The sequence below is a fragment of the Streptomyces sp. NPDC102451 genome, assembly GCF_044765485.1.
Classification (GTDB): Bacteria; Actinomycetota; Actinomycetes; order Streptomycetales; family Streptomycetaceae; genus Streptomyces.
Genome location: NZ_JBIWKD010000013.1, coordinates 55,444 through 166,680 on the forward strand (window position 1 = coordinate 55,444; position 111,237 = coordinate 166,680).

Here is a 111,237-nt window from a genome sequence, read left to right on the forward strand (position 1 = left end):
GCGCTGGAGGATGATCACGCGTTCGACGGCGGTGGTGGAGCGGTCGGCGGCCTCCGCCTCCGCGTGCAGCCTCTCCAGCTGCTTGCCCGCCATGTTGAGCTTGGTGATGGCCTCCTTGATCGCCCAGTCGGCCAGGGTCTCGCGGGACTGGCCGGCCTTCGCGTCGAGTTCGGCCTCCAGCTCCTCGATGGCGTCGGCGAGGTCGAGGGCCTCCTTGGCGTCGGGGTTGACCAGGTGCAGGACCTCGCGCTCGACGGTGGGACGCTCGGCGGGCGAGTCCCACAGCACGTGGGTGAGCACCGACAGGTCGTTACGGTCCACCGTGTCGCGGCCGTCCAGGAAGGCGCAGGCCTGGAGCAGCCGGACCGACTGGCGCCAGCGGCGGTCGGAGGCGATCAGCTCCTTGCGGCGCAGGGCGGCCCGGAGCGTGCAGACGGCATCCACGATCGCGTCCGGGACGTCCACGGCCGGAACGGCCTCGGTCACGGCCTGCTGGAGCTCGGTCAGTCCCACTGTGGTCCGGGTGGTGACGGCGGGGGCGGCGACGGCGGAGCGCACCAGGCCGGCGAAGTTGGAGGGGTCGGCGAGGTATCCCACCTCGATCCGTACCAGCAGCCGGTCGTAGATCGCGGCGCTGTCGTCGCCGGTGGGCAGCTCGTTGGACGCGGTGATCGCGCTGATCAGGGGGCAGTGGATGGGCTCACCGCCGTTCTCCGGGTGGTAGATGCGCTCGTTGAGCAGCCCGAGGGTCTCGTTCAGGGCCGCGGTGGAGCACTTGAAGATCTCGTCGATGAACGCGATGTGCGCGGTCGTCGCCCGGCCGTCGAAGATCTGCCGGTACTCGCCGCGGCTCAGCGCCCCCACGTCGATCGGGCCGAACATCCGGGTGGGGGCGGTGAACTTGCTGAGCAGGATCTCCCAGTAGTTCGCGCTCTCGATCCGGCCCGTCAGCTCCCGCGCCAGCTCGGACTTGGCCGTGCCGGGAGGCCCCAGCAGGAGCGCGTGCTGACCGGCCAGCATCGCCACCGTGAGCGTCCGTATGACGTCGTCCCGCTCGTAGAACAGCCCTGACAGTTCCGCGGTGATCGCTCGCAGCCGCTCCGCCGTGTCCTGTGCGCCCATCGTCATCTCCCTGCTCCTGAACCCTGATCGGGGCCGAAGGGTTACGGGGCCGCCCGGCCCGCCGCCGCCATTATGCCGACCGGGGGCAGGCCGATTCCGAAAGGGCAAGGGGAGCGGGCACAGGCCCGGACGCTCAGCATTCACGAAGTGAGGCGAGCGCCGAAATCCGTGAGGAAATCGCGGCAATGAGCAACAGGAATGCGGAGGGTGCATCCGGTCGTGCGAATTCATCGAAGGATCGCATCGACACCCCACAAGCCGAACCGCTGTACGAATATGCCGCGTACAAGTCGACCGGCATACGCACCGGCCCACCAGCACGGATGGTCTCGAATGCTGAGAACCGCACGTGCTCCGTCACACAATTCGGCTCGATGGGCATCGACTTTCGGACTCTTCACAAAGGGTTAACTTCATAAGCCCTTCGTCCTGTTAGCGTCCCGAAGGAAGGATGAGGACCACGAGGAGGTGAAGGGTGCGCGTTGCGGCGGTCCGGTTCGTACTCGCGTTCCTGATGGGCTTCCTCCTGGCCCCGTACCCCGGCATGCCGTCGGCGGACGCTCACGCCTCCGCCCCGGGAATGCGGGCGGCCTCACTCCCGGGTGCCACCGCGGGAGAGGCGCACGGGGAGTACGGCACGTGCGGCACACCCGATCGCGGGGGCGAGTCGAACGGCCTTCTGCGCCACCGTGACCGGCATCGCTCGGCGACCGTTCCCGGCCCCGACGCACCGTCGCGTTCCGGGGTGACCGACGACGCCGACGGCATGCTCGCACCGGCGGCCGTCGCCGCGATGGGCAACGCCCAGCACTCCTCCAGATCCTCCACGGCGCACTCCTCCTCCGCTCTCCAGGTGTTCCGCTGCTGAGCTGACCCGCGGCGCTCGACCATCGCTCCCCCTGCCTCCGTCCCTGCTCCTGTCCTGGGGACCCATCGGCACGGGGTCATGTCGCGCTGCCCTCACAGGCCGTCAGTTCTCGTACGTATGCCGAAGCGCCGCCCCTCGGCGCGCCAGGAGGAACCACTGGTATGCACTCTCTCGTCGATCACTCCCCGGCAGAAGTCCTACGCGACAGCGACAGCACCGTCTGGGCACCTCCGCCCGGCGACGTGCGCTCGGCCCCCTTCCGCACGGGATGAGGGCCGCCATGGAACGGATCACCACGTTTCCTCATCTGCGGCAGGACTTCGCCGCCTCACTCGTCGTCTTCCTCGTCGCTCTGCCGCTGTGCGTGGGCGTCGCCGTCGCGTCGGGGGTCCCGGCCGAACTGGGGCTGATCACCGGCATCGTGGGTGGTCTCGTCACCGGCGTCATGCGCGGCAGCAGCCTCCAGGTGTCGGGGCCGGCCGCCGGTCTCACCGTGCTCGTCTTCGAGGCCGTCCAGTCCTTCGGGCTGCCGGCACTCGGGGTGATCGTGCTGGCAGCGGGTCTGCTCCAGCTGGCCATGGGCGCGCTGCGGCTCGGCCGCTGGTTCCGGGCCATCTCGGTCTCGGTCGTCGAGGGCATGCTCGCGGGCATCGGCCTCGTCCTCATCGCGGGTCAGCTCTACGCGGCCGCCGGGGTCGAGGCGCCGCCCTCCGGTACGGGCAAGATGGCCGGCATCCCGGGGCTGCTGGCCGACACCGTGTCCAGTCCCGCGGCTCTCGCCTCACTCGCCGTCGGCGCCGCGGCCATCGCCGTGATGGTGGGATGGACCAGGATGCCGAAGCGGGTGCGGGCCGTTCCCGGCGCGCTCGCCGCGGTCGTACTGGCCACTCTCGCCTCGTGGGCGTTCGGCCTGCCGGTCGAGACGGTTCAGGTCCAGGGACTGCTCGACGCAGTCCAGGCCCCCGCGCTGTCCGAGTTCGGCGGGCTCACGAGCCTGAGCCTGCTCGGAACCGTGGCGGCCTTCACCCTGATCGCCTCAGCGGAGAGCCTGTTCAGCGCTGCCGCGGTGGACCGGCTGCACGACGGTCCGCGTACCGAGTACGACAAGGAGCTGATGGCCCAGGGGGCGGGCAACACCGTGTGCGGGGTCCTCGGCGCGCTGCCGATGACCGCGGTCATCGTGCGCAGCTCGGCCAACGTGCAGGCCGGTGCGCGGACCAGGGCCTCCCGGGTGCTGCACGGTGTGTGGCTGCTCCTGTTCGCGGCTCTCCTCCCGTCCACGCTGGGGCTCATCCCCCTGCCCGCGCTCGCCGGCATCCTCATCCACGCCGGATGGAAGCTGATCCCGCTCAGGCCGCTCGTGGCACTGTGGCGCGAACACCGTGGTGAGGCGCTGATCCTGGTCGTCACGGCGCTGGCGATCGTCACGGTGAACATGTTCGAGGGCGTTCTGACCGGTCTGGCCCTGTCGGTGGCGAAGGCGGCGTGGGATGCCTCCCACATCAAGGTGGAGGTCGTCGACAGCAGTGCCGGCCTCGTCCGGGCCCGTCTGTCGGGCAACGCGACCTTCCTGCGGCTGCCGAAGATACTCGACAGCCTGGAGGCCCTGCCCAAGGACCGGCCCATCGCGCTGGACCTCTCCGGGCTCCACCATCTGGACCACGCCTGCCGCACGGCTCTGGAGAACTGGGCGGAGCGGCACAGCTCGTCCGGGACCGAGCCCGTCCGGCTGACCCGGACGGACGTGGTGAAGGCCGCTCCGGCCGGCCACTGAGAGCACGGACCGACGGCGAACGGCTCGCCGGTGCGCCTTCCGAGGGCGCCCGGCGAGCCATAGCCGGTGGTCAGCCGTTGGGCAGGATGACCGCGCGGCCGTTGATCTTGCCCGCGTGCAGCCGCTCGTACGCGAGCGGGGCCTCGTCGATGGAGTACGTCTCGACGTGGACGTCGACGGAGCCGGCGTGGGCGAGCTCGATGACCTCGGCCAGTTCCCTGCGCGAACCCCAGTACGGCGCGGAGACCGACGTGGCGAAGGGCAGGACGCCGAATCCGACGGGCAGCAGGCCGCCGCCGATCCCGACGATGGTGACGTCGCTGTCGACGGAGGCGGCCGCACCGGCCGTCTTCACGGTCGGCTCGGCGCCGACGAAGTCGAGGACGACCCGGGCACCGATCCCGCCGGTGAGTTCGCGGACCTTGGCGGCGGCGTTCTCGTCCGACAGCACCGTCTCGTGCGCGCCCACGGTCCGGGCGAGTGCCAGCTTCTCCTCGGTGACGTCGAGTGCGATGACCCGTACGGCGGTCATGGCGCGCAGGAGCTGGATGGCGACGTGCCCGAGTCCGCCGGTGCCGATGACCACGGCGGTGGCACCGGGGGTGAGCTTCGGCAGCGAGCGCTTGATCGCGTGGTACGGAGTCAGGCCGGCGTCGGTGAGCGAGACGGTCTTGACCGGGTCCAGGTCGCCGATGGGCGTCAGATGCCGGGCGTCGTCGACGATCATGTACTCGGCCATGGCGCCCGGGTTGCCGAGCCCGGGCGGGTTGATGCCGAGGTCGGCGGCGCGCAGGCAGTAGTTCTCCCGGCCCTCCGCGCAGTTCACGCAGGTGCCGCAGCCCCACGGGCCGTAGACGGCGACCGCGTCCCCCACCGAGACGCCCTCGGCGCCCTCGCCGAGGGCGGCGACCGTACCGACACCCTCGTGGCCGAGCGTGAGCGGCAGCTCGTAGGGAAACCCTTCGGCGGGCCAGCTCATCACCGCGATGTCCGAGTGGCAGACACCTGCGGCGCTGACCTTCAGCAGGATCTGGCCGGGCCCCGCGACGGGCTCGGGTATCTCGACGACCTCGGGGGCGGCGCCGATGGTGCGGTACTGGACGGCTTTCATGGCTCTCCTTCGTTCTCCGTACTTCCTTTGTGACCCTCGGGGTGGCGGTCCGCCACTCGGGGGATCAGGAGGCGGAGTAGCCGCCGTCCACCAGGTGGTAGCTGCCGTGGACGAACGAGGCGCGGTCGGACAGCAGGAACGCGACGAGCTCGGCGACCTCCTCCGACGTGCCGAGGCGGCCCGCCGGGTGCAGGGAGATCAGGTGGTCGCGGGCGGGCCCGTCGGTGTCGCGGAGCAGCGGGGTGTCGATGAAGCCCGGGCCGACCGCGTTGATACGGACGTTCTGTGCGGCGTACTCGAGTGCCGCGGTCTTGGTGAGGCCGACGACGCCGTGCTTGGCGGCGACGTAGGCCGGGGAGTTCGCGAAGCCGTTGGTGCCGAGGATCGACGAGACGTTGACGACGGCGCCGCCGCCCGCGGCCAGGAGGGCCGGGAGTTCGTAGCGCATCGAGTAGAAGACGCCGCTGAGGTTGGTGGCGACGACCCTGTTCCAGTCGTCGATGCCGTAGGCGCCGGTGGGCTGCGCGGGGCCACCGATGCCGGCGTTGTTCACGGCGAGGTGCAGGGCGCCGAAGGTGTCGACGGCGAACCGCACGCCGGCCTCGACGGAGGCGGGGTCGGTGACGTCGAGGGCGACCGCGGCGGCGCGGGCGCCGGTGGCCTTCAGCTCCTCGGCGGCCTTGCGGGCGTTCTCCTCGTCGTAATCGGCGACGACGACGGCAGCGCCGCTCGCGGCGAGCCGCCGGGAGAGGGCGAGGCCGATGCCGGACGCGCCGCCGGTGACGAGGGCGACCTTGCCGGCGAACTCCGCCTCGTAGGCGGTGGGGAGGTTGGTGCTCATGGGGTGCTTCCTTGCGTGGTGCTGTGGGGCGCCGGCCCGTCCTGCCGGGATTCCAGCAGGTCCGCGGAGAGGGCGTCGAAGGCGTGTACGACGAACTCGGGCAGGGCGGCCGGCCGGCCGCCCCGAACCCATGCCGCCTGGGCCGCGAGGAGCGCTCCGGCTCCCGCGGCGACGGCCACGGCGGGCCGGAGGTCCCGCCGTGGGTCGACCCCGAGCCGTTCCGCGAGAATCCCCACCGACTCCTCCTGGGCGTCCACCCGGATGTGGTGGTACGCCGCGTACAGAGTGGGTTCCTCCTCGGCCATGACCAGCAGGTCGAAGATGCGTGGCCGCAGGTGCCAGGGCCGCGCCTCGGTGTCGTCGAGCCAGTCGAGGACGGCGCGGCGGTAGGCGAGGAGCGGGGGCTCGGCCGGGGGGCGCTCACGGAGCGCTCGGTTGATCCTTTCGCCGTCGCCCCGCACTGCGTCGAGGACGGCGGCCTCCTTGTTCGGGAAGTGCCGGCTGAAGGTGCGCCGGTCGACGTCGGCCGCCTGCGCGATCTCCTCGACCGTCACACTCCGCAGACCGCGTTCGAGCACAAGGACGAACGCGCTCTGCGCCAGCGCGTCCCGGGTCCTGCGTGCCTTACGGCCGCGCCGGTCCGGGTCGCTTCCTGTCCCGTTCATAGATGCAGCGTACACCTTTAAATGTCCCGGTGGGACATCTGTCCCACCGGGACACGATCACAGCCCTACGGCTGGGACTCCCGGCCCGCCGGCTCCTCCTGCGGCGCCCGGCTCAGCGCGCCCGGCCACCAGGCGGTACGCCCGATGTCCATGACCAGGGCGGGCACCAGGAGCGAGCGCACGACGAGGGTGTCCAACAGGACGCCGAACGCGACGATGAACGCGACCTGGACGAGGAAGGCGAGCGGGATGACACCCAGGGCGGCGAAGGTGGCCGCCAGGACCACGCCCGCCGAGGTGATGACCCCGCCCGTGGTGGTCAGCCCGCGCAGCACGCCCTGCCGGGTGCCGTGGATCAGGGACTCCTCGCGGACCCGGGACATCAGGAAGATGTTGTAGTCCACGCCGAGGGCGACCAGGAACACGAATCCGTACAGCGGCACGGAGGAGTCGGTCCCGCTGAAGCCGAAGACGTGCTCGAAGACCAGCGACGCGACGCCGAGGGTGGCGAGGAAGTTGAGCGCGACCGTGGCCACCAGGATCAGCGGCATCAGCAGGGAGCGGAGCAGGCCGATCAGGATGACGAGGATGATGACCAGCACCACCGGCACGATGATGTTGCGGTCGTGTTCGGCGGTCCTCTGGGTGTCGTACTGCTGTGCGGTGTAGCCGCCGACGATCGCCTGTGCGCCGGGCACGGCGTGGACCGCCTCGCGCAGTCGCGTGACCGTCTTCTTGGCCGCGTCGCTGTCCGCCGCGTCGGTCAGGGTGGCATCGACGCGGACCCGGCCGTCCACGACGAGCGGCTCTCCGCCGCCCGGGCGCCCGGAGGCCGTCAGGAGGGAGACGCCCGCGACCCCGGGGACCTCCTCGGCCGCGGCGGCCACCTGCTGCGAGCGGTCCGCGTCCGCGATCACGACGGCGGGGTTCCCCGATCCTCCGGGGAAGTGGCGGCCCAGGGTCTCCTGCGCGGCGACGGACGGCGCGTCGTTGACGAAGATCTCCTGCAGGGGTACGCCCTTGGAGTTGAGCGTGGGCATGAACGCGGCGCAGGCGAGGAGGCCGACCAGCGTGACGGCCCACACCTTGCGCGGGGACCGGTCGACCAGACCCGCGATCCTCGACCAGATCCCCTTCGAGCCGGCATCGGGCTCCGTCTGCCCCTTCTTCGGGCCCGACGGCCAGTACGCGGCCCTGCCGAGCAGCACCAGGACGGCGGGCAGGAAGGTGAGCGCGCTCAGGACGGAGCAGACGATGCCGATGGCGCCCACGGGTCCGAGCGCGCGGTTGTTGGTGAGGTCGCTGAGCAGGAGGGCGAGCAGCCCCAGGGCCACGGTGGCGGCGCTGGCCGTGATCGGCCCCGCGGACTCACGGAGCGCCGCACGCATCGCGGACCACCGGTCGGGCCGGCGTCCGAGCTCCTCGCGGAACCGTGCGGTGAGCAGCAACGCGTAGTCGGTGGCGGCTCCGATGACCAGGATCGACAGGATGCCCTGGACCTGGCCGTCGACGCGGACCATGTCGTGGTCCGCCAGTACGTAGACGATCGCGCAGGCCACGGCGAGTGCGAAGACCGCGCCGATGATGATGATCAGCGGGAGCAGCACGCTCCGGTAGACCAGGAGGAGGATGACGAGCACGGTCACCAGGGCGACGCCCAGGAGCAGTCCGTCGATTCCGGCGAAGGCGTCGGACAGATCGGCCTGGGAGGCCGCGGGGCCCGCGATCCCGGCCACCGTTCCCGGGACGTCCTCCGCTGCGCTCCGGATGTGTGCGAGGGCGTCGGGGAGTTCGTCCCCCAGATCCGGCCTCAGCTGGACGACGCCTTCCAGCGCCTTGCGGTCCTCCGACAGCAGCGCGGGGCTCACCTCGCCCGCCACTCCCGGGCCGCCCTTCACCGAGGCGAGGGCGGCCGTCGCCGCCTTCTGCTGCTCGGGGCCGATCTCCTCACCCCCGGCGGACGTCCAGACCACGATGGCGGGCACTGTCTCCTGCTTGCTGAAGGCCTTCTGGGCGTCGATGACCCGGGTGGACTCGGCGCTCTGCGGCAGGAAGGAGGCCTGGTCGTTGGTGGCCACCTCCCCGAGCTTCCCGGCGTACGAGCCGAACACGCCCCCGACGACGAGCCAGGCGAGGACGAAGAACACAGGGACAAGAACCAGCCGGCGGACCGGCCTCGATGCGGTGGACATGGCACTCCTGGGTCGGCCGCGATCTCTCAATCATGATGTATCTCAATCATTGAGATTACATAGGCGCACGGCTCACCCTCCCACCGGCATGGCGGTTCAGCGCCGAGGGACCTGCATGCGAATGAGTTCGCCGTTCATCCGGCCGATGAAACGGAGTGCGGCCTCCAGCTCCTCGGGCGGGGACACGGCACACGCACCGGCCGCCGCCTGCGCGAGGGGCATGAAGAACGAGCGCGCGGCAGCCTTGGCCCCAGGCTCGTAGTACAGGTGGACGACACGGCGGTCGGAGCTCTCCCGTGCGCGCCTGATGTGACCCGAACGCTCCAGCCGGTCGAGGCACGCGGTGACCGCGCCGGACGTCAGACCGAGGTGCTCACGCAGCCGACCGGGCGTCAGCGGCGCCTCCGCGTCGAGGATCGCGCCGAGTGCGTGCACGTCCGTCGCGTGCAGGCCCTGCGCGTGCGCGAAGGCGTGGATCAGCCGGTTGACCTCACTGTTCATCCGGCGCAGCGCCACGGCGATGGCCTGGAGCTCCGACGCCCCGGCCGCATCCGCGTCCGATCCGTCGCGAGGGTCGTCTGCACTGTCCACCGCCCCATACTAGGGCGCGCACGACAGCACCCGGCGGGCGCGTACCCGCCGCCGGCGACGAGGGTGAAGAGGGGTGGCACGTGCCGTGGCCGGGCCGGAGGACACCCTGCCGCCGCCTTCTACAGTGCTGTAGATTTGGCGCGCCGCTGCGGTCCCGGGAGCCCGGCGACCGGGAGTGCGCCTCACACCCACCAGGGAGAAGACAGCCGCCATGTTCGGAATCAGCGAGATCGCGATCTTCCTCATCATCGCCGTCCTGATATTCGGTGCCAGGAAGCTCCCCGAACTCGCCCGCTCCCTGGGCAAGTCGGCCCGGATCCTGAAGAGCGAGGCGCGGGCCCTGAAGTCCGACGGCGTCTCCCCCACCGTCCCGGCGGAACCGCCGGCCGGCGGAGCGCACGACCCCCGCGTCATCCGGGGAACGGCCACCGAGAAGCCCGGGTCCCACTGAGCCCTGCCGCTCCGCCCGCTCCGCCACCCGGTGGGGTGGGCTTCGGCGTGTCCTGAGCCCGTCGGCAGGCGGAACCCCCCGCACGGGGACACCGTGGACGATGGAGACACGAGCCGGAACGAGGGGTCATGGAGAACAAGGACGACAGCGGCGGCCTGCGGTGTCTGGTGACGGGCGCGACGGGATACATCGGGGGCCGCCTCGTCCCCGAGCTCCTGGAGGCCGGTCACCGGGTGCGCTGCCTGGCGCGGACCCCGGAGAAGCTGCGGGACCATCCGTGGGCGGGCCGGGTCGAGGTGGCCAAGGGGGACGTGACCGACCCGGAGTCCGTGGGCGCGGCGCTGCACGGCATCGACATCGCCTACTACCTGGTCCATGCGCTCACTTCGGGGCCGGGCTTCGAGAGGACCGACCGCGAGGCGGCACGGATCTTCGGGGAGCAGGCGAAGGCGGCCGGCGTCCGTCGCATCGTCTATCTGGGCGGGCTGACCCCCGCCGGTGTCCCCGAGCAGGAGCTCTCCCCCCACCTGCGCTCACGCGCCGAGGTCGGGCGCGTCCTGCTCGATTCGGGCGTACCGACGACCGCGCTGCGCGCCGCGGTCATCATCGGTTCCGGTTCGGCGTCCTTCGAGATGCTGCGCTATCTCACCGAGCGGCTGCCGGTCATGGTCACCCCGAGCTGGGTGTCGACACGGATCCAGCCCATCGCCGTACGCGACGTCCTGCGGTACCTCGTGGGCAGCGCGCACATGCCCGTCGAGGTGAACCGCACCTTCGACATCGGCGGCCCCGACGTCATGACGTACCGCGACATGATGCAGAAGTACGCACAGGTCGCCGGGCTGCCCCACCGGCTCATCCTGCCGGTGCCGATGCTGTCACCGGGACTGTCCAGCCACTGGGTCGGGCTGGTCACCCCCGTGCCCGCCTCGATCGCCCGCCCGCTCGCCGAGTCCCTGCGCTACGAGGTCGTCTGCCACGAACACGACATCGCCGACCATGTCCCCGACGGCCCCGGGCAGCCCTTCTCCTTCGCCACGTCACTCTCGCTCGCGTTGCAGAGGGTGCGTGAGGCGAGGGTGACGACCCGGTGGTCCTCCGCCTCCACCCCGGGCATTCCCAGCGATCCGCTCCCCACCGACCCGGACTGGGCGGGCGGGAGTCTCTACACCGATGTGCGTGAGCGCGACGTGGACGCCCCGCCCGAGGCCGTGTGGCGGGTCGTCGAGGGGATCGGCGGTGAGAACGGCTGGTACTCGCTCCCGCCGGCCTGGGCGGTCAGGGGCTGGCTGGACCGGCTGGTCGGCGGGGTGGGGCTGCGCCGCGGCAGGCGTGACGCCCAACGGCTGCGGGTCGGGGACTCGCTGGACTTCTGGCGGGTCGAGGAGATCGAGCCCGGCCGGCTGCTCCGGCTGCGCGCGGAGATGCGGCTGCCCGGCCTGGCCTGGCTGGAGATGTACGTGGAGAAGCGCGAGGGCGGCGGCTCGCGGTACCGGCAGCGTGCCGTCTTCCATCCGGCCGGGCTGCTCGGTCACGCGTACTGGTGGAGCGTGTCGCCTTTCCACGCGGTCGTCTTCGGCGGGATGGCGCGCAACATCGCACTGGCGGCCGGCCGGGGAACCACGGGCGGTGCGGCATGACGGTGGCGATCGTCCTGTTCACCTCGGACCTGCGGCTGCACGACCATCCGCCGCTGCACTCGGCGCTCGCCTCGGCCGACGAGGTGGTGCCCCTCTTCGTGCTGGACGACGGGGTGGAGTCCGCCGGGTTCGCCGCTCCGAACCGGCGCGCGTTCCTTGCCGACTGCCTCCGGGACCTGGACGCGGGACTCCGCGAGCGCGGCGGGCGCCTGATCCTCCGTGAGGGAGAGGTGGCCGAGGAGGCCGCCCGGGTCGCCTCCGGGGCGGGGGCCGACTCGCTCCATGTGGCGGCGGGCGTCAGCGCGTACGCGCAGCGCCGGGAGGAGCGGCTGCGCGGGGCCCTCGCGTCCGTGGGCTGCCGGTTGAGCGTCCACGACGCGGTGGGCACGGCGGTCGCACCGGGCGGGGTGGTCCCCTCGGGGGCGGGCAGGGACCACTTCGCCGTCTTCACCCCGTATTTCCGCCGGTGGTCCGGGGAGGGGCTCCGCTCCCCGTTCCGGGCACCCCGCGCCGTGCGTGTCCCGCAGGGGCTCGGGTCCGTCGCCCTGCCGTCGCGGACCGGTGTACGGGGCCTGTCGCCGGGGCTCGCCGAGGGCGGGGAGACCGAAGGGCGCAGGCTGTTCGCGGCGTGGCGCCGCCACGGGCTCGCGGCGTACGAGGACCGCCACGACGACCTCGCGGGCGACGCGACCTCACGGCTCTCGCCGCACCTCCACTTCGGCACGCTATCCCCCACCGAGCTGGTCCACCGCGCCCGCGCCGCCGGCGGTCCGGGCGCGGAGGCCTTCGTACGGCAGGTGTGCTGGCGGGACTTCCACCACCAGGTCCTGGCCGCCCGCCCGGTGGCCTCCCGCTCCGACTACCGTCCACGGCAGGACCGTTGGCGGACCGGGCGGGCCGCGGCGGACGACACGGCGGCCTGGAAGGAGGGCCGCACCGGCTATCCGGTGGTCGACGCCGCCATGCGCCAGCTGCTCCACGAGGGCTGGATGCACAACCGGGGGCGGCTGCTGACGGCGAGCTTCCTCGCCAAGACGCTGTACGTGGACTGGCGGACCGGAGCGCGTCACTTCCTGGAGCTGCTCGTCGACGGGGACATCGCGAACAACCAGCTCAACTGGCAGTGGGTGGCCGGGACCGGCACGGACAGCCGGCCCAACCGGGTGCTCAACCCGGTGACACAGGCCAAGCGGTACGACCCGGACGGTGCGTACGTACGCCGCTGGGTGCCCGAGCTCGCGGGGATCTCCGGGTCCGCCGTGCACGAGCCGTGGAAACTGCCGGCGCGGGAACGCGCCCGCTTCGACTACCCGGAGCCCGTCGTCGCGCTGTCGGAGGGTCTGGCCAGGTTCAAGGAGGCCCGGGGGCTGGACTGATCCCGCAGGTGCCCCTGCTTCAGATCTTGCGCCAGCGGGCGTTGGCCCACGAGAAGAGGCCGAAGGCGGCCAGCCCGACGGCGATGAGGACGAGGAGCCAGGGCCCGGCGGGGGTCTCGGTGAAGGAACGCAGGGTGTCGTCCATGCCCTTGGCGCGGCCCGGTTCGTGCCGGACGGCGGCGGTCACGGCGAACCCGCCCGCCGTCGCGAAGACAGCGCCCCGGACGGTGCCGCCGAAGACACCTACGACGTCGACGGCCTGACGGGCCCTCTTCGTCATCTCGCCCGTCTTCAGGTGCTTGTGGTACTTGCGTGCGAGGGCGCGGTAGGCCATCCAGAGACCCGCGACGATCACGCCGACACCCGCGATCCCCACGATCCACTGACCGCCGGTCCATTCGAGGGCCCGCGCCGTGACGTCGTCGGTCTGCCGGTCGCTCGATCCGCTGCCGCTGTCCTTGTCACCCGCCGCGTACGAGAGCACGGAGTACGACACGAAGGCGTAGAAGACGAAGCGCGCCGCTGCCACGGCGCGCTTGCCGGCCTTGTCGCCGTCGGGGCCCGCCTGGCCGAAGAGGGCCTCGGACAGCCTCCACAGCGCCATCCCGGCCAGTGCCACACCGAGCACCCACAGCAGGATGCTCCCGAAGGGCTTCCCCGCGATCTCGGCGATGGCACCGCCGCGGTCGGCCTGCTGTCCGCCCCCGTCGGAGAAGGCGATGCGCAGGGCCAGGGTCCCCACCAGGAGGTAGATCACCCCGCGCGCCGCGAACCCCGCGCGGGCGCCCACGTCCACGGCTCGGCTGCGGGAGGCTCGTCTCGCCCGACTCCGCGCGTTCATCGACAGTGCGTTCGCATTCATGCACTGCCGGATGCCCCTGAATCGGCGATCAATGCGGAGAGGTTACGCGCCCTCGTCCGCCTGCTCGCCCTGCGCCGCCTGCCCCTTGGCACGGCGGCCGACCACGGCGGCCGCTCCCAGGGCGCTGCCCGCGAACGCGAGGGCCATGACCCACGGACGGTCGAGGACGTGCCCGGTGGCGTGGTCCAGGGAGTAGCGGCCGGCACCCGTCACCCCGATCGCGGCGGCGACGAAGCCGAGGAACGCCGGGTACTCGTAGCCGCCGCCCATCGCGAAGAAACCGGCGGGCGCGTGCACGGCGACGGCGCCCGCCATCGTGCCGGCCGCGGCGGCACCCGCCGCGGGGGTGGCGAGGCCGAGCGCCAGCAGGATCCCGCTGCCCGCCTCGCCGATTCCGGCCGCCAGGGCGCTGTGCTTCGGCGGATGGAAGCCCATGGCCTCCATCGCGGCGGTGGTCCCCTCGATCCCCCCGCCGCCGAACCACCCACCCAGCTTCTGGCTTCCGTGGGCCGCCAGCACGGCCCCCGTGCCGGCCCTGAGTACGAGGAGTCCGACGTCACGCCGGTTGATACAGGCCATGGGGTGTCTCCTGTCGACACGGAGGAGCTGCGGCGGTGAGCCGTACGGATCCACTCTCGTCCGGGCCGGGCGGCAGGGTCGGGTGGTGTTGAGCCATTCGTGGACCGGACCTTGGGGGGACTGCGACGTACGTCATTGTGCAACTTGTTGCATAACAAGCGACGGGTGGTCTACAACTGGCTCGACGACACCTGCGAGGAGACCCGGATGAGCCCGTACCCCACCCTGCTGAGCCCCCTCGACCTCGGATTCACCACGCTCCCGAACCGGGTGCTGATGGGGTCGATGCACATCGGTCTGGAGGAGGTCGAGCGCGGCTTCGAGCGGATGGCCGCGTTCTACGCGGCCCGCGCGCGCGGCGGGGTGGGCCTCATGGTCACCGGGGGGATCGCGCCGAGCGAGCGCGCGTGCTCCTTCCCCGGCGGCGCGAAGATGACGACCGAGGCCGAGGCGGAGCAGCACCGCGAGGTCACGGCGGCGGTGCACGCGGCGGGCGGGCGGATCGCGATGCAGATCCTGCACTTCGGGCGCTACGCCCATCACCCCGACCTGGTGGCGCCGAGCGCGCTGAAGGCTCCGATCAGCGGGTTCACCCCGCACGCGCTGGACGACGACGAGGTCGAGGAGACCATCGAGGACTTCGTCCGGGCGGCGGAGCTGGCGCGGCGCGCGGGGTACGACGGTGTCGAGATCATGGGCTCCGAGGGCTATCTGATCAACGAGTTCATCGTCGCGGCGACGAACCACCGCGAGGACCGCTGGGGCGGCTCGTACGAGAACCGCATCCGCTTCCCCGTCGAGATCGTGCGCCGCGTCCGGGAACGGGTCGGCCCCGACTTCATCCTGATCTACCGGCTGTCCATGCTGGACCTGGTGCCCGGCGGCTCCACGCTGGAGGAGGTCGTCCACCTCGCCCGTGAGATCGAGGCGGCCGGGGCGACCATCATCAACACCGGGATCGGCTGGCACGAGGCCCGCATCCCGACGATCGCCACCTCGGTGCCGCGCGGCGCCTTCACCTGGGTGACGGAGAAGGTCCGGGGCGCGGTCTCCGTGCCGCTGGTGACCAGCAACCGCATCAACACCCCCGAGCTGGCCGAGGAGGTCCTCGCCTCGGGCCGGGCGGACATGGTGTCGATGGCGAGGCCCTTCCTCGCCGACCCCGACTTCGTCGCCAAGGCCGCCGAGGGCCGCGCCGACGCCATCAACACCTGCATCGGCTGCAACCAGGCCTGCCTGGACCACATCTTCAGCCTGCAGATCACCTCGTGCCTGGTGAACCCGCGCGCCTGCCACGAGACCGAACTGGTGCTCTCGCCGACCCGCGTCCGCAAGCGCGTCGCGGTGGTCGGCGCCGGGCCGGCAGGGCTGGCGTGCGCGGTCACGGCCTCCGAGCGCGGGCACACGGTGACCCTGTTCGACGCGGCCGACGAGATCGGCGGGCAGCTGAACGTCGCCCGCCGGGTCCCCGGCAAGGAGGAGTTCGCCGAGACGCTGCGCTACTTCCGCACCAGGCTCGCCGAGGAGGGGGTGGAGCTCCGGCTCGGCACCCGGGCCACACCCGAGGCGCTCGACGGCTTCGACGAGGTCGTCCTGGCCACCGGTGTCGAGCCCCGCTCCCCCGCGATCCCCGGCGTCGGGCACCCCAGCGTGGTCAGCTATCTGGACGTCCTGCGGGACGGCGCCGAGGTCGGTGACCGGGTGGCGGTCGTCGGGGCGGGCGGCATCGGCTTCGACGTCGCGGAGTTCCTGACCGACGGGGGCGACGCGGCGAGCCTGGACCCGGAGGTCTTCTTCCGGCAGTGGGGTGTGGACACGGACTACGCGGACCGGGGCGGGCTGCGGGCGCCGGAGCGCCCGAAGGCCCCGCGCACCGTCCATCTGATCCAGCGCAAGGCGAGCAAGGTCGGGGCCGGGCTCGGGAAGACGACCGGCTGGATCCACCGGACCGAGCTGCGTCACCGCGGCGTGACGATGATCGCGGGCGCGTCGTACGACCTGATCGACGACGAGGGTCTGCACCTCACCGTGGACGGCGAGCAGCACCTGCTGCCGGTCGACACCGTGGTGCTGTGCGCGGGCCAGGAACCACGGCGTGAGCTGTACGAGGAGCTGCGGGCCGCGGGCCGTCCGGTGCATCTGATCGGCGGCGCCGACGTGGCCGCCGAACTGGACGCCAAGCGGGCCATCCGTCAGGGCACGGAGCTCGCCGCCGGGCTGTGAGCCACCGCTTCACCGGTCCCTAGGATGCTCCCCATGTCACTCCCGCACGCGATCCTGACCGCCCTGCTCGAGAAGCCGTCCTCGGGTCTCGAACTGACGCGCAGGTTCGACCGGTCGATCGGCTACTTCTGGCCGTCCACGCACCAGCAGATCTACCGGGAGCTGGGAAAGCTGGAGCAGGCCGGCCGCATCCGGGTCCTGCCCGCGGCGCAGCCGGCCCGTGGGCAGAAGAAGGAGTACGAGGTGCTGCCCGCCGGCCGTGAGGAGCTGGCCGCCTGGGTGTCGCTCGCCGAGGATCCGCGGCCGGTCCGTGATCCGCTGCTGCTGAGGATGCGGGCGGCCGCCGTGGTGGGCGCCCCGGGGCTGGCCGGGGAGCTGCGCAGGCACCTGGTACTGCACCAGGAGCAGCTGGCGGAGTACCTGGAGATCGAGCAGCGGGACTTCCCACCGGAGCGGACCGCGGACGAGGACCGGCTGCGCCGTCTGGTGCTGCGCGGGGGCATCGACCTGGAGACGTTCTGGACGGGCTGGCTGACCAGGGCGATCGACGAGCTGGACGGCCCCGCCCCGGAGAGCGGCGGGGCCCGTTCCCCGGACGGGCTCTAGCCGGGGCCGCCCGGGCTCCCGACGGGCTCCGGGCGCAGCGTGAGCGGCTCGGCGGGGCGTGGGGCGGTGACGGAGGGGGCGGTGATGGAGGGGGCGGTGATGACGACCCTCGACGGCGACGGCGGCCTGGTGACCGCCCGCGTGGAAGCCGGCCCGGCGGGCGCCGGGGCGTCCCCGGCCGTGGTCCGCCCCTGCGCCCGGCTGAGCAGGATCACGCCCTGTACGGCGGCCACGGCGCCGATGAGCGCGGGGACCAGGCCGAGCACCCCGCCCTGGATGCGCTCGCCGAGCAGGATCAGGCCGATCGCCGCGGCGGCGACCGGGTTGGCGAGGGTGACGACGGCGAGCGGGGCGCCGAGGCCGCCCCGGTAGGCGGTCTGGGACAGCATCAGGCCGCCCAGCGCGAAGAAGGAGACCAGCACCGCCACGGTCACCAGGCGCCAGCTCAGCAGCGGGCCCGAGTGGTCGGTCGCGGCCACCGTCAGGGTCTGGGTGAGTGCGGAGGCGACCCCGGACGTGATGCCCGAGGCGGCGGCGTGCCGCAGGCCGGGCCGGGCGCCGGGCCGGCCGAGCGTGGCGACGAGCGCCATGGTGACCGCTCCGACACCCAGCGCCTCGGGAAGGCTCAGCGTGTCGTGGGGAGCGGCTCCGCCCGCGGCCAGGAGCAGCGCGGCGAGGCCGACGAGGGTGAGGAGCGTGCCACGCCATTCCGTACGGCTGACCCGGCGGCCGGCGGAGCGGGCCCCGAGCGGTACGGCGGCGACGAGGGTGAGCGCGCCGAGCGGCTGGACGAGGGTGAGCGGTCCGTACTTCAGCGCGGCGACGTGCAGCAGCGCTCCCCCGGCGTTGAGGCCGACCGCCGACCACCAGGCGCCGCGGCCCATCATGCTCAGCGCTCCGGCGGAGGGGTCGGTCCGCCCGGCGAGCCTGGCCTGTGCCACCGCGGCGGCCGCGTAGGCGCCGGCGGAGACGAGGGAGAGGACGACGGCTATGAGCGTGGCGTTGTTCATCGACGCACTCCGGATCGTGCGTACGCGGGCTCCGCGTAGTTCTGGGCCGGGACCGTCGGCCACGGCAGGTGTGTGAGGACCGGCGTGCGCGGCAGCCTGAGCGCGGCGTAGGCGACGGCGAGCAGGGCGGAGACCACGATCGCGTCGAGCCAGTAGTGGTTGGCGGTGCCGACGACGACCAGCAGGGTGAGCAGCGGGTGCAGCAGCCACAGCAGGCGCCACCGGGAGCGTGTGGCGACGATCAGCCCGACGGCGACCGCCAGGGCCCAGCCGAAGTGCAGCGAGGGCATGGCCGCGAACTGGTTGGCCATCGAGTCGGTCGCCGGGGTGTCCCCGTACACCGTGGGGCCGTAGACCTGTCCGGTGTCGACGAGGCCGGCGGCGTGCAGCATGCGCGGCGGGGCGAGCGGGAAGAGCAGGTGCAGGGCGAGCGCGGCGCCGGTGAGTGCGGCCAGTATGCGGCGTGACCAGACGTAGTGGCGCGGGCGGCGCCAGTACAGCCACACCAGGAAAGCCACCGTGGCCGGGAAGTGCACGGTCGCGTAGTAGGTGTTCGCCGTCTGGACGAGCGTGTGGCTGTGCAGCAGGACGCCTTGTACGGCTCCTTCACCGGGGAGGCCGAGCGCCCGTTCGAAGCTCCAGACGTTCCCGGCGTTGTGGAAGGCCTCCTCGACATGGCCGTTCGCGGCCTGCCGGCCGAGTTTGTAGACGAGGAAGAGTCCGGCTGTCAGAAGCAGTTCCCGGACGAGGGGCGGGCGGGCCGATGCGTCCGGCTCCCGCTCCGCAGGCTCACTGCGGGTGTACATCACCCGTGCCCCTTTGCTGACGATGCGCTGTGACGACGTCGGCATGGCCATTCCATGCCGTATCGATACGCCAGTGTACCGATACGGCTGCGTATCGGTACACTGGCGTATCGGTACACTGGCGTATCGAGGATCCCCAGCCACAGGGCCGCAGAGAGGGAAGCAGATGCCGTCGCCCGGTTCAGCGCAGGAGTCAGCACCGACGTCACGCCGGTCGAAGATCACACCGGAGCGGGCTCAGGAGCTCTACACCGCCGTGCTGGAGCTGCTGCGCGAGAGTGGTTACGACTCCCTGACGATGGAGGGCGTCGCCTCGCGGACCCGGTGCGGGAAGTCCACGCTCTACCGCCAGTGGGGCTCCAAGCCCGAGCTGGTCGTCGCGGCACTGAACGGCACCCGGAGAACGCTGTTCTCGGACATCGACACCGGCAGCCTGAGCGGCGATCTGCACGGCGCGGCACAGGTGGTGGACGCCGCGTCCGGCAAGGACACCGCGCTGATGCACGCGCTCAGCCACGCCGCCCTCCAGAATCCCGACCTGCTCTGCGCGCTGCGCTCCACGCTGATCGCGCCGGCCATCGCCGCGATCGACGCGATGGTCGAGCGCGCCGTCGAGCGGGGTGAGATCGACGCCGAGAACCCCGCGGCCGACTACGTGGCCGCCCAGGTGATCGGCGCCATGCGCGCCCGGTCGCTCCTGGAGGGGCGCTATCCCGAAGACGGGTTCCTCGCACGCTTCATCGAGTGCGCCGTGCTTCCGGCACTCGGACTTCCCGCCGGCCCGCCCGCCTCCCCGCCCGCTTCCGGGGGAAGCGGGACCTGATGAACGTGGACCGTCGCCCCAGCGGATGACGGCGGTCCACCCGCGCGCCGCACCGTGGGGACGGGGTCGGCGCACACCCGGCCGGCCGGTGGTTTCCGAGGAGACCACCGGCCGGCCGCGTCATACCCGCCCCCCCTTCTCGTCCCCTTGACGATATCTCTCGGAACCCATTATCGTCGTCATGACGAGAAAGAAGGGGGTTCCGAGATGGCCGACATCACCCGGCGCTTCGGCTGGCGGCACCTGCGTTCCGCGCCCACCGCCCACATCCGCCACCACAGGCGCGGCAGGCTCACGCACGACGGCCCCGGCCTGAGCTTCTGGTACCGCTCGCTCTCGGCGGCGCTCTCCGAGGTCCCGGTCGACGACCGCGAGCTGGCGATGGCGTTCCACGCCCGTACGGCGGACTTCCAGGACGTCACCGTGCAGGCGACGGTCACCTACCGGATCAGCGACCCGGCCGAGGCCGCCGTACGGCTCGACTTCTCGGTGGACCCCGACACCGGGGTGTGGCGCGGTGCGCCCCTGGAGCAGATCGCCACCCTGCTCACCGAGACCGCGCAGCAGCACACCCTGGACGTGCTGGCCCGCACCCCGCTCGCCACCGCCCTCGTGGACGGGGTCGCTGCCGTTCGGGAGCGGGTCGCCTCCGGGCTCGCCGCCGAGCCACGGCTGCCCGCCACCGGCATCGACGTCGTCGCCGTACGCGTCGTCGCCATCCGCCCCGAGGCGGAGGTGGAGCGCGCCCTGCGCACCCCCGCGAGGGAGCAGATCCAGCAGGAGGCCGACCGGTCGGTGTACGAGCGGCGGGCGGTCGCGGTCGAGCGTGAGCGGACCATCGCGGAGAACGAGCTCGCCAGCAAGATCGAGCTCGCGCGCCGCGAGGAGCAGCTGGTCGACCAGCGCGGCACCAACGCCCGGCGGGAGGCCGAGGAGAAGTCGGCGGCCGACGGGGTGCGTACGGCCGCCGAGGCCGCCCGCACCGTGCGCCTGGCCCGTGCGGAGGCGGAGGCCGCCCGCGATGTCGGCGCGGCGCGCGCCGAGGCGCAGGCGGCCTGGCTGCGGGCGCACGCGGAGGCCGACCCGGGCACGCTACACGCCCTGGCGGCGACGCGGCTGGCCGAGAACCTGCCCCGGATCGACAGCCTCACCCTCTCCCCCGACGTCCTGACCGGCCTGCTCGCCAGGCTCGGCAGGCCGGAGCCGGAGGCGCGGGCGTGAGCCTGGCCCCGCGCGCTGTGCTGGTGCACCGTACGACGGAGTACGAGGAGCTGCTGGCCCGCCACGGGACGCACGGGCAGGCCGCGTTCGTGCTCGCGGGACGCGGCCGGTCGCTCGACGAGGTGGCCGAGCGCCACCGCCGCAACGAGCGGGCGCTCACCGAGGTGGCCGCCGCCGTGCCGCTGCGCTGGCGGCGCAGCCGGGTGGAGCGCGCGGACCTCGACCGCTTCCTGTTCGGGCCCGAGGACGTGGTCCTCGTGGTGGGGCAGGACGGCCTGGTCGCCAACACCGCGAAGTACCTGTCCGGTCAGCCGGTGGTGGGCATCGACACCGACCCGGGCCGCAACCCCGGGGTCCTCGTACGCCACCGGGCCCGGGACACGGCGGCGCTCTGCCGGGCCGCGGTGTCGGCCGGCGGGCGGGTGGACGCCCTCACGATGGCCGAGGCCGTCGCCGACGACACCCAGCGGCTCCTCGCCCTCAACGAGATCTACCTCGGGCCGCCGGGCCACCAGACCGCCCGCTACCGCATCGGCCCCGACGGCGCCCCGTCCGCCGGTGAGCCGCAGGCGTCCTCGGGCGTCCTGGTCGGCACCGGCACGGGATCCACCGGCTGGCTGCGCTCCCTCTGGCTGGAGCGCGGCAGCCCGCTCCGGCTGCCGGCGCCCTCCGATCCGCGACTGGTCTGGTTCGTGCGCGAGGCCTGGCCCTCACCGGCCACCGGCACCTCGATGACCGCCGGTGAGCTGGGGCGCGGGGAGACCCTCGGGCTCACCGCCGAGTCGGACCGGATGGTGGTGTTCGGCGACGGGATGGAGTCCGACGCACTGGAGCTGACATGGGGCCAGTCCATCCGGATCGGCATCGCGGACATCGCCCTCAACCTGGTGGTGTGAGCGCGTGTGAGGATGACCGGGTCCCCGGGCCCCGGGGCCCGTGACCGACCAGCCGGGAGCAGAGCATGACCACCGATTCCGTGAACGTCCCGCCCCGCAACGGCCGCCCGCCACTGGCCCAGGCGTCCCTCGGGGTCGGTGTCGTCGTGCAGGACGGGGAGGGCAGGATCCTGCTGGGCAGGCACCGCGGCGGCACCTGGGAGCTGCCCGGCGGCAAGGTCGACCCGACCCACGAGTCGGTCGCGGCGGCCGCCGCCCGTGAGCTGCGCGAGGAGACGGGCCTGCGGGTGCCCGTGGACGCCGTGACCGTCTTCGCGATGGTGCACGACGTGGTGGGCGGCATCAACCGGATCAGCATGGGCGCGTCGGTGAGGGTCGGGCCGGCGGTCGCCGAGGTCACCGAGCCGCATCTCATCAGCGCGTGGCGGTGGACCGTCCCGGAGGAGCTGCCCGGCCCGCTGTTCGATCCGTCGGCGCAGATCCTCGCCGTGTGGCGCCCGGATCTCGCCATCGAGCACCCCGCGGCCCATCATCTGCGGATCGCTGCGCCGCAGGGGTCAGCCACCGCCTAGAAGCATTAACCATTTGCCTAGGGCTCATAGGCAGAGTTAGCGTCGAAGACATGAGAGCCGTCAGTGAGCAGGACATCCGAGCGTCGTTCGTCAACTGTTCCAAGGGAGAGGCGAAGCGGCTGCCGCTCCCCCGCGACCTCGACGAGCGCCGCTGGGACGATCTGGACTTCCTGGGCTGGCGCGACCTCTCGGCTCCCGACCGGAGCTACCTCGTCACGGAGCTGCGCGGGGAGCTCATCGGCATCACGCTCCGTTTCCCGTCCCAGCAGCGGGGCTTCCTGCACCGCAGCATGTGCTCGGTCTGCCTGACCACGCACCCGGGCAGCGGTGTCTCCCTGATGACCGCGCGGAAGCGGGGGCAGGCGGGCCGGGACGGCAATTCGGTGGGCATCTACATCTGCACCGACCTCGACTGCTCGCTCTACGTACGCGGCAGGAAGACACCTGCCCCCGGCGGGCGCTTCGAGGAGTCGCTGACCGTCGAGCAGCAGGTCGAGCGGACGAGGGGGAAGCTCGCCGGCTTCCTGGACCTGCTCGCCGCCTGAACCGCCAGAAGTGCGGGGCGGCAGGGACGGACGTATGAATGAGGGACCATCCGCGCGATCGGAGTAGGCCCATGGACGACTATCCGCTCCTGAACCTCTTCCTGACCATGATGTACGTGTTCCTGTGGGTGCTGTGGTTCTTCCTGCTCTTCAAGGTGGTCACGGACATCTTCCAGGACCACTCGCTGAGCGGCTGGGCCAAGGCCGCATGGGTGATCTTCGTCATCGTGCTGCCCTACGTGGGCGTGCTCGTCTACCTCATCGCCCGCGGCAAGGGCATGGGGCGACGTGAGGCCAAGCAGGCGGAGGACCGCGAAGCCGCCTTCCGGCAGTACGTGAGGCAGGCGGCCCGCGACGAGGGGGACACCAAGCCCGGCGGCGACCACGTGTCCGACCTCGCCAAGCTGGCCGAACTCAAGGACAAGGGCCATCTCGACCAGGCGGAGTACGAGAAGGCCAAGCAGAAGCTGCTCGCCTGACCTGACCGGAACACACTCCCGCCCGGACGACCGCGTCCCGGGCGGGAGTTCCGCGCCCGGGCCCCGGCACCCGGGGCGGACCACCGCGCCGGACGCGGACCCCGCGACCCGTCAGCCCAGGCGGACCGGCGTGGGGGTCTCCCGCAGCGCCTCGATGACACTCTCGACATGCGCCCGTGCGGCGGCCTCCGCCGCGTCGGGGTCGCCCGCGACGACCGCGTCGATGATCGCCAGGTGCTGGGGCAGCGACTGCGCCGGACGGCCGGGACGCAGCGCGAGACGGAACTGGTAGCGCACCATCTGGCCGTTCATCCGCTCCAGCAGGGCCTGCGCGACCTTCTGGTCGCTGACCTCGCCGATGCACTCGTGGAGCCTGCGGTTGAGCACCGAGTAGGCGTCCGGGTCACCGTCCTCCACGGCCCTGTTCATCGCCGAGCCGATCCCCTTGAGCTCCTGGCGCACCTCGTCCGAGGCGTACTCCGCCGCCCGCCTGGCGCACAGACCCTCCAGCAGGGCCCGGCACTCGGTGATCTGGATCGCCTCCTCGACGGAGATCACCCTCACCCGCGCCCCGCGCCGCGGGACGAGCTCCACCAGCCCCTCGGCGGCCAGGTCCTGGAGCGCCTCCCGCACCGAGCTCCGGGTGGCCCGGAAGACCTCGGACAACTCCTGCTCGACCAGGCGCTGCCCGGGCACCATGTCGCCCGCCGCGAGCGCCTCCCGGATACCGCTGGAGACCGCGCTCCGGCCTGTCCGGCCGGTGACCTGATTCGCCGTCACCCCTCCGCCTTCCGTACGTCGTCGGGACATCGTCACCGCCGCGTGGATCTCACGCCGCGACATCAGCGATGATGCCCGAAACTTTCTCGTCAGGCATATTGTCAACAATTTCATCGACGGTTACGGTGGCGTGACAGCCGGCCGGGCGAGGCAGGCCGGAGCGCAGCCCTCCGGCCACGTACCCGCAGGCAGGACACTCAGGCACTTCGCAGAGGAACACGATGATCATCGACTGCCACGGCCACTACACAACGGCCCCGCCCGCGCTGGAGGCCTGGCGGAACCAGCAGATCTCGGCACTCGGGGACCCCGCCCGCTCCCCGCGCAGGGCCGACCTGAGGATCAGTGACGACGAGCTGCGCGAGAGCGTCGAGCCGAACCAGCTGCGGCTGATGGACGAGCGCGGCATCGACATGACGGTCTTCTCTCCCAGGGCGTCCTTCATGGCGCACCACGTGGGTGACTTCACCACCTCCGCGGAGTGGGCGGCCCTCTGCAACGAGCTGTGCTTCCGGGTCAGCCGGCTCTACCCGGACCGCTTCGTCCCCGCGGCCATGCTCCCTCAGTCCCCGGGCGTCGATCCGGCGACCTGCGTACCGGAACTCACGAGGTGCGTCGAGGAGTACGGCGCGGTCGCGCTGAACCTCAATCCGGACCCTTCCGGGGGGCACTGGACCGCCCCGCCCCTCACCGACCGCTCCTGGTATCCCCTGTACGAGAAGATGGCCGAGTACGACGTCCCGGCGATGATCCACGTCAGCACCAGCGTGAACCCCGCGTTCCACACCACGGGGGCGCACTATCTGAACGCCGACACCACCGCGTTCATGCAGCTCGTGCAGGGTGACCTGTTCCGGGACTTCCCCACGCTCCGGCTGGTCATCCCCCACGGCGGCGGTGCCGTCCCCTACCACTGGGGCAGGTTCCGCGGCCTGGCGATGGCGCTCGGGAAGCCGCCGCTGGAGGAGCACGTCCTGGGCAACGTCTTCTTCGACACCTGTGTGTACCACCAGCCCGGCTCGGACCTCCTCTTCGACGTCGTCCCCGCCCGGAACATCCTCTTCGCCTCGGAGATGATCGGCGCCGTCCGCGACATCGACCCCCGGACCGGCCATCACTTCGACGACACGCGCCGCTACACCGAGGCCGCCGGGCTGCCCCCGGAGGCGCTGGCCGACATCCAGGAGCACAACGCGCGCGCCGTGTACCCGCGCCTGGACGCCCTGCTGAAGCGTCAGGGCCGCTGAGCCCCCGAGGAACTCCCCGCGGAACGGGCACGCGCCCGGTCCTCCCTGCCCCCTTGTGCCTTTCGTGTCGTCAGGAGATTCGATGAGTGTGCCTGCCCCCAAGACCCCTGGCTGGCTGGACTGGTACCAGGATCCGTCCGTACCCGAGTTCCGGCTTCCGGCGGGCACCGTCGACGCCCACTGCCATGTGTTCGGGCCGCAGGCCGCGTTCCCGTTCGCCCCTGAGCGCAAGTACACGCCCTGCGACGCCGGGAAGGACCGGCTCGCCGCGCTGCACGAGCATCTGGGCGTCAGCCGCGCGGTCATCGTCCAGGCCACCTGTCACGGTGCGGACAACACCGCCATGACCGACGCGGTCCGCGCGGCCGGTGGCCGGGCGCGCGGCATCGCGACCGTCCGGCCGGACATCTCCGAGGCCGAACTGCGCGAGCTGCACACGGCGGGGGTGCGCGGGGTCCGGTTCAACTTCCTCCGCCGCCTGGTCGACACCTCCCCGAAGGAGGACCTGGCCACCATCGCCGCGAAGATCGCCCCGCTGGGCTGGCACATCGTGCTCTACTTCGAGAGCGCCGATCTCCCCGAGCTGGGCGACTTCTTCGGCTCCCTGCCCGCTCCCCTCGTGGTGGACCACATGGGCCGGCCGGATGTGACCCTGCCGGTCGACGGGCCGCAGTTCAGCCGCTTCCTCTCCTTCGTCGACTCCAACGACGTCTGGGTGAAGGTGAGCTGTCCCGAGCGCCTCAGCGTGACCGGCCCCGCAGCGCTCGACGGTGAGAAGCACGCCTACGCCGACGTCGTGCCGTTCGGCCGCCGCGTGATCGAGGAGTTCGGGGACCGGGTGCTGTGGGGCAGTGACTGGCCGCACCCCAACCTCACCGGCCACATGCCCGACGACGGGCTCCTGGTCGACCACGTGCCCCGGATCGCGGTCACCCCCGAGCAGCAGCACCGCCTCCTCGTCGCCAACCCGATGAGCCTGTACTGGCCCGGCGAAGGCGTCTGATCTCCCCCACCCCCGCACTCCGACAGGGACCGTCCCCCATGCAGCACGCCAATGCGGCGAACCGGCTGGACCGGCTGCCGATCTCCCGCTTCCACAAGACCACCCTGCTGGCCGTGGCCTTCGCGTACTTCTTCGAGTTCGCGGACATCAACAGCTTCGCGACGACCGCCCCCAAGCTGATCGACCTCTGGGGTGTGACGGTCGACCAGGTCGCCTATGTCACCTCGCTGTCGTTCGTCGGCATGTTCCTCGGCTCCGTCGTGGCGGGAGCCGTCGCCGACCGGTGGGGCCGCAAGAAGACCCTGCTCCGCACCACGCTCTTCTTCGGCTTCTTCTCGTTCGTCTCGGTCTTCGCGTGGGACGTGGTCTCGCTGGGCGTCTTCCGGGTGCTCACCTCGGCGGGCCTGTCGGCGATGACCGTCGTGGCGGTCATCTACGTCAACGAGATGTATCCGGCCGCCGTCCGCGGCAAGTACCAGGCGTACGCCATGGTCATCGGGATCTGCGGTACGCCGGCCACCAACCTGATCGCCAGTCTCGTCGTCCCGCTCAGCGACTGGTCCTGGCGGCTGGTCTACCTGTGGGGAGCGCTCGGCATCCTCCTGGTGCTCTTCTCCAAGCACCTCAAGGAGTCACCCCGCTGGCACGAGAGCAGGGGCGACCACGCCGCGGCCGACGCGGTCCTGCGCGAGATCGAGGCCGTGGTGAGCGCGGAGAAGGGGCCTCTGGCCGTACCGGCGGAGCCTGTCGAGGAGCCCCCGGCGGTCAAGGCGCCGCTGCGTCTGCTGCTGAAGAAGAGGTACCTCGCGCCGACGCTCCTGCTCACCGTCCTGTGGGTGACCCAGACCATCGGCTTCTTCGGCTACTCCAGCTGGGCGCCCACTCTCCTCTCCAAGGAGGGCTTCAGCGTCGAGAAGTCCGTCTTCTACGTCGCTCTCACCACGGTCGGCGCGCCCCTCGGCTCCTATCTCGCCTCCCTGGTCACCGACCGGTTCGAGCGCAAGTGGTGTCTCGTCGGCTTCGGCACGGTCATCGCGGTGTGCGGGCTGCTGTACGGGCTGACCTTCGACCCGATCCTGATCGTGATCTTCGGCTTCCTGGTGAACCTCTTCGAGCGCGGCTACACCGCCCTCGCGTACGCCTACTCCCCCGAGCTCTTCGACACCCGGAGCCGCTCCCTGGGGACGGGCATCACCTACGGGATCGGCCGGCTGTCGAACGCCGCGGGTCCACTGATCATCGCGGCGCTCTACAACCGCACCGGCTACCAGAGCGTCTTCTACTTCATCGCCGGCGTCTGGATGGTGGGCGCCGTGGCCCTCGCGGTGTTCGGCCCCCGGACCCGGCCCTCGCGGCCGGCCGTACGGGAGCCGAGGACCGTCCCGTCCGCTACCTGAGCGGCCGGCTCCTGGGCACCACGACGGGCGAGGCGTCGCCCGGGGCGCGGAGTATGTCCGCGTCCAGCCCGTACAGCTCCTTCACCAGCGCCTCGTCGACCGTCGCGGCCGGCTCGCCCCGGGCGACGACCCGCCCGTCCTTCATGGCCACGAGGAGGTCGGCGTAGCGGGCGGCCGCCGCCAGGTCGTGCTGCACCATGACGACGGTGCGGCCGGCGGCGGCCACCTCCCTGACCAGCTCCAGGACTTCCACGGCGTGGCCGAGGTCGAGGGCGCTGGTGGGTTCGTCGAGCAGGATGACCGGGGTGTGCTGGGCGAGGACCATCGCGAGCCAGCAGCGCTGGCGCTGGCCGCCGGAGAGCCTGTCCAGGCGCTCGGCGGCCAGTCCGGTCGTTCCGGTGGCCTCCAGTGCGTCGCGTACGGCGTTCTCGTCCTCCTTCGACCACTGGCGCAGCAGGCCCTGCTGGGGGTGACGGCCGTAGCGGACGAGGCCGGCCACGGTGACGGCCTCGGGCGCGCGCGGCGACTGGGGCAGCAGCGCGACGCGGTGGGCGGCCCGGCGCCGGGTGAGCTCCCAGATGTCCTCGCCGCCCACCCGGACGGTTCCCGACTCGGGGCGGTGCAGGCGCGCGACGGTGCGCAGCAGGGTGGACTTCCCGCAGCCGTTGGGGCCGACGATCGCGACGACCTGTCCGGCGGGGACGCTGAGGTCGACGTTCTCGACGACGGGCCGGCCGGGGTATCCGGCGTGGAGCGCGGTGACTTCGAGACCGGGGGCGGTCTCGGGGGGTGCTTCGGTCATGGTGCTGGTCATGCCTTTCCGGTGGCACGGTCCGGGCGGAACAGGACCCAGAGCAGGAAGGGGCCGCCGAGGACGCTGGTGACGACGCCGACGGGCAGTTCGACGGGGGCGGCGACCCGCCCCAGGGCGTCGGCCGCGGCGATCAGGGCTGCGCCGGTGAGCGCGGAGCCGGTGATCGGGACCCGGGTGGGTCCGGCCAGTCGCTGGGCCAGGATCGGGGCGGCGAGCGCGACGAAGGCGATGGGGCCGCCGACGCCGACGGCCGTGCCCGCGAGGGCGACGGCGAGGGCCAGCGCGCCCGCGCGCAGTCTGCGCAGGTCGACGCCGAGCGAAGCCGCCACGTCGTCGTCGAAGCGCAGCAGCTGGAGCCGGTGGCCGACGGCCAGGGCGAGCGGGACGAGGAGGAGCAGGACGAGCGCCAGCGGCGTACCGACGCCCCAGTCCCGGCCGTTGAGGCTGCCCACGGCCCAGAGGAAGACGCCGCCCGCCGTGTTGTCGTTCTCCCGGGACATGATCAGGTCGCTCACCGCGCCCAGGAACGTGGAGACCCCGATGCCGGTCACGAGCACGCGGTAGCCGGCGCTTCCGGCTCCGCCCGCGCACAGGACGACGATCGCGGCGGCCGCGACGGCGCCGATCGGGCCGAGCCACCAGTTCCCCACCATGCCGGTGGTGGAGCCCGCCGCGGCGGCCACGACGGCCGCGGTGGCACCGTCGTTGACGCCGACCAGGTCGGGGGTGGCGAGACGGTTGCCCGCCAGCGTCTGGGTGAGGCAGCCGGCGATGCCGAGCGCGGCACCGACGAGGAGCCCGGCGAAGATGCGGGGCAGCCTGAAGTCCCGCACGATCATCACGGTGCCCGGGTCGCCGGTGCCGAGGAGTCCGGAGAGGGTTTCCGACAGGCTCATCCCGGTCGAACTCGCCATCACCGCGAGGGCGATGAGGACGGCCACGACCGGCAGGAGCACCGCGGCGGCGAGGGCGCTGCGGCGCGGGAGGAGCCATGAGTACGCGCCCCTGCGGAGCACGGTGCTGTCGGGGGGTGTCACCTCGGCGGCACGGGCGCTGTCGGGGGGTGTCACGTCTGCGGCACCGGCGCGCGGGGTCGTCGCCCCGGCAGGTTTCAGGTCGGTCATGCCCCGGCCCCCGCGGTGGACAGGCGGGAGGAGCGGGCGATCCAGACGAGCATCGGACCGCCGACGAAGGCGAGCAGCACGCTGACCGGTGTCTCCCAGGGGCGGATGACGACCCGGGCGAGGATGTCGGCCAGGAGCATGATGTCGGCCGCGATGAGGGCGGACAGGACGAGTTGGGCCGTCATGCGGGGCCCGGTCAGCGCCCTCGCGGCGTACGGGGCCAGCAGGCCGAGGAAGGCGATGGGCCCCGCCACGGCCACCGCGCAGCCGGCGAGGAGCGATACCGCTCCGGCGACGACGAGCCGGATGCGGCCGGGGTGGTGGCCGAGCGAGCGGGCGCCGTCGTCCCCGAGGCCGAGGGCCGACAGCGGGCGTGCACAGGCCAGCGCGGTGAGGAGGCCGAGGGCCACCAGCGGCAGCAGGGGGACGAGATCGGAGACCTCGACCCCGGCGAGCGAGCCGATCGTCCAGTACCGGTAGGTGTCGAAGGTCGACTGCGTGCCGAGCAGGACGTAGGAGGTGCAGCCGTGGAAGGTGGCGCCCAGTGCGGATCCGGCCAGGACCAGGCGCAGGGGTGAGCCCGCGGTCCGTCCCGATCCGGCGAAGAGCAGGACGACGGCGCTGGCGGCCATGCCGCCCACGAGCGCCCACACGAGCAGGGCGCCCGGGGAGCCGGCGCCGAAGAACGTGAGCCCGACGACAACGGCGAAGGCGGCGCCGGAGTTGACGCCCAGCAGACCGGTTTCGGCCAGTGGATTGCGGGTGGCGGCCTGGAGCAGACAGCCCGCCGCACCGAGGCAGGTACCCACCAGGAGCGCGGCGAGCGTGCGCGGGAGGCGTACGTCCATGACGGCCAGTCGGATCTGGGCGTCGGCCCTGGCGGCGGGGTCGCCGAGGAGGAAGTCCCAGGCGCGCCCGACGGGGCTTTCACCGGTGCCGATGACGAGGGAGAGCAGCACAAGGGCCATGAGAAGTAGCAGAAGTCCCGCCGCGATCCAGGGGGTTGAGTGGTCCCGGGGCGGGGGAGTTTCGGAGGGGCGGGATCCGGCTGATCTTGGCCGACCCCCTTGCGCTATCGACATAAGGTTAGCCTAACCTAAATGCACTCGTCCGGTTCTGGCGGGTCATGGGCAGACCTATGCCCTGAAGTGGCGCGATGTGTACCGCTTCTCTCCGATTCAGGTTCGGAGGGCGCCCAGCCGGAACTGGATTCGTCTGAACGCAAACGGAGATCCAAGGCCATGGCGCCGTATTCGTCCCCCTCGTCCCGCGGAATCGCACGTCCTGTCGTGTCGGCAACCCTGTTCACGCTCTGCGCGCTCACCCTGAGCGCCTGCGGATCCGAGGACAAAGCCGACGCCGCCGGCTCGGGGGCCGCGGCGACGACCCAGGTCACGGACGCGACCGGGACGAAGGTGAAGATACCGGCCGCCCCCGAACGCGTCGTCGCCCTCAGCGAGATGGACCTGGACGCGTCCCTCGCCCTGGGCGTCGAGCCGGTGGGGCTGACCGCCGGCCGCGGCCAGAAGGGTGCTCCCCAGTACCTGGCGGACCAGGCGAAGAGCATCCCCGTGGTGGGCGCCGTCACCGGCCCGGACATCGAGAAGGTCGTCCAGGCGAAGCCGGATGTCATCCTCGCCGGGCAGCTCGCCGACGAGCAGGTGCTCGCGCAGCTCCGGAAGATCGCGCCCACGGTCGTCACCATCGACGGCACCAAGGACTGGAAGAAGGCCCTCCAGCTGACCGGCACGACACTCGGAAAGTCCAACGAGGCCGAGAAGTTCCTCGCCGACTACGAGACGAAGGCCGCGGCGCTCAAGACCGACCTCGGCACGCAGGCCGGCGCGAGCGTGTCGGTCGCCCGCTACTCGGCCAAGGGCACCGCGGTCATGCAGCAGGGCGTCTTCATCAGCGACGTCCTGAAGGACCTCGGCTTCGCGCGCCCGGGCATCCAGAACGACAAGGGCGAGGGCCACTCGACGCCGCTCAGCGAGGAGAACCTCAAGGAGATCGACGGCGACTGGCTGTTCATCGGCTCCCTGGACGCCGGCAGCGACGCCGACCTCCTCGCCGAACTGGCGAAGAAGCCCGCCTACCAGCAGCTGGGCGCCGTGCGCGACAAGCACGCGACCGTCATCGACGGCACCAAGTGGACCAGCCTCGGTGGTGCGCAGGCCGCCGTCTCGGTGCTCGACGACATCCGGAAGGCGATGGTCAAGTGAGCGCCGACCAGGAACTCACCGGCCGCCTCGCCCTCGTGACGGGCGCGGGACGCGGCATAGGCGAAGCGGTCGTGCACGCCCTCGCCGGCCGTGGCGCCCGCGTCCTCGCCACCGACCTGGCCCCGGAGGGCATCGACGGCCTGGAGAAGACGTACGAAGGCCTGGTGACCGCGCGCACGCTCGACGTCACGGACCCGACGGCCGTCGAGAACCTCGTCGCCGGGACGGAGCGCACGCTCGGTCCGCTGGACATCGCGGTCAACGTGGCCGGAATCCTCCGTGTCTCGTCGGTCGCCGACCTGTCGGACGAGGAGTGGGCGGCCACGTTCGCCGTCAACACCGACGGCGTGTTCCATGTGTCGCGCTCGGTCTCCCGCCGGATGGCCGAGCGGGGTTCGGGAAGCATCGTCACGGTGGCCTCCAACGCCGCGGGCATCCCCCGTACGGAGATGGCGGCGTACGCGGCCTCCAAGGCGGCGGCCGTGATGTTCACCAAGTGTCTCGGCCTCGAAGTGGCGGCCCGGGGGGTGCGGTGCAACACCGTCTCCCCCGGCTCGACCCTGACCGACATGCAGCGCGGCATGTGGACGGCGGGGGACGAGGACGCCGCGGCCCGCCGCGTCATCGAGGGGGACCCGGCCACGTACCGCACCGGCATCCCGCTCGGGCGGATAGCCGACCCCTCCGACATAGCCGACGCCGTCGCCTTCCTGGTGTCCGACCGCGCCCGGCACATCACCATGCACGACCTGTACGTCGACGGCGGTGCCACCCTGCGGGCCTGAGCCCGCGCCGCCACGTCATCCTGCCGACGCTCGAGCCTTCCCCACTGGAGACCACCCATGTCTGCATCTCTGCGCGTCCCTGCCGCTCCGCCCCCGCTCGACTCCCCCGGCGCGGCGACCGCCCTGCTGGAGGCCTACCGGCCCGGCACGGACCGCTTCCTCGCGACACCCGCCCACACCCTGCTCGGCTCCGGCACCTCGGCGCTGGTGCCGCACGACGCACGGCCCCTGCCCGTGCGGGTGCAGGAGACCCTGGACGCCGCCCGGAGTGCGGGTGTCCCCGCCCCGGTTGTCGTGGGCTCCGTACCCTTCGCTCCCGGCGCTGCGGCGGCACTCGCCGTCCCGGAGACCGTCCGCTGGGCGACCGCCCTGCGGACGGACCCGCTGATCGCGCTGCACGGTCCCGACGCCGGTGAGGGCGACGAGTGGCGGATACGCGAGGTGCCGGCCGCCCAGGAGTACTCGGCGGCGGTCGCCGCCGCCGTGGAGCGGATGCGGGCCGGTGAGTTCGACAAGGTCGTCCTCGCCCGCACCCTGGAACTGACCTCGGCGCGTGACCTCGATCTGCCCGCCATGCTGAGCCGGCTGGCCCGGCGCGACCCGGGCGGTTACACCTTTGCCGTTCCCAGCGGCCCCGGCCGTACGCTCGTGGGTGCGAGCCCCGAGCTCCTCGTGGCCCGCCGGGGCAACGGTCTCGTCGCCAACCCGCTGGCCGGATCCGCGCAGCGCAGCAGCGATCTGGCGGAGGACGTCCGCAGGGCGGCCGCGCTGCTGGACTCGCCGAAGGACCTGCACGAGCACGCGGTCGTGGTCGACGCCATCCGTGAGGCCCTCGCACCGTTCTGCGTGCGCCTGGACGTGCCCGAACGCCCCACCCTCGTACGGACCGCCGCCATGTGGCACCTGTCGACGACCCTGACCGGGGAGCTGCGCGACCCGTCGTCCACCGCTCTGGACCTGGCGTCGGCCCTGCACCCCACCCCCGCGGTCTGCGGCACGCCGACCGATGTGGCCCGTCAGGTCATCGCGGACTCCGAGCCCTTCGACCGCGGCGCGTACACCGGCATGGTCGGCTGGCAGAACGCGGACGGCGACGGCGACTGGGTGGTGACCATCCGCTGCGCCGAGGCCGAGGGCCGCACCCTGCGGCTGTTCGCCGGCGCGGGCGTGGTGGCGGAGTCCTCACCGGCCGCCGAGACGGCGGAGACCGCTGCCAAGTTCCGTACCTTCCTGAGCGCCGTGGGAGCCGCCCTGTGAACACTTTCCAGGCAGCCGACGCGCCCACCTGGCCCGAGGAGTTCGCCGAGCGCTACCGCGCGGCGGGCCACTGGCGCGGCGAGACGTTCGGCGGGGTGCTCCGCGAGCGCGCCGCCGCGCACCCCGACCGCGTCGCGGTCGTCGACCCCGCCCCCGAACGCCGCACGTGGACGTACGGGGAGCTGGACGAGCGGGCCTCCCGGCTGGCCGCCGGCTTCGCGGCGCGCGGCATCTCGCCCGGCGACCGGGTCGTCGTACAGCTCCCGAACACCGCCGAGTTCATCGAGGTCGTCTTCGCGCTCTTCCGGATCGGCGCGCTGCCCGTCTACGCGCTCCCGGCGCACCGGGAGACGGAGATCGAGTACTTCTGCTCGTTCACCGAGGCCGTCGCCTATGTGGTGCCCGACCGGCACGCCGGCTTCGACCACCTCGCGCTCGCGACGAAGGTCAAGGAGCGTACGCCGAGCCTGAAGCACGTCTTCGTCGTCGGTGCGCCTGGTGAGCACACCGCCCTGTCCGAGGTGCCGTGCGCGCCCACCGGGGCCGGGTACGAGCCGGAGCCGCACGATCTGGCGTTCCTCCAGCTGTCGGGCGGCACCACGGGGGTCCCCAAGCTCATCCCGCGTACGCACGACGACTACATCTACTCGCTGCGCGGGTCCAACGAGATCTGCGGCGTCGACGGCGACACCCGCTTCCTCGTCGTGCTGCCCGCCGCGCACAACTTCCCGATGAGCTCCCCGGGCTGGCTCGGAACCCTGTACGCCGGGGGCACCGTGGTCCTGTGCCCCAGCCCCGACCCGGCGACGGCGTTCCCGCTCGTGGAACGCGAACGCGTCACGATGACCGGGATGGTGCCGCCCCTCGCGCTGGTGTGGACGGAGGCGGGGCAGAGCACCGGGCACGATCTGTCGAGCCTGGAGCTGATCCTCGTCGGGGGCGCCAAGTACAGCGAGGCGGCGGCCCGACGGCTGGAGCCCGCGCTGGGCTGCCGGCTCATGCAGGTCTTCGGCATGGCCGAGGGTCTCGTCAACTACACCCGCCTGGACGACGACCACGAGACCGTGGTCACCACACAGGGTCTGCCGATCTCCGAGGACGACGAGATCCGTGTCGTCGACGACGCGGACGAGGACGTGCCCGAGGGGGGCTTCGGGCACCTGCTGACCCGTGGTCCGTACACGATCCGGGGCTACTGGCGGGCGCCCGAGCACAACCGGAAGTCGTTCACCGAGGACGGCTTCTACCGAACCGGCGACATCGTGCGCCGCACCCCGACGGGCCACCTGGTCGTCGAGGGCCGTGCCAAGGACCAGATCAACCGGGGCGGTGAGAAGGTCGCCCCGGAGGAGATCGAGAACATCATCCTCGGCCATCCGTCGGTGCACGACGTGTCCGTCGTGGGGGTGGCCGACGCCTACCTGGGGGAACGCTCCCTGGCCTACGTCATCCTGCGCGACGGCGCCGAGCCGCTGAAGCCGGCCGCGATCAAACGCCTCGTGCGTGAGCGCGGTGTCGCCGCGTACAAGGTCCCCGACCTCGTCGAGTTCGTCGAGGCGTTCCCGCAGACCGGAATCGGCAAGGTCAGCAAGAAAGGGCTGCGCTCCGACGCGGTCCCCGGCCCCGCCGCCGAACCTGCCCCCCAGCACTGAGATCAGCACCGAGTTCCGCCCAGAGCGGCACCGAAAGGTTCCACCCCATGGCTCTTCCCGCCATCGCTTCCTACGCACTGCCGACCGAAGCCGAACTGCCCGCGAACCGCGTGGACTGGACCGTCGACCCCGCGCGGGCCGTGCTCCTGGTCCACGACCTGCAGAACCACTTCCTCGGCGCCTTCCCGCCCGGTGAGCAGCCGCTCACCGGCATGCTCGACAACACGGCCCGGGTCATCGAGGAGTACCGCAGCCTCGGTGTGCCCGTCGTGTACTCGGTGCAGCGCGGTGGCCAGACCGCGGAGGAACGCGGTCTCCAGCTCGACTTCTGGGGCCCCGGCGCCGCCGACGACCCCGAGGCGCTGGCGATACCCGACGCCGTCGCGCCCGCTGACGGCGACACCGTCCTGACCAAGTGGAAGTACAGCGCGTTCGTACGCACCGAACTCGACGCCCTGCTGCGGGAGTCCGGACGCGACCAGCTGGTGATCACCGGTGTGTACGCGCACATCGGGGTGCTCATGAGCGCCTGCGACGCGTGGATGCGCGACGTCCAGGCCTTCGTGGTCGCCGACGCCGTGGCGGACTTCTCGCGCGAGGACCACGACATGGCCCTGCGCTGGGCCGCGGGCCGCTGCGCGGTCGTCACCTCGACCGACGCGCTCCTGAAGGGGGTGTGAACACCGTGACGCTCACCCTTGAACTGATCCGTCACGATGTCGCCGACGCCCTCGGTGAGGACCCCGCGGACATCCCCCTCGACGAGAACCTCCTGGACTACGGCCTGGACTCGGTGCGCATCATGTCTCTGCTGGGGCGCTGGCGCCGGGACCACGGTGTCGAGGCGGACTTCGCGGACTTGGCCGAGCAGCCCGCCATCGATGTCTGGGCGCCGCTGCTGGAGGCCTCATGACCGTCCTGCTCACCGGTTCCGACGGGCCGGGACCGGCCCCCGGCCCGGTTGCCCCGCCCGCCCTGCTGCCGCTGACGGCCGCCCAGTCGGGCATGTGGTTCGCCCAGTCCCTGGACCCGCTCAGCCCGGCGCAGAACACGGCGGAGTGCCTGGAGATCGACGGACCGCTCGACCCGGAGGTGTTCGCGGCGGCTCTGCGCCGGGTGACCGCCGAGGCCGACGCCCTGCGCGTGACCGTCGAGGACTCCCCGGACGGCCCGCGCCAGCGCGTCCGCCCCTCGGTCCCGCTGCCCCTCACCACGCACGACCTGCGGGACGTGCCGCACCCCGGCCGGCAGGCCGAGGAGTGGATGCGCGCGGACCTGGCCGAGCCCTTCGACCTGTCGACGGGGCCGCTGTTCCGGCACGCCCTGTTCCGTGTCGGCGAGGAGCGGTGGCTGTGGTACCAGCGCATCCACCACCTGGTCATGGACGGCTTCGGCTACTCGCTCCTCGTACGCCGTACAGCCGAGGTCTACACGGCGCTGGCCCGGGGCGAGGAGCCCGGGGCCCGGGCGTTCGGGGCACTCGCCGAGCTCGTCGCGGAGGACGAGGCGTACCGGTCGTCGGAGGCCTTCAGCGCCGACCGCGCCCACTGGACCGAGGCGTTCGCCGACCGCCCGGAGGTGCCCCGGCTGGCGGGCCGCGGGGCGCTGCCCTCTCGGACGTTCCTCCGCCGCACGGCCCACCTGGGCCCGGAGGCCACCGAGGGTGTGCGGGACCTGGCCGACCGGCTCCGCGCCTCGTGGCCTGACGTCCTGATCGCCGCCCAGGCGCTGTACACCGCGCGGGCGACCGGCCGTCAGGAGGTCGTGCTCGGGCTGCCGATGATGGGCCGTATGGGGTCCGTCTCACTGCGGGTGCCGGGCATGGTGATGAACGTGCTTCCGCTGCGGCTGGACGTCTCCCCCGACGCCACCTTCGCCCAGCTGGTGCGCCAGGTGGTGCTCCGCATCCGCGAGGTCCGCCGCCACCAGCGGTTCCGTTACGAGGACATCCGCCGGGAGCTGCGGCTCCTCGGGGAGAACCGCGGGCTGGTCGGCCCCCTCGTCAACGTCATGCCCTTCGACTACGACGTGGACTTCGCGGGCGCCCCAGCGCGGGCCCGTAACCTGTCCGCGGGACCGGTCGACGACCTGACGCTGAACATCTACGACCGCTCCGACGGCCGTGGTCTGCGCATCGACCACGACGGCAACCCCGCGCTGTACGGCGACGAGGAGCTGGCCGCCCACCAGGCGCGCTTCCTGCATCTGGTGGAGCGGCTGAGCCGGGCCGATCCGCATGTGCCGACGGCCGCGCACGGCATCGCCACGGAGGACGAACTCGAGCTGGTCGTCCGTACGTTCAACGACACCGCCCGGGCGCTGCCGCCCACGACGCTGATCGGCCCGATCGAATCGCGTGCCGCACGCACCCCGGACGCGACGGCTCTGGTGTTCGGTGACATCTCGCTCACCTACGAGGAGCTGAACACCCGCGCCAACCGGCTGGCCCGGCACCTGCGGACGCTGGGCGCCCGGCCGGGCGCGGTGGTGGCGGTGTCGGTGCCGCGCTCGGTGGAGCTCGTGGTGTCCCTGCTCGCCGTGCTGAAGGCGGGGGCCGCGTATCTGCCGCTCGACCCGGACTACCCGGAGCAGCGGCTCGCGTACATGCTGCGGGACGCGGCGCCGGTGTGCGCGGTGACCGACCGGGCAGGGCGGCTCCCCGAGGACACCGGGACACCGCTGGTCGTCCTGGACGGCCTCGACGTCTCGGAGTACCTCTGGGTCAACCCGTCACGGCCCCTCACCCCCGCCCATCCGGCGTACGTCATCTACACCTCGGGCTCGACGGGCCGCCCCAAGGGCGTCGTCGTCTCGCACGCGGCGATCGACAACCGGCTGCGCTGGATGCAGGGTGCCTACGGGCTGACGGCGGACGACCGGGTGCTCCAGAAGACACCGTCGTCGTTCGACGTGTCGGTGTGGGAGTTCTTCTGGCCGCTGCGCCAGGGCGCGGCACTGGTGCTCGCCGAACCGGGCGGTCACAAGGACCCGGCCTATCTGGCCCGGCTGATCCGTGAACAGTCCGTCACCACCTGCCACTTCGTGCCGTCGATGCTCCAGGTCTTCCTCGCGGAGGCGGACGCCGAGGCGTGCGGGAGCCTCACGAGGGTCTTCTGCAGCGGCGAGGCCCTGCCCCGCGAGACCGCGAACGCGTTCGGGCGCGAGCTGCCCGGCGTGGAGCTGCACAATCTGTACGGCCCCACGGAGGCGGCGGTCGACGTCACCTTCCACGCGTGCGCCGCGGACGCCACCGGTCCGGTGCCGATCGGCCGGCCCGTCTGGAACACCCGCCTGTACGTGCTCGACGCGGCGCTGCAGCCCTGCCCGCCGGGGGTGCCCGGCGAGCTCTACCTGGCGGGGCGTCAGCTCGCCGCCGGGTATCTGAACCGCCCGGAGCTGACCGCGTCCCGCTTCGTCGCCGACCCCCTCGGCCGGCCGGCGGAGCGCATGTACCGCACCGGCGACCTGGCGCACTGGACGGCGCAGGGCGAGGTCGTCTACCTGGGCCGCACGGACGACCAGGTCAAGCTGCGCGGGCAGCGCATCGAACTCGGCGAGATCGAGACGGCGATGGCCGCCCGGGAAGGGGTGGACGCCGCCTGCGCCCTCGTACGCGAGGACCGTCCCGGCGAGCAGCAGTTGGTCGGCTACGTCACCGGGGGCGCCGACCCGGTGGCCGTACGCGCCTCGCTGGCGCGGGAGCTGCCGGAGCACATGGTCCCGGCGGCGGTGGTGGCGCTGGACGCCTTCCCGCTGAGCCCCAACGGCAAGCTGGACCGGCGTGCCCTGCCCGCCCCGGTGTTCGGCGGCGGCACGGGGGCGCGGCGCCCGTCGGACGCCCGGGAGGAGGCGCTGACCAGGCTCTTCGCAAAGGTGCTGGACGTCGAACGGGTGGGCCCTGACGACGCGTTCTTCGACCTGGGCGGCACGTCGCTGCTCGCCGTGCGGCTCGTGGCGCGCGTACGGGAGGAGTTCGGCGCCGAGCTGACCATCGGCTCGCTGTTCGAGTCCCCGACCCCGGCCGCGCTCGCCGCACGGCTCGGTTCCACGGGACCGGCGTCCGAGGACGCGCTGGACGTCGTGCTGCGGCTGCGCGGCGGGGACGGGCGTCCACCGCTGTTCGCCATCCATCCGGCCGGCGGGATCGCGTGGTGCTACGCCGGACTGTCGGCGCGCCTCGGCCCGGAGCAGCCGGTGTACGGCATCCAGGCCCGCGGGCTGGCCGGGGACGAGCCGCTGCCGCGCACCCTGCAGGAGGAGGCGGCCGACTACCTCCAGCACATCCGGGCGATCCAGGAGCACGGCCCCTACCGGCTGCTGGGCTGGTCCGTCGGCGGGGTGCTGGCGCACACCGTGGCCGTGCTGCTCCAGGAGGCGGGCGAGGAGGTCGAACTGCTCGCGCTGCTCGACGCGTTCCCGGCCGAGCAGTGGCGGGAACGCGCGGCGCCCGAGGAGGGCGACGCACTGACCGCCGTACTGCGGATGGCGGGCTTCGAGCGCACCCACGAGCAGGACCGTGAGGACGTGCTGGCGACGCTGCGCCGTGCGGGCAGCCCGCTCGCGGGGCTCAGCGACCGCGCGCTGTCGAAGATCGTCGACATCGTGCCGAACCACGCGCGGATGATGCGCGAGCACGAGCACCGGGGTTACGACGGCGACCTGCTGTTCTTCACGGCCGCCGCCCCGCGCCCGGAGGACTGGCTCACCCGTGAGGCGTGGCGGGCGCATGTGACGGGGTCCATCGACAACCACGACCTCGACTGCACCCACCCGCAGTTGATGCGGGACCGCCACCTCGACGACATCGCGGCCGTCCTGGCGGCCCGTCTGAAGGAGTTGGACGCATGAGCGCGACGAGCGGCCCGTTCGATCCGGGCCCGGAGGACCGTGCCACGCACCTGGTGCTGGAGAACGCCGCGGGTCAGCTGTCCCTCTGGCCGGTCTGGCGGGAGGTGCCGGAGGGGTGGTCCGTCCGGTTCGGCCCGGCCCCGCACGAGGCGTGCACCGCTGCGCCGGCGCCGGCCGCCCGCCGCACGCCGTGAGGTACGGGGGCGCGATCAGCTCCCGTGGCCGGTGAGCCGGCAGCCCTGAGGGCCGGTGAACGTGAACACCGGTCCGAACGGGCTGTCCTGCAACAGCGTGACGTCCTCCGTTCCCGCCGCCGCGAGCTGCTCACGCAGCAGGACGACGTCCGTGACGTGGACGGCGTCACGTCGATGATCCACGGCTTTCTGCTCGGCGTTTCGACGCAGGTGTGCGACGGGACCTCAGCCGGGCATCTGCACGCCGCGGCCGACGGCGTGCTCGCGGACTGGGACGCGCGGGGACGCTGACGGAGCGGCGGGGCCCAGCAGGTCCACGAGGCCGTCGGCCAGCTCGGTGCGCCACCACAGGTAGTCGTGGCCGCCGTTGAACTCCCGGTAGGAGGCGTCGTCGTAGCCCGCCCGCTCCAGGACCTCGCGCAGGCGCCTGGCGGCGGGCAGGGCGACCCACTCCTGCTCGCCGAAGGAGAGCCGGAAGCGGACCGGCAGGCGCGGCGACCGCGCGATCCGGTCGGTGAGCCACTGTGCCCGCAGCCCGTCGGGCCACCAGAACGAGCCGGACTGCGCGAGGACGTTGCCGAAGCGGCCGGGCGCGGACATCGCCGCGTGGGCGGCGGAGAGGCCGCCCAGGCTCTGCCCGGCGACGACCGTACGGGCGGGGTCGTCCGTGACCGGGAGGCGGGCCGCCGCCCAGGGCAGCAGTTCGTCGGCGAGGAAGGCGGCGAACTCCGGACGGCAGGTCAGCTCGGACCATCGGGTGTCCGCGTCCACGGAGTCCGGGAGCAGCGCGACGAGCGGCGGGATGCGGCCGTCGGCGATCAGGTTGTCCAGCAGGTGCGCGAGCCCGAGGTGCGGCTGCCAGTGCTCACCGTCGAGGAGGACGAGCACGGGCAGCTCGCCCGGATGCCCCTGGCCCAGGGGCGGTTCGTACAGCCAGACGCGGCGGGTGCCGCAGCCCAGTTTCCCGGCCGGTACCTCGTGGGCGGCTACCCGGCCGCGGGCGACGTCCGGCCTCGGCTGCCAGTCCTGCCCGCCGGGGGCGGCCGGGAGCTCGGCGTAGGACACCGGGCCGCCGTCCCAGCGGCGCGGCAGCGTACGGCCGTTGAGCGGGTCGTGCCGGCGCTGTCGGCGCAGCCACTGCCAGTAGCCGGCGGTGCCGGGCTCGGGGCCGTCACCCTCGTCCACGTAGAAGTCGTAGGTGCCGCGCCAGTCGTGACGAAGGCGCAGCGACCAGTGCCAGACATCGGTGCCGGGCACCCGCTCCATCAGGTTGCCCTCGGGCGCACGAGGGTCGCCGAGTTTGTTGGGGAGCACCTGCACGGCGCGGGTGGCGGGGGTGCCGCGCCACAGGAACGTCACCGCCCGGTGATCGGCGCCGCCCTGCGGGTCCGGGGAGACGAGAGGCGTGCCGCTGCCGCGCACGGCAGCCCAGAACTCCTCGGTCTCCCCCGGCCCGGGAAGCCCGCATCCGGGCTCCCGGAGCCGCGGCACTTCGTCCGGGCGCACGGTCCGCGGAGGCCGGCGCGGGGAGTCTTGCGGCGGCACTGACGTGATCACGAGAGGGACTCCGAATGCTGAGGAATGGCAACTTAGGGTCACCTTACCTCTCAAGCCCCACAGGGGCATCAGCGGCACTGAGGCTAGGCTAACCTAAGTTAGCTTGGGAGCTCTTGTCGGCCGATTCACCAGGCCGCCCTCCCGAACTCCCTTCTCTTCCACCCCTCTTCGCCGCCCGCCAGGAGCAGCTCACCATGAACCCCGCCAGACCCTCTCGCACCACCACCTCCACGGCCGCCCTCGCCCGGCCCCGGCTGGGCCGGATGGCCGCTCTCGCCGCAGGCGCGACGCTGGGCCTCGGCGCCCTGGCCGTGGCGCCGGTGGCGGCGGGCCCCACCGGAGCCGACGGGACGGGCACGGTCGCCCTCGTCGCCGACACGGTCGCACCCACGGTCACCCTGGGCACGACCGCCGTGAAGCCGGGCGGATCCGTACCGTTCGAGGCCTCGGGCTTCCCCGCCGGAGGCACCCTGAGCGTCAAGTTCGACGACGCGGCCCTCCTCAAGCAGTTCCCCATCGGCGACGACGGCAGCGTCCACGGCGCGGTGACGGTCCCGGCCGACGCCGCCCCCGGCGGCGAGCACTGGCTCCGGTTCCTGGCACCGCAGACGAGCGTCCGCAGCGAGAATCTGACGGTGACCGGCAGCTCGCCGGCCCCCACTCCCACGCCGACCCCGACCCCCACGCCGACCCCCACCACGCCTCCGACGACCGCACCGCCCGCGGCCGAACCGGCCGTACGGCTCACAGACTCCGAGGTCGCGGCGGGCAAGAAGGTCACCTTCACCCTCTCCGGGTTCGCCAAGGGCCAGAGTGTCACGGTCAAGCTGGACGACGCCGACATCATCGGGCAGTGGCCCTCGGCCGTGAAGGCGGACGGCACACTCACCGCGAGCGTCACCGTCCCCAAGGCGACGTCGGCCGGGGCCCACTGGCTGCGTTTCCTCGCGCCGGATCCCTCGACGAGCCTCAAGGCCACCATCTCGGTGACGTCGTCCGGCTCGGGCGGCACCGGCGGCTCGGGCACCGGCGGAACCACCGGAGGCAGCACGGGCGGCAGCACGGACGCCGGCACGGGCGGCGGTTCGGGCAGCAGCACCGGCGGATCGTCGGGCACCGGCGGCGGTTCGGGCAGCAGCACCGGCACCTCGGCCACGATCACCGCGGGTTCACAGGTCGCCGCTGGCGGCAAGGTGTCCTTCCGGGTGACGGGCTTCCCCGCGGGCCAGCAGCTCACCGTCAAGCTCGACGACTCGAAGATCATCGGCCAGTGGCCGAACGGCATCGGCGCCGACGGCTCGCTCTCCGGGACCGTCACCGTCCCGGCGGACGCCGCGAAGGGCGCCCACTGGCTGCGCTTCCTCGCGCCCAACCCGTCCACGAGCCTCAAGGCCGACTTCACCGTCACCTCCGGCGCATCGGCCGAGCAGGCCGCGGCAAGCGCCTCCTCGGGCGGAACCGGCGGATCCACGGGTGCCACCGAGGTGCCCGCGGCCACCGGCGCGCCCGCCGACGCGTCCAACTCCCGGGGCGCCAAGGCCGCGATATCGGCCAGCCAGGTGCAGCCGGGCGGAAAGATCCCGTTCGAGGTGACGAAGTTCCCGGCCGGACAGACCGTCACCATCAAGCTCGACGACGAGGAGATCCTGGGCCAGTGGAAGGCCGACGCCGCGGGCTCGTACAGGGGTGAGGTCACGATCCCCGCCGACACCCCCGTGGGTGCCCACTGGCTGCGCTTCCTGGCGCCGAACCCCTCCACCACCCTCAAGGTCGACTTCACGGTCACCGAGCCCGGCGCGACGGCCACCGGCACGGATCCGGCGTCGGCCACCGCACCCCAGGCCGCGCCGAACACCGTCACGGCAGCCTCCGTGGAGGGTTCCGTCTCGTACGCGACGATCGCCTGGTCGGCGGCCGCCGCCGCGGTGGGCGGGGCGGCCGGAGCCGCTGCCACCACCCTGGTCGTCGTACGCCGGCGCCCGGGCGGGCGCGCCGCGCGCGCCTGACGCCGCGCAGACGAACACAGCGCCCTCACAGAGAAGTTGTTGTACACCCCACATACCTGAGGGTGCGTTACTTAGGTAAGCCTAAGCTAAGTTACAAGTGTTGTATTTCCTACTGAAACCCCTGTCAGGGAGTTGACCCCAGCATGACCTCGTCCCACCGCAGCAGCCGTCGCACCGTCACCCGTGCCGCCATCGCCCTCGCGATCGCCGCGGGCAGCACCGCCGCACTGACGGGCACCGCCTCCGCGCACACCTCGGCCGACGCCGTCACGGTCGCGTCGCTCGGGAAGGGGCTCTACCAGTCCTCGTACTCCGAGCGGAACAACGTCCTGTGGACCACGTCCGCCGTGGGCCGTCCGCCCGTCGTGGCGTCCAGCCTGCTGAAGGTGGACCCGAAGACCCTCAAGGTGAAGCAGACCATCACCCCGCCGGTCACCGACGCCGCCACCGGCGCCCTGGAAGCGGTCTACGGCGTGGCCGTGGACGACGAGCACAACACCGTCTGGACGACGAACACCCGCAACAACACCGTTGCCGTCTACGACCAGCGCACCGGCAAGCACCTCGCCACGCTGCCGAACGTGAACCACCCCCGCGAGATCGTCGTCGACGAGCGCCACAACACCGTATGGACCAGCGGTTTCTCGGACGGCGCCCTCGTCGCCTTCGACTCGAAGACCTTCAAGGAGAAGCAGCGGATCACCGTCGTCGGCTCCGGCCCGACCGGCCTGGTCGTGAACGAGCGGACCGGCACCGCCTACGCCGCGGACCTCAACGGTGACCAGGTCATCGAGGCGACCGTCAGGTCCACCACCCCGCGGCTCATCCCCGCCGGTGACGGCCCGATCTCGATCGCCCTGTCCAAGAACGGCAGGACGGCCTACACCGCCGACCAGAACGGTGGCGGCCTCTCGGTCATCGACCTCAAGAAGGGTCTCGTCAGCAAGTCCGTCGCCACGGGCGCGGGCGCCCTCTCCGTCGCCAACGACGACCGGTCGGGCAACGTCGTCGTCGTCAACCGCACCGACGCCACCGCGACGGTCGTCGACCCGGCCAAGGGCACCGTCCTGCGGACCGTGACCACCGGCGCCAACCCCAACCACGTCACCATCGCCGACGGCACCGCCTACGTGGTCGACAAGTCCGGAGCCGGCATCGACGGCGCCGACCAGATCCACACCTTCCGCGTCGCCCGCTGACACCGGACACCCCGCCTCCCCTCCCCCACGCTCCACCATGAGGCACCGCTCCGCCTCCCCCCACACTTCACAGCCGGGTGCCCGGCCCGCCGCTCCCCGCGGTGGGCCGGGCACCGCGCTCGTCGCCGCTGTCAGCCGGCGTCGCCCACGGCCTTCGGCGGTACGACGCCGAGGGCTTCCGCGCGCTCCAGGAGGTCCCGCCACACCTTCGGCGCCACCGGCACACCCGAGCGCCCGCGCTCGGCGGACAGGGCGGCCGAGCGCTCGCCCGGGTAGAAGACCCCCGAGGCCCCGTCCGCGGCCGGCAGGCCCTTGAGCGTGCTCAGGGTGGCGTCCACCCCCTCGGCGAAGTCCTCCGCACCGCCGAAGGCCGCCGGGTCCACCGCGATGAGCAGGGCGTTCTGCCGGTGCTTGCGTCCCTGGGGGTCGTCCGAGTGGAAGGACGCGAAGATGGGCGCGCCGACGAGCACACTGGTGAGCAGCTCGAAGGCGAGTGACATGCCCGAACCCTTCACCCCGCCCAGCGGCAGCGGCATGACCGCCTTCTCCGGATCGGTGGTCGGGGTCCCGTCCTCGGTGGCCGCGGCCCCTTCCGGCAGCGGCGTCCCGCTCGCCTTCGCCTGCCGGATCTTCCCGAGCGCGATGGTGGCCGTCGCCATGTCCAGGAGCAGCGGGGCATGGGCCGAGGACTCCGCGGTCGGTACGGCGATGGCGAGCGGGCTGGTGGCCACGGCCGCGCCCTTGACGCCGGTGTAGCCCATGTTGGGCATGCCGGACACGAACCCGATGCCGACCAGGCCCTGTTCGGCGATCCGGGAGACGTAGTAGCCGATGGCTCCGGTGTGGACCGTACGGCGCACGCCGACCGTGGCGATGCCGGTCGTCCTGGCCCGGCGCACCGCCTCGTCCGCCGCCGCGGTGAGGGCCACCGGGCCCGGGGCGCGGTCGGCGTCCAGGACGGCGGCGGCGGGGGTCGTGGACTCGATTCTGAGGTCGGGCCTGGCGTTGGCGACGCCCTTGGCCAGCAGATCGAGGTAGGCGGGGACGCGTGCGGTGCCGTGCGAGTCGACTCCGCGCTGCGCGGCCCACACGAAGACGTCAGCGGTGGTGCGGGCGTCCTCGGTGCTCAGGCCTCCCTTCTCGAGCAGGGCGGCGGCGAATTCCAGCAGGTCCTCGGCCTCGACCAGAGTCCTGGCGGCCTTGGGGGCGGGGGTGTCGGTCATGGTGGCTGGTGTCTCCTGGTTCAGCGGGTGACGAGGACGTCGACGACGGCGGTGGTGCCCTCCGCCACCGCCTTGAGCGCACGCTCCAGGGCGGGGGCGAGGGCGTCGGGCGTGTCGACGGTCTCGGTGTGCATCCCGAACGGCTCGGCGAAGGCCGCGAGTCTGGGCAGCCGGTGCAGGTCGGTGCCGAGCCACTCGCCCGTCCCGGCCGCGGCTCCCTCGGGGTAGAACCGACGGTGGTTGAGATTCATCGACTTGTAGACACGGTTGTTGAAGACGACGATCAGCAGCGGCAGTCCGTACGCCGCGGAGGCGTCGTAGGACGGGATCACCGGGTTGTAGGTCAGGGCGCCGTCCCCGACGGTGAAGACCACCGGGCGGTCCTTCGCCGCGAGTTTGGCCCCGAGGGCGACGGCGATGCCCTGGCCGAGCCCGCCCTGCACGTAGAAGTACGAGTCGGGGTCGGAGGTCTTGAGGTGCCGCTTGACGACCCGGCTGTGCGTGATGGTCTCGTCGACGACGATGGGGTCCTTGCCGTCGAGGAGGCCGCGCAGTGCCGCGGCGAGGAGGACGGGGTCGATGCCCTCGGACTGCCGCTCCGCCTCGGCCTCGGCCCCGGCGATCGCGGTCTGCTCGGCGGCGTACCGCTCCTCCTGTGCCGCGCGGCGCAGGACGGCGGCGGCCTCGTACGCGTCGTCGAGGTCCCGGGCCCGCTTGGCCAGCTGGTGCAGGGTGTGGGTGACGTTGCCTTCGAGGTACTTGTCGGCGAACAGCACCTGGTAGACGACGTGCGGCCGCTGCGGCACCTCGTCGATCACGACGATCGTCGCCTTCGAGGGGCGCCGGCTCGGCGGGTAGAAGGGGACGCGGCAGTTGACCAGGAGGATCAGGTCGGCCTCGTCCATCCACGGGCCGATGTCGCTGCCCGCGTGCAGTGGGTGGTCGCGCGGGAAGTTGCCGCACACCGCGGAGTCGGGCTCGACGACCGGGATGTTCCAGGCCTCGGCGAAGGCGACGAGCGCCTCGAAGCCGCCGGCCTCACGGCCGGCCGTCTCCGTGACGATCACCGGGTTCCGGGCCTCCCGGATCATCCGGGCGACGGTGTCGGCCTCCTGGGGCGAGCTGTGCGTGGAGCCCGGCGCGACGAGGGGCTTGGCCTCGCGTCCGTCCCAGTCCTCCAGGAGGATCTCCAGGGGGATGTTGAGGTAGGCCGGTCCCGCCGGTGCCCGCCAGGACAGCTCGGCCGCCCTGGTGATCATGGTGGGCAGGGTGTGGACACTGGCGGCCTCGTTGGACCACTTCGTGAACGGCTGGGCGACTCCGTGCGGGCCGCCCACGATCGAGAGGTTGCGGTACCACTGGCCGCCCGGGTCCGGCCCGGGCCCGTCGCCGTAGGTGCTGGACTCCGAGGAGGCCACCACCATCGGGACGCCGGCCAGCAGCGCGCCGTGGATGGCCATCGAGCCCTGCAGCAGCCCGGGGGCCGCGTGCAGGAGGACGCCCTGCGGGCGGCGGGTGACCAGGCCGTAGCCGGTGGCCATGCCGACCGCGACGGTCTCGTGGGTGAGGTCGAGGTAGGTGGGGGCCGGGTCACCGTCACGGTGACGCCGGGCCAGGGCCTCCCACACCGGGGCCCATTCGGACCCCGATGAGCAGAAGAGGTAGTCGGCGCCGACGGCGTTGAAGGCGGACACGACAGCATCTCCGCCGTCAATGCCGTCGACGCCTGGGGTGTTCCTGCTGTCCGTCATCTCAGAAGTTCCTCAGCCCTCGACCGGCCAGTCCAGGACCTCGCTGATGCCGCGGCCCATCATCCACTCGAGCTCCTCGGGGGTGAAGTCCCAGTGCTTGGTGAACTGCTCGATGGTGTCGGTGTAGGTGATGCCGTGGCCGAGGAGGCGGGTGATGTCCGTGCCGTAGAAGCAGCGCTGGGGGCCCATCTTGTCGACCATCTCGCGGACGTACTTCTCGATGTTCCTGTTCGGGAAGGCCTCCGTGGAGTAACCCGGCAGGGCCGAGATCTTGACGTAGATGTTGGGGTGCTCGTGCAGGTCTGCCGTCTCGGCGACCCAGTAGCCGATGGCGTCGTCGACGCAGCGGGCCATGATGCCCATGTGGTCGATGATGATCTTCAGGTTCGGGTGCTTGGCCGCGATCTCGCCGAGCTCCCTCTTCCAGATCGGCGCGTGCACCATGGTCGGGATGCGCAGTTCCTCGGCGATCGGCCAGTACCAGTCGTTGGTACCGTCGATCATCCAGTTGCGGTCCTGCGGCCGGTGGAAGGTGAGGCGCGTGCCCTTGATGTGCGGGTTCTGCGCGAAGTCCTTCAGCATGGCCGTGCCCTCGGCCTCGTCGTCCTGCGGGACGCGGGCCATGATGCCGAAGCGGTCGGGGTGGGCCTCGCACGCCTCCAGGGCGTAGTCGATGCGGTTGCCCTCCCAGGACGGCGGGAGGATGAGGGCCCGGTTGACGCCGGCCTCGTCCATCAGCTCGAGGGCCTCCTCGTACGAGAAGGCCTCCTCGCGGTGGCCGTTGAGGCGGATCCGCTCGCGGGCTCCGGGGACCCAGGGGCGATCCGGGGCCTCTTCCTTCCAGATGTGGATCTGGGTGTCGACCACGAACATGGTGTGCCTCTTTCGTTGCGGATGTCTCGGGGTGGTGAGGTGGTGCGCGTCAGACGTTAGAACTGGTGAGGGGTGCTTGCGCAGCCCTGGGAGTGCAAGCAGTTGTTGCGCGGATGTGCAGGTGGCGCGAGGTCACACCGTGCCGCCGGCGCTCGCGAACACGGCGTCGCCGATGTGCTCGGCGATGGCCATGGAGGCGGTGGCGGCGGGTGAGGGAGCGTTGCGTACGGCGGTGACGCGGCCCATCCGGTGGATGCGGAAGTCGTCCACGAGCGAGCCGTCCGGATCGAGAGCCTGGGCGCGTACCCCGGCACCGCCGCGGACCACGTCCTCGGTGCCCACACCGGGCACGTAGTCACCCGCGGCCCTCATGAAGGCCCGGGTGGACAGCGAGCCCCGGTACTCCCTGATGCCCGTTCGCCAGTGCTGCGCGGCCATCTTCCAGACACCCGGGTAGGCGGCGAGCCGTGCGAGGTCCTTCACGGATACGTCGGAGAGCCGGTAGCCCTCCTTGGCGAGGGCAAGGACCGCGTTGGGGCCGACCTCGACCGAGCCGTCGACCCGGGGCGTGAAGTGCACCCCGAGGAAGGGGTAGCGGGGGTCGGGCACGGGGTAGATCAGGCCGCGCACGAGATCGGTCCGGTCCGGCCTGAGGAGCATGTACTCACCCCGGAAGGGAACGATCCTCGGCTCCTTGGTGTCCTTGGCCAGGCGGGCGACGGAGTCCGACTGGAGCCCCGCGCACAGGATCAGCCGGTCGACCCGGATCCGCTCCTCGCCGGACGCCACCTCGATGCCGTCGGGTACGTCCGTCAGGGAGGTCACCGGGAAGCCGAGCCTCACCTCACCGCCGGAGGACGCGATGTCCTCGGCGAACTGCCGTGCCACCGCCGGGTAGTCGGTGATCGCCGTGCGGGGGGAGTGCAGTGCCGCGACACCGCCGGCATTGGGTTCGATCTCCCTGATCTCGTCCTGGGAGATCTTCCGAAGGTCGGGCACGTGGTTGTTCCTGGCCCGCTCGTAGAGGTTCTCCATGCGGCCCAGCTCGTCCTGGCGCACGGCGACGACCAGCTTGCCGATCTCCTGGTACGGGAGCTTCCGGTCCTGGCAGTACTCGCGCAGCAGGGACACCCCCCGCACGCACAGATCGGCCTTCAGGCTGCCGGGCGGGTAGTAGATCCCGGCGTGCACCACACCCGAGTTGTGTCCGGTCTGGTGGGCCGCGACCCGGTCCTCCTTCTCGAACACCACGACCCGGGTGCCCGGCCGGCGCAGTGCGATCTCCCGGCCCGTCGCCAGACCGACGATCCCCGCGCCGACGATGCCGATCGTCTCTTCCGCCATCGGCATCCTCCTTTCTTGCTGTGGAAGCTTGCTGTGGAAGCTTGCTGTCGAAGCCGGATGTGCCCGTCAGCAGCCGAAGTTGAAGGCGACGGTCTTGACGCGGGTGTAGAAGCGAAGGGCTTCGGTGCCCTGCTCCTTGAAGGCCGAGCCGGAGTCGCGGAAGCCACCGAAGGGGTGGTGCACGTCCCAGCCGGTGGTCGCGGTGTTGACGGCGACCTGGCCGCAGTCGGCCTCGTCCGCGAAGCGGTGCGCGGCGCGCAGGTCGCGGGTGAAGAGGGCGGCGGCGAGCCCGAAGTCGGAGTCGTTGACCTCCGCGACGGCTTCGTCGAAGCCGTCGACGGGGCGCACGACCACGACGGGCCCGAAGACCTCCTCGCGCCAGACGGCCATCTCCCGGGTGACGTCGCCCAGGACGGTCGGGCTGACGTAGCAGCCGTCGGCGTACTCCGCCCCCTGCGGGGCCGCGCCGCCCGTGAGGACGGTCGCCCCCTCCTCCACGGCGCGCGCGATGTCCTTGAGCACGCTGTCGCGCTGGCCGGTGCTGACGAGCGGGCCGACACCGGTCGAGTCGGAGGCCCCCGGTCCGAGCCGGAGCGCGGCAACCGCTTCCAGGAGCAGGCCGGTGAACTCCTCGTAGACCGGGCGTTCGACGAGGACACGGCTGGTGGCGGTGCACCGCTGGCCCGCCTGTCCGAAGCCGGCGACCATCAGGGCCCGCACGGCGGCCTCCAGGTCGGCGTCGGCGAGGACGACGGTGGCGTTCTTGCCGCCCAGCTCCCCCTGGAAGCGGACGTTACGGTCGGCCAGGGACCTGCGGATCCCCTCGCCGACGGAGTTGGACCCGGTGAACGTGACCGCGGCGACCCGCGGATCGTCGAGCAGGGGGGCGGAGATCCTGCTGCCGCGCCCGGTGACGACGCCCAGCACCCCGGCGGGCAGACCCGCGTCGTGCAGCGCGCGGGCCAGGTGAAGAGCGGACATCGGGGTCTCGGAGGCCGGCTTGAAGACGACGGCGTTGCCGGTGGCCAGGGCGGGCGCCAGCTTGCGGGCGGGCGTCAGCAGGGGGTCGTTCCACGGCGTGATGGCCAGCACGATCCCGACCGGTTCGTGGTGGAAGCTCGTACGGGTGTCGGGGCGCGCGTCGTGGATGAGCGTGCCGTAGCCGTTGCGGGCGAGACCGGCGTAGTACTCGAAGAAGTCGGCGGACTTCTGCACCTCGCCGCTCGCCTCCTTCAGCGTCTTGCCGTTCTCGGCGACCACGGCCCCGGCGATGGTGGCCGCCCGCTCACGGAGCAGCCCGGCCGCTCCGTGGAAGATCCTGGCCCGGTCGAAGGGGCTGGTGCGCCGCCAGACGGCGAAGCCCTTCTCCGCCTCGTCGTAGGCCCGGGCGACCTCCCGGGAGCTCAGCGCGGGCACCCGGGCGACGGGGGTGCGGGTGTCGGACGGGTCATGGACCTGCAGCCACTCGTCGGCCGTCACCCACTGTCCGCCGAGGAGGGTTTCCATGGTGCGCATCTGGATCATTTCTCCCGTTCGACCGCGGCGGTCCGCGGTGTGCAGATGAGACGGCTTGTGGTCGTGACGACAACACAGGAAGACCGGAACGGGGACCAGAGCCGCGGCGGCAGACATTGCTTGCACGTCACGCACGGCCCGGAGGGCCTGCCCTGTGCTGGAATCGGCACGCTCGACGCCGTACCCGACAAGGAGACCGACCCATGGCATTCGCCGTCATAGCCCACTACCGCTGCGAACCCGCCGACGAGGCAACGGTGCGTGCCGCTCTGCTCGAGATGCGGGAGCACACGCTGACCGAGCCGGGAAACCTGGCGTACGACGTCCACGCGGACGTGGACCGCCCCGGCGGGTTCGTCCTGTACGAGCGGTACGCCGACCGGGCCGGTTTCGACTCCCACGCCGGGGCGGACTACTTCGACGAGCTCATCGTCGGGACGGTCCGGCCGCTGCTGACCGAGCGTGCGGTCACCTTCGCCGACGTCCTGTAAGGGCCGGCAGCCCGGGGCCGGGCCCCTGGTGGGTCCGGCCCCGGGCCGCGGTGGGTCAGAACTCGTTGCCCCAGCAGTAGCGGGCAAGGGTCTCCACCTGGATCAGCTTGCGGTTCTGGTCCTCCGCGCCCAGCAGCGGGCGGCCGACGACGTCCGCGAAGCCGCGGGAGGGCGCCAGCGCCATGTCCTCCAGGTCCTTGACCTCCGCGGCGGCGTCGATCCGGGTCATCACCGTGTCGATGTCCTCGATGTCGGGGCTGGTCACGTCGACCACCCCCAGGCAGGCGTCACGGTCCTCGGGGAGGGCCCGCAGAAGGTCCAGCTCGGCGTCGGAGCCGTGGACGTAGGGCAGGATCCACCGGTCCACCGGGACGGCGGCGTACAGGCGCTCGGCGCGGCCGCGGTCCACGGAGGCGGGGGCGGACCACCCCGGCGCCATGCCCACCCGGACGCCCTCGGGACGCTCCCCCGTCGGGACGGCGAGGGCGTCGACGGCCAGGGCGTCCTCGAAGGAGAGCGCGCCGGTGTCACCCGGCTCGGCGGCCGTATGGGCGAGCAGGAGCGGGTTGTTCAGCTGGATGAGGCGGACGCCCCGGGAGATGAGCAGCTGTGTCTCCGCGTGGATGATCTCCGCCAGTGCCTCGCCGAGCTCGCGTGCCGAGGCCGGGCCGCCCGAGCCCGCCGCCCCGGCGTCGAAGCAGGTGGCGGCGAGGTAGGCCGGCGAGGGCAGGGCGGCCTTGGGCGCGATCAGCGTGAGCTCGCCGAGCAGGGAGGCCCAGTCGCCGAGCAGCGGGCCGTTCGCCTTGGGCAGGGACTCGGCGACCCAGCGCGCCAGGCCGTCCGTCTCCTCGCCGGTGCGCCGGAAGCCGGAGACTCCGTCGAGCACCGCGCTGCGGAAGTCCTCGCGGGGCAGGTCTCCGTCGGTGACGACCGTGGAGCGCAGTCTGCGCTGGAGGACCACGGCCTCCTTGACCGCCGCGCGTCCGGCCTCGTGCAGCGACGCGGCGTCCGACTCGCTCTTGGCCGCCCGCTCGCGGGCCAGCAGGAGGGTGGCCGGGCGGACCAGGCTGCCGTGGTGGTCGATGCGGTAGTTGAAGGTGTCCGCCATGGCTCAGGCTTCCTTTCCGGCGGGCTTGCCGGAGACGCCCCAGGCGGCGAACTCCAGCTCGTAGCCGAGCGATTCGAGGACATCGTCGGCGATCTTCTGGTCCTCGTCCGCGGTACCGCCCGCGATGCCGAGTCCGCCGATGATCTCGCCGTCCTTCTTGATCGTGACGCTGCCCTCGGCGGCGAGGATGGGCATGGCCGCGCCGGGCAGCTGGGAGAGCTGGGAGAAGAAGACGGGCTGGCTCTCCTGCCACTTCTTCAGCATCCTGCCGGGGCGCTGCATGACGGCGGCGGTGTAGGCCTTGGCCCTGGCGATGTCCGGGGTGAGCGGGCGGGCCCCGTCCGGGCGGCGGACGGCCACGACGAAGCCGCCGGCGTCCACCACGGCGACGCTCACCGCCTTCCCGAACTCCTGGGCACGCTTGTGGGCGGCGTCGATGATCTCTTCGGCGGCGCCGAGGGTGATGTTGCTCATGCGGTTTCCTTCGGGGCGGTGAGGGTGCGGCGCAGGCGGGCGACGGCGGCGTTGTAGGCCCGTGGGGTCTCCCAGTACATGGAGTGCGGGGCGCCAGGGACGATCTCCAGGTGTGAGCCCTCCACCAGCTCGTGGGCGCGGGTGACCGTCTTCACGCTCAGCACCGCGTCCTTCTCCCCGGCGAGGAAGGCGACCCTGACGCCGGACGCGCGGATCTCGTCGAGGCCCGGACCGTCGGTGTCGAGGTTGCGCAGGTCCTGCATCGTGGCGACGTTGAACGTGCCCATCTGCCGGAACAGGAAGGTGAGGTCGGCGCGCTCCTGCTGGAACCGCCTGGTGAGCAGGCGGTCGATGACGGGCAGCTTGACGGCCTCGGCACGGTCGGCCGCTGCCAGCTCCTTGAGTTCGGGGTGGCTGATCCCGCCGAGAGAGTGGCCGAGGACCACGGAGCCGACGCGCTCGGGGCGCACGAGGCCGGCGCGCAGAGCGGCGATCGAGCCGATGGACTGGCCCACGAGCATGGCGTCGGTCAGGTCCTCCTGGTCGAGGACGGCGACGACGTCGCCGTGGAAGGCCTGGCTGTCGAACTCGGTCCGGGGCACCGACAGCTCCGTCCTCCCGAAGCCGCTCAGGTCGAGGGTGACGACGGTGAACCCGTCGCGCAGCGCGGCGACCTGCTGCCACCAGGCCGCGTGGTGTCCCCCCGAGCCGTGCACGAGGACGATCGCGGGGCCGGCGCCGTGGCGTTCGTAGTAGACGGAGGCGCCGTCGGATTCGGCGTAGGGCATGAGAAGGATCTCCTTAGGGAGCCCTGCGGCTCAGTGGGGGCGCCTGCCGTGGAAGACCAGCTCGATCATGGTGTGGTCGGGGTCGTGGATGTAGCAGAACTTGGACTGGTTCTCGGGGCGTTCGATGGGGCGGGTGTGGCGGATGCCCAGCTCGGTGAGGTGTTCCAGGAAGTCGTCCCAGTCGTCGACCTCGACGGCGAAGTGGTACGGCGCCATCCGGTCCATCTCCTCGACCGGGGTGAAGTGCAGGTCGAAGTTGCCGCGGGTCATCAGCACCACGCGGGTGTTGGACTTCGGCATGATCCGCTTCATCCCGAAGACCTTGGTGTACCACTCGGCGGTGCGGTCGGGGTCGGTGGTGGGGAAGTTGACGTGGTGGATGTAGCGGGGTTCCTTGCTCACGGCTTGCTGCCTTTCGGGTGAGGTGGCTGGGGGCGGGCGGTCTCCGCCCTGACGGTGTTCGACAGGACGCCGATCCCACTGATCTCGACGTCGACGGTGTCGCCCGGCTCGATCGGGCAGGTGGACTCGGCGCCCATCCACAGCACGTCGCCGGGGTGCAGGGTGAGGTGCTCGGTCATCGCGACGATGTGGTCGAAGGGGTCGAAGACCATGTCGCCGGTCGGGAACCGGGCGCGTTCCTCACCGTTGACCCGCAGGGTGGTGGTCTGGGCGAGGGCGTCGACGTCGGTCTCGATCCAGGGGCCCATCGGTTTGAAGGTGTCGCTGTTCTTGCTGCGCCAGAACGAGCGGTCCTCGTGCTGCCAGGTGCGGGCGCTGACGTCGTTGCCGATCGTCCAGCCGAAGACGGCGTCCCGCGCCTCCTCGTACGTGGCGTGCTTCAGGGTCCGCCCGATGACGGCGACCAGCTCGGGTTCGGCCTCGAACCTGCCCTGCACCCCGGTGGGCTTCACGATCGCCGTTCCGTGGCCGGTGAGCGCGTTGTTGGCCCGGTATCCGGGCTCGGGCCGCTCGGGCATGACCCCGGCCTTGTCGCCCCGCAGGCGTGCGTGCTCGATGTGGCGCGGGTAGTTCATGCCGACGGCGTAGAAGACGGGCGGTACGACGGGTGGCAGCCAGACGGCCTCGGCGAGCGGGACCGTACCGATGACGGTGGGGTCGCTCTCCAGGGGCGAGTCGGAGAGCAGGCGCACCGCGTCGTCCTCGACGCGGCCCCACACCGCCCGGCCGCCCATGGAGACTCGGGTGTAGCGCATGGCCGCTCAGCCGGCCAGCAGGTGCGAGACGCGCTTGGTGACGAGGTAGGCGTCGAGGCCCTCGGGGCCGCCCTCGCGGCCGTAGCCGCTGGCCTTGACTCCCCCGGACGGTGCCTCGTGGACCGATCCCCCGCAGTGGTTGATGGAGAGGATGCCGGCCTCGAACTCGCGGGTGAGGCGCTCGGCGGTGGCGGTGGAGCGGGTGAAGCCGTACGCGGCGAGGCCGTACGGGAGCGAGTTGGCGGTGCGCAGGGCGTCGTCGAGGTCGCTGAAAGCGACGATGGGCGCGATCGGGCCGAAGGGCTCCTCGGACATCAGCACCGCGTCGTCGGAGACCCCGGTGAGGACGGTGGGCGCGAAGAAGTACCCCGGGCGGTCGAGGCGTTCACCGCCGGTGCGCACCTTCGCGCCCTTCGCCACGGCGTCGGCGGTCAGGGCCTCGACGGCCTTCAGCCTGCGCTCGTTGGCGAGCGGGCCCATGGTGACGCCCTCGTCGAGCCCGTCGCCGACGACGACCGCCTCGGCTGCACGGACGAACTCCTCGGTGAACTCCTCCAGGAGGCTCTCGTGCACCAGGAAGCGGCTGGGCGAGGTGCAGACCTGACCGGCGTTGACGAACTTCGCGGCGGCGGCCCGACGGGCGGCGGCGACGGGGTCGGCGTCCTCGCACACGATGACCGGGGCGTGTCCGCCCAGCTCCATGAGGGACGGCTTCATCTCGGCGCCGGCGGCGGCCGACAGGAGTTTGCCGACCGGCACGGAGCCGGTGAAGGCGATCAGCCGGGTCGCCGGGTGCCTGATGAGGTGGTCGGAGACCTCGGCGGGCTCGCCGAACACCAGGTTGAGCACCCCTGCGGGTACACCGGCGTCCTCGAAGCAGCGGACCAGCCGCACGGCGGTGCCGGGGGTCTCCTCGGAGGCCTTGATGACGATGGAGCAGCCGGCGGAGAGCGCTGCGGCGATCTTGCGCATCGGCCCGCCCGCGGGGAAGTTCCACGGGGTGAAGGCGGCGACCGGGCCGACCGGCTGGCGGCGTACGGTCAGCAGCGTGCCCTGCTCGGAGGGGATCACCCGGCCGTAGGCACGGCGGGCGTCGTCGGCGTCCCAGCGCAGGGCTCCGGCGACGCGCGCGGCCTCGCCGCTCGCCTCGCGCAGCGGCTTGCCCTGCTCCAGGGTCATGGTCCGGCCGACCTCCTCGCTGCGGGAGACCAGCAGGTCGGCTGCCTTGTGGAGGATGGCCGTGCGCGCGGCGACCGGGGTGTCGCGCCAGGTCGCGAACCCCGCGGCCGCGGCCTCGGCGGCACGGTCGAGGTCGGCGACGGTGGCGAGCGGTACCTGTCCGAGCACCTCTTCGGTGGCCGGGTTCAGCACGGGCGCGGTCCTCCCGGTCCCGCCCTCGCACCACTCGCCTGCTATGTACATACCGATGGCGGGATAGTCATGGTTCGTCGTCATGGGTGCGTGTGCCCTCTCACGCTCGGCGGATGGGGTTGTCAGGAGGCGGGGTTCCCGGGCGTGTCACGGGAACTGCGCAGGGTCCAGATGTGGTGCGGCGGTGTGGTCTCGTGGACGCGCGTCCCGTAGGAGTCGTCGACCCGGTCCATGTCCGCGGCGTACTCCACGCGGCCTCCGCAGGGTGCATGGATGAACCGGAAGACGTTGGATCCGACGGTGTGCCGGCCGAGCCTGCGGGCCTCGGTCCATCCCTGGGCGATCATGTGGTTGCCGCCCTCGATGACGTCGTCGAAGCCGGGGACCTCGTAGGACACGTGGTTCACGCCGGCCCGGTCGGGGCGGTGGCACAGGAGAAAGTTGTGCTGGTCGTCGTCGCCCTCGCACTGCATGAAGGTGCCCATGGGCTTGACGATGTCGGTGGGCCGGAAGCCGAGGCGGTCGGTGTAGAACGCGACGGCCTGTTCCTGGCCCGCCTTCGGGATGTTGAGGGCGACATGGCACATGCGCAGCGGACGCACCCGGCCCACGGGCCCGAGCGACTCGTTCCAGCGGCGCACGCTGCCCGACACGTTGGGCCGGCGCACCTCGGGCACGGGCAGTTCGCGCGGCCGGGCGAGTGCGAGGCCCAGACCGAAGCCGGTCTCGTCGACGCTGTGGTGGGTCCCGTCCTCGGTGGTGACGACGGAGCGGTCGGCGGCGACGGCGGCCACGAGTGTCTCCAGCTCCTGCGGGGTGTCGACGCCCCAGACGACTTCCCGGATGGTGGGAGTGGTCTCCAGGGGCGCCGGCAGGGACGGGTCGGGTGTGGTGTCGAGGTGGAGGGTCTGTCCTGCGAGCGTCTCGAACGAGGCGCGTCCGCCGGTGCGGTCCACGAGTGCGAGGCCGAAATCCTCGAAGAAACGCACGCACTGATCGAGATCGTCGACTCCGTAGGTCACCGATTCGATTCTCTGGATTCCCATGAACTCCTCTTTTCCCGGACCGCGTTCGTCGACCTGCACGGATGCCGGCTCAGCTGATCGTAAATTTCCGCCGGGGGCGCCTCAACGGCCCCGGATGCCCTTATGCCGCAATCGCTGGTTGCGCACCCGGTCACATTCCCGGGTACGGCCGTTTCCCGTTCAGCTGGTGATGGCGGGAATGGGATTGCTGGAGAACCACTGGGTGAGGAAGTCCAGGAAGACGGTGACCTTCCGGGGGGTGTCCTGCCCGGGCCCGTAGATCGCGTAGAGGGGCCTGTCGGGCACCGCCAGCTCCGGGAGCAGCACCTGGAGCGCACCGGAGACGAGGTCGTCGTAGGCCGAACGCTGGGGCAGCAGCGCGATGCCGCGGCTGTGCACGGCTGCTTTCTGCAGGGCGATGTAGGAGTTCGACGAGAAGGCGACGTTCCGGATCTTGTGCAGCGTGCTCGCGTGTCCGTGGCCGATCCGCCAGACCGGGTCGTTCACATGGACGAGGCAGTCGTGGGCCGCGATGTCGTTCGGATGACCGAGGGTGCCGTGCCGTTCCAGGTATTCCTGGGAGGCGCACAGGACGAACGGCAGCGACGAGACTTTCTTGAGGCGGACACTGGAGTCGCGCAGATCTCTGGTGTGGAAGGCGACGTCGAATCCGCTGTCGAGGAAGTCGTAGGTCCGGTCGGACATTCCGCCCAGCTCGAAGCGCACCACTATCTTCGGATGCGCGGCGGAGAACGCGGCGATGGCGTCCCCCAGGTCCAGACTCCCGATCCACTTGGGGCAGATGATGCTGAGCGAGCCCTCCGCCCTGTCGTGGCGCTGCGCGATCGTGGAGTCCTCGGCCTCGATCTCCTCGAGTATGCGCGCGGAGAACTCCGCGTAGCGCAGGCCGGGTTCCGTGAGGCTCACGGAACGGGCCGTGCGGTTGACGAGGCGGACGCCGATCTGCCGTTCCAGTTCGGCCACGTGGCGCGAGACGAGCGATCCCGAGGAGCTCAGCAGTTTGGCGGCACCACTGAAGCTGCCTACGTTGGCGACGGTCACGAAGCTTCGCATGAGAAGCAGGCGGTCCATGTTTCCTCCGGCCCCGTCACGGCCGGAGGCGCCTCCGGCCGTGTCAGGTGAGATCGGTGCGGTTGAGCGTGGGGGCCCGGTTGCGGTGCGTACGGGTGAGCGTGGGGCTCCAGGTGCGGGTCGGACGAGGGGGGAGTCGGATCACGGGCGTGGGGCCCGGGCGGTCAGGACTTCTTCTCCTCGGCGGAGCAGTACTGGGGGGCACTGTTCACGTTGTCGGCCGTGATGAGGCTGATCGGCGTCATGGCGATCTTGTCGGTCTTCTTCTTGCCGAGCAATGAGATGGCGTTGGTGATGGCGATCTTTCCGGTCGTCATCGCGGAGTTGGCGACGGTCGCGGCGAAGCGTCCGTCCTTGACCGCGGCTACACCGCGGTCGGTCCCGTTGACCGTCACGATCTTCACGTCCGCCTTGGCGGCGGTGAACGCCTTGAGAGCGCCGAAGGCCATCTCCTCGTTCGCCACGAACGCGTACTTCATGTCCGGGTGGGCCTGGATCATGTTCTCGGCGACGTCCTGGGCCTTGGCCGCGTTGAACATGCCCGGCTGGTTCGCCACGACCTTCGCGGTGGCGGGCAGGGCCTTCGTGAAGCCGTTGACCAGCAGGTCGGATGCGGCTCCGGGTGCCCCGGCGATCACACCGACCTCGACGGCCCTGCCCGCCGCGTCCTTCTCGACGTAGCCGGCGTCCAGCTCGCCCACCTGCTTGAGGTCGACCACCACCGCTCCGAGGATGTCGGAGGGGTCGTCGGTCACCACGGAGGTCAGGAAGATGGGTATGTTCGCGCTCTTGGCCTTGGCGATATCCCCCTTGAGCGCGTCGACGTTGACCGTCTGCACGATGAGCGCGTCGACGTTGCGCGAGATCATGTCCTCGATGTTGGACAGCTCCGTACCCGGGTTCTGGTGGGAGTTGGCCGTGTAGAGCTTGGCGTCCTTCGCCTCGGCGGTTTCCTTGATGGATGCCTGGAGACACGTGTGGAACTCGGTGTCACCGCCGTTGACGAACCCCAGTGAGACCGACCCGTCGTCGGAAGCACCGGCACCGCAACCGCTCAGTACGAGAGCGAGTCCGGCGACAGAGGCGGCAGTGGCTCTGCGTGAACGGGCAGAAAGGGTCATGAGAGGGGCCTTTCGAAGCGTACGGGCGGGCGGTCAGTGAGGTGCGGACTTCTTGTGGAGCTGGTTGGCGATGGCCGCGACGAGCAGCACGGCGCCCACGGAGATCTGCTGGAAGTAGCTGGAGACCTGGAGGAGGTTGAGGGCGTTGGCGACGACGCCGAGCAGCACCACACCGAGGCAGGTGCCGATGACGGTGCCGTATCCGCCGGCGAGCATGGTGCCGCCGATCACGACCGAGGCCACCGCGGTCAGCTGCAGCTGGAGGCCGCCCGTTCCCGGGCTGCTCGCTCCGAGCCGGGACAGCAGCATGAGCCCGGCGAGGCCCGACAGCGCGCCGGCCAGACCGTAGAGCACCAGCTTCTGCCAGTTGACGTTGATGCCGCTGAGCCGGGCGACGTGTTCGTTGCCGCCGATCGCGAAGGCGTCCCGCCCGAAGACCGTGAACTTCATGATCAGGCCGACCACGGCCAGCACCAGGACGGCCACGATCAGGAGGTTCGGCAGGCCGAGCGTCTTCTCCGTACCCAGGGTGGACAGGTGCTCGCCGATGGAGACGCTGAGCCCGTTGAGCACCAGGAGTGCGACGCCGTCCAGGAGTGTGGCGGTGGCGAGGGTCGCGACGAAGGGAGCCACGTTGGTGTAGGTCACGACCAGGCCGTTGACGAGCCCGATCGCGGTGGCCAGCAGGAGCGACACGACCACGGTGAAGGTGGTCGACCTGCCACCTGCCAGGAACTGCGCGGCGACGGCGGTGGTGACGGCGGCGTTGCTTCCCATCGAGAAGTCCATGCCACCGGCCGTCATCAGCAGTGTGAGGCCGGCGGCGATGACGGCGACGACGCTGACCTGCCTGAGGACGTTGACCAGGTTGACGGACGTGGCGAACGAGTCGGTCTCCACTCCGGCGAACACGATGACGACGACCAGTACGGCGATCAGTCCTGCGTGCGGGAAGCCGCTCAGCGTACGGAAGGGACCCAGCTTCCGGGTGTCCTTCCTCGTCGTCGTGGTTCCGGGTGTCTCCGGCGGGGCTGTGGTGCTCATCGGGGTTGTCCTCCGAGGGCGGTGGCGACGAGTTCGTCGTGGGTGATGGCGTTGACGTCGTGCTCGGCGACCACACGGCCGGCGCTGACGACGATCACGCGGTCGGAGAGGCGCATGACCTCCTCGGCGGACGAGGAGGCGAGCAGGACGGCCACACCCCGGGAGGCGAGTTCGTCGATCAGTACGTGGATGTCGGCCATGGCTGCCACGTCGACACCGTTGGTGGGGTCTTCGAGGAAGCAGGCGACGGGCGAGGTCTCCAGCCACTTGGCCAGCAGGACCTTCTGCTGGTTGCCGCCGGAGAGGCTGCCGACCGCCGGGTTACGGGTCAGCGAGACCACCCCGTAGCTCTCGCGGCGCGGGGCGGCGCGGCGGGTCATGTCGGCCCAGCGCTGGAGCCGGCGCCCGGCCAGCCGGTCGGTGGCGAGCATGAGGTTCTCGTCCAGGGACAGTCCCGGTATGAGCCCCAGTGCGCGGCGGTCCCCGGTGACGCAGCGAAGGCCGCTGGCCAGGGAGCGCGAGACGCGGCCGAACGGCACGTCCGCGCCGCCCACCTCCAGCTGCCCGGCGTCAGGACGGCGCCGTCCGGACAGCAGGTCGAACAGCCGTGACTGCGCGTCCCCGGCCGGCCCGAGCACGCCGACGATCTCGCCCTTGCGGACCTGCACGCCGAAGTCGGCGATGTGCCGGCCATGGGACAGGCCCCGCACCGTGAGCGCGACCGTCCGCGCCGGCGCCGGCCGTTCGGGACGCCGGGACACCACGTCGCGGCCGGCCATGTGGCGGACGAGCCCGGCCGGATCGGTCCCCGAGGCGGGTCCGCTGTGGACCACGGCTCCGTCGCGGAGCACTGTGACGTGGTCCGCGATCGAGAGGACCTCGTCGATGTAGTGCGAGATGTAGACGACGGCGACGCCCTCGTCGCGCAGGGTCCGCACGAGGGCGCGGATCCGGTCCGCGGCCGCGGCGCCCAGGCAGGCGGTCGGCTCGTCCAGGATCAGGACCTTGCCGCCGCGCCGTACCTCACGGGCGACCTCGACCATGGTCTGTTCGGCGACGGTGAGTTCCCCGGCGGTCCGCTTCACGTCGATGTCGATGTTCAGGTCGAGCAGGGCCTTGCGGGCCTGGCGCTCGACGGACCTCCAGGACACCACGGAGCGGGAGGCGGGCAGGTCGCCGAGGAGGATGTTCTCGGCGACGGTCAGCGCCATCACCAGTTCGCGGCGTTGCGGGACCGTCGAGATGCCGAGCTGACGGGCCTTGCGCGGGGTCAGCCCCGACTGGCTCGTGCCGCCGATCTCGATCGTGCCGCCGTCCCCCTGGTGCGCCCCCGACAGGAGCTGGACGAGGGTGGACTTGCCGGCGCCGTTCATGCCCATCAGGGCGTGGACCTCACCGGGGCGGATGTCCAGGGAGACGCCTCGGAGTGCAACGGCCCCGCCGAAGCGCTTGGTGAGGTCGCGCAGGCGGACCACCGGCTCCACGGCCGGGCGGTCCACCGTGCCGGTGATCCCGGGAGCTGCCGTGGTGTACATGCCCTCGCTCCCTTTCGTACGTGGCTCGGGGCGGGCTGTCATGGCCGGGTCCGGTCCCCGCCGCCGGTGACGTGCTCGAAGCCGCGGATGTCGGGGAACGGGGGGCGGCGGTCGGCCTGGAGGTCGACCTGGAAGGCGTTCAGGCACATGCCGAGCATCGTGAAGTTGCCCAGGGAGCCGATGGCGTCGACCAGCCCCTGCGAACCGAAGTGCTTGTGGGCACGGGCGAAGGTGTCGTCGGAGACGAAGTGGGTCTCCAGGAGTTCCTGGCAGAACGCGTGGAAGGCGGTGTCGGCCTCGTCGGCGAACTCGGGCTCCCGGCGTTCCGCGATGGCCTCGACGGCCTCCGCGGGGATGCCGGCCTCGACGGCCGCGGTGACGTGTGCGTTCCAGGAGTACTGCGCGTCGAAGTGACGCGCCGCCATCAGCAGGGTCAGTTCCCGCAGGTGCTTCGGCAGGCTCGATTCGAAACGTACGAAGGCACCGAGCGATTCCACCCGCTCGCAGAGCTCGGGGCTCTGCAGCCACACCCGGAACGGCCCGCGGACGCCGCCGCGGCGTGCCGTGATCCTTGCGTGGAGTTCCTGCTGATGCTCGTTCATCTCTTCGGCGGCGAGTACGGGGATTCGCATGGGCGTTGCCTGCCTTTCGTTAGGTGACACGAGCGGATCGACCGTGTAACGGGAGCCGACCGTACCCCCGGGCCGCCGAGGCTCACCCTCCTCGGAATGCAAGGTAAAGCTGCACGCCGGATGCCTCTCATCCACCTCCCGGGCGCCTAACGTCTGACGACGCACCGACGTCGAAAGGACCTCCGCATGACCGTTATCATCAAGACCGCTTCCGTCCGCCTGCTGGACCGGGGAGGCGCGATCGTGACGACCCCTCTGGTCACGACCCCGGCGTCGAACGGCGAGAACCTGATCACCAGCGGGATGAGCGTGTACCCGGTGGGATCAGGGGCGCCGATGCACTCGCACAACTGCGACGAGCACGTGACGGTCCTGGAGGGCGAGGCGGAGGTGCTGGTGGAGGGGGAGGTGACCCGTCTCGAGCGCTTCGACACCACATACATCCCCTCCCCGATACCGCATCTCTTCCGGAACGTCGGCGACACACCGCTGCGCATCCTGTGGGTCTACACCTCGGGAACGGTCACCCGGACGTTCACCGAGACCGGCGTGACGGTGGAACACCTCTCGGCGGCCGACCAGATGGCCTGACCCCCGGCCCGGCTTCCTGGCGGTGACCGTAATCGCCCGAAGTGGATGTCGGCAAGATCTGGCATGAGATTGTTGACTGTGTATTTCCGCGGGGCACCGGGGCCGGCCGCGTCGGGAAGTTCCCAGGTCAGCCGGTGATCCCCGGCAGGCCGGGCGCCACATGGCCCCGTACGCGCCGGAGGCGGCGCCCGCCCTGCCCCGGGGCCGACATGCGGTGCCGCCCTCAGGGCGAGCCCTCGGCCCCTCGCTCCCGCGTCAGCGCACTCCGCGGGTGCGGTACTGGACGCTGATCCGTGGCCCCCGGGCGTGGGCGGTCTTGGGGATCGCGTGCTGCCAGGTGCGCTGGCAGGAGCCGCCCATGACGATGAGGTCGCCGTGGCCCAGCGGCCGGCGCACGGTCTCGCCGCCCCGGCAGGGGCGCAGGAGCAGATCGCGCGGGGCGCCGAGGGAGAGGATCGCCACCATCGTGTCCTCGTGCGAGCTGCGTCCGGTCAGGTCTCCGTGCCAGGCGACGCTGTCGCGCCCGTCCCGGTAGTAGCAGAGCCCGGCGGTGGTGAAGGGTTCGCCCAGCTCGTCCCCGTAGTGGGAGGACAGCGCGTCGCGGGCCTCGTCCAGCACGGGGTTCGGCAGTGTGTCCTCCGCGCGGTAGAACGCGAGCAGCCGGGGCACGTCGACCGTCCGGTCGTACATCTGCCGGCGCTCGGCCCGCCAGGGCACTTCCTCCGCGAGCTCGGCGAAGAGCTCGTCGGCGCCGCTCAGCCAGCCCGGCAGCAGGTCGATCCACGCCCCGTCGCCGAGGACCGTCCTGCGCAGCCCCGTGAGCGGACCGAGGCGCGGCCGGTCGGCCTGGTCGAACAGCGAACCCTGGAGATGAGCGGACATGGGGACAAGTCTACCCCGCGATTAGAACAAACGTTCTTATTGACAGGTCTCACGGACGGCCGGGCCCGGCAGCCCGCCCCGGTCGCAGCAGCCAGGGATCGGCCATAAGCTGCCGAGGCCGGAGGTACGGCCGCGATGGGCCTGACCAGGACTTCCGCTCCGCACGGCAGCCGGACCTCCCGTATCCGCCCGTACCCGGGAGGACAGCGACCGGCGGAAACCCGGAGCACTGACCTGCGCACGGGTGGGCAGGAGAGCGGCGACGCCGCAGGCGCTCGTACGGGCGGGCGGCGGCACGGCAGACCTCAAGGGAAGGAGCGGCCCGATGCCGGAACAAGGACGCGGTGACGACGTCTACCAGCCCGATCATTCGGACGTGGACAACCCGCCGACGGACGACCTCGACCCGGAGAACGTGATCGACGAGCCCGACCTCGACGACATGCTGGACACCGGGTACTCCCCTCCGGAGAAGCCCCTGGGCGTGTCGAAGTTCGGCACGACCGGCGAGGAGCAGAGGGAGGGCGAGTCCCTGGACGGCCGCCTCGCACAGGAGGTGCCCGAGGAGGACCCGCTGCGGGCCGACGACGGGCCGGAGGACAACGGCCCGGAGGAGGAGGACGCCGGGGACGAGCGTGCCGGACGCGTCGCCACCACGGACGAGGACCCCGGAGCCGTACGCAACAACAGGGTGCTGGGCCGGGACGTCGGCATCGACGGAGGCGCGGCCTCCGCCGAGGAGGCAGCCGTCCACATCCAGGACGACGACGGGGCCTGAGCGCCGGACCCCCGCCGATCAGTGGATCGCGGGCCACGACCGGTGGACCGCGCGCAGGACACAGGAAAGGTGACACCCGATGACCGACAACGGCACGAAGCAGCGCAAGGTACTGGCCGTCGTCACCAACTACGGCGTGGAGCAGGACGAGCTCGTGGTGCCTCTCGAACACCTCCGCGGTGCGGGAGTCCAGGTGGACGTCGCGGCCGTGTCGATGGACGACATCGTGACGCTGGTCGGCGACAAGGATCCCGGGAAGAGCGTCCGTCCCGACCTCACGCTGGACGACGCCGACCCCGCGGAGTACGACCTGCTGCTCATCCCGGGCGGCACCCTGAACGCCGACACCCTCCGGCTCCAGGGCGCCACCACCGGGATCGTCCGCTCCTTCACGGACTCCGGCCGCCCGGTGGCGGCCATCTGCCACGGCCCCTGGGCGGTGGTCGAGGCGGACGTGCTCACGGGCAAGCGGCTGACCTCCTACGCCTCGCTGCGGACCGACATCCGCAACGCGGGGGGCGAGTGGACCGACGAACCGGTCGTGACGGACGGCTCCGGCGGCTGGACGCTGATCACCTCACGCAACCCGGGTGACCTGGAACCGTTCGTCCAGGAGATCCGTACGGCCCTCGCGGGGTGAGCCCGACGACCGCTGCCGCACACCTTCGTGGCGGGGCGGCCGGATGTGCGGGAACACCGGCCCGGCGGCGGCCCCGCCGATAGGGTTCCGGTCATGGACAGCAGTGCGGTCACGGAACTGGTCGAGAAGTACATCGCGGTCTGGAACGAAACGGACGAAGGCGTGCGGCGGGCCCTGCTCGACGAGATCTTCACCCCGGACGGCACCTACGTCGATCCGATGGTGGAGGCCGACGGCATGGCGGCGATCGACTCGTACATCGCCGCTTCCCAGCAGAACTTCCCCGGGATGCTCTTCACCCACGGGCCGGTGCTGACCCACCACGACACCGCCCACTTCCCGTGGGAGCTGGGCCCCGCGGGTGAGGAACCGGCGGTGAGCGGATACGACGTCGCGGTCTTCGAGGGCGGCCGGATCAGCCGACTGTACGGCTTCTTCAACGGGTTCTGACTGAGCGGCCGGCACCCTCAGGCGCGGACGAGGGCCAGCAGTCCGTCGCGCAGCGTCCGCATGGTGTGCGGGTCACGGGCCTCGGCGTTGAGGCGCAGGAGCGGCTCGGTGTTGGAGGGGCGGAGGTTGAACCACCAGTCCGAGCCGCTCACGGTGAGGCCGTCGAGTTCGTCGAGGGTGACGCCGGGCCGTCCGCTCCAGGCCGTACGGACCGCGGCGAGACGGCCCGCCACGTCGTCGACCGTGGAGTTGACCTCTCCGGACGCGGCGTACCGGTCGAAGCCGCGGGTGAGGGCCGACAGGGTGCCGTCCTGTCCGCCCAGTGCCGCGAGGACGTGCAGCGCGGCGAGCATGCCGGTGTCGGCGTTCCAGAAGTCGGCGAAGTAGTAGTGCGCGGAGTGCTCGCCGCCGAAGACGGCGCCGGTGCGGGCCATCTCGGCCTTGATGAAGGAGTGGCCGACGCGGGTGCGCACAGGGGTGCCGCCCGCCTCGCGGATCACCTCGGCCACGGTGCGCGAGGTGATCAGGTTGTGCAGAACCGTCGCGCCGGGCCTGCGGGCGAGTTCGCGGGAGGCGACGAGCGCGGTGACCGCGGACGGCGACACCGGTTCGCCGCGTTCGTCGACGACGAAGCAACGGTCGGCGTCGCCGTCGAAGGCGAGGCCGAGGTCGGCGCCCTCGGCCAGGACGCGGGCCTGGAGGTCCACGAGGTTGGCCGGGTCGAGCGGGTTGGCCTCGTGGTTCGGGAAGCTGCCGTCGAGCTCGAAGTACATCGGTACGACGTCGAGCGGAAGGTCCGCGAGGACGGTCGGGACGGTGTGGCCGCCCATGCCGTTGCCGGCGTCCACGACCACCTTGAGCGGTCGGATCGCCCCCAGGTCGACGAGCGTGCGCAGGTGCCTGGCGTACTCCTCCAAGGTGTCGTGCCGCGTGACGACGCCCGCCCGGTCGGGGGACGGTGAGGGCCCGCCGGTGTCCGTCCACCGCTCGACGAGCGTGCGGATCTCGGCGAGTCCGCTGTCCTGGCCGATCGGCGCGGCGCCGGCGCGGCACATCTTGATGCCGTTGTAGCGGGCGGGGTTGTGCGACGCGGTGAACATCGCGCCCGGCAGACCGAGCGCGCCGGAGGCGTAGTAGAGCTGGTCCGTCGAGCAGAGGCCGGTCTCGGTGACGTCCGCACCCTGCGCGACGGCCCCGCGCGCGAAGGCCCGCGCGAGACCCGGCGACGTGGCGCGCATGTCGTGTCCGGTCACGAGCGCCCTGGCCCCGGTGACCTGGACGAACGCGGCGCCGAACAGCTCCGCCGTCGACTCGTCCCACGCGTCGGGGACGATGCCGCGCACGTCGTACGCCTTGACGAGCCCGGACAGGTCGGTGCGGGGGGCGGGGTCAGTGGGCGCGGCCATGGCCGTCTCCTTCGTGGTGCTGCGGATCAGGCGTGTCGAGGAACCACAGGGCGGTGTCGGGCGGGATCGCGTCGCCGTCGAGGGGGCCGCTGGCCAGCACCGGGCGGCCCCGCACGCGGAGTTCGGCCTGGGTCAGTGGCCGGTTCCCGAGGTTGACGACGCAGGTCAGCGCGGAGCGGCGGAAGGCGAGATACGGGTCCCCGGGCGCCGAGTACCAATGGGGCGTTGCCGTCGGGTCGGGCGCGGGGTGGGCGCGGCGCAGCCGGAGCGCTTCGCGGTACAGGGTGAGCGTGGAGGCGGGGTCGTGTTCCTGGGCGGCGACGGTGTAGGGCGCCCAGTCGTCCGGCTGCGGCAGCCAGGTGCGGTCGGGGCCGGCGGTGGTGAATCCGTACGGGGCACGGTCGCCGGACCACGGCAGGGGCACCCGGGAACCGTCGCGGCCCCGGTCGGTGTGGCCGGAGCGTTCCCACAGCGGGTCGCGGATGCGGTCGTCGGGGACGGTGGCCTGCGGCAGGCCGAGCTCCTCGCCCTGGTAGAGGTAGGCGGAGCCGGGCAGGGCGAGCATGAGCAGGGCCGCGGCCCGTGCGCGGGCCGGGGAGCCGAGGCGGGTCACCGGCCGGACCGCGTCATGGCTGGAGAGCAGCCAGGTGACGGCCCCGCCGCCGGGCGCGGAGAGCGAGGCGTCGATGACGCGGCGCAGCTCGGCCGGGTCCCAGGCGGCCTCCAGGAACGCGAAGTTGAAGGCCTGGTGCATCTCGTCGGGCCGGGTGTAGCGCGCCAGCCTGGCCGGGTCGAACACGGCGGACTCGGCAACCATGACCCGCTCGCGCGGGGGCACCGCGCCGGGCGGCGCGGGGTGGGTGTCGAGCAGGGTGCGCCACTCCCGGTACAGCGGGTGCAGCTCCTCCTGGTCGTAGTACGGCATGAGGTGGTTGCGCAGCGGGTCGCGGTGCTGTCCGGGGCCGGCGTCGGGCAGGCCCTCCGCCTTGAACAGGGCGTGCGCGACGTCCACGCGGAAGCCGTCGACGCCCCGGTCGAGCCAGTACCGCAGGACGCCCTCGAAAGCCGTACGCACCTCGGGCGCGCGCCAGTCGAGGTCGGGCTGCTCGGGCGCGTGCAGATGGCAGTACCACGCGCCGTCGGCCACCCGGGTCCAGGCCGGCCCGCCGAAGGCCGACTGCCAGTCGTTGGGCGGGAGTTCACCGTCGGCGCCACGGCCTTCGCGGAACAGGTAGCGTCCGCGCGCGGCGGATCCGGGCCCCGCCGCGAGCGCCTCCTGGAACCAGGGGTGCCGGTCGGAGGTGTGGTTGGGCACGAGGTCGACGATGAGCTTGAGCCCCAGGCTGTGGGCGCGGGCGGTGAGCCGGTCGAAGTCCTCGGAGCTGCCGAGGTCGGCGGCGACCCCGGTGTGGTCGGCGATGTCGTACCCGCCGTCGGCGAGCGGCGAGGGGTAGAACGGGGTGATCCACACGGCGTCCGCGCCGAGTTCGGCGATGTGGCCGAGCCGGGCCGTGGCACCGGCGAGGTCGCCGGTCCCGTCGCCGTCCGAGTCGGCGAAGGCACGCGGGTACAGCTCGTAGCAGACGGCGTCCTGCCACCAGCTCATGAGGACTCCTGGGGGTGGTACGTGGTGCCCGGGGCGGGCACGGGCTGTTCGATGCCGGTGTCGGCGGCCAGCGTGGCGGCCTCGGCGACGGCGACGGCGGTGAGGCCGGCGACGGCGTCGGCGACCGGGGTGGAGCCGTCGCGCGCCACGCGGACCAGGTCGGCGACGGCGGCGCGCACGCTCTCGCTGTAGACGTGCGGTTTGCGGGGTTCGCCGCCGAGGTCGAGGACGGCGCGTACGTGGTGGGGCACGACCCGTGTCTCTCCGCGTCCGCGCGCCGGGGTGGCGGGGCCGGCGTCCCTTTCGACGGTGACCGAGACGCGTTCGCCGCCGTGCGGACGGAAGCCGTCCACGTGCAGCAGCGCATCGGCCCGTGCGGGCAGCCGCTCCCAGGCCTCGGCGCCCTGCTCGTCGGTCCAGGCCGAGATCTCGGCGCGTACCGGGATCCAGCCCTCGATCCTGGTCTCGGCGAATCCGTGGTCCAGGCGCATCAACTGGCGTTCGCAGCGGTGCGCGTGGGTGAAGGAGTGCAGGTGGGAGGCGAGGACACCGCCCGGGTGGAGGACGTCGGCGCTGACCATGTCGACGGGCCCGCCCGGCCGTCGTACGGCGGTCGCCCGCACGCTGACCGGGTCGGAGCCCAGCAGGGCGCGCGCCGCGTCGAAGAAGTGCACGCCGTGCTCGACGAAGATGCCGCCGCTGTGCGCCCGGTCCCAGAACCAGTGGTCGGGGCCGAGGTCCTGGTCGGAGGCGTCGTTCTCGAACAGGAAGCGGCGCGGGGCGGCGAGCAGCCCCTGCGCGGTGAGCCGTTCCACGGCCCGCAGCAGCGGGTTGTAGCGCAGGACGTGGTCGACGACCAGGGCGCGCCCGGCGCGTTCGGCCTCGCGGGCCACGGCGCGGGCGTCCAGCGCCGTGGTGGCGAGCGGCTTCTCGCAGAACACGTGCCGGCCGGCGCGCAACGCGGCCGTGGCCATCGCGGCGTGCGCGGCCGGCGGTGTGGCGATGGCGACGGCCCCCACGTCCTCGCGCTCCAGCAGCTCCTCCAGGGAGCCGAGCGCGGGCACGCCGTGCCGTTCGCCGAGCGCCTTCGCCCGTACGGGGTCGGGGTCGGCGACAGCGGTCGGGCGGAGCCCGGGCAGGCCGGCCACGGCGTCCAGGACGTACGCCCCGAAGCCTCCGCAGCCGACCAGTCCGAGGCCGAGGGGGGCCGTCGCGTGGGTCATGCCGTGCGCTCCAGGAGGGCGACGCCGATGTGCGCGTCGGCCATGCCGTAGAAGACGTACAGCTCTCCGTCGATCTCCTCGATCGCGGTCGGGAAGACGACGTTGGGGACGGTGCCCGCGCGCTCCTCCTCGGTCTCGGGCGCCATCAGCGGCTCCTCGGAGCGGGCCAGGACCTTGGCGGGGTCGGCCGGGTCGAGGATCATCGCGCCGGCCGCGTAGGACACGGTCTGGTTCTGCGCGAAGGGGTCCTCGATGTGGCCGGAGACGCCGTGGTGGATGAGGAGCCAGCCCTCGGGCACGCGGACCGGGGCGGGTCCTCCGCCGATCTTCAGGTCCTCCCACGGGTGCTCGGACAGGGCGACGAGCCGGTGGTCGCGCGGGCGGACCAGGGCGCGGATGTCGGCCTCGACCTCGGCGACGGGCACGTACGAGATCCAGATGCCGGGCCGTTCGTCGGTGATTCCGGCGGGCAGGTGGACGCCCTCGCCGGGCCGGAACCAGCCGAGGTCCCACATCGGGCGGTGCAGCATCGCGTACGCGGGTTCGCCGTCCGGGCCGGGGACGGGCTCCGGGAAGTGGACGACGTCCTTGTTCGGGAAGAGGTTGAGGTCGGTGTCGAGGTCCGGCTGGTAGGCGAACTGCACCGGCCCGAGGCGGGTCCACGTGGTCAGGTCGTCGGACACGGCGAGCGCCGGCTTGGGGCCGAGCGGCCCGTAGGCGACGTACGACATGACGTGCTTGCCGAGCGAGGGGATCCAGGTGATGCGCGGGTCCTCGACGCCGGCGTTGTTCTTGCCGCGCTCCCAGCCCTCGTCGGGCGAGAGGACGACTCCACGCCGCTCGACGCCGCTGGGGACGCCGTCGGTGAAGGTGACCTCGGCGAGGCCGACGCGGGACACGTTGCCCTCGGCGACCAGGCGCGGCAGCAGGTGGAGACGGCCGTCGGGGGTGCGTCCCGACGCGGGGTTGAGGACTCCTTCGGCCTCGTTCGCCTCGCCGGGCAGCGGGGACATGATCAGGCCCTTGCGTACCAGGCGGTAGGGGATGCGGGGGGTGGCGCCGGTGGTGCTCATACGGGGAATCAGCCCTTTGTCGCGGAGTCGATGTCGGTCGAGGTGAAGTGGCGCTGGAACAGGAGGAACAGCGCCACGGCGGGGGCGGCCAGCACACATGCGCCGGCCAGCAGGGCGCCGGTCGGGTTGGCGACCGTGCCCTGGAGGTTGGACAGGAAGCTGGCCAGGGAGACGGCCAGCGGCTGCATGTCGGCGTCCTTGGTGACGAGGAACGGCCACAGGAACTCGTTCCACGGTCCGATGAAGGTCAGCAGCATCGCGGTCAGTACGGCGGGCCGCGCCATCGGCAGCGCGACCTTCCACAGGATGCGCAGTTCGCCCGCGCCGTCGAGGCGGGCGGCCTCGAAGAGGGACTGCGGCAGTTGGAGGAAGAACTGGCGGAAGAGGAACACGGCCGTCGAGTTGATCGCGAACGGAAGGATCATCCCGATGTAGTTGTCGCCCAGTCCGTAGTCGCGGACCACCAGGACGTAGAGCGGCAGCGTCAGGAGCTGGAAGGGCACCATCTGCACGAGCAGCAGCGAGGCGAAGACGGTCCCCCGGCCGCGGAAGTGCAGCTGGGCCAGCGCGTATCCGGCGAGCACCCCGAAGACGAGGGTGCAGAGCAGGACGCCGATCGTCATGATCCCGGAGTTGAGCAGGGACCGGCCCAGCGAGATCGCGCCGTTGACGGCCGTGTAGCTGCTGCCGGTCAGACCGCTGGGGACGGCGGAGGACAGGTCGCCCGTCGTCGTGCTCCGCAGCGAGCCGACGACCATGTAGTAGAAGGGGAAGAGGAAGGCGACCGCGCCGAGCGAGAGAACGGTGTACTTGAGGGCCGTCCCCCCGGACCGGCGCGAGCGGCCGGCCGTGGGCGGGGCCTGTGTGACCGGAGCGCCCGTGGCAGGTGTGTCGGCGAGCGGGGTGTCGGTGGCCGGGTTCGAGGCGCTCATGTCAGTTGCCCCTCTCGGAGAGCTTGCGGGCGGCCAGCGAGATGACGAGGACGAAGCCCACCAGGACGACACCCAGGGCGGCGGCGAAGTCGGGGTGCCCCTGCTCGATGCCCTTCTGGTACATGAGCAGGACGGGCGAGGTGGAGGCGTGGTCGGGGCCGCCGCCGCCGGTGAGCAGATAGGGCTCACTGAACAGGTTGGCGCCGGTGATGATCGCGTAGATCAGGACGAGGGTCGTGGCGGGACGCACTCCGGGCACGGTCACCGCGAAGAACTGCCGTACGCGACCGGCCCCGTCGACGGAGGCCGCCTCGTACAGCTCCTTGCCGACGTTCTGGAGCGCGGCGAGGTACAGCATGACGAAGAAGCCGAGCTGCTTCCAGGTGACGAAGACGGCGATCATCGGCATCGCGAGATGCGAGTTGACCAGCCAGGAGGGGTCCGGCGCGTGCGACCCGAGGAGGTTGTTGACGAAGCCGTCCGAGCCGAACAGGAACTGCCACACCGCGACCAGCGCGACGCTCGCCGTGATGTACGGCAGGTAGTAGGCGGCGCGGAAGAAGGCGCGGAAGCGGATCTTCGCGTTGAGCGCGGAGGCCAGGACGAGTGCCAGGATCACCGTGAGCGGCACGTTGATCACGAGGAAGACGGCGATGTTGAGGAAGGCCCGGCCCACGACCGGGTCGGTAAACACGTCCCGGTAGTTGGACAGCCCGACCCACGGGGAGTCGATGTCCGTGCCGGGGGCGGTGAAGTAGAAGCGGTGGACGGAGATCCACAGCGTGTAGACCATCGGGACGGCGAACACGACGAGCAGGAACAGCACGTACGGCGTCACGAACAGCGCGCCGGTACGGGAGCGGGCCCTGCCGTGGCGGGTGGCGGCGCCTTCGCCCTGCGGCCGGACGCCGGGTGCGACGCCCGCGGTGGCGGTGGCGGTGGGACGGAGGTTCGTCATGCCGGGTCCCCGTACTCGTCGAGCAGCTTGGATATCTTGGCCGAGGCCCGGCGCAGCGCGGTGCCGGTGGGCTCCTCGCCGAAGACGACGGACTTCGTCCACTCGTCGCGGAAGGCCTGCCAGACGTCGACGGATCCCGGCACGTTGGGGACCTCGACGACGTTCTCGGCCTGCTGTGCGAAGGCCTGGTAGACGGGCTTCCGTTGGAAGTAGTCCGGGTAGCGCGCAGTCAGGTTCTCCCGCATCGGCATCTGCCCGGTCGCCTCCAGGAACTTCCCGTCCTGCTGGGCGGAGGTGGCGAACTTCAGCAGGTCCCAGGCGGTGGCCCGGTTGCGGCAGGCGCTGAACATCGCGGCGGACTTCTCGTCGCTGAAGGAGTACGTGTCCTCGGGCGACTTCCCGTCGGCGGTCGGCACGGGGGCCACACCGATGTCGACGCTGTCCTTGTAGGCGGAGACCGCCCACGGCCCGACGGTGGCCATCGCGGCCTTCCCGTCGTTCACGGCGTCCCCGGGGTACGCCTCCTGCGGCGCGAGCTTCTCCGCGTACAACTGGCGCCAGAACGAGGCCACCTTGCGGCCGGCCGGCGAGTCGAACTGCGGCTCGCCGTCCTCGATGAGCTGCTTGCCGCCGCTCTGCGCGGCGAAGGCCGGGTAGAAGTCGAGCCAGGACTGGAAGAACTCGCTGCTGGGCGCCGGCCAGATCGCCGCCTTGGCGGCACCGCTGTGCACGAGGGTGCGGGAGGTCTCCAGGAACTGGCTGTATGTCGCCAGCCGCGGGTGCTCGGGGTCGAGGCCGGCCTTCTCGAAGATCTTCTTGTTGTAGAGGATCATCACCGGGTTGCTCTTCCACGGCAGTTGGCGGAACTTGCCGTCCGGCGAGGCGTACTGGCCGGTGAGGGCGCCGCCCCGGCGCTCGATGTAGGAGTCGCCGTCCGGGAAGTCGCTGAGCGCGACGAGGCCGTTCTGCTTCTCGAAGGTCGGCACCGAGGCGGGCGCGGTGTTGAAGACCAGGCAGGCGCTGGTGCCCGCGATGATGGAGGCGCTGATCGCCTCCTCGGAGGTCTTGCCCGCAGGTATCTGCTGGGCCGTGACGTGCTGTCCGGGGTGGCTCCTGTTCCAGGCGGCGACCATGTTCCTGCCCCAGGCCACCTCCTGGGCGTTGTTCGACAACCAGATCGTGATGGGACCCCGCGCCTTCGCGGCGGTCTCCTGGTCCGGGGCCGGCCGGCCGCAGGCGGTCGCGGCGCTCGCGAGGGCGAGCACGAGCAGCGAGTACGCCGTTCTCCTCAGCATGAAAAATCTCCGAACTGTTCACGCCCGGCCTCGTCGCCGGACGGACATGCCTTGCCGGGCCACGAAGGCCCGGCGGCCCGCTCGTCAGGCGCCGGGGGCCGGGCCTATCGACGCGCGGGGGACGAACTCGGCGGGCGGCAGCACGACGTGCGCCACCTCCTCGCCTGCCAGCACCCGGTCCAGGGCCCGGGCCGCCGCCTCGCCCCAGCCGCGCGCGTCGGCGCGGGCGGAGGAGAGCGGCGGGTAGGTGTAGCGCGTGAGGCTGGTGTCGTCGTAGCCGACGACCGAGAGGCGGTCCGGCACCGGAACCCCCATCTCCTGGGCCACGGAGAGCCCGGCCGTCGCGGCCAGGTCGTTCCCGTAGACGATCGCGGTGGGCGGTTCGGCCAGTGAGAGCAGTGCGCGGGTGGCCCGCGCACCGCCCTCCGCCGTGAAGCCGCCGGGCATCACGGGGCCTTCGGGCAGGCCGAGAGCGCGCAGCGTCTCCTCCCAGGCCGCCCTGCGCCGGTGCGCGTGGCGGAACTCCTGAGGGCCTTCGACATGGGCGATACGCCGGTGTCCCAGCTCGGCGAGACGTCGTACGGCTTCCACGTAGGCGGGCCGGTCGTCGAGGCTCACCGAGCTGAGCCCGTCGCTCCACTCGCTCTGCCCCACCACGACGGCCGGCAGTCCGAGCCGGTGCATGAGGGCCGGGCGGGGATCGTCGTGGCGCAGGTCGGTGAGGAGCACGCCGTCCACCCGTCGGTCGGCGGCCAGCCGCTCGTACACGGACTGCTCCCGCTCGGGGGTGGTGAGGTGCACCATGAGCCCGTCACCGCGCTCCCCCAGGGCCACCTCGACGCCCGCTATGAAGGCGGGGAAGAAGAGGTCGGCGCCGATCAGGTCGGGTTCCCGGGCGAGCACGAGACCGAAGGCGCCCGCCTTGCCGAGGGACAGCGCCCTGGCCGGGCGGCTCGGGGTCCAGCCGAGTTCGGCCGCGACCGCGAGGATGCGCTCCTTGGTCTCCTGGGCGATCCCGGGCCGGTCGTTCAGGGCGAACGAGACGGAACTGCGCGAGACACCCGCACGCTGTGCGACGTCGTCGATGGTGGGCTTGCGAGCCATGGCGCCTTCCGCTCTCTGTGTTCCCGGGGACCGGGCAAGGGGACCGAGCGACGTCTCCACCGGCGCCTAAACCGGTTTGAACGTTCAACCGGCGTCACTAAACCGGTTTGAGAGGCGGGCCGTCAATGGGTCACGTGATGTGACCTGGGTTACATCGGGGCGGCGGGGATCCTCCGGTTCTGCTGACGGGCGCTCGGCCGGGGTCCGCCGGCGGCTCTCGGCGCAATGACCGAGGGCCGGTTCCGGATCACTCCGGAACCGGCCCTGACCCACTCCTCCAGCACCGGAAGGGAACGCAAACGGACCGCGGCCCGTACGGGCTCCGCCCGCGGGGCCGCCCTCGCTCCCCGTTGAGCGCCTCCCGCTCGCGGTAGCCGGCGAGCCGGAAGGTCATTTTCAGGATGTCCTCCGTCGTGCCGTCCACGGCCGCCATGAGGGCACGGACTCGGCTCGTCCTCCCGCCTCACTCGCCACCTGGGGCCCGCTGACGCCGCCAGTGCCCTCGCCTACGGCCCCCGGCACGGCGACGCGCTCGCGACCGCGCGCGGCCGGGCGCACCGTCGAACGCCTGCTGCAGGAGGGCCGTCCGTGAGCGACGCGCCTCACCTGTTGGTCGCTGACGCGACCCAGGTCCACCAACCGGCCGTGAAACCGGAACCGGACCACCGCCGTGTACATGCCCACACCGGGAGGCAGCGAGTGAAGCGATTCTTCGGAAAAGTCAGCATGGCGGAGCCTCATGTCTCCGACGCGGAGCGAGAGCTCTTCGGTGCGCCGCTACGCTACGACATGGGCTGGGCCCAACACGAGCACGCGGGACTCGACTTGACGATGTGGTCGGCGCTGCGGCAGATGCCGAGGCTCGTCAGCGCCACCCTGCGGATGGCCTGGGGCGCGGATCGCCGCGCGCTCGTGGCCGTGGCGATCAGCGAACTCGGCCAGGGCATCGCCGCCGCGGTCGGACTGCTGGCCGTCAACGCGGTCATGCACGCGCTTCTGGGCGCCGGAGACGCTGTCGAGCGGCTGCACGCCTGACGACGGCAGCACCATCAGCTCCATCTCCGCGCCCTGGCTGCAGGCCGGCATGCTCGAATCCGCCCGCATCCGGCCCAGGACGACGGCGTCATGGACGAGCTGCCGGCCGTCCTCGCGTCCCTGCTCGGACGGGACGTCACGAGATCCGTACGGGCCGCGCCGCCGGACCGGTCACAGCCGGCGGCGAAGGGCTCAGCAGCCCGGCCTGCTGACCTCGGTCAAGGACGCCGGTCCCCCATTGGTCCCCAGGAATGACCAAGGGGCGGTTTCGGATACCTCCGAAACCGCCCCTGATCTGCGACTGTCTCCAGTCGGGACGACAGGATTTGAACCTGCGACCCCTTGACCCCCAGTCAAGTGCGCTACCAAGCTGCGCCACGTCCCGATGCGTTTCCTCCCGGTGTTCCCGGGGGCTGCGCAGGACAAACATTACCTCACTCCGAGGACCGGATCGACGCCCGTACCTGCTGGGCGCGGGTGGCCAGCCCTTCGGCGCCGCAGGCGGTGGCGAGCTTCCCGGCCCGGGCGAGCTCCTGGCGGGAGCGGATCGCGGTGCCGTACTCGAAGCGTGCGAGCGCGTGCTCGTAGGCGGACGAGGATGCCTCCAGGTGGCGTACGGACTCGGCCAGCAGGTGGGTCGCCTCCTCCTCGGGTACGAACAGGGCCATGCAGCGCAGGGCCTCGCCGATCGCCGTGTCCGTGCCGAACCGTTCCGCGTGGACGCGTGCCCGGGTGGCCAGCTGGGCGGCCCTGACCGGCTCGGTGTCGGCAAGGGCGCGGGCGAGATCCCCTGCCCAGGGTGCCCAGACCCCGTTGAAGCGGCCGCGCGGCTCCAGTGCGGCGCCCGCCGACTCCAGCTCGGCCACGGCCTCCGCCGTACGTCCCTCGGCCAGCAGCAGCCGTCCGCGTACGCACGGGGCGTCCGGCAGGACCATGGCGCTGGGGTACGGCGGGCCGAAGTCGTACCGGTCGGCGACGAGCCGGGCCTCCGCCGTCCGGCCGCGAGCGAGCAGGGTGTCGACGAGGAGACAGGTGGCGTCCCAGTGGACGGGCAGCCCGCTGCCGGCCCGGTCGGCGAGGCGCAAGCCCTCGCGCAGGAAGCCCTCGGCCTCGGCCAGACGTCCGCGCCGCCGGTGCACGAGGCCCAGGAGGGTGTGTGCGAACGCGAGGTGCGCGCCGCTCCAGCCGGAGATCTCGAAGGCGCGCACGGCCTCGCCGAAGAGTGCTTCGGCGCGGTCGAGCTGGTCGGTGAACGCGTAGGTGATGCCCGCCATCGTGGGGAGCTCGAAGCCCCATTCGGAGTCCGTCCAGCCGAGCCCGCGCGCGGGCCGCCCGTCGACGAGTGCGCGTTCGCAGAAGTCCACGACGAGTTGGGCGTTCTCGCCCCGGAGCATGGCGTCGAAGGCCCGCAGGGTGAGCAGGGCGCGTTCGGCGTTGTCGCGGCCCTTGAGGTGGTCCGCGTTACGGGCGAGGCGGGCCGACCGTGCGGGTCCGTCCTCCTCCGTGGCCTGCATGCCCTCCCACAGGAAGTGCGCGGCCTGGAGACGCATCAGGCCGGGACCGGGGGCGGTTCGAGACGCCTCGGCCGCCAACGAGAGCGCCGCGTCCTTGAGCTGGTTGTTGTGGGACAGGGCGGAGGCCAGCCGGAAGGTGGCGTCGATCCGGAGCGTCTCGTCGAGCCCGGGCGTGTCGAGCGCGGCGCGCAGGTGCTGCACCGTGGTGGCCGGCGAGAAGAGCAGTGTGGCGCAGCCCAGTTCGTACTGCAGGGCCGCCCGGTCGCCGGGGCGCGGCGGCTCGTCCAGGGCACGTTCGAGACAGCGCCTGGCGGCTTCCGGGGCGCCGACCGCGAGATGCTGCCGTGCCGCCTCGCGGAGCTGCGCGACGAGCTCCTGGTCGTCGTCGGGGTGCACTTCGAGGAGGTGGCGGGAGGCCGCGGCCGCCCCGAGTCCGGCCTGGGTGATCGCCCAGGCCGCCCGCCCGTGCATGGCGGTGCGGGTCGCGGGCGGGATCGAGCGGTAGACGGCGGTGGCGATGAGGGGGTGGACGAACTCCAGCGGGTCGAAGCCGCTGACGATACGGGCGTCCCGCAGCCGTGCCGTGCAGTCGGCGGCCTCCGCCGAGCTCATTCCGGCCAGGGTCGCCGCGAGTTCCTGGGAGATCTCGGTGCCGAGCACGGCCGCCGCCCAGGCGAAGCGGTTGGCGTTGGTGCCGAGGCGTTCGAGACGGGCGACGAGCCCGCTGCCCCGGGCGGAGGCGCCGAGTTCGCGCAGGAGACCGGCGGATTCCTCGACCGGTGCCAGTTCGCGGTCCTGGGCCTTGGCGACGAGCTCGACCGCTTCGTACGGGTTGCCTCCGGTGACGGCCCAGACCTCGCGGCAGAAGGGGTCGTCCGCGTGGTCCCCGAGGCCGGCGCGCACCAGTTCGGCCGTGGCATCGGGGGTGAGCGCGCGCAACGCCACGCGGGTCAGCGCCGGGTGGCCGGCGGTGCCGCTCTCCGGGGTGCGGGCGATGGCCCAGTCGGCGTTGCGGTCGGCGAGCTCCTGGGGGCGGTGCGCCTGGACCACCAGCACGGGCAGTTCGGACAGCCGTGCGGTGAATCCGGCGAGCCAGGCGAGGGATTCCCCGTCGGCCCAGTGCGCGTCGTCCGCTATGAGGAGCAGCGGCCGGTGGCTGAGGCGGGAGGCGAGCCGGGAGACGACGTAGTCGAGGCCGTCCCTGACACCTTGGGGGTCGGGCTGCGGGCCGCTGGGGTCGGCGAGGCCCAGGGCGGGCGCCGCGATCTCGAACCAGTCGCCGAACAGGGCGCGGATCTCGTCGGCGGGGAACCGGACCAGTGCGGGCTGGAGCAGTTGGCGTACGACGTGGAACGGCACCGAGGTGACCGTCTCACCGCCACGGGCGGACCAGATGGTGCAGCGGTCGGCGGCCATGGCCTGGATCTCGCCGAGCAGCGCGGTCTTGCCGATGCCGGCTTCGCCGCTGAAGACCAGCAGCCCGCCGGCGGCTTGTCCGCCGCAGAGGGCGTCCAACGCCAGTTCGGCTGCGGCGAGTTCCGGTTCGCGCTCGTACAACGGCCGGGACGGCTTCATGCCTCCCCTTCCCAGGGTGGTTGCGAAGAGCACCGAGCCTAACCGTGCGCGGGTGCGGGCGGACAGGGTTCCGGCCGTTCTTCGCAGGTGCGAGGCACAATCGGGGGGTGGACGAATCTCGCAGGGACCGCGACGAGGAAGGGCGGGCGCGTAATGCGCGCCCCCGGGACGGGCTGGGCCGCCCCCTGCCGTACGGGACTCCGGGGGTGGAGCGGCAGCCCGAGGGGGTGGTGCGCTCCCCCGACGAGACGGTGCGCGAGGCCCAGCGGCTCCTGGACGCGGGCATGCCGTTCCACGCCCACGAGGTGTTCGAGGACGCGTGGAAGTCGGGGCCGGACGAGGAGCGCGAGCTGTGGCGGGGCCTCGCGCAGATGGCGGTGGGGCTGACCCATGCCGCTCGGGGCAACGCGGCGGGCGGGGCACGGCTGTTGAGGCGGGGCGCCGGCGCCGTCGACGGGTTCCGGGCGGCGGATCCGCACGGGATCGGGGTGGACGGGCTGATCGGCTGGGCGCGGGAGCTGGCGGGCCGGGTGGATCCGCCGGGGCCCGGGGGCGCGGGGGGTCCCACCGGTTCTCAGGGGGGCGCGCGGGTCGTGGACGCGGCGGCGGAGGCCCCCCGGCTGCGGAGGGGAGACCGGGCCGGGGAGTGAACACGCGGATGCGATAGGTTTTGCTCCTTCCTGACGGTGCGTTGATCGCACCTGTCGCCTTTACGTTCCATTCTTCGACCACTCGCTCTGGAGACGGACGCCCCGATGACCGACATCATCAACGGCCTCGGCCGTGCCACCGCGTACGGGGCCCTCGGCGTCGTACTGCTCGTTCTCGGCATATTCCTGATCGACGCCCTGACACCGGGCAAGCTCGGCCGCCAGATATGGGAGGAGCGCAACCGCAACGCCGCGCTGGTCCTGAGCTCGGCGCTGCTGGGCATCGGCGGCATCGTGTTCACGTCGATCTGGACGACGTACGAGGACTTCGGCAAGGGGCTCGCCTCGACGGCCGCGTTCGGGCTGCTCGGCCTGGTCATGATGGCGGTGGCCTTCCTCGTCGTGGACCTGGTCACCCCCGGAAAGCTGGGGGCCACGCTGGTCGAACGGGAGCCGCACCCGGCGGTGTGGGTGACGGCGGCGTGCAACGTTGCGGTGTCCGCCATCGTCTCGGCGTCGATCGCCTGACCGCCCCGGGATCCCCGGTCCGGCGAACATCACCGTGCACAGCTATTACGATCCGGCGTCATGACCACTTCTGACCAGGACCAGGACCAGGACCGACTGCAAGAGCAGGAGCAGGGGCAGGACCACGAGCCCGGCGAGAGCCCCGCGGCGATACCGGGGGAGATACCGGAGCCGGCCGCTCCGGAACGGAGACTCACCCCACGTCAGGCGCGGCGGCTGCGGATCGTCCTCTCCTCGGTGGGCATGGCGGCGATGGCCTTCGTCCTGGCGCTGCGGATCGCCAGCCGTTCCTCGGTCCTGGTCGTCGGGGTCTACGGGCTCGCGCTCATCCTCTGCGGTGTGGTGATCGAGCTCAGCAGGAACGGCCGCACCAGGCTGGGCAGCTGGCTGCTGGGCGTCGGTCTGGTGGCGGCCGTCGGCGCCGACTGGCTGCTCATTCCCTGAGCGGGTCCGGCCGCCCCCCGCCCGTCAGAGCGCGGTGATCCGTACGGCCGTACCGTCCGGGTCGACCCGGTCGGTCCAGTCGGCAACCAGATGGAACGGCCGGCCGGGGACGGCGGCCGACAGCAGCCGCTGCCGGTGGAGTTCGCGACCGTCCTGCGAGACGACGAGCAGCGGCCACGGCAGCCGCCGCGCGGTGCGCAGCACGAACCGGCCGCCCGGCGGGCGCGTGCCGTCCGGCCCCGTCACATTGGGGGCGATCCACCGCAGGGGCGCGTCGACGACCAGGCGTGCTCCGCCTCCCGCGGCTTCCTCGGTGCCGGCCAGCCGGTGCAGTACGGGCACCGCCACGGCCCGGCCCTCCTGCGCGGCGAACTCGGCGTGTTCGACGGCGTGCAGCAGGTTCCCGGCGGCGAAGACGCCCGGCCGCGAGGTGCGGAACGCCGCGTCGTACGCGGGCCCCCGGGTGCCGGGATCGAGGAGGAGCCCACCGCGCCTGGCCAGTTCGTGGTCGGGCACGAAGTCACCGGTCAGGACGACGGTGTCGCAGCGCAGCGTGGTCGTGCGGCCGTCGTCGTGGCGCAGGGCCACCCCGGACAGCCGGGTCCTGCCCGTGAGCCCGGTGACGGTGGCGCCGGTGAGCAGCGGGGTGCGCCGGTTCCGCGGCCGGACCGGGCGGGGCGGCCGGTCGGTGACCATGGCGACGATGTGGACCCCGGCGGCGCGCAGGGTGGCGGCGGCCGCGTGGCCGATGGGCTCGTCGCCGACGACGACGGCCCGGGTGCCGATCCGCTGTCCGTACAGGTGGACGGCCTGCTGGAGTTCGCCGGTGGTGTAGACGCCGGGCGGCCGGGTGCCAGGGATCAGGCGGGCGCTGCGCGGCCGTTCGCGGGCGCCGGTGGCGAGGACGACGGCCCTGGCGGTGATCCGTTCGAGTCCGGCGGGTCCGGTGGTCTCGACCGTGAGGGGTCCCGCCCAGCCGGTGACGGTGACTCCGGTGCGCAGCGTGGCTCCCGCGTCGAGGGCGGCTGCCACGCTCCGCCGGGCGTAGGAGGGCCCGTCCGTCCCTGCCGGCGCGTACGAGGATCCTGCCGCCGACGCCCAGGCGTACGCGGACCGGGTGAGGCGCCCGCCGAATCCGCCGTGGTGGCAGTGGCGGGGGATCCCGCCCGCCTTCTGCTCGCGTTCCAGGATCTCCACCCGGCCCACGCCCGCCGCGGCGAGTTCGGCTCCGGCGGCAAGGCCCGCGGGGCCCCCGCCGACAATCAGGACGTCGGCCTCGCGTGCGTTCCGGGTCACGGTCGCGCCTCCTCGAACAGGGCGCGGACGGCGGCGCCGCAGTAGAAGCCCTGGCAGCGGCCGCCGCGGGCGCGGGTGCGGCGCCGCAGGCCGTCCAGGGAGTGCGGCGGGACCGTCGCGGACAGCGCGTCCCGGATCTCTCCGAGGGTGACCTGCTCGCAGTGGCAGACGAGCGTGCCGTACGCCGGGTCCTCCGCGATCAGCTCGGCGTTCCGGTAGGGGCGGGGGAAGGCCTCACCGAGGTTGGGCATCGTGAGGGGCGGGAGTGGGTGCGGCTCCGCGGTCTCCAGGCCGATGGCCGTGAGCAGCCCCGTGACGTGGCGGCCGATGGCCATGGACGCGGTGAGGCCGGTGGAGCGGATGCCGCCCACGGCGACGTAGCGGAGTCCGGGGTACTCCTGGATGCGGTAGTCCTCCTGTCCGGTGGCGGCGCGCAGGCCCGCGTAGACCGCGGTGACCTCCTCGTCGAGGAGGTCGGGCAGGATCCGGCGGCCCTTCTCGCGCAGCTCGTGCAGGCCGTCGGCGGTGGAGCCGGTGGCGGCCTTGTCGTCGAGCTCCTCGGCGGTGGGCCCGAGGAGGACGTTGCCGAACACGGTCGGCGCGACCAGGACGCCCTTGCCGGCCGGGCCGGGGACCGGCAGGAGGATGTGGCCGACGAGGTCGCGGGCAAGCTTGTCGAAGACGATGAGCTGACCGCGGCGCGGGGTCACGGTGAACACGTCGTGGCCGAGGAGCAGGTCGATCTCGTCGGCGTACAGCCCGGCGGCGTTGACCAGGTAGCGGGTGCGCAGCGGGCCGCGCGACGTGGTGAGCGTGTGGCCCTCGGCGTCGCTGCCGATGTCCTGCACCCGGCAGTTCAGGTGCAGGTGCACGCCCGCGCGGACGGCCTGGGTCGCGAAGGCGAGCGGGGTGGTCCAGGGGCAGATGATGCTCTCGTCGGGGATGTGGAGCGCGCCGAGCGCGCCGGGCCCCAGGCGCGGCTCGCGGGACCGCAGTTCACCGGCGTCGAGGATCCGGGACGCGTGGTAGCCGTTGCGTTCCGCCTTGGCCCGCAGCCGGGGCAGGGCGGCGAGCTGGTCCTCGTCCCAGGCCACGAGGAGGGCGCCGACGCGCTCGACCGGGATGCCGGTTTCGGCGGCGTACGCGGCGAGGAGATCCCGCCCTTCGCGTACGAGGCGGGCTTCCAGCGAGCCGGGGTGGGCGTCGAAACCGGTGTGCAGGATCGCGGTGTTGGCCTTGGATGTGCCGCTGCCGATGTCGTCGGCCGCGTCGATCAGGGCGGTGCGCAGGGGGTGGCGGGCCAGCTCGCGGGCGATGGCCGTGCCCACGACACCGGCTCCGATCACGGTGACGTCGTACGTGCCCTCCGCGCCGTTCTGCGCGCCCCTCGGCGGGGTCAGGGGGCCGGTGGTGGTGAGGGTGACGGTCATGCGCGCTCCAGCAGGCTGTCCACCGCGGCGCGGAAGCCCGCGAGGCGCTCCGCCGCCTCCCCGGGGCCGATCCGTGGTTCGTACACGGCGGAGGGCCGCCACTCGGGGGTCGCCCGGCCCGGCGGAAGCTGGGGGTCGAGCCCGAGCCTGGCGACCACACCGGCGCCGAGGGCGGTCACATCGGGCAGCGCCGAGACCTCGACCGGACGTTGCAGCAGGTCCGCCTGCGTCTGCATGAGCAGGGCGGAGCGGGTCAGCCCGCCGTCGACCCGCAGCGTCGTCAGCGGGGCCCCCAGGTCGGAGGCGACGGCGTCCGCCAGGGCGACGACCTGCGCGGCGATGCCCTCGCAGAGGGCGCGGACCAGATGGCCCGCGGTGGTGTCGAGGCCGAGTCCGGTCAGGGAGCCGCGCAGGTCGCTGCGCCACCAGGGGGCGGCGAGGCCGGCGAGTGCGGGGACGAAGGTGACCCCGCCGGTGTCGTGGACCGAGGCGCCCACCGGGTCCAGGTCACCGGCTCCGGAGATCACCCCGAGGTCGGTGAGCCAGCGCACGGCCGACGCGGCGGTGTAGACCTGGCCGTCGAGGCAGTAGTCGGTGCGCCCGCCGAGGCGCCATGCGACGCAGCTGACCAGGCCGGTCGAGCCGGTGCTGGGCCGCCCGCCGGTCTGGGCGAGGAGGAACGCCCCGGTCCCGTACGTGCATTTGGCCTGGCCGGGTTCCAGCGCGTTCTGCGCCAGCAGGGCGGCCTGCTGGTCGACGAGGAGTCCGGTCAGGGGGACTTCACCGCCGAACGCGGTGGTGGTGCCGACCGGTCCCGCGCAGTCGACGACGGCGGGCAGCCGCTCGTCGGAGAGGCCGAAGATCTCCAGGGCGGCGGGCGACCAGCCGACGTCGTGGAGGCCGAGCAACTGGGTGCGTCCGGCGGTCGCGGCGTCGGTGACGAAGGCTCCGGTGAGCTGGTGGACCAGCCAGGAGTCGCTGGTCGTGACGACACCCTCCCGGGTCAGTTCGCGGCGTAACCACGCCATCTTGGGCGCGGCGAAGTACGGATCGAGCGGCAGCCCGGTGAGCCGCTTCAGCTCGTCCCCGTGTGCGGCGAGCTCCGCGCAGATCCCCTCCGCGCGCCGGTCCTGCCAGACGACGGCGTCGGTGAGCGGCCGGCCGGTGGCGGGGTTCCAGGCCAGGACCGTCTCGCCCTGGTTGGCCAGGCCGACGGCCGCCACAGGTTCGGCGGCGTCCGCGACCGCCTGCCGGCCGGCGTCGAGCACCGATCCGATCAGCTCCGCCGGGTCGGCCTCCACGAGTCCCCCGGCGCCGTACCGGGGGCGTACGGGCGCGGAACCGGAACCGATCACCCCGCGCTCGGGACAGATCACCAGCGCCTTGGTCCCGGACGTCCCCTGGTCGATGGCGAGTACCGGTCCTGTCAACCCACGCTCCAGCCGTGCGGACCGCCCGGACCCGGGCGGAATCGTGATCATCTGGTCCCTGTGACCCACAGTCGTGCAGACCAGGCCCCGCGTCAAGCCTCACCCGAACATCCCGCCCACAGCCACCGGAGGAGATCAACCTCCGGTATATACAGGCTACTTGAGTAAGATCCGCGGAGTCGGCAGAAGGCGGGCCCGCGGCGCTCTACACTCTCCGCCCAGTGGACAACCGGACGATGACCACCGGTGGTTCATGACCGAACAGCTCAACCCCCCACGCTGCATGAGGATTCATGACGAGAAGAACTTGCGCCGTGCCGCTGTGCCCGGCTCACCGCCCCGCCCCCACCGTGCGTCCAGGGGCGGGGCGCGTACATGGCTACCGGTGACTTCCGGCCGGTCTACCACCCCGCGGGGCACGATCACGCGTTGCGTGTGGCGTTACAGGACCTGCGTACCGGCCGTTGGCTCGCCATGCGGAATCTGCTGGAGAGCACACCGGACTGGGCGCTGTGGACCCAGCGGACCCAGGTTCTGGCAGCGGTGGCGGCGGGCTCCGACACGGTGCACGCCTGGCTCGCCGAGGAGCCGCGGAGTGTCGCGGCGACGGTGATGCAGGCCCGGGTAGCCGTGGAACGGGCCGTCCGCGCCCACCGGGAGAAGCACCCGAGGGCCCAGGAGCTGTGGCAGGAGGCGTGGGAGGGGTGCCGCTCCGCCGCGCACGCCTCGCCCGCGGATCCCGTGCCGTGGGTCTGCCTTCTCGCCCTGTCCCAGATCGACGAGGGGCAGCGCCTGGAGGAGCACCGGTTGCGGCCGCCCGGCCCGATGCTCTTCCCCGGGCCGTGGGGGCTGCTGGCGGAGGCGGACGAACGCGATCCGTTCAATCGCGAGGCCTACCACCGGATGCTGCAGTTCGTCTACGCGCGACAGGCGAGCGGCACGCTCTCCGAGGCGGTCAACTTCGTTCAGTGGGCTGCCTCCTCCGCCCCGGAGGGGTCCGCGCTCCATGTGCTGCCGCTGTACGTCCGGGTGGAGCGCTACCGCCGCGAACAGGGCCATGAGCGGGCGCTGGACCTGCACTGGGTCACCGAGGACGGCGAACGTGACGCGCGGCGTGCCCTGCGCGTCTGGTTCGCCGCGGCGGAACCGGCCGCCCGGTCCCTGCTCGACCTCAACCATCTGGCGCACGCGCTGTGGGGTTCGCTCCGGTTCGCCGACGCCGCCCCGGTGTTCCGGGCGATGGGCCCGTACTACACGTCGGTCCCCTGGGCCCATCGCACCCGCTCCCCGCAGGATCCGGCCGGCGCCGAGGAGGTGTTCCTCCGGGCCAGGAGCCGCTGTCTGGCCGCCGGGCCCGAGCCCGGGAGGGAACCGCACGGCTGACCGTCCGTCGCCCGCCACCGCGAGAACCGCGGCCGCCGCACCGCACCACGACCATTCCCGTCCCCGTCCCCCCACCTGGAGGTCGTCTCCATGTCCATATCCGCCTCGACCCCGTCGAGCACGGAGCCCACGCCGCACACGGACGAAGAACAGCGGCTGCGCGAGCTCGGCTACCAGCCGGTGCTGGCCCGCCGCATGGGCGGCTTCGGCAACTTCGCGATCAGCTTCTCCGTCATCTCGATCCTCTCCGGCTGCATGACGCTGTACGGCTTCGGCATGTCGACCGGCGGCCCGTCGGTGATGCTCTGGGGCTGGGCCGGCGTCGGCCTGTTCGTGCTCTGTGTGGGCATGGCCCTGGCCGAGGTCACCAGCGCGTACCCGACGTCGGGGGCCCTGTACTACATGGCCGACCGGCTCGGCGGCCGTAAGTGGGGCTGGTACACCGGGTGGCTGAATCTGCTCGGTCTGCTGGGCGCGATCGCCGGGATCGACTACGGGGCGGCGCTGTTCACCGGCGCCCTGCTCAATCTGCAGTGGGGGTTCGACCCGACGCCCGGCTCCACGATGGTGATCTTCCTCTGCATCCTGTTGCTGCACGCCGTGCTGAACCTCTTCGGCGTACGCCTGGTCAGTGTGCTCAACTCGATCAGCGTCTGGTGGCATCTGGCCGGGGTCGCGGTGATCGTGACGGTGCTGGCGATCGTGCCCTCGCACCACCAGTCGCCGTCGTTCGTCTTCACCGAGTTCGTCAACGACACCGGCTGGGAGAACCCGATCTATGTGGCGGCGATCGGTCTGCTGCTGGCCCAGTACACCTTCTGCGGTTACGACGCCTCCGCCCACCTGTCCGAGGAGACGTCCAACGCGTCGGTGACGGCGGCCAAGGGCATCGTCCGGGCCATCTGGGTCTCGTGGATCGCCGGCTTCGTCCTGCTGGCCGGGCTGACGTTCGCCATCCAGGACTACGCCGGTACGCAGAACAGCGCCACCGGGGTCCCGCCCGCCCAGATCCTCATCGACGCGCTGGGCACGGCGGGGGCGACCGCCATGCTGCTGATCGTCATCGCGGCCCAGCTGTTCTGCGGCAACGCCGAGGTGGCGGCCGCGAGCCGGATGGTCTTCGCCTTCAGCCGTGACAACGCGCTGCCGGGCTCGGCGCTGTGGCGCAAGGTGAGCGCGCGTACGCAGACCCCGGTGCCCGCCGTGTGGCTCTCGGTCGGTGTCGCCGCGCTGCTGGCGGTGCCGTCGCTGTACTCGGCGACGGCGTACGGGGCGGTCACCGCGATCAACGTCATCGGGATCACGCCCGCGTACGCCATCCCGATCTATCTGAAGCTGCGCGCCGGGGACCGCTTCCAGCGCGGCCCCTGGCACCTCGGCCGCTGGTCGAAGCCGATCGGCTGGATCGCCGTGGCGTGGGTCGCCGCAGTGACCGTGCTGTTCCTGCTGCCGCAGTCGTCGCCGGTGACGATCGACTCGATGAACTACGCGTCGATCGCCCTGGTCGCCGTGCTGGTGCTGGCCACGGTCTGGTGGTTCGTCGCACGCCGTTCGTACAGCACTCCGGCCGCGTACGGGAACGCCCGTGAGCAGGCGGAGATCGCCGAGGGCATCGTCTGACACCCGTTCCCCCGGGCGGTCTTCAGCGCAGCAGCAGCTGGAGGCCGCCCAGGACGGTGGCTCCGATGACGATCCGGTCGAAGAGCTTCTGGTTGATGCGGCCGACGCAGGCGCGGCCGAGGTAGGCACCGGGGATGACGAACAGCACGAGGGCGGCGTCCAGCATCAGCGACTGCGCGTCGATGAGGCCGAGTCCCACGCTGAAGGGCACCTTGGACGTGTTGACGATCAGGAAGAACCACGCGGAGGTTCCCAGGAAGCCGAGCTTGCGGAATCCCGCGGAGAGCAGATAGAGCGACATCACGGGGCCGCCCGCGTTGGCGACCATCGTCGTGAAGCCGCCGAGCACCCCGTACGACCGGGCCTTGAGGCGCCCGCCGCGCGAGGGCTCGTCCGTGTCCTCCCCTTCCGGGGGCGGCTGGGGTCGGGCACGTCGGCGCCACAGGGTGACGCCTGCCATGAAGAGCAGGATCGCGCCGATCGAGCGCGCCACGGCCTCGTCGTCGGCCCACAGCATGAAGACAGTTCCCGCCACCACGCCCACCGCGACGGCGGGGAAGAGCCGGAGCAGCGTGGGCCAGTGGGCGTGCCGGCGGTAGACCAGCACAGCGAGGATGTCGCCCGCGATGAGGATCGGGAGCAGCACTCCGGTCGATTCGCGGGCCGGGAGTACGGCCGCGAAGACCGCGAGGCTGATCGTGTTGGCGCCGCTGACGGCGGTCTTGGAGAAGCCGACGAGCAGGGATGCCGCAGCGAGCGCGGCCAGTTGCCACAGTGTGATGGTGTCCATTCCGGATCAGATGGTAGACACATCTTCCCTTCGGCGGATCATCGTTTCATCCTCCGGCCCTCGGGAGCACCCACCCGTCGCTATGCTGCGATCACTCAGGCAAACGTTCAAACGAACATCGCACAGCGGTAGGCAAGGGGGCCAGCATGCGGGAGCCGGTCGAACTGAGGCGCAAGCGCATTCTCGCGGTGGTGCACGCGCGCGGTGCGGTCAAGGTGAGTTCGCTCGCCACCGAGCTGGACGTCTCGGCGGTCACACTGCGCCGGGACGTGGAGGAGCTGGCCAGGACGGGGATGCTGCGGCGCGGGCACGGGGTGGTCCGGCCGGTCGCGGACGACGTACCGGCCGAGGCGGTGCCGGCCGCCCGGAGCGGCGAGCCGGCCGGGGTCGGGGCCGCGATCGCCCTGGTCGTCCCGGAGCGGCACTCCTATCTCTACGAGACCCTGCACGGCGCCAGGACGGCGCTGGAGGAGGCCGGCGCGCGGATCACCCTGCACATCGCCCCGCAGGCGGCCGGAGCCGAACGGCCGCAGGTGGAACGGGCGCTGGCGGCGGGGGCACGCGGCCTGCTCATCTCCCCCCGGTGGCGGAGCGCCGCCGGTGAGGAGGCGGACTACGGCTGGCTCTCCGAGGTGGAGGTGCCGACGGTCATCATGGAGCGGCGGCCCCGGCCCGGCAGCGCGCTGCACGCCCTGGACTCGGTCTGTTCCGACCACTGGTACGGGATCCATCTGGCCGTGGACCACCTGATATCGCTCGGCCACCGCCGGCTGGTCCTGGCCGCCAGGAACGACAGCCCCACGGCCCGTTCCATCCGTTCCGCGTTCTCCGAGATCGCCGCCTCCCGGCCGGAGGTGGAGGACTGGTCCGTCGTGCTCTCCTCCCCGAACGCGGGCCCCGGTGAGCCCGGTACGCGGGAACCGGTCCCGGACCTCACGGCGCTGCTGCGTGAGCGCGGCGTGACCGGCGCGGTGCTGCACGGCGACGAGGACGCCCTGATGCTGGTCCAGCGGCTGGCGGAGAGCGGGATCCGGGTGCCACGGGACTGCTCGGTGGTGGCGTACGACGATGTCGTCGCCGCGCTGGGCAGCACCGCGCTCACCGCGGTCGCCCCGCCGAGGGCCGAGATCGGACGGGCGGCGGCCGAGCTGCTGCTGCACCGGCTGGCCCACCCCGCCGGTACCCATGGCCCGGTGCGCCGGGTGGAGCTGCTCCCCCGCCTCGAAGTGCGCGGATCGACCCAGGAGTTGATCCGTTCGACAGACTGATCGTTTGAACACTTCAATCTTCTTTTGATCGATCTATTGACCGCTATCGATCAGCCGATCAGTATTCCCCGTGTCTCGAATCAGGAGCCGCGGGAGGCGCACATGCCTGGTCGACAGAGCCGTCGATCCGTGCTCGCCACGATCACCGCACTGCCTCTGACGGGCGCGCTCAGCGCCTGCGGAGGTGGCGGCGGAGACACACGATCGGGCGGTACGAGCAGTACCGGCAGGACCGTAAGCAGCAGGACCGGCAGGAAGACACGCATCACCTTCTGGTCAGCCCTCCGGGGCAGCCAGGAGGTCGTGGACGCGTTCAACCGGGGCCACGACACCATCCAGGTCGATTTCCAGCAGATCCCCGGGGGCGCACAGGGCGGTTACGCCAAGCTCAGCAACGCGGCACGGGCCGGGAACGCCCCGGACATCGCCACCCTCGAATACCCCCAGGTCCCCGGCTTCGCCATCGACGGGGTCTGCCGCGACATCACGGGCCTGGTCGGTGACGGGCTGCGCGCGAAACTCCTGCCGCAGGCGCTGGAGCTGACCACCTTCGAGAAGCAGGTGTACAGCGTCCCGCTGGACGTGGAACCGATGGTGCTGCACTACCGCACCGACCTCTTCGAGCGGTACGGGCTGACCGTCCCGCGTACCTGGGAGGACTTCGAGGACGCGGCAAGGACCGTACGGAGCAGGAGCGGTGACCGTCGGATGGCTCTGTTCCCGACGGACGGTGACAGCCATGTCGCGGCGTTCGCGTGGCAGGCGGGGGCGCATTGGTTCGACACGGCCGGCGGCGCCTGGAACGTCTCGCTCGCCGACGCGCCCACCCGTCGCGTGGCCGCCTACTGGCAGCGGCTGACCGACCAGGACCTGGTCTTCATGAACCCGGTGGAGAGCCGGCACAGCGATGTCCAGATCGGCAACGGCCTGGTGCTCAGCCGGCTCAGCGGCGCGTGGGACGCCGGGGCCCAGATGAAGGCCCGGCCGGGCCAGAAGGGCCGGTGGGCGATCGCGCCGTCCCCCCAGTGGGATCCGGCCGACCCCGGTGTCGGGACCCATGGCGGCTCGACCTTCGCGGTCACCAGGGACTGCGCGAACCCGGAGGCCGCGATGGAGTTCATCGAGTGGCAGGTCTCGCATCCGGACGCGCTGCGGGCCCGGCTCTCCAGCGGTGCCAGCAGCCAGTACCCCGCCGCGCCGGACCTCGTCGACGTGGGCCGCAAGGCCTTCGACCGCGACTACTACGGCGGTCAGGACATCTACACCCTCTTCGAGCAGGAGGCCCACAAGATCCGCCCGGGCTGGGTCTGGGGCCCCAGGATGACGGCCACCGGAAGGATCATGAAGGACGGACTGGCACGGGCGAGCGGGGGCCAGGGCTCCATCCTCGGGGCGATCCGGGCGGCGCAGGAGGGCACCATGCCGGACCTCAAGGCGCTCGGTCTCTCCACCAGCCGGCGCTCCACCTGACCGGCGATCCGTAATCCGTTCCCAGCAGCAGAGAGGCAGGTGACACCCATGACCAGCGCGACCCCCGTGTCCGTACCGACGGACGCCCCCGCCCGGCCGTCACCGGAGAGTCCGGCCGCCGCCGCCCCGGCGCCCACGGCCCGCAGGTCCGCCCGTCGGCGTGAACTCGGCGCCTGCGGCGTCCTGATGACACCGTTCTTCGTCCTCCTGGTGACCGTCTTCCTGATCCCGGTCGCCACCGCCGTCTATCTGAGCTTCTTCAGCGACGACCAGCCCGGGCTCGGCTTCGGGCCCGAGCGGACGGTCTTCGCCGGGCTCCGCAACTACACCGCCGTACTGGCGGACCCGACCTTCCTGGGCGGTCTCGGCACCGTCGCCCTGTACTGCGTGGTCTACATCCCGCTGATGGTGATCGGCGCCCTGGCGCTGGCGCTGCTGCTGGACTCCGGCGTGGTCCGGCTGCGGGGCACCGTCCAGCTCGCCCTGTTCCTGCCGCACGCGGTGCCGGGCATCATCGCGGCCCTGATCTGGCTGTACCTCTACACCCCCGGGATCAGCCCGGTCATCGACCTGCTCGGCAGGGCCGACATCACCGTGGACTTCCTCGGGGTGCACATGGTGCTGCCGTCCATCGTGAACATCGCGCTGTGGAGCAACCTCGGTTACAACATGGTCGTCTTCTACGCCGCCCTGCAGGCGGTCCCCCGCGAGGTCATCGAGGCGTCGGTCGTCGACGGCGCGGGCCCCGTCCGCACGGCCCTCCAGGTCAAGGCCCCGCTGGTGCGGTCGTCGATCGTCATGGTCGCGATGTTCACCCTCATCTTCGCGCTCCAGCTCTTCACCGAGCCGATGCTGCTCAGCCAGTCGACCCCGATGATCAACTCGCGCTTCTCGCCCAGCATGTACATCTACGACGCGGCCTTCACCCGCAACAACTACGGTCTCGCCGCGGCGTCTTCGGTGATCCTGCTCCTGTGCACGATCGCCCTGTCCTACGGCGTCACCCGCTGGACCAACCGTGCCGGCTCCGCCGAGGAGGGCGCCCGATGAGCGCGTCGACCGCAACCCGCACCGCCTCCGCCCTGCGTCCCCGGCTCCTCGGGCGCTCGGTCGTCAATCTGGTGGTCCTCATCTCGGTGATGTACACGCTGCTGCCGGTGCTGTGGCTGGTGCTCGCCTCCGCCAAGAACAGGGACGCCCTGTTCAGCAGCAACATCCTGTCGCTGAGCGACTTCTCCTTCGTCCAGAACATGGAGGACCTCTTCGCCATGGACGGCGGGCTGTACGGCCGCTGGTACGGCAACAGCCTGCTGTACGCGGTGCTCGGCGCGGCGCTCGGCGCGCTGATCAGCATCGCCTGCGGCTACGCCTTCGACAAGTACCGCTTCGCCCACAAGGAGAAGCTGTTCGGCCTGGTGCTGGCCGCCGTGATGGTGCCGCAGACCGTGCTCGCGCTGCCGCTCTACCTGATGGCGTCCGGCGCCGGCCTGGTGAACACCTTCTGGGCGGTGTTCATCCCGGTCCTGTTCAATCCTTTCGGGGTCTACCTCGGCCGGATCTTCAGCCAGGGGTACGTGCCCGACGAGGTGCTGGAGGCCGCGCGGATGGACGGCGCGGGTGAACTGGCCGCCTACTTCCGGGTGGCGCTGCGCATGCTGGGGCCGGGGCTGGTCACCGTCTTCCTCTTCCAGCTCACGGCCATCTGGAACAACTTCTTCCTGCCCATGGTGATGCTCTCCGACCAGGACCTGTATCCCGTCAGCCTCGGCCTGTACTCCTGGAACAGCGCCGCGTCCGTATCGCCCGAGTACTACCCCGTCGTCATCATGGGCTCGCTGCTCGCGGTGCTGCCCCTGATTCTCGCCTTCGCCCTGCTCCAGCGTTTCTGGCGGTCCGGACTGACAGCGGGCGCCGTCAAGTAGCCGCGCCGCCCCGCCCGGACCGCCACAGCCCGGACCACCGCACAGGAGAACCATGCCCAGCACTCCCCCCGCACACCGCCGGCCGCGCGCCGCCCTCGCCATGGGAGCGGACGCCGCGGCCGCGGTGCTCTCCCCCGACTCCCTGGCGGCGCTGGCCGAGGTGTGCACCCTCGCGCCGCTGCCCGCGATCGACGACTTCACGACGGATCGGGCGCGGGCCGTACTCGCGGACACGGAGGTCCTGATCACCGGCTGGGGCTGCCCGCCGATCCACGCGGGTGTCCTGGCCGCCGCCCCCGCGCTGCGGGCCGTCGTGCACACGGCGGGCACGGTGCGCGGCCATGTCACCGACGCCTGCTGGGACAGGGGCATCGAGGTGTCCTCCGCCGCGGCGGCCAACGCGCTGCCGGTCGCCGAGTACACCCTCGCGATGATCCTGCTGTCCGGCAAGCGGGTCCTGGAACGCGCCCGGGACTTCCGGGCCCGCCGCGTACGCGACGCCTGGCTCGCCACACCGTCCGGCATGGGCAACTACCGCCGCACGGTGGGCATCCTGTCCGCCTCGCTGATCGGCCGCCGGGTGATCGAGCTGCTCCGCCCGTACGACCTGGAGGTGCTGCTCCACGACCCGTACGTCACGGACGAGGAGGCCGTCGGGCTCGGCGTCCGCCCCGTCACCCTGGCCGGTCTCTTCGCGGAGAGCGACGTGGTCAGCGTCCACACGCCTCTGCTGCCCTCGACCACCGGCCTGGTCAGCCGGGGACTGCTCACCTCGATGCGGCCCGACGCTGTCCTGATCAACACCTCCCGGGGTGCCGTCGTCGACCAGGACGCTCTCACCGACGTACTGCGTGCCGACCGGATCCGCGCGGTGCTCGACGTCACCGACCCCGACCCGCTGCCCGCCGGCCATCCGCTGTGGGACTGCGACAACGCGACCATCACCCCGCATCTCGCGGGCTCCCAGGGCAACGAGCTGCGCCGGCTGGCCGATCTGGCGGTCGGCGAGGTCGCCCGCTGGGCCGCGGGTGACGGCTTCATCCATCCCGTACGACGCGAAAGGCTGGCCTTCCTCGCATGACGAATTCTCCCTTCCCGCTCCCCGCCGAGGACCGCGCGCTGAGCCCGTACACCGGCTACACCCGGGCCCACTGGGAAGCGGCGGCGGACGGGCTGCTGGACGCCGCCTGGAAGTGGGCCACCCCCGGCCGGGCCCTCCTCGACCTGCCGGGCCGCCCCTCCCGCTCCGGGGTCCGCTCCGACGGCCTTGAGGGCTATGCGCGTACGTTCCTGACCGCCGCGTTCCGGGTCGCCGGCGCGGAGGGCAAGGACCCGCACAACTGGCTGGAGCGGTACGCCGACGGGCTCACCGCCGGAACCCGCACGCCCGGGCGGGACGACGCCGAGTCCTGGCCGCTGATCCTGGACCACACCGTCTTCGGCCAGCCGATGGTGGAGTCGGCCTCGGTGGCGATCGGCCTGCGGCTGACCCGCCCCTGGCTGTGGGACCGGCTGGACGCCGCCACCCAGGACCGGGCCGAGGAGTGGCTGCGCGGCGCCCTGCGGCACACACCGGCGCCCAACAACTGGTATCTCTTCCCCTTCTCCGTCGCCGGATTCCTGGAGTCGGTCGGCCGGGGCGACGCGGAGACCGCCCGGGCCAGGCAGCGGGCGCTCGACCTGCTGGAGGGCTGGTACGTCGGCGAGGGCTGGTACGCGGACGGGGACGGTCGCGCCTTCGACCACTACAACGGCTGGGCGCTGCACCTGTATCCGGTGCTGGACGCGTATCTGTCGGGCGACGCGGAGCTGTCCGCGCACTACGGCGCACGGCTGGCCGAGCATCTGGAGAGCTTCTCGCTGATGTTCGGCGCGGACGGCGCTCCGCTGCACTTCGGGCGTTCCCTCACCTACCGGTTCGCGGCGGGCGCGGCTGTCGGGATGGGCGCGGTGTCCGGACACACCCCGCTGGCTCCGGGTGTCTCGCGGAGGCTGATCAGCGGCTCGCTGCGGTACTTCCTGGAGCGCGGTTCGGCCGGTGACGACGGTCTGCTGAGCCTGGGCTGGCACGGCCCGCACGACGCGACGCTCCAGGTGTACTCCGGTCCTGCCTCGCCGTACTGGGCGTCGAAGGCGTTCGTGGCCCTGCTCGCCCCGGCGGAGCACCCGCTGTGGACGGCCGAGGAGGAGCCCGCCCCGAGCGAGGGCCCGGACCGGGTGCTGGCGCTTCCGTCTCCGGGGGTGCTGGTGCAGTCGACGCGGGCGGACGGCATCGTACGGCTGCACAATCACGGCAGTGACCATCTCAGGCCGCACGAGGGCGACTCGGCGGAGGTGTCCGACCCGCTCTACGCGCGCCTCGCGTATTCGACGGCCACCGGTCCCACCCCGTCCGCGAACACCGCGGACAACCATCTGTCGGTACGGGTCGGGGGCTCCCGCAGCAGCCGCGCCCGCATCCGTCCGCTGGGTGCGGGACACGGCGAGGGCTGGGGCTGGGCCGCCTCCTGGCACCGGCCGGTCTTCCCCGAGGGCGCGCCGACGGTGCCCGGGCTGCGGGTGGAGAGCGTCACGGTCGTCCGGGGGCGGTACGAGCTACGGGTGCACCGGATCCTGGGCGCGCCCGCCGGGGCACGGGCGGAGCTGACGGGCTGGGCGACGGATCCTCGGGGCCCGGTGCGCTCCGTACTGCACGGACTGCACGGGTGGCCGGATCAGGAGGACGTACGGGCCCCGCAGGGCACGGCGTTCACCCGGTGGGCGGTGCTGCCCCGGCTGGGTGCCGACGTGGAGGGCACCGAGGTGCTGGTGGCGCTGGCCTCGCTCACCGCGGAGGCGGACGCCGGTCCGCCGGCGGACGCGGTGAGCGGGGTGGACGCGGTGAGCGGGGTGGACGTGAACGGGGAGACGGTCACGGTGCGCTGGGCCGACGACGGTGCGACGACCCGTATCGGCTTCGCGCCGGTGGAGGTCGTCCACCTGCTCTGACCTCCACCGGTCCGCTCACGGCGGTCCCGGCCCGTGCCGGGGTCAGACGTCCGTACGGATCACCACGACGAGGTTGCGGGGGCCGTGGACACCTTCCACCCGCTCCAGTTCGATGTCGGACGTGGCCGACGGCCCGCTGATCAGGGTCGTCGGCCGCTCCGGCACCAGCCGGGCGATCGCCTCGGGGACGCCTGCCACGACCGAGGACAGGTCGACGACGCAGATATGGAGGTCGGGGACGAGGGAGAGGGCGCGCCGGCCCTGGCCCGACGACCCGTCCAGGAAGATCGTGCCGGTCTCGGCGCAGCTGACGGCGGAGGCCGTGACCACACCGTCCAGGGCGTCGAGGCTCGGGGCGGGGATGTCCGCCGAGTCCCGCTGGACCTCGCCGTCGTAGGCGCTGAGCCACTGCTCGTCCAGCCCGTCGGGAACGCCGATCCGCCGGGCGCCGCGCTCACGCAGGATCCCCGCGATCACTTCGGCCGTGCGGTCACCGGTGCAGGGGTGGACCTGTGCCTTGTAGTCGACGAGCCGGTCGGTCAGCAGCGCCAGACGTTCGCCGTCCGGGAGGGTGCGGCCGGTGCGGTAGGCGCGGGGGATCTCGGCGGCGGGGGTGGGGGCGAGGGCCAGGGCGTCCCTGATCCGGCCGAGCACCGTGTCGCGTGCGGTGGGGGTGGTCACTGGTCCTCCTCGGAGCCCTCGGTGGTGCGTCCGGCGCTTTCCCCGGAGCCCTCGGTGGTGCGTCCGGCGCCTTCCTCGGCTGCCGCCCGCATCGTCGCCGCTCCCTCGGCCGAGGCCAGCCAGGAGCGGAAGGACTGCTTGGGCGGGGCAGCGGTGTCACGGCTGTCGCTCCAGCCGTCGAACGGTGCGGGCAGGTGCGAGATGGTGCGGTCGCGTCCGCCGACGCCAACGGAACGGCTGAGGGAGGCGGCCTTCTGCGCGGCCGTGTAGATCCTGGGCGACTTCATCACGCCGGCGGCCGCCTTCATGGCCAGCTTCTCCGCCGTGGTGCCGGCCTGTTCGGTGTTCTGGTGGCGCAGTTCCACCAGCAGCGACGGGATGTCGATCTTGACCGGGCAGGCGTCGAAGCAGGCACCGCAGAGGCTGGAGGCGTACGGGAGCGAACTGTTCGGGTCGTCCTTCGCGGCGTGCATCCCGGCGAGCTGCGGGGTCAGGACCGCGCCGATCGGTCCGGGGTACGTCGATCCGTAGGCGTGCCCGCCGGCCCGTTCGTACACCGGGCAGACGTTGAGGCAGGCCGAGCAGCGGATGCAGTTGAGCGCCTCGCGGCCGACCTTGTCGGCGAGGGCGGCGGTGCGGCCGTTGTCGAGGAGGACGAGGTGGAAGTCCTGCGGTCCGTCGCCCGGGGTCACGCCGGTCCACATCGAGGTGTACGGGTTCATCCGCTCGCCGGTGGAGGAACGCGGCAGCAGCTGGAAGAAGACCTCCAGGTCCTGGTAGCGCGGCAGGACCTTCTCGATGCCCATGACGGTGATCAGGGTGTCTGGCAGGGTCAGGCACATCCGGCCGTTGCCCTCGGACTCGACGACGGAGAGGGTGCCGGTCTCGGCGATGCCGAAGTTGGCACCGGAGACGGCCACCTTGGTCGTCATGAACTTCTCGCGCAGGTAGGCGCGGGCGGCGGCGGCCAGGTGCGCGGGCACGTTGTCGAGGGCGGGGTCGACACCGGGGATCTCCTTGAGGAAGATCTCCCGGATCTCGTCGCGGTTGCGGTGGATCGCGGGGACCAGGATGTGCGAGGGCTTGTCGTGGGCCAGCTGCACGATGAGTTCGGCGAGGTCGGTCTCGTAGGGCGTGATGCCCTCGGCCTCGAGGTGTTCGTTGAGGCCGATCTCCTGCGTGGCCATCGACTTGACCTTGATGACGTCGCTGCTGCCGGTCTCCCTGACCAGCCGTGTGACGATCTCGTTGGCCTCGACGCCGTCCCGCGCCCAGTGCACGGTGCCGCCGCGCTCGGTGACCTTCGCCTCCAGCTGTTCCAGCAGCTCGGGCAGGCGGTTCATGGTGTCCGTCTTGATGGCGGACCCGGCGTCGCGCAGCTCTTCCCAGTCCGGGAGTTCGCCGGTGACGTCGATGCGCTTGGCGCGGATGGTGTGGGTGGCCCGGCCGAGGTTGCGGCGCAGCTGGTCGTTGCGCAGTTCGTCGTGGGCCGCCGCGGGGAACTTCCGGTCGCCGCGCAGGTTTCCGGTTCCGTACGGGGAGCGGGGCGGGGCGGCGGGCATGCCGAGGAACGTGCTCATCGGGCGGCCTCCATCAGGGCGTACGGCGCGGTGCGGGTGGATCCGAGGATCTGGGCGAGGTGCAGGGTGCGCGTACCGGACTTGATGCGGGAGAGCCCGCCGCCGATGTGCATCAGGCAGGAGGAGTCCCCGGCGGAGCACACATCGGCATTCGTGTCGGCGATGTTGCGCATCTTGTCCTGGAGCATCGCGGTGGAGGTCTCGGCGTTCTTGACGGCGAAGGTGCCGCCGAACCCGCAGCAGGAGTCGGCCTCGGGGAGCTCGACCAGGTCGATGTCCTCGACGGCGCGCAGCAGCTTCAGCGGCTTGTCCCCGACCCGCAGCATGCGCAGGGAGTGGCAGGTGGGGTGGTAGGTGACCCGGTGCGGGAAGTACGCGCCGACCTGGGTGACACCGAGGACGTCGACGAGGAGCTCGGAGAGCTCGTACGTCTTGGCCTTGACCGTGGCGACTCCGGCGCGCAGCGCGGCGTCACCGTAGCGTTCGGCGACGATCTCGTGCTGGTGGCGGACCGAGCCCGCGCACGATCCTGACGGCATCACGACGGCGTCGATCGAGGCGTCCCCGAACTGCTCGGCGAAGTTGCGCACCAGTGGGACGGGTTCGCGCTGGTAGCCGGTGTTGACGTGCATCTGGCCGCAGCAGGTCTGGTCCGGCGGGAAGACCACCTCGTGGCCAAGGCGGGCGAGCAGCATCGCGGTGGATTTCACCGCCTCCGGGAAGAGTGTGTCTCCCAGACAGGTGGCGAAGAGTCCGATACGCATGGGGCCTCCCCGATCGCAATTTGTGGTCTGACCATACTAGCCTCTGTCCATTTTTGAAAGACGCGCGCTCCAATCGAATGCGCCCGCTGAACGTCTGGGAGTAAGCGCTTACCCCCACTCTCCCGCCAGGTCCAGCCGGTGAGTGAGCTTCCTGGCAACTTGGTCTGACCTTATTGACATACGACATATGCAGTGTCCTACTGATCGATCGAACCAGCTGTCCGCTCCTCGTATCCGCATCCGCACGAGGTCAAGATAAGGCGGCTCACGGCTTACGTCCCGGTTCACCCTGCCCCGTACCACTCAACGAGGAGTAATTTCGTGGCTACCGCACCACCCGCCGCCGTGCTCGCTTCGTACACACCGGATGTGCACGCCATCGCGGACAGCCTCCTGGCGACCGCTCTGGTCAGCCTGATCCCCCTGGCCGTGTTCTTCCTGCTGCTGATGGTGGCGAAGCGTTCGGCACTGGTGTCCGCACTGGGCTCGGTGCTCACGGCCCTTCTCGTGGCGGTGATCGGATTCCGGATGCCGGTCGAGCTCGGCCTGCTCTCGGCGTCCCAGGGTCTGGTCTTCGGCCTGTTCCCGGTGATGCTGATCGTCGTCGCGGCCATCTGGTTCTACGAACTCACGGTCGTCAGTGGCAGGTTCGAGGATCTGCGCCGCTCGTTCAGCGCCGTCGGCCGGGGCGACCTCCGTGTACAGGCGATGCTCATCGCGTTCTGTTTCGGCGGCCTCCTCGAGGCGCTCGCGGGCTTCGGCGCGCCCGTCGCCATCACCGCCGTGATGCTGATGGCGCTCGGACTGCCGCCGGTCAAGGCGGCCGTGACGGTCCTGCTCGCCAACACCGCTCCGGTCGCCTTCGGCGCCATGGCCATCCCGGTCACCACGGCCGGCAACCTGACCGGCATCCCGGCCGAGGACATCGCCGCGGTCATCGGCCGCCAGTCCCCGCTGCTCGCGCTCTTCGTGCCCCTGCTGCTCCTGTTCGTCGTGGACGGGACCCGCGGAATCCGCCAGCTGTGGCCGATCGCGCTGGTCACCGGCGCGGTCTTCGCCGTGGCCCAGTACTGGTGCTCCAGCCACTTCGCGTACGAGCTCACCGATGTGGTCGCCTCACTCGCCGGCTTCGGTGCCGCCGTGCTGATGCTGCGCTTCTGGAAGCCCTCCACCCCCGAGGACCAGCGCTCGCAGGTCGAGAACGAACCGCTGACACCGCGCCGGGTCACCTACGCCGTGCTCCCGTACGTCCTGGTCATCGCCGTCTTCGCCCTCGCCAAGCTGAACGTCGGCGCCATCGACGTACCGAAGCTCCTCGGCCATCTGAACATCAGCATCGAATGGCCCGGTCTGTACGGCGAGCTGCTGACCCCCGGCGGCGACCCCTCGTCCAGCGCGATCTACAAGCTGGAGGTCCTGGGCAACCCGGGCACGCTGCTGATCATCTCCGGCATCCTGGTGACGCTGATCTACCGGTACGCCAAGGACGGCGACGCCTACCCGCTGACCGCGTCCATGGCCGTCTCCGCGGCGGGCCGCACGCTGAGGAACATGCGGGGCGCCATCATGACGGTCGCCACGGTGCTGGCCCTCAGCTACGTGATGAACCAGTCGGGCCAGACCGTGGCCATCGGCACCTGGCTGGCGACGGCGGGCGGGCTCTTCGCCCTGCTCTCCCCGATCCTCGGCTGGCTGGGCACCGCGGTGACCGGCTCCGACACCTCCGCCAACGCGCTCTTCGCCAACCTCCAGCAGACGGCGGGCCAGACCGCGGGGATCGATCCGACCCTGCTGGTCGCCGCGAACACCTCCGGCGGTGTGGTCGCCAAGCTGGTGAGCCCGCAGAACCTGACCATCGCCGCCACGGCCGTGGGGATGCCCGGTTCGGAGCGCATCCTGCTGCGCAAGGTGGCCGGGTACAGCGTGGGCATGCTGGCCATCCTCTGCGTGCTGGTCTACCTCCAGTCCACGTCGGCACTCTCCTGGATGCTGCCGTAGCCGCACGCACACGGGGCCGGTGGGCCGCCCGGTTCTCCGGGCGGCCCACCGGCCCCGTGCCGTTGCTCGTCTACCGCTGCCCGCCGGGCCCGTCGTCGCCGCCGGTCCCGTCGCCTGCACCGGTCCGCTCCTCGTCGACCAGCGTCCCGTGGAACCCCCGGATGTGGGTCTCGGCCAGATCGGCCGCCTCGTCGCCACGGCCGGTGCGCACCAGCCTCAGCAACTCGGCGTGCTGGCCGTTGAGATGCTCCTGGGTGGCCGACCAGTCGTCGACCTCTTCGAGGGCCCGCAGGATGAGCGGCCGTACGGACTCGCGCACCGCCGAGGTCAGGGTCGATGTGAGCGCGTTGCCCGAACTGCTCGCCACCATGACGTGGAACTGGGTGTCGAGTTCGTTGAACTCCTCCGGCAGGATGCCCGGCTGCGACATCCGGTGGACCACCGCGTCCGCCTCGTCCAGGTCGCGCTCGACGGCGTGCCTCGCCGCGGCGGCGAAGCTGGAACGCTCCAGGGCGACCCTGGCCTCCATCACGTCGTGCAGGCCGTAGCTGCCCAGCGCGAAGTGCAGGCGCAGCAGACGACCGAGCGCGTCGTCGGGGTTGCGCACGATGCGGGCCCCGGAGTCCGGGCCCCGGCCGGGCTGGGCGACCAGGACACCGATGGTCTCCAGCACCCTGAGGGCCTCCCGCAGAGCGGAACGGCTCACCCCGAAGACCGGTGCGAGCTCCCGCTCGGGCGGCAGCCTGTCGCCTGCCCTGAGCTTTCCGGCGAAGACCTGCTCCTCGATGCTCTGCAGGACGAGTTCATGCGTTCGGGACTGCCGCACGGGCTGCCACTCGACAGGCATCCGCTACACCCCGTTCCGGCCGATATACATGTCTCGACTATGTCACACACACCGTGTGGTCGGACCAGAAATCGGTCGAGGTGCCCTGCGGCCCGGCCCTCGGGCACCACACAGGTACGGTGTACGGCTCAGAGTGCCGCCCGGCGCCCGGGGCGGCGGCGCCTGCGCCGCTGGTCGGGATCGAAGAGCTGGCCCCCCACTCCGGCCGCGACGAGCCCCGCCGCGATGAGCAGCCCGTGGCCGACGACGATGCCGGTCATCAGCCCTCCCAGGCCGACCACCATCCACACCCAGGCCGCCGTGGTACGAGGCCGGGCAACCGGTCGCGGAGCCGTCTCCGGGTCGCCGGGCAGCGCCGCCGCGGAGCCCGGGGCAGGCACGGTCCCGTGGTCGCGGGCCGGTACGGTCCTGGTGCCGTGGAGCCTGTCGTCCTGGTGAGCCATGATGTCTCCCTCCCTCGACGGTTCCGGGGTCCGCGGCAGGTCCTCGCCGCATCCCCGGTCTGGCCCGGTGCACCGGACTCCGATCGTCTTACAAGGGCACATCCCGGTCCATCAGTGCCGGCACCCATCTTCGGGGAGGGACACCATGCAGGCGCGGCCCGGACGACGGCCCTGTGCGCGGGTTCGGCCACGGACCGGCCATAGTGGAGGCACTCCCCGAGCGTACGAAGGAGGCCCGGCCGGCCGTGTCCCTGTTCTGGCGCATCTTCCTGCTCAACGCCGCGGTACTGGTCGCCGCCGGGGCTCTGCTGCTCCTCGGCCCGATCACCGTGTCCGCCCCGGTGGTGCTGACCGAGGCGCTCATCCTGGCCGGCGGAATGGCCCTGATGCTGGGCGCGAACGCGCTGCTCCTGCGCCTGGGTCTGGCCCCTCTGCAACGGGTCACCAGGGCCATGACGACCATCGATCTGCTGAGCCCGCGGCCGCGCCCCGAGGTTGCCGGTGAGGGTGAGGTCGCGGCCCTGATCGAAACGTTCAACAGCATGCTCGACCGACTGGAGGCCGAGCGCGCGACGAGCAGCGCCCGCGCTCTCGGGGCCCAGGAGGCGGAGCGCCGCCGGGTCGCACAGGAGTTGCACGACGAGGTGGGCCAGACCCTGACCGCGGTCCTGCTGGAGCTGAAGAGGGTCACCGGTCACGCCCCGGAACCGCTGCGCGAGGAGCTCACCCATGTCCAGGAGATCACCCGGGGCAGCCTCGACGAGATCCGCCGGATCGCCCGGCGGCTGCGCCCCGGTGTACTGGAGGAACTGGGCCTGGTCAGTGCCCTGACGGCGCTGACCACCGAGACGCCGACACCGAAGGGGCTGGTGATCAGGCGGCAGACGGAGAAGGACCTGCCGCCGCTCGGCGAGGAGGCGGAGCTCGTCGTCTACCGCATCGCCCAGGAAGCGGTCACGAACACCGTCCGGCACGCCGGGGCCACCCTCCTCGAACTCTCCCTGCGCCGCAGCCCCGGCGGGGTGGAGCTGCGCATCCGGGACGACGGCCGCGGCCTCGGGGACGCCCCGGAAGGCGCGGGCCTGCGCGGCATGCGCGAACGCGCCCTGCTCATCGGTGCCACACTCACTCTCGGCACCGGTGCGACGGGCGGCACGGACGTACGCCTCGATGTGCCCGTACGGAACGGAAGCGCCTGATCATGCCCCACTCCCCCGCCGGGTCCCGAAAGACCCGCATCCTGCTCGCCGACGACCACGCCCTCGTCCGGCGCGGTGTGCGGCTGATCCTCGACGGCGAACCGGACCTCCAGGTCGTCGCCGAGGCGGGCGACGGCGCCGAGGCCATCGAGATGGCCCGCGCGGAGCGCCCCGACCTGGCCGTGCTCGACATCGCGATGCCGCGCCTGACGGGCCTTCAGGCCGCCCGTGAGCTGTCCCGGGTCATGCCGGAGCTGCGCATCCTGATGCTCACGATGTACGACAACGAGCAGTACTTCTTCGAGGCGTTGAAGGCCGGCGCCTCGGGGTTCGTGCTGAAGTCCGTCGCCGACCGGGACCTCGTCGAGGCCTGCCGCGCGGCCATGCGCGACGAGCCGTTCCTCTACCCGGGCGCGGTCACCGCCCTCATCCGGAACTATCTGGACCGGGTCAGGGACGGCGGCGACGTCCCCGACCGGGCGATCACCGAACGCGAGGAGGAGATCCTCAAGCTGGTCGCCGAGGGCCACTCGTCGAAGGAGATCGCGGGGATGCTCGTGATCAGCGTCAAGACCGTCGAGCGGCACCGGGCCAATCTGCTGCAGAAGCTGGGGCTCCGCGACCGCCTGGAACTCACCCGCTACGCGATCCGGGCCGGGCTGATCGAGCCGTAGGCCGTACGTTTCATAGGATTCTCAGCCAGGGCGCCTAGGGTTCTCGACGTGACCCAGACGACCCCGCCCGGCTGGCATCCAGACCCCGGGCACTCAGGAATCGGCCCCCTTCAAGAACGCTGGTGGGACGGGAGCCGCTGGACCGACCAGCTCCGGATACCTCCCGCGACGGTCCGGAAGCGCCGGATACGCATCGGCGCGGGCATCGTCGCCGGCATCGTCGTACTCGCTGCCGTCGGCGGCGGCGCGTACCTGCTGGGCGACAGCTCGGACGACCGCGGCGACACCTCGTCCACAGCCCCCGCCCCCTCGGGGAGCCCTCGCCTCCCGGGAGCCCCGAACGGCGGAGGGCAGGACGGCGGCGGGCAGGACGGCGAAGGCCAGGGCCCCGACCAGCAGATGCCGCAGACCGAGGACGGTTACGCCACCGACGCGGCCAGCGGCATCAGCATCCCCGTACCGGACGGCTGGACCGGTCAGTCCGGGCCGGTCGGCGCCGGAGTGACGACCGGCGAGTACGCCTGCCCCGGCGACGAGTCCCAGACGTGTGTGCGCGGCGGGGTGTTCTCCGCACCGGCCCAGGCCCTGGAGGTCGAGGCGACCACGGCGAAGGCCGCGGCGGAGGCCGACATCAAGGCCAACGCCGAGGAGTCGTACGGCGAGAAGATCTACGGCGGCATCACCTCGCACGAGGAGCTCAAGTCCGCGGCGGTCACGGTCGCCGGGCAGAAGGGCTACCTGGTGCGCTGGAAGGTGGAGACGAAGAACGGCGACGACGGGTACGTCGAGTCGCTCGCATTCCCGTCCCCCAACGTCACGAGCATGCTGGTGGTCGTCCGCTCGGGCTTCGACATCAACGCCAAGGCTCCGAAGCTCTCGGTCCTGGACGACATCACCAAGGGCATCAAGGAAGCGAAGGGGGCCGGTGCGGGCTCCGGCACGGGCGAGACCGCCTGAGGACCCCGATCACGTCACACCAGGAGGCCGTACCGGACACTTCGGTACGGCCTCCGCCCGCACAGGTCCACGGACACGGCTGCGCGGTCAGGGTGTGACACCGCATCACCGGTACGGTCAGGACCGCCTCGGTCACACGTCCGAGCGGCCCGCTACGATGCCCGCTCATGAATGACGACGTACGCAACATCGCGCTCGGTCTCATAGCCGCCGGCATCAGCGCCGCCCTCGGCTGGCTCGCCCGCACGTACCTCTGGCGGCGTAAACTCCGCCGCAAGCAGGCCTTCTTCGGGCTGCCGGGGAACTCCGAGTGTCTGCTCGTCGTCAACCGTGACGCCGGCGGCGACGGCGCGGTCCACCGGCACGACGTCTTCGCGCTGCTCGAACTCTCGGCCCTCATCAAGGACTGTGCCGCACACGCCCAGATCGTGTCCCACGACACCGCCCAGCAGGGCTTCGGCGAGCGTACGGAGTTCTGCGTCGGCGGCCCCGGGTCCAACCGGCGCATGGCCGCACACCTGCAACAGCTGCTGCCGGGCGTGAAGGTCAACACCGGGACCGAACCCGGCCCCGACCGTGCCGCCTTCCAGGTGGGCTCGGAGCGCTACCGCCTGGAGCCGGGCGCCGCCGAACACGTCCTGCTCGCCCGGCTGACGGGCGGCCAGGACGCCCGCCCCGTCTTCCTCCTCTGCGGCCAGCGCGCCATCACCAACCAGGCCGCCTCGCGCTACCTGATGCGCAACTACGAGAAGCTGCAGCGCAAACACCGCAACGGTTCCTTCGCACTGCTCCTGAAAGTGGTCAACTCCCAGGCCTACGGACCCGATGTGGTCGAGCTGATCGGCGACGTCACCCGCACCGCCCAGGCCCCGCTGCCCGCGGCCACCCCCAGAACCTCCCACCGCGCCGCGAGCTGAGCCCAGGGCGCGGCTCGACGACTCCGGCCTGAAGACCCACCACGCGCGGCAGCCCCACCTTCTCCGCGGGAGGCGCCCCGTCATGCAGAGGCGGCCGGGCCTGGCGAGCGGGAGCACGGATGCCGCCCAAGGCGGCACCTTCCACTCCTGGGGCCGCCGCGCCGGGCCCGGTCGTCATGACCCGCCGGCATCGGCCAAGGGCTCCGCTCCCCCGTCGGTCCCCGGGAACGGCCAAGGGCCGGAATCGGATTTCTCCGATTCCGGCCCTTGGCCTGCGACTGTCTCCAGTCGGGACGACAGGATTTGAACCTGCGACCCCTTGACCCCCAGTCAAGTGCGCTACCAAGCTGCGCCACGTCCCGATGCCCGTCTGACCTGGGGCTTTCCCCTGGCTGAACGCGCATGAGAACAATACCGCACTTACCCCGATGCTCACGAACCCGATTCCGGCAGCCGCCGGTCACCGCCCTCCCGCACCGCCCGCACGACCCGAAAAACCGCGTCGCTCAGCCGTTCGTTCCGCCAGTGGCCCCCACCCCGGCGCGCGGGGGCCGACCGGCCCATTGACCCGGACATGCCGTGAACCTACTCTGAACCACGCACATCAGAAAGCGCTTTCTACCCCCATGTCCGGCCCCCACACCGCACCGGGAGCGCCCTCATGAGCAGCCACCCGTTACGCAGGAGTCCCGCGTTCCATGCGCTCCCTCCGGCGTCGATCGCCCTCACGGCCCTCGTCGCGCTTCTGGCGCTGATCATCGGCTCGGTCGCGGCCGCCTCGTTCCCCAGGGCTCCGGCCGCCCCTTTCCGCGTGCTGGTGTACTCCGGGGGGACTCATGCGTCCCCGGACACCGTCCGCGCAGGTGTCGACGCGGTGAGGAGGCTCGGGGCCGTCAACGGATTCGGGGTCGAGGCCACGGACGATCCGGGCGTCTTCGACGACGCCGGGCTGGCCCGGTTCCACGCGGTCGTCTTCAACGACACCGCCGACGATTTAGACGCGCCCGCTCGCGCCGCCCTGCGGAAGTACATCCGGGCGGGCGGCGGCTGGGTCGGTCTGCACGACGCCGCCGCCGGTACCCGTGACTGGGACTGGTACGAGGGGCTGGTCGGCGCCGCCGTCGACCGGGGGACGCCGGTGCAGACCGGAAGGGTCAAGGTCCTCGACCACGCGCATCCCTCGACGGTGACGCTTCCGGACCTCTGGGAGCGTACGGAGGAGTGGTACAACTGGCGCTCCGATCCGGCCGGCACCGTGCACACCCTCGCCCGGGTCAGGGTGCGCGACGGCATCGCGGGCCTGGACGAGGGCGCGGACCACCCCTGGTCGTGGTGCCAGGACTACGACGGCGGGCGTTCGTGGTTCACCGCGGGTGGTGGCGCTCCTCCGGACTTCCAGGAGGACGCCTTCCTGGCCCATCTGCTGGGTGGCATCGAGTGGGCCGCGGGCGCGAAGCCCGGCGACTGCACCGCGACGCGCGCCGGTTCCTTCCAGCGGACCCCCCTCGCGACCGGCGGTCTCACCGATCCGGTCGACCTGGCGGTCGCCCCCGACCGCCGGGTGTTCGTCGCCCAGCGCACCGGCGAGCTCAAGGTCGTCGACCAGCGGACGATGAAGGTGTCCACGGCACTCGGCCTCGCGTACCCACGGCGGTCGGCAGCCCGTCCGGACGGACTGACCGCTCTGGCCCTGGATCCGGGGTTCGCGGAGAACGACCGGCTCTACCTGCTGCGCTCCGAGTCCACGGGGAACCGGCTGGTGCTCTCCCGTTTCACGGTCGAGGGGGACACGGTCGATCCGGCATCGGAGAAACGGCTGCTCACCCTTCCGGGCCGGCGGTCCACGGGCGCCGGGGGCTCCCCCTCGTCGGGGTCGCTCGCCTTCGACCGGGACGGACACCTGTATGTGGCGACAGGCGACACCGGCCCGCGGTCGGCGTCGGGCGCCGCGAACGATCTGCGGGGCGCGATCCTGCGGATCACTCCGCAGGAGGACGGCACCTACACCGTGCCGGAGGGAAACCTCTTCGAACCGGGCACGGCCGGCACCCGTCCGGAGATCTACGCGACGGGCATGCGGAACCCCTACCGCTTCACCGTGGACCCGGTGAGCGGCACACTGCTGGCCGCCGGCCAGGGCACCGACGGCGCCTTGGAGTACGTCCGGATCACCGGGGCGGGGCCCGTCGGCAGCCCGTACTGCTCAGCGGGAACCGCCCACGGAGAGGCGGGCTGCGCCCCGTGGGGCACCGGTGGGGACACCACCGGCCGGACCGACGGGGGTCCGATGGGCGGACCCGTCTACGACTACGACCCGGGGAGCCTCTACCGCACCAAGTTCCCGGAGTACTTCGCCGGGAAGTGGCTGACGTACGACCCCGCCGGGAGGCACTTCACCACGCTGTCGTTCCAGCGGGAGGACCAGACGTTCTCCGATCCCCGGCTCGGACCGGTCGGCGCCGGTGAACTCCAGTCCGTCAACGCCGTGTTCGAGGACATGGAGTGGCATCGCCCGACAGCCTCCGCCTTCGGACCGGACGGAGCCCTCTACGTCGTCGACTCGGGGCTCGGAAGCGGCACGGGCCCCGACGGCGGCAACGAGGGCGCCGGGGTCTTCCGGATCGACCACGTGGGCGACGCCCGGCTGCCGAGTGCGTCCGTCACCACCGACCGTGACAACGGCCCCGCCCCGCTGACCGTGGCCTTCACGGGTGCGGGGTCCGGGCTCCCCGATGGAGTTCCGGTCACCTACGCCTGGGACTTCGACGGTGACGGCGCCACCGACTCGACGGAGGCGAACCCCTCGCACACCTACCGCGCCGGGGGGCGGTTCACGGCGCGTCTCACGGTGACCGGTCCCGAAGGTACGACGGCCATGGCCGGCCAGGAGATCACCGTCGGCAACACACGGCCCCGGATCACGGTCCGCCGCCCGGCGGACGGCGGCTTCTTCC

102 protein-coding genes and 2 tRNA genes (2 of these 104 cut by a window edge) are annotated in these 111,237 nt (G+C 71.8%); 49 read left to right on the forward strand and 55 right to left on the reverse strand.

Going from position 1 to position 111,237, the window contains the following annotated elements:
- Window positions 1-1,128: the 5' portion of an AAA family ATPase gene (locus ACIRD8_RS25900; RefSeq protein ID WP_403996114.1), read on the reverse strand. The gene continues 69 nt to the left of window position 1, outside the view; only the first 1,128 of its 1,197 coding nucleotides appear in the window; the start codon lies at window positions 1,126-1,128; its stop codon lies beyond the left edge, outside the window.
- A 469-nt stretch (window positions 1,129-1,597) separates the two neighbouring features.
- Between ACIRD8_RS25900 and ACIRD8_RS25905 the strand changes: the two genes are divergently transcribed.
- Window positions 1,598-1,990, forward strand: a complete 393-nt coding sequence (locus tag ACIRD8_RS25905) for a hypothetical protein (protein ID WP_403996117.1) — start codon at window positions 1,598-1,600, stop codon at window positions 1,988-1,990.
- 280 nt (window positions 1,991-2,270) lie between these two features.
- A complete protein-coding gene (locus ACIRD8_RS25910; protein ID WP_403996120.1) occupies window positions 2,271-3,764 on the forward strand; it encodes a SulP family inorganic anion transporter in 1,494 nt (497 codons plus the stop codon).
- A gap of 70 nt (window positions 3,765-3,834) precedes the next feature.
- On the opposite strand, the gene ACIRD8_RS25915 is transcribed toward ACIRD8_RS25910, so the two are convergent.
- The 5 genes from ACIRD8_RS25915 to ACIRD8_RS25935 form a co-directional block, all read right to left on the reverse strand.
- Window positions 3,835-4,875, reverse strand: coding sequence for an NAD(P)-dependent alcohol dehydrogenase (locus tag ACIRD8_RS25915; RefSeq protein ID WP_403996123.1), 1,041 nt, complete (start codon window positions 4,873-4,875; stop codon window positions 3,835-3,837).
- 64 nt (window positions 4,876-4,939) lie between these two features.
- Window positions 4,940-5,716: an SDR family NAD(P)-dependent oxidoreductase gene (locus ACIRD8_RS25920; protein ID WP_403996125.1), complete on the reverse strand. Its 777-nt coding sequence runs from the start codon at window positions 5,714-5,716 to the stop codon at window positions 4,940-4,942.
- A complete protein-coding gene (locus tag ACIRD8_RS25925; RefSeq protein WP_403996128.1) occupies window positions 5,713-6,381 on the reverse strand; it encodes a TetR/AcrR family transcriptional regulator in 669 nt (222 codons plus the stop codon). The genes ACIRD8_RS25920 and ACIRD8_RS25925 overlap by 4 nt, the downstream gene beginning before the upstream one ends.
- Window positions 6,382-6,446: 65 nt before the next feature.
- On the reverse strand, window positions 6,447-8,573 hold the full coding sequence (locus ACIRD8_RS25930; RefSeq protein WP_403996131.1) for an MMPL family transporter: 2,127 nt from the start codon (window positions 8,571-8,573) through the stop codon (window positions 6,447-6,449).
- A 96-nt stretch (window positions 8,574-8,669) separates the two neighbouring features.
- On the reverse strand, window positions 8,670-9,164 hold the full coding sequence (locus ACIRD8_RS25935) for a MarR family winged helix-turn-helix transcriptional regulator (RefSeq protein WP_403996134.1): 495 nt from the start codon (window positions 9,162-9,164) through the stop codon (window positions 8,670-8,672).
- 211 nt (window positions 9,165-9,375) lie between these two features.
- Here ACIRD8_RS25935 and ACIRD8_RS25940 point away from each other — a divergent pair, with 211 nt between their 5' ends.
- From ACIRD8_RS25940 to ACIRD8_RS25950, 3 genes are all read left to right on the forward strand, one after another.
- On the forward strand, window positions 9,376-9,615 hold the full coding sequence (locus tag ACIRD8_RS25940; RefSeq protein WP_403996137.1) for a twin-arginine translocase TatA/TatE family subunit: 240 nt from the start codon (window positions 9,376-9,378) through the stop codon (window positions 9,613-9,615).
- 128 nt (window positions 9,616-9,743) lie between these two features.
- Window positions 9,744-11,255: an SDR family oxidoreductase gene (locus tag ACIRD8_RS25945; protein WP_403996139.1), complete on the forward strand. Its 1,512-nt coding sequence runs from the start codon at window positions 9,744-9,746 to the stop codon at window positions 11,253-11,255.
- Window positions 11,252-12,631 (forward strand): cryptochrome/photolyase family protein, encoded by a 1,380-nt coding sequence (locus ACIRD8_RS25950; RefSeq protein ID WP_403996142.1) that lies wholly within the window; start codon window positions 11,252-11,254, stop codon window positions 12,629-12,631. The genes ACIRD8_RS25945 and ACIRD8_RS25950 overlap by 4 nt, the downstream gene beginning before the upstream one ends.
- A 19-nt stretch (window positions 12,632-12,650) precedes the next feature.
- Here the strand turns inward: ACIRD8_RS25950 and ACIRD8_RS25955 are convergent, their stop codons facing one another.
- Window positions 12,651-13,472, reverse strand: coding sequence for a DUF1206 domain-containing protein (locus ACIRD8_RS25955; protein WP_403996145.1), 822 nt, complete (start codon window positions 13,470-13,472; stop codon window positions 12,651-12,653).
- Window positions 13,473-13,535: 63 nt separating this feature from the next.
- Window positions 13,536-14,072, reverse strand: coding sequence for a DoxX family protein (locus tag ACIRD8_RS25960; RefSeq protein ID WP_403996148.1), 537 nt, complete (start codon window positions 14,070-14,072; stop codon window positions 13,536-13,538).
- A 207-nt stretch (window positions 14,073-14,279) separates the two neighbouring features.
- On the opposite strand from ACIRD8_RS25960, the gene ACIRD8_RS25965 reads away from it, so the two are divergent.
- Together ACIRD8_RS25965 and ACIRD8_RS25970 are read left to right on the forward strand one after the other, a co-directional pair.
- Window positions 14,280-16,295, forward strand: coding sequence for an FAD-dependent oxidoreductase (locus tag ACIRD8_RS25965; protein ID WP_403996554.1), 2,016 nt, complete (start codon window positions 14,280-14,282; stop codon window positions 16,293-16,295).
- Window positions 16,296-16,328: 33 nt separating this feature from the next.
- Window positions 16,329-16,901 carry a PadR family transcriptional regulator gene (locus ACIRD8_RS25970; RefSeq protein ID WP_403996150.1) on the forward strand — a complete coding sequence of 191 codons (573 nt, stop codon included), beginning with the start codon at window positions 16,329-16,331 and terminating at the stop codon, window positions 16,899-16,901.
- Here the strand turns inward: ACIRD8_RS25970 and ACIRD8_RS25975 are convergent.
- Both ACIRD8_RS25975 and ACIRD8_RS25980 read right to left on the reverse strand, forming a co-directional pair.
- Window positions 16,898-17,911: a DMT family transporter gene (locus ACIRD8_RS25975; protein ID WP_403996153.1), complete on the reverse strand. Its 1,014-nt coding sequence runs from the start codon at window positions 17,909-17,911 to the stop codon at window positions 16,898-16,900. The two genes, ACIRD8_RS25970 and ACIRD8_RS25975, sit on opposite strands and share 4 nt — an antisense overlap.
- The gene (locus tag ACIRD8_RS25980; protein ID WP_403996156.1) at window positions 17,908-18,717 is read right to left on the reverse strand and encodes a phosphatase PAP2 family protein; all 810 of its coding nucleotides are present in this window, start codon (window positions 18,715-18,717) and stop codon (window positions 17,908-17,910) included. The genes ACIRD8_RS25975 and ACIRD8_RS25980 overlap by 4 nt, the downstream gene beginning before the upstream one ends.
- Before the next feature lie 166 nt (window positions 18,718-18,883).
- On the opposite strand from ACIRD8_RS25980, the gene ACIRD8_RS25985 reads away from it, so the two are divergent.
- From ACIRD8_RS25985 to ACIRD8_RS26010, 6 genes are all read left to right on the forward strand, one after another.
- On the forward strand, window positions 18,884-19,540 hold the full coding sequence (locus tag ACIRD8_RS25985) for a TetR/AcrR family transcriptional regulator (protein WP_403996159.1): 657 nt from the start codon (window positions 18,884-18,886) through the stop codon (window positions 19,538-19,540).
- Window positions 19,541-19,747: 207 nt separating this feature from the next.
- On the forward strand, window positions 19,748-20,761 hold the full coding sequence (locus ACIRD8_RS25990; RefSeq protein ID WP_403996162.1) for an SPFH domain-containing protein: 1,014 nt from the start codon (window positions 19,748-19,750) through the stop codon (window positions 20,759-20,761).
- The gene (locus tag ACIRD8_RS25995; protein ID WP_403996165.1) at window positions 20,758-21,657 is read left to right on the forward strand and encodes a hypothetical protein; all 900 of its coding nucleotides are present in this window, start codon (window positions 20,758-20,760) and stop codon (window positions 21,655-21,657) included. The genes ACIRD8_RS25990 and ACIRD8_RS25995 overlap by 4 nt, the downstream gene beginning before the upstream one ends.
- A gap of 65 nt (window positions 21,658-21,722) precedes the next feature.
- Window positions 21,723-22,229, forward strand: coding sequence for an NUDIX hydrolase (locus ACIRD8_RS26000; protein WP_403996168.1), 507 nt, complete (start codon window positions 21,723-21,725; stop codon window positions 22,227-22,229).
- Window positions 22,230-22,279: 50 nt separating this feature from the next.
- Entirely contained in the window at window positions 22,280-22,774 is a 495-nt protein-coding gene (locus ACIRD8_RS26005) for an FBP domain-containing protein (protein ID WP_403996171.1), read from the forward strand.
- A gap of 71 nt (window positions 22,775-22,845) precedes the next feature.
- Entirely contained in the window at window positions 22,846-23,253 is a 408-nt protein-coding gene (locus ACIRD8_RS26010) for a PLDc N-terminal domain-containing protein (RefSeq protein ID WP_403996174.1), read from the forward strand.
- Window positions 23,254-23,364: 111 nt separating this feature from the next.
- Here ACIRD8_RS26010 and ACIRD8_RS26015 read toward each other — a convergent pair whose 3' ends face one another.
- Window positions 23,365-24,063: a GntR family transcriptional regulator gene (locus tag ACIRD8_RS26015; protein ID WP_403996557.1), complete on the reverse strand. Its 699-nt coding sequence runs from the start codon at window positions 24,061-24,063 to the stop codon at window positions 23,365-23,367.
- Window positions 24,064-24,082: 19 nt separating this feature from the next.
- A complete protein-coding gene (locus tag ACIRD8_RS26020; protein ID WP_403996177.1) occupies window positions 24,083-24,262 on the reverse strand; it encodes a hypothetical protein in 180 nt (59 codons plus the stop codon).
- On the opposite strand from ACIRD8_RS26020, the gene ACIRD8_RS26025 reads away from it, so the two are divergent.
- The 3 genes from ACIRD8_RS26025 (at window position 24,255) to ACIRD8_RS26035 (ending at window position 27,680) form a co-directional block, all read left to right on the forward strand.
- A complete protein-coding gene (locus tag ACIRD8_RS26025) occupies window positions 24,255-25,280 on the forward strand; it encodes an amidohydrolase family protein (protein ID WP_403996180.1) in 1,026 nt (341 codons plus the stop codon). The two genes, ACIRD8_RS26020 and ACIRD8_RS26025, sit on opposite strands and share 8 nt — an antisense overlap.
- 82 nt (window positions 25,281-25,362) lie before the next feature.
- Window positions 25,363-26,283 (forward strand): amidohydrolase family protein, encoded by a 921-nt coding sequence (locus ACIRD8_RS26030; RefSeq protein ID WP_403996183.1) that lies wholly within the window; start codon window positions 25,363-25,365, stop codon window positions 26,281-26,283.
- Between the two features lie 38 nt (window positions 26,284-26,321).
- Window positions 26,322-27,680 (forward strand): MFS transporter, encoded by a 1,359-nt coding sequence (locus ACIRD8_RS26035; RefSeq protein WP_403996186.1) that lies wholly within the window; start codon window positions 26,322-26,324, stop codon window positions 27,678-27,680.
- On the opposite strand, the gene ACIRD8_RS26040 is transcribed toward ACIRD8_RS26035, so the two are convergent.
- Genes ACIRD8_RS26040 through ACIRD8_RS26050 form a run of 3 tightly spaced genes read right to left on the reverse strand, consistent with a single transcriptional unit; the run spans window position 27,673 to window position 30,700 of the window.
- On the reverse strand, window positions 27,673-28,482 hold the full coding sequence (locus ACIRD8_RS26040) for an ABC transporter ATP-binding protein (RefSeq protein WP_403996189.1): 810 nt from the start codon (window positions 28,480-28,482) through the stop codon (window positions 27,673-27,675). The two genes, ACIRD8_RS26035 and ACIRD8_RS26040, sit on opposite strands and share 8 nt — an antisense overlap.
- A gap of 8 nt (window positions 28,483-28,490) precedes the next feature.
- Window positions 28,491-29,618 (reverse strand): FecCD family ABC transporter permease, encoded by a 1,128-nt coding sequence (locus ACIRD8_RS26045; RefSeq protein ID WP_403996192.1) that lies wholly within the window; start codon window positions 29,616-29,618, stop codon window positions 28,491-28,493.
- Complete coding sequence (locus tag ACIRD8_RS26050; protein ID WP_403996195.1) at window positions 29,615-30,700, reverse strand: FecCD family ABC transporter permease; 1,086 nt, start codon at window positions 30,698-30,700, stop codon at window positions 29,615-29,617. The genes ACIRD8_RS26045 and ACIRD8_RS26050 overlap by 4 nt, the downstream gene beginning before the upstream one ends.
- 159 nt (window positions 30,701-30,859) lie before the next feature.
- On the opposite strand from ACIRD8_RS26050, the gene ACIRD8_RS26055 reads away from it, so the two are divergent.
- Genes ACIRD8_RS26055 through ACIRD8_RS26090 form a run of 8 tightly spaced genes read left to right on the forward strand, consistent with a single transcriptional unit; the run spans window position 30,860 to window position 40,576 of the window.
- Window positions 30,860-31,840 (forward strand): ABC transporter substrate-binding protein, encoded by a 981-nt coding sequence (locus ACIRD8_RS26055; RefSeq protein WP_403996198.1) that lies wholly within the window; start codon window positions 30,860-30,862, stop codon window positions 31,838-31,840.
- Complete coding sequence (locus ACIRD8_RS26060) at window positions 31,837-32,625, forward strand: 2,3-dihydro-2,3-dihydroxybenzoate dehydrogenase (protein WP_403996201.1); 789 nt, start codon at window positions 31,837-31,839, stop codon at window positions 32,623-32,625. Before ACIRD8_RS26055 ends, ACIRD8_RS26060 begins: the two co-directional genes overlap by 4 nt.
- A gap of 57 nt (window positions 32,626-32,682) precedes the next feature.
- A complete protein-coding gene (locus tag ACIRD8_RS26065; protein WP_403996204.1) occupies window positions 32,683-33,882 on the forward strand; it encodes an isochorismate synthase in 1,200 nt (399 codons plus the stop codon).
- The gene (locus ACIRD8_RS26070) at window positions 33,879-35,534 is read left to right on the forward strand and encodes a (2,3-dihydroxybenzoyl)adenylate synthase (protein ID WP_403996207.1); all 1,656 of its coding nucleotides are present in this window, start codon (window positions 33,879-33,881) and stop codon (window positions 35,532-35,534) included. Before ACIRD8_RS26065 ends, ACIRD8_RS26070 begins: the two co-directional genes overlap by 4 nt.
- 47 nt (window positions 35,535-35,581) lie before the next feature.
- On the forward strand, window positions 35,582-36,214 hold the full coding sequence (locus ACIRD8_RS26075) for an isochorismatase family protein (protein ID WP_403996210.1): 633 nt from the start codon (window positions 35,582-35,584) through the stop codon (window positions 36,212-36,214).
- Window positions 36,215-36,219: 5 nt separating this feature from the next.
- Window positions 36,220-36,447, forward strand: a complete 228-nt coding sequence (locus tag ACIRD8_RS26080) for a phosphopantetheine-binding protein (RefSeq protein WP_403996212.1) — start codon at window positions 36,220-36,222, stop codon at window positions 36,445-36,447.
- Window positions 36,444-40,382: an amino acid adenylation domain-containing protein gene (locus ACIRD8_RS26085; protein ID WP_403996215.1), complete on the forward strand. Its 3,939-nt coding sequence runs from the start codon at window positions 36,444-36,446 to the stop codon at window positions 40,380-40,382. Before ACIRD8_RS26080 ends, ACIRD8_RS26085 begins: the two co-directional genes overlap by 4 nt.
- Window positions 40,379-40,576 carry an MbtH family NRPS accessory protein gene (locus ACIRD8_RS26090; protein WP_403996218.1) on the forward strand — a complete coding sequence of 66 codons (198 nt, stop codon included), beginning with the start codon at window positions 40,379-40,381 and terminating at the stop codon, window positions 40,574-40,576. The genes ACIRD8_RS26085 and ACIRD8_RS26090 overlap by 4 nt, the downstream gene beginning before the upstream one ends.
- A 15-nt stretch (window positions 40,577-40,591) precedes the next feature.
- On the opposite strand, the gene ACIRD8_RS26095 is transcribed toward ACIRD8_RS26090, so the two are convergent.
- Complete coding sequence (locus ACIRD8_RS26095) at window positions 40,592-40,759, reverse strand: hypothetical protein (protein ID WP_403996221.1); 168 nt, start codon at window positions 40,757-40,759, stop codon at window positions 40,592-40,594.
- A gap of 42 nt (window positions 40,760-40,801) precedes the next feature.
- Window positions 40,802-42,133, reverse strand: coding sequence for an enterochelin esterase (fes, locus tag ACIRD8_RS26100; protein ID WP_403996224.1), 1,332 nt, complete (start codon window positions 42,131-42,133; stop codon window positions 40,802-40,804).
- 194 nt (window positions 42,134-42,327) lie between these two features.
- Between fes and ACIRD8_RS26105 the strand changes: the two genes are divergently transcribed.
- Together ACIRD8_RS26105 and ACIRD8_RS26110 are read left to right on the forward strand one after the other, a co-directional pair.
- A complete protein-coding gene (locus tag ACIRD8_RS26105; protein ID WP_403996227.1) occupies window positions 42,328-44,139 on the forward strand; it encodes a hypothetical protein in 1,812 nt (603 codons plus the stop codon).
- A 143-nt stretch (window positions 44,140-44,282) separates the two neighbouring features.
- The gene (locus ACIRD8_RS26110) at window positions 44,283-45,338 is read left to right on the forward strand and encodes a YncE family protein (RefSeq protein ID WP_403996230.1); all 1,056 of its coding nucleotides are present in this window, start codon (window positions 44,283-44,285) and stop codon (window positions 45,336-45,338) included.
- Between the two features lie 131 nt (window positions 45,339-45,469).
- Here ACIRD8_RS26110 and ACIRD8_RS26115 read toward each other — a convergent pair whose 3' ends face one another.
- From ACIRD8_RS26115 to ACIRD8_RS26135, 5 genes are all read right to left on the reverse strand, one after another.
- Window positions 45,470-46,561 carry an Ldh family oxidoreductase gene (locus ACIRD8_RS26115; RefSeq protein WP_403996233.1) on the reverse strand — a complete coding sequence of 364 codons (1,092 nt, stop codon included), beginning with the start codon at window positions 46,559-46,561 and terminating at the stop codon, window positions 45,470-45,472.
- Window positions 46,562-46,581: 20 nt separating this feature from the next.
- Entirely contained in the window at window positions 46,582-48,312 is a 1,731-nt protein-coding gene (locus ACIRD8_RS26120) for a thiamine pyrophosphate-dependent enzyme (RefSeq protein WP_403996236.1), read from the reverse strand.
- A gap of 12 nt (window positions 48,313-48,324) precedes the next feature.
- On the reverse strand, window positions 48,325-49,185 hold the full coding sequence (locus ACIRD8_RS26125; protein ID WP_403996239.1) for an amidohydrolase family protein: 861 nt from the start codon (window positions 49,183-49,185) through the stop codon (window positions 48,325-48,327).
- A gap of 132 nt (window positions 49,186-49,317) precedes the next feature.
- Window positions 49,318-50,529, reverse strand: a complete 1,212-nt coding sequence (lhgO, locus tag ACIRD8_RS26130; RefSeq protein WP_403996241.1) for an L-2-hydroxyglutarate oxidase — start codon at window positions 50,527-50,529, stop codon at window positions 49,318-49,320.
- A 66-nt stretch (window positions 50,530-50,595) separates the two neighbouring features.
- On the reverse strand, window positions 50,596-52,044 hold the full coding sequence (locus ACIRD8_RS26135) for an aldehyde dehydrogenase family protein (protein ID WP_403996244.1): 1,449 nt from the start codon (window positions 52,042-52,044) through the stop codon (window positions 50,596-50,598).
- 203 nt (window positions 52,045-52,247) lie between these two features.
- Here ACIRD8_RS26135 and ACIRD8_RS26140 point away from each other — a divergent pair, with 203 nt between their 5' ends.
- Window positions 52,248-52,535, forward strand: a complete 288-nt coding sequence (locus ACIRD8_RS26140) for a putative quinol monooxygenase (protein ID WP_403996247.1) — start codon at window positions 52,248-52,250, stop codon at window positions 52,533-52,535.
- A 55-nt stretch (window positions 52,536-52,590) separates the two neighbouring features.
- On the opposite strand, the gene ACIRD8_RS26145 is transcribed toward ACIRD8_RS26140, so the two are convergent.
- From ACIRD8_RS26145 to ACIRD8_RS26200, 12 genes are all read right to left on the reverse strand, one after another.
- A complete protein-coding gene (locus ACIRD8_RS26145) occupies window positions 52,591-53,643 on the reverse strand; it encodes a methionine synthase II (cobalamin-independent)-like protein (RefSeq protein ID WP_403996250.1) in 1,053 nt (350 codons plus the stop codon).
- A gap of 3 nt (window positions 53,644-53,646) precedes the next feature.
- Window positions 53,647-54,117, reverse strand: coding sequence for a heme-binding protein (locus ACIRD8_RS26150; protein ID WP_403996253.1), 471 nt, complete (start codon window positions 54,115-54,117; stop codon window positions 53,647-53,649).
- Entirely contained in the window at window positions 54,114-54,905 is a 792-nt protein-coding gene (locus ACIRD8_RS26155; protein WP_403996256.1) for an alpha/beta fold hydrolase, read from the reverse strand. Before ACIRD8_RS26155 ends, ACIRD8_RS26150 begins: the two co-directional genes overlap by 4 nt.
- A gap of 30 nt (window positions 54,906-54,935) precedes the next feature.
- Window positions 54,936-55,307: a VOC family protein gene (locus ACIRD8_RS26160; RefSeq protein ID WP_360371977.1), complete on the reverse strand. Its 372-nt coding sequence runs from the start codon at window positions 55,305-55,307 to the stop codon at window positions 54,936-54,938.
- Window positions 55,304-56,122, reverse strand: a complete 819-nt coding sequence (locus tag ACIRD8_RS26165; protein ID WP_403996261.1) for a fumarylacetoacetate hydrolase family protein — start codon at window positions 56,120-56,122, stop codon at window positions 55,304-55,306. The genes ACIRD8_RS26160 and ACIRD8_RS26165 overlap by 4 nt, the downstream gene beginning before the upstream one ends.
- Before the next feature lie 6 nt (window positions 56,123-56,128).
- Window positions 56,129-57,577: an NAD-dependent succinate-semialdehyde dehydrogenase gene (locus tag ACIRD8_RS26170; RefSeq protein ID WP_403996264.1), complete on the reverse strand. Its 1,449-nt coding sequence runs from the start codon at window positions 57,575-57,577 to the stop codon at window positions 56,129-56,131.
- Between the two features lie 38 nt (window positions 57,578-57,615).
- Window positions 57,616-58,539 carry a VOC family protein gene (locus ACIRD8_RS26175; protein WP_403996267.1) on the reverse strand — a complete coding sequence of 308 codons (924 nt, stop codon included), beginning with the start codon at window positions 58,537-58,539 and terminating at the stop codon, window positions 57,616-57,618.
- Between the two features lie 159 nt (window positions 58,540-58,698).
- Window positions 58,699-59,610, reverse strand: a complete 912-nt coding sequence (locus ACIRD8_RS26180) for a LysR family transcriptional regulator (protein ID WP_403996270.1) — start codon at window positions 59,608-59,610, stop codon at window positions 58,699-58,701.
- 164 nt (window positions 59,611-59,774) lie between these two features.
- Window positions 59,775-60,731 (reverse strand): sugar ABC transporter substrate-binding protein, encoded by a 957-nt coding sequence (locus ACIRD8_RS26185; RefSeq protein WP_403996273.1) that lies wholly within the window; start codon window positions 60,729-60,731, stop codon window positions 59,775-59,777.
- Window positions 60,732-60,764: 33 nt separating this feature from the next.
- Window positions 60,765-61,775, reverse strand: a complete 1,011-nt coding sequence (locus ACIRD8_RS26190) for an ABC transporter permease (RefSeq protein ID WP_403996276.1) — start codon at window positions 61,773-61,775, stop codon at window positions 60,765-60,767.
- Window positions 61,772-63,310 carry a sugar ABC transporter ATP-binding protein gene (locus ACIRD8_RS26195; protein WP_403996282.1) on the reverse strand — a complete coding sequence of 513 codons (1,539 nt, stop codon included), beginning with the start codon at window positions 63,308-63,310 and terminating at the stop codon, window positions 61,772-61,774. Before ACIRD8_RS26195 ends, ACIRD8_RS26190 begins: the two co-directional genes overlap by 4 nt.
- Before the next feature lie 38 nt (window positions 63,311-63,348).
- A complete protein-coding gene (locus ACIRD8_RS26200; protein ID WP_403996285.1) occupies window positions 63,349-63,942 on the reverse strand; it encodes a carboxymuconolactone decarboxylase family protein in 594 nt (197 codons plus the stop codon).
- Between the two features lie 186 nt (window positions 63,943-64,128).
- On the opposite strand from ACIRD8_RS26200, the gene ACIRD8_RS26205 reads away from it, so the two are divergent.
- A complete protein-coding gene (locus ACIRD8_RS26205; protein ID WP_403996287.1) occupies window positions 64,129-64,533 on the forward strand; it encodes a cupin domain-containing protein in 405 nt (134 codons plus the stop codon).
- Window positions 64,534-64,788: 255 nt separating this feature from the next.
- Here the strand turns inward: ACIRD8_RS26205 and ACIRD8_RS26210 are convergent, their stop codons facing one another.
- Window positions 64,789-65,415: an alpha-ketoglutarate-dependent dioxygenase AlkB gene (locus ACIRD8_RS26210; protein WP_403996290.1), complete on the reverse strand. Its 627-nt coding sequence runs from the start codon at window positions 65,413-65,415 to the stop codon at window positions 64,789-64,791.
- 325 nt (window positions 65,416-65,740) lie between these two features.
- Here ACIRD8_RS26210 and ACIRD8_RS26215 point away from each other — a divergent pair, with 325 nt between their 5' ends.
- From ACIRD8_RS26215 to ACIRD8_RS26225, 3 genes are all read left to right on the forward strand, one after another.
- Window positions 65,741-66,193, forward strand: a complete 453-nt coding sequence (locus tag ACIRD8_RS26215) for a DUF5709 domain-containing protein (RefSeq protein WP_403996293.1) — start codon at window positions 65,741-65,743, stop codon at window positions 66,191-66,193.
- Between the two features lie 79 nt (window positions 66,194-66,272).
- Window positions 66,273-66,833 (forward strand): DJ-1/PfpI/YhbO family deglycase/protease, encoded by a 561-nt coding sequence (locus tag ACIRD8_RS26220; protein WP_403996296.1) that lies wholly within the window; start codon window positions 66,273-66,275, stop codon window positions 66,831-66,833.
- Between the two features lie 93 nt (window positions 66,834-66,926).
- The gene (locus ACIRD8_RS26225; protein WP_403996299.1) at window positions 66,927-67,283 is read left to right on the forward strand and encodes a nuclear transport factor 2 family protein; all 357 of its coding nucleotides are present in this window, start codon (window positions 66,927-66,929) and stop codon (window positions 67,281-67,283) included.
- A 17-nt stretch (window positions 67,284-67,300) separates the two neighbouring features.
- Here the strand turns inward: ACIRD8_RS26225 and ACIRD8_RS26230 are convergent, their stop codons facing one another.
- The 8 genes from ACIRD8_RS26230 to ACIRD8_RS26265 form a co-directional block, all read right to left on the reverse strand.
- On the reverse strand, window positions 67,301-68,689 hold the full coding sequence (locus tag ACIRD8_RS26230; RefSeq protein ID WP_403996302.1) for a phosphomannomutase/phosphoglucomutase: 1,389 nt from the start codon (window positions 68,687-68,689) through the stop codon (window positions 67,301-67,303).
- Complete coding sequence (locus tag ACIRD8_RS26235) at window positions 68,673-70,295, reverse strand: alpha-amylase family glycosyl hydrolase (RefSeq protein WP_403996305.1); 1,623 nt, start codon at window positions 70,293-70,295, stop codon at window positions 68,673-68,675. The genes ACIRD8_RS26230 and ACIRD8_RS26235 overlap by 17 nt, the downstream gene beginning before the upstream one ends.
- Entirely contained in the window at window positions 70,292-71,518 is a 1,227-nt protein-coding gene (locus ACIRD8_RS26240; RefSeq protein WP_403996308.1) for a Gfo/Idh/MocA family protein, read from the reverse strand. The genes ACIRD8_RS26235 and ACIRD8_RS26240 overlap by 4 nt, the downstream gene beginning before the upstream one ends.
- On the reverse strand, window positions 71,515-72,591 hold the full coding sequence (locus tag ACIRD8_RS26245; RefSeq protein ID WP_403996311.1) for a glycosidase: 1,077 nt from the start codon (window positions 72,589-72,591) through the stop codon (window positions 71,515-71,517). Before ACIRD8_RS26245 ends, ACIRD8_RS26240 begins: the two co-directional genes overlap by 4 nt.
- Before the next feature lie 8 nt (window positions 72,592-72,599).
- Complete coding sequence (locus ACIRD8_RS26250) at window positions 72,600-73,523, reverse strand: carbohydrate ABC transporter permease (protein ID WP_403996314.1); 924 nt, start codon at window positions 73,521-73,523, stop codon at window positions 72,600-72,602.
- A gap of 1 nt (window position 73,524) precedes the next feature.
- Window positions 73,525-74,481: a carbohydrate ABC transporter permease gene (locus ACIRD8_RS26255; protein ID WP_403996317.1), complete on the reverse strand. Its 957-nt coding sequence runs from the start codon at window positions 74,479-74,481 to the stop codon at window positions 73,525-73,527.
- Complete coding sequence (locus ACIRD8_RS26260; protein ID WP_382985396.1) at window positions 74,478-75,776, reverse strand: extracellular solute-binding protein; 1,299 nt, start codon at window positions 75,774-75,776, stop codon at window positions 74,478-74,480. Before ACIRD8_RS26260 ends, ACIRD8_RS26255 begins: the two co-directional genes overlap by 4 nt.
- Window positions 75,777-75,860: 84 nt before the next feature.
- Complete coding sequence (locus ACIRD8_RS26265; RefSeq protein WP_403996320.1) at window positions 75,861-76,880, reverse strand: LacI family DNA-binding transcriptional regulator; 1,020 nt, start codon at window positions 76,878-76,880, stop codon at window positions 75,861-75,863.
- A gap of 726 nt (window positions 76,881-77,606) precedes the next feature.
- Between ACIRD8_RS26265 and ACIRD8_RS26270 the strand changes: the two genes are divergently transcribed.
- A complete protein-coding gene (locus tag ACIRD8_RS26270; protein WP_403996323.1) occupies window positions 77,607-77,915 on the forward strand; it encodes a hypothetical protein in 309 nt (102 codons plus the stop codon).
- Window positions 77,916-78,226: 311 nt separating this feature from the next.
- Here the strand turns inward: ACIRD8_RS26270 and ACIRD8_RS26275 are convergent.
- A tRNA-Pro gene (locus ACIRD8_RS26275) sits at window positions 78,227-78,300 on the reverse strand.
- 49 nt (window positions 78,301-78,349) lie between these two features.
- Window positions 78,350-81,004 (reverse strand): ATP-binding protein, encoded by a 2,655-nt coding sequence (locus tag ACIRD8_RS26280; RefSeq protein ID WP_403996326.1) that lies wholly within the window; start codon window positions 81,002-81,004, stop codon window positions 78,350-78,352.
- Window positions 81,005-81,111: 107 nt separating this feature from the next.
- On the opposite strand from ACIRD8_RS26280, the gene ACIRD8_RS26285 reads away from it, so the two are divergent.
- The 3 genes from ACIRD8_RS26285 (at window position 81,112) to ACIRD8_RS26295 (ending at window position 82,626) form a co-directional block, all read left to right on the forward strand.
- On the forward strand, window positions 81,112-81,654 hold the full coding sequence (locus ACIRD8_RS26285; RefSeq protein WP_403996329.1) for a DUF309 domain-containing protein: 543 nt from the start codon (window positions 81,112-81,114) through the stop codon (window positions 81,652-81,654).
- Window positions 81,655-81,759: 105 nt separating this feature from the next.
- Window positions 81,760-82,182 (forward strand): DUF350 domain-containing protein, encoded by a 423-nt coding sequence (locus tag ACIRD8_RS26290; protein ID WP_403996332.1) that lies wholly within the window; start codon window positions 81,760-81,762, stop codon window positions 82,180-82,182.
- A 60-nt stretch (window positions 82,183-82,242) separates the two neighbouring features.
- The gene (locus ACIRD8_RS26295) at window positions 82,243-82,626 is read left to right on the forward strand and encodes a hypothetical protein (protein ID WP_403996335.1); all 384 of its coding nucleotides are present in this window, start codon (window positions 82,243-82,245) and stop codon (window positions 82,624-82,626) included.
- Between the two features lie 24 nt (window positions 82,627-82,650).
- On the opposite strand, the gene ACIRD8_RS26300 is transcribed toward ACIRD8_RS26295, so the two are convergent.
- Genes ACIRD8_RS26300 through ACIRD8_RS26310 form a run of 3 tightly spaced genes read right to left on the reverse strand, consistent with a single transcriptional unit; the run spans window position 82,651 to window position 86,782 of the window.
- Window positions 82,651-83,922 (reverse strand): FAD-dependent oxidoreductase, encoded by a 1,272-nt coding sequence (locus ACIRD8_RS26300; RefSeq protein WP_403996338.1) that lies wholly within the window; start codon window positions 83,920-83,922, stop codon window positions 82,651-82,653.
- Window positions 83,919-85,352 carry an FAD-dependent oxidoreductase gene (locus ACIRD8_RS26305; protein WP_403996341.1) on the reverse strand — a complete coding sequence of 478 codons (1,434 nt, stop codon included), beginning with the start codon at window positions 85,350-85,352 and terminating at the stop codon, window positions 83,919-83,921. Before ACIRD8_RS26305 ends, ACIRD8_RS26300 begins: the two co-directional genes overlap by 4 nt.
- A complete protein-coding gene (locus ACIRD8_RS26310; RefSeq protein WP_403996344.1) occupies window positions 85,349-86,782 on the reverse strand; it encodes an FGGY family carbohydrate kinase in 1,434 nt (477 codons plus the stop codon). Before ACIRD8_RS26310 ends, ACIRD8_RS26305 begins: the two co-directional genes overlap by 4 nt.
- A 375-nt stretch (window positions 86,783-87,157) precedes the next feature.
- Here ACIRD8_RS26310 and ACIRD8_RS26315 point away from each other — a divergent pair, with 375 nt between their 5' ends.
- Together ACIRD8_RS26315 and ACIRD8_RS26320 are read left to right on the forward strand one after the other, a co-directional pair.
- Entirely contained in the window at window positions 87,158-88,165 is a 1,008-nt protein-coding gene (locus tag ACIRD8_RS26315) for a hypothetical protein (protein WP_403996347.1), read from the forward strand.
- A gap of 90 nt (window positions 88,166-88,255) precedes the next feature.
- On the forward strand, window positions 88,256-89,785 hold the full coding sequence (locus tag ACIRD8_RS26320; protein WP_099175503.1) for an amino acid permease: 1,530 nt from the start codon (window positions 88,256-88,258) through the stop codon (window positions 89,783-89,785).
- A 22-nt stretch (window positions 89,786-89,807) separates the two neighbouring features.
- On the opposite strand, the gene ACIRD8_RS26325 is transcribed toward ACIRD8_RS26320, so the two are convergent.
- A complete protein-coding gene (locus tag ACIRD8_RS26325; protein WP_403996350.1) occupies window positions 89,808-90,575 on the reverse strand; it encodes a sulfite exporter TauE/SafE family protein in 768 nt (255 codons plus the stop codon).
- Between the two features lie 146 nt (window positions 90,576-90,721).
- Between ACIRD8_RS26325 and ACIRD8_RS26330 the strand changes: the two genes are divergently transcribed.
- The 6 genes from ACIRD8_RS26330 (at window position 90,722) to ACIRD8_RS26355 (ending at window position 98,223) form a co-directional block, all read left to right on the forward strand.
- A complete protein-coding gene (locus tag ACIRD8_RS26330) occupies window positions 90,722-91,843 on the forward strand; it encodes a substrate-binding domain-containing protein (protein ID WP_403996353.1) in 1,122 nt (373 codons plus the stop codon).
- Between the two features lie 102 nt (window positions 91,844-91,945).
- Window positions 91,946-93,313 carry an extracellular solute-binding protein gene (locus ACIRD8_RS26335; RefSeq protein ID WP_403996356.1) on the forward strand — a complete coding sequence of 456 codons (1,368 nt, stop codon included), beginning with the start codon at window positions 91,946-91,948 and terminating at the stop codon, window positions 93,311-93,313.
- A 48-nt stretch (window positions 93,314-93,361) separates the two neighbouring features.
- A complete protein-coding gene (locus ACIRD8_RS26340) occupies window positions 93,362-94,363 on the forward strand; it encodes a carbohydrate ABC transporter permease (RefSeq protein ID WP_403996359.1) in 1,002 nt (333 codons plus the stop codon).
- Window positions 94,360-95,235 carry a carbohydrate ABC transporter permease gene (locus ACIRD8_RS26345; protein ID WP_403996362.1) on the forward strand — a complete coding sequence of 292 codons (876 nt, stop codon included), beginning with the start codon at window positions 94,360-94,362 and terminating at the stop codon, window positions 95,233-95,235. The genes ACIRD8_RS26340 and ACIRD8_RS26345 overlap by 4 nt, the downstream gene beginning before the upstream one ends.
- A gap of 52 nt (window positions 95,236-95,287) precedes the next feature.
- Window positions 95,288-96,316, forward strand: a complete 1,029-nt coding sequence (locus ACIRD8_RS26350; protein WP_403996365.1) for a hydroxyacid dehydrogenase — start codon at window positions 95,288-95,290, stop codon at window positions 96,314-96,316.
- Window positions 96,313-98,223, forward strand: coding sequence for a DUF2264 domain-containing protein (locus ACIRD8_RS26355; protein ID WP_403996368.1), 1,911 nt, complete (start codon window positions 96,313-96,315; stop codon window positions 98,221-98,223). The genes ACIRD8_RS26350 and ACIRD8_RS26355 overlap by 4 nt, the downstream gene beginning before the upstream one ends.
- Before the next feature lie 42 nt (window positions 98,224-98,265).
- On the opposite strand, the gene ACIRD8_RS26360 is transcribed toward ACIRD8_RS26355, so the two are convergent.
- The 3 genes from ACIRD8_RS26360 to ACIRD8_RS26370 are packed head-to-tail and all read right to left on the reverse strand — an operon-like array spanning window position 98,266 to window position 101,248.
- Window positions 98,266-98,904, reverse strand: a complete 639-nt coding sequence (locus ACIRD8_RS26360) for a lactate utilization protein C (RefSeq protein WP_403996371.1) — start codon at window positions 98,902-98,904, stop codon at window positions 98,266-98,268.
- Complete coding sequence (locus tag ACIRD8_RS26365) at window positions 98,901-100,484, reverse strand: lactate utilization protein B (protein WP_403996374.1); 1,584 nt, start codon at window positions 100,482-100,484, stop codon at window positions 98,901-98,903. The genes ACIRD8_RS26360 and ACIRD8_RS26365 overlap by 4 nt, the downstream gene beginning before the upstream one ends.
- Window positions 100,481-101,248 (reverse strand): (Fe-S)-binding protein, encoded by a 768-nt coding sequence (locus ACIRD8_RS26370; protein WP_403996377.1) that lies wholly within the window; start codon window positions 101,246-101,248, stop codon window positions 100,481-100,483. The genes ACIRD8_RS26365 and ACIRD8_RS26370 overlap by 4 nt, the downstream gene beginning before the upstream one ends.
- 321 nt (window positions 101,249-101,569) lie before the next feature.
- Here ACIRD8_RS26370 and ACIRD8_RS26375 point away from each other — a divergent pair, with 321 nt between their 5' ends.
- Window positions 101,570-103,246 carry an L-lactate permease gene (locus ACIRD8_RS26375; RefSeq protein ID WP_403996380.1) on the forward strand — a complete coding sequence of 559 codons (1,677 nt, stop codon included), beginning with the start codon at window positions 101,570-101,572 and terminating at the stop codon, window positions 103,244-103,246.
- A gap of 70 nt (window positions 103,247-103,316) precedes the next feature.
- Here ACIRD8_RS26375 and ACIRD8_RS26380 read toward each other — a convergent pair whose 3' ends face one another.
- Together ACIRD8_RS26380 and ACIRD8_RS26385 are read right to left on the reverse strand one after the other, a co-directional pair.
- The gene (locus ACIRD8_RS26380) at window positions 103,317-104,093 is read right to left on the reverse strand and encodes a FadR/GntR family transcriptional regulator (RefSeq protein WP_403996383.1); all 777 of its coding nucleotides are present in this window, start codon (window positions 104,091-104,093) and stop codon (window positions 103,317-103,319) included.
- 128 nt (window positions 104,094-104,221) lie between these two features.
- On the reverse strand, window positions 104,222-104,536 hold the full coding sequence (locus ACIRD8_RS26385) for a hypothetical protein (protein WP_403996386.1): 315 nt from the start codon (window positions 104,534-104,536) through the stop codon (window positions 104,222-104,224).
- Window positions 104,537-104,781: 245 nt separating this feature from the next.
- Between ACIRD8_RS26385 and ACIRD8_RS26390 the strand changes: the two genes are divergently transcribed.
- The 4 genes from ACIRD8_RS26390 (at window position 104,782) to ACIRD8_RS26405 (ending at window position 108,283) form a co-directional block, all read left to right on the forward strand.
- On the forward strand, window positions 104,782-105,735 hold the full coding sequence (locus ACIRD8_RS26390) for a HAMP domain-containing sensor histidine kinase (protein ID WP_403996389.1): 954 nt from the start codon (window positions 104,782-104,784) through the stop codon (window positions 105,733-105,735).
- 2 nt (window positions 105,736-105,737) lie between these two features.
- The gene (locus ACIRD8_RS26395; protein ID WP_403996392.1) at window positions 105,738-106,409 is read left to right on the forward strand and encodes a response regulator; all 672 of its coding nucleotides are present in this window, start codon (window positions 105,738-105,740) and stop codon (window positions 106,407-106,409) included.
- Between the two features lie 48 nt (window positions 106,410-106,457).
- Window positions 106,458-107,366: a DUF2510 domain-containing protein gene (locus ACIRD8_RS26400; protein WP_403996395.1), complete on the forward strand. Its 909-nt coding sequence runs from the start codon at window positions 106,458-106,460 to the stop codon at window positions 107,364-107,366.
- 167 nt (window positions 107,367-107,533) lie between these two features.
- Window positions 107,534-108,283 (forward strand): hypothetical protein, encoded by a 750-nt coding sequence (locus ACIRD8_RS26405; RefSeq protein WP_403996398.1) that lies wholly within the window; start codon window positions 107,534-107,536, stop codon window positions 108,281-108,283.
- A gap of 288 nt (window positions 108,284-108,571) precedes the next feature.
- Here ACIRD8_RS26405 and ACIRD8_RS26410 read toward each other — a convergent pair.
- Window positions 108,572-108,645: transfer RNA gene (locus ACIRD8_RS26410), tRNA-Pro, on the reverse strand.
- 299 nt (window positions 108,646-108,944) lie between these two features.
- Between ACIRD8_RS26410 and ACIRD8_RS26415 the strand changes: the two genes are divergently transcribed.
- Window positions 108,945-111,237, forward strand: partial view of a ThuA domain-containing protein gene (locus tag ACIRD8_RS26415; protein WP_403996401.1) — the 5' portion only. Its footprint extends 734 nt past the window's final position; only the first 2,293 of its 3,027 coding nucleotides appear in the window; it begins with the start codon at window positions 108,945-108,947; its stop codon lies off the right edge, out of view.

What these genes read in the sequence shown, in the direction of transcription:
- ACIRD8_RS26035 (WP_403996186.1), top strand. Translation starts at nt 26,322, where the DNA reads ATGCAGCACGCCAATGCGGCGAACCGGCTGGACCGGCTGCCGATCTCC.
- ACIRD8_RS26190 (WP_403996276.1), bottom strand. Translation starts at nt 61,775, where the DNA reads ATGAGCACCACAGCCCCGCCGGAGACACCCGGAACCACGACGACGAGG.
- ACIRD8_RS26295 (WP_403996335.1), top strand. Translation starts at nt 82,243, where the DNA reads ATGACCACTTCTGACCAGGACCAGGACCAGGACCGACTGCAAGAGCAG.
- ACIRD8_RS26180 (WP_403996270.1), bottom strand. Translation starts at nt 59,610, where the DNA reads ATGGACCGCCTGCTTCTCATGCGAAGCTTCGTGACCGTCGCCAACGTA.
- ACIRD8_RS26150 (WP_403996253.1), bottom strand. Translation starts at nt 54,117, where the DNA reads ATGAGCAACATCACCCTCGGCGCCGCCGAAGAGATCATCGACGCCGCC.
- ACIRD8_RS26075 (WP_403996210.1), top strand. Translation starts at nt 35,582, where the DNA reads ATGGCTCTTCCCGCCATCGCTTCCTACGCACTGCCGACCGAAGCCGAA.
- ACIRD8_RS25955 (WP_403996145.1), bottom strand. Translation starts at nt 13,472, where the DNA reads ATGAACGCGCGGAGTCGGGCGAGACGAGCCTCCCGCAGCCGAGCCGTG.
- ACIRD8_RS26365 (WP_403996374.1), bottom strand. Translation starts at nt 100,484, where the DNA reads ATGAGCACGTTCCTCGGCATGCCCGCCGCCCCGCCCCGCTCCCCGTAC.
- ACIRD8_RS26395 (WP_403996392.1), top strand. Translation starts at nt 105,738, where the DNA reads ATGCCCCACTCCCCCGCCGGGTCCCGAAAGACCCGCATCCTGCTCGCC.
- ACIRD8_RS26290 (WP_403996332.1), top strand. Translation starts at nt 81,760, where the DNA reads ATGACCGACATCATCAACGGCCTCGGCCGTGCCACCGCGTACGGGGCC.
- ACIRD8_RS25985 (WP_403996159.1), top strand. Translation starts at nt 18,884, where the DNA reads ATGCCGTCGCCCGGTTCAGCGCAGGAGTCAGCACCGACGTCACGCCGG.
- ACIRD8_RS25940 (WP_403996137.1), top strand. Translation starts at nt 9,376, where the DNA reads ATGTTCGGAATCAGCGAGATCGCGATCTTCCTCATCATCGCCGTCCTG.
- ACIRD8_RS26210 (WP_403996290.1), bottom strand. Translation starts at nt 65,415, where the DNA reads ATGTCCGCTCATCTCCAGGGTTCGCTGTTCGACCAGGCCGACCGGCCG.
- ACIRD8_RS25960 (WP_403996148.1), bottom strand. Translation starts at nt 14,072, where the DNA reads ATGGCCTGTATCAACCGGCGTGACGTCGGACTCCTCGTACTCAGGGCC.
- ACIRD8_RS25920 (WP_403996125.1), bottom strand. Translation starts at nt 5,716, where the DNA reads ATGAGCACCAACCTCCCCACCGCCTACGAGGCGGAGTTCGCCGGCAAG.
- ACIRD8_RS26090 (WP_403996218.1), top strand. Translation starts at nt 40,379, where the DNA reads ATGAGCGCGACGAGCGGCCCGTTCGATCCGGGCCCGGAGGACCGTGCC.
- ACIRD8_RS26200 (WP_403996285.1), bottom strand. Translation starts at nt 63,942, where the DNA reads ATGCGAATCCCCGTACTCGCCGCCGAAGAGATGAACGAGCATCAGCAG.
- ACIRD8_RS26175 (WP_403996267.1), bottom strand. Translation starts at nt 58,539, where the DNA reads ATGGGAATCCAGAGAATCGAATCGGTGACCTACGGAGTCGACGATCTC.
- ACIRD8_RS26140 (WP_403996247.1), top strand. Translation starts at nt 52,248, where the DNA reads ATGGCATTCGCCGTCATAGCCCACTACCGCTGCGAACCCGCCGACGAG.
- ACIRD8_RS26045 (WP_403996192.1), bottom strand. Translation starts at nt 29,618, where the DNA reads ATGACCGACCTGAAACCTGCCGGGGCGACGACCCCGCGCGCCGGTGCC.
- ACIRD8_RS26320 (WP_099175503.1), top strand. Translation starts at nt 88,256, where the DNA reads ATGTCCATATCCGCCTCGACCCCGTCGAGCACGGAGCCCACGCCGCAC.
- ACIRD8_RS26185 (WP_403996273.1), bottom strand. Translation starts at nt 60,731, where the DNA reads ATGACCCTTTCTGCCCGTTCACGCAGAGCCACTGCCGCCTCTGTCGCC.
- ACIRD8_RS26005 (WP_403996171.1), top strand. Translation starts at nt 22,280, where the DNA reads ATGAGAGCCGTCAGTGAGCAGGACATCCGAGCGTCGTTCGTCAACTGT.
- ACIRD8_RS26050 (WP_403996195.1), bottom strand. Translation starts at nt 30,700, where the DNA reads ATGTCGATAGCGCAAGGGGGTCGGCCAAGATCAGCCGGATCCCGCCCC.
- ACIRD8_RS26120 (WP_403996236.1), bottom strand. Translation starts at nt 48,312, where the DNA reads ATGACGGACAGCAGGAACACCCCAGGCGTCGACGGCATTGACGGCGGA.
- ACIRD8_RS26220 (WP_403996296.1), top strand. Translation starts at nt 66,273, where the DNA reads ATGACCGACAACGGCACGAAGCAGCGCAAGGTACTGGCCGTCGTCACC.
- ACIRD8_RS26085 (WP_403996215.1), top strand. Translation starts at nt 36,444, where the DNA reads ATGACCGTCCTGCTCACCGGTTCCGACGGGCCGGGACCGGCCCCCGGC.
- ACIRD8_RS26165 (WP_403996261.1), bottom strand. Translation starts at nt 56,122, where the DNA reads ATGCGCTACACCCGAGTCTCCATGGGCGGCCGGGCGGTGTGGGGCCGC.
- ACIRD8_RS26335 (WP_403996356.1), top strand. Translation starts at nt 91,946, where the DNA reads ATGCCTGGTCGACAGAGCCGTCGATCCGTGCTCGCCACGATCACCGCA.
- ACIRD8_RS26205 (WP_403996287.1), top strand. Translation starts at nt 64,129, where the DNA reads ATGACCGTTATCATCAAGACCGCTTCCGTCCGCCTGCTGGACCGGGGA.
- ACIRD8_RS26225 (WP_403996299.1), top strand. Translation starts at nt 66,927, where the DNA reads ATGGACAGCAGTGCGGTCACGGAACTGGTCGAGAAGTACATCGCGGTC.
- ACIRD8_RS26340 (WP_403996359.1), top strand. Translation starts at nt 93,362, where the DNA reads ATGACCAGCGCGACCCCCGTGTCCGTACCGACGGACGCCCCCGCCCGG.
- ACIRD8_RS26350 (WP_403996365.1), top strand. Translation starts at nt 95,288, where the DNA reads ATGCCCAGCACTCCCCCCGCACACCGCCGGCCGCGCGCCGCCCTCGCC.
- ACIRD8_RS26020 (WP_403996177.1), bottom strand. Translation starts at nt 24,262, where the DNA reads ATGATCATCGTGTTCCTCTGCGAAGTGCCTGAGTGTCCTGCCTGCGGG.
- ACIRD8_RS26125 (WP_403996239.1), bottom strand. Translation starts at nt 49,185, where the DNA reads ATGTTCGTGGTCGACACCCAGATCCACATCTGGAAGGAAGAGGCCCCG.
- ACIRD8_RS26155 (WP_403996256.1), bottom strand. Translation starts at nt 54,905, where the DNA reads ATGCCCTACGCCGAATCCGACGGCGCCTCCGTCTACTACGAACGCCAC.
- ACIRD8_RS26170 (WP_403996264.1), bottom strand. Translation starts at nt 57,577, where the DNA reads ATGACGACGAACCATGACTATCCCGCCATCGGTATGTACATAGCAGGC.
- ACIRD8_RS26105 (WP_403996227.1), top strand. Translation starts at nt 42,328, where the DNA reads ATGAACCCCGCCAGACCCTCTCGCACCACCACCTCCACGGCCGCCCTC.
- ACIRD8_RS25915 (WP_403996123.1), bottom strand. Translation starts at nt 4,875, where the DNA reads ATGAAAGCCGTCCAGTACCGCACCATCGGCGCCGCCCCCGAGGTCGTC.
- ACIRD8_RS26065 (WP_403996204.1), top strand. Translation starts at nt 32,683, where the DNA reads ATGTCTGCATCTCTGCGCGTCCCTGCCGCTCCGCCCCCGCTCGACTCC.
- ACIRD8_RS26010 (WP_403996174.1), top strand. Translation starts at nt 22,846, where the DNA reads ATGGACGACTATCCGCTCCTGAACCTCTTCCTGACCATGATGTACGTG.
- ACIRD8_RS26215 (WP_403996293.1), top strand. Translation starts at nt 65,741, where the DNA reads ATGCCGGAACAAGGACGCGGTGACGACGTCTACCAGCCCGATCATTCG.
- ACIRD8_RS26250 (WP_403996314.1), bottom strand. Translation starts at nt 73,523, where the DNA reads ATGAGCGCCTCGAACCCGGCCACCGACACCCCGCTCGCCGACACACCT.
- ACIRD8_RS26055 (WP_403996198.1), top strand. Translation starts at nt 30,860, where the DNA reads ATGGCGCCGTATTCGTCCCCCTCGTCCCGCGGAATCGCACGTCCTGTC.
- ACIRD8_RS25970 (WP_403996150.1), top strand. Translation starts at nt 16,329, where the DNA reads ATGTCACTCCCGCACGCGATCCTGACCGCCCTGCTCGAGAAGCCGTCC.
- ACIRD8_RS26195 (WP_403996282.1), bottom strand. Translation starts at nt 63,310, where the DNA reads ATGTACACCACGGCAGCTCCCGGGATCACCGGCACGGTGGACCGCCCG.
- ACIRD8_RS26015 (WP_403996557.1), bottom strand. Translation starts at nt 24,063, where the DNA reads ATGTCCCGACGACGTACGGAAGGCGGAGGGGTGACGGCGAATCAGGTC.
- ACIRD8_RS26380 (WP_403996383.1), bottom strand. Translation starts at nt 104,093, where the DNA reads ATGCCTGTCGAGTGGCAGCCCGTGCGGCAGTCCCGAACGCATGAACTC.
- ACIRD8_RS26025 (WP_403996180.1), top strand. Translation starts at nt 24,255, where the DNA reads ATGATCATCGACTGCCACGGCCACTACACAACGGCCCCGCCCGCGCTG.
- ACIRD8_RS26345 (WP_403996362.1), top strand. Translation starts at nt 94,360, where the DNA reads ATGAGCGCGTCGACCGCAACCCGCACCGCCTCCGCCCTGCGTCCCCGG.
- ACIRD8_RS26355 (WP_403996368.1), top strand. Translation starts at nt 96,313, where the DNA reads ATGACGAATTCTCCCTTCCCGCTCCCCGCCGAGGACCGCGCGCTGAGC.
- ACIRD8_RS26385 (WP_403996386.1), bottom strand. Translation starts at nt 104,536, where the DNA reads ATGGCTCACCAGGACGACAGGCTCCACGGCACCAGGACCGTACCGGCC.
- ACIRD8_RS25930 (WP_403996131.1), bottom strand. Translation starts at nt 8,573, where the DNA reads ATGTCCACCGCATCGAGGCCGGTCCGCCGGCTGGTTCTTGTCCCTGTG.
- ACIRD8_RS26135 (WP_403996244.1), bottom strand. Translation starts at nt 52,044, where the DNA reads ATGCGCACCATGGAAACCCTCCTCGGCGGACAGTGGGTGACGGCCGAC.
- ACIRD8_RS25990 (WP_403996162.1), top strand. Translation starts at nt 19,748, where the DNA reads ATGGCCGACATCACCCGGCGCTTCGGCTGGCGGCACCTGCGTTCCGCG.
- ACIRD8_RS26315 (WP_403996347.1), top strand. Translation starts at nt 87,158, where the DNA reads ATGGCTACCGGTGACTTCCGGCCGGTCTACCACCCCGCGGGGCACGAT.
- ACIRD8_RS25965 (WP_403996554.1), top strand. Translation starts at nt 14,280, where the DNA reads ATGAGCCCGTACCCCACCCTGCTGAGCCCCCTCGACCTCGGATTCACC.
- ACIRD8_RS26030 (WP_403996183.1), top strand. Translation starts at nt 25,363, where the DNA reads ATGAGTGTGCCTGCCCCCAAGACCCCTGGCTGGCTGGACTGGTACCAG.
- ACIRD8_RS26370 (WP_403996377.1), bottom strand. Translation starts at nt 101,248, where the DNA reads ATGCGTATCGGACTCTTCGCCACCTGTCTGGGAGACACACTCTTCCCG.
- ACIRD8_RS26110 (WP_403996230.1), top strand. Translation starts at nt 44,283, where the DNA reads ATGACCTCGTCCCACCGCAGCAGCCGTCGCACCGTCACCCGTGCCGCC.
- ACIRD8_RS25980 (WP_403996156.1), bottom strand. Translation starts at nt 18,717, where the DNA reads ATGTACACCCGCAGTGAGCCTGCGGAGCGGGAGCCGGACGCATCGGCC.
- ACIRD8_RS26305 (WP_403996341.1), bottom strand. Translation starts at nt 85,352, where the DNA reads ATGACCGTCACCCTCACCACCACCGGCCCCCTGACCCCGCCGAGGGGC.
- ACIRD8_RS25925 (WP_403996128.1), bottom strand. Translation starts at nt 6,381, where the DNA reads ATGAACGGGACAGGAAGCGACCCGGACCGGCGCGGCCGTAAGGCACGC.
- ACIRD8_RS26145 (WP_403996250.1), bottom strand. Translation starts at nt 53,643, where the DNA reads ATGGCGGACACCTTCAACTACCGCATCGACCACCACGGCAGCCTGGTC.
- ACIRD8_RS26040 (WP_403996189.1), bottom strand. Translation starts at nt 28,482, where the DNA reads ATGACCGAAGCACCCCCCGAGACCGCCCCCGGTCTCGAAGTCACCGCG.
- ACIRD8_RS26000 (WP_403996168.1), top strand. Translation starts at nt 21,723, where the DNA reads ATGACCACCGATTCCGTGAACGTCCCGCCCCGCAACGGCCGCCCGCCA.
- ACIRD8_RS25910 (WP_403996120.1), top strand. Translation starts at nt 2,271, where the DNA reads ATGGAACGGATCACCACGTTTCCTCATCTGCGGCAGGACTTCGCCGCC.
- ACIRD8_RS26255 (WP_403996317.1), bottom strand. Translation starts at nt 74,481, where the DNA reads ATGACGAACCTCCGTCCCACCGCCACCGCCACCGCGGGCGTCGCACCC.
- ACIRD8_RS25950 (WP_403996142.1), top strand. Translation starts at nt 11,252, where the DNA reads ATGACGGTGGCGATCGTCCTGTTCACCTCGGACCTGCGGCTGCACGAC.
- ACIRD8_RS26270 (WP_403996323.1), top strand. Translation starts at nt 77,607, where the DNA reads ATGGCGGAGCCTCATGTCTCCGACGCGGAGCGAGAGCTCTTCGGTGCG.
- lhgO (WP_403996241.1), bottom strand. Translation starts at nt 50,529, where the DNA reads ATGGCGGAAGAGACGATCGGCATCGTCGGCGCGGGGATCGTCGGTCTG.
- ACIRD8_RS26260 (WP_382985396.1), bottom strand. Translation starts at nt 75,776, where the DNA reads ATGCTGAGGAGAACGGCGTACTCGCTGCTCGTGCTCGCCCTCGCGAGC.
- ACIRD8_RS26235 (WP_403996305.1), bottom strand. Translation starts at nt 70,295, where the DNA reads ATGAGCTGGTGGCAGGACGCCGTCTGCTACGAGCTGTACCCGCGTGCC.
- ACIRD8_RS26240 (WP_403996308.1), bottom strand. Translation starts at nt 71,518, where the DNA reads ATGACCCACGCGACGGCCCCCCTCGGCCTCGGACTGGTCGGCTGCGGA.
- ACIRD8_RS26325 (WP_403996350.1), bottom strand. Translation starts at nt 90,575, where the DNA reads ATGGACACCATCACACTGTGGCAACTGGCCGCGCTCGCTGCGGCATCC.
- ACIRD8_RS26265 (WP_403996320.1), bottom strand. Translation starts at nt 76,880, where the DNA reads ATGGCTCGCAAGCCCACCATCGACGACGTCGCACAGCGTGCGGGTGTC.
- ACIRD8_RS25975 (WP_403996153.1), bottom strand. Translation starts at nt 17,911, where the DNA reads ATGAACAACGCCACGCTCATAGCCGTCGTCCTCTCCCTCGTCTCCGCC.
- ACIRD8_RS25945 (WP_403996139.1), top strand. Translation starts at nt 9,744, where the DNA reads ATGGAGAACAAGGACGACAGCGGCGGCCTGCGGTGTCTGGTGACGGGC.
- ACIRD8_RS26115 (WP_403996233.1), bottom strand. Translation starts at nt 46,561, where the DNA reads ATGACCGACACCCCCGCCCCCAAGGCCGCCAGGACTCTGGTCGAGGCC.
- ACIRD8_RS26230 (WP_403996302.1), bottom strand. Translation starts at nt 68,689, where the DNA reads ATGGCCGCGCCCACTGACCCCGCCCCCCGCACCGACCTGTCCGGGCTC.
- ACIRD8_RS26280 (WP_403996326.1), bottom strand. Translation starts at nt 81,004, where the DNA reads ATGAAGCCGTCCCGGCCGTTGTACGAGCGCGAACCGGAACTCGCCGCA.
- ACIRD8_RS26245 (WP_403996311.1), bottom strand. Translation starts at nt 72,591, where the DNA reads ATGAGCACCACCGGCGCCACCCCCCGCATCCCCTACCGCCTGGTACGC.
- ACIRD8_RS26405 (WP_403996398.1), top strand. Translation starts at nt 107,534, where the DNA reads ATGAATGACGACGTACGCAACATCGCGCTCGGTCTCATAGCCGCCGGC.
- ACIRD8_RS26330 (WP_403996353.1), top strand. Translation starts at nt 90,722, where the DNA reads ATGCGGGAGCCGGTCGAACTGAGGCGCAAGCGCATTCTCGCGGTGGTG.